Here is a 115343-nt window from a genome sequence, read left to right on the forward strand (position 1 = left end):
TCATGACGGGCATGTACAATGTGTCTGACGGCGGAGACGGTTTCATCGTGGATTCAGGTGTCTACCAGGAATCCCCGGGCGGTGAGCGGAACTACTCGGGAACCGTCGCCTATACGCAGGCCGGACTGGATAATGCATTCCATGGCCAGGAGACATTCAATCCCGACTTTGTCGGATTCGGCTCCTACTTCATCACGTTTGCACTGTTGTTCTTCTGCTACACCACGATACTTGCCTACTACTACATTGCAGAGACCAATCTTGTATACATCACCCGCGGACGCTGGCCCATCATGAAGACACTGCTCGGACTGATGCTGGTCCTGTCAGCCTTCTACGGTACCGTGAGCACCGCCGGGCTCGCATGGGATATGGGCGACCTCGGTGTCGGCCTGATGGCATGGCTCAACGTGATCGCCATACTGATCCTTCAGAAGCCTGCACTCCGGGCGCTGAAGGATTTCGAGCAGCAGAAGAAACAGAAGGGCTCCGGAAAATTCGCAATCTACCGGCCGGATGAAGGCGAAGTCAAAAATGCCGGGTTCTGGCATCACGACTATCCGGAACGGCTCAGACAGGAAGACTATCAGTATCCCGGGGAGGACATCCCTAAGAAATAATAATTGTTTAACGATTGCCCCCTTATTGGTAGAATCATCATGAGGGGGTTTTACTTATGGATATGACACCAGGAAAGGTGCACACAATCGATTTCCAGTCTGAGACACTGAGTGACACATATGAAATTCAATACTATCTTCCTAAAAATTTTTCTGATCTCTACAAGCATCATGTCGTGCTGACTTTCGATTCGCAGGATTTCTTCAAATACGGCCAGATCGAAAGGCAGTATGAGAAGCTGTGGGAAGCGGGCGAAGCCGAACGCGCCATCATCGTCGGCGTGCCGTACCCGTCGGTCGGATGGCGGAACGATTATTTCAGTCCGAACGGCGAGCACCACGACCTATTCGTGTCGTTCGTCTCCCGCGAGCTGATCCACTGGATTGACAATACCTTCCCGACGTTGAAGGTCGGTACGTCACGCGTATTGATGGGCGAGTCACTGGCTGGGAGCTTTGCTTTCTCGGTCGCCGCGGCCTATCCGGCGACATTCTCGCAGGCGGCCGCCTTCAGCCCGTTTGTCGACGAGGATTTTATCGGCAGGTTTGAATCACAGCCGATGCTCATGCACCTTGATTTGTATCATACGATCGGGCTCGGGGAGGACGACTTCATGACAATTTCCGGCGAGCAGGCCGATTTCCTGACACCAAACCGCAGACTGAACGAATATCTCGAGGGGGAACCGCTCGAATATGAGTACCGGGAACTGGATGGCGGCCACATCTGGAAAACGTGGAAGCCGGAACTTGGCAGCATACTGAAACACTATCTGAATTAGATATTATGGATTTTTGCAAAAAGTCTGATATAATTGAATTAAAATAAACGGGAGGAATCAAGATGAATTTTGGGGTAGTAATGTTTCCATCCAAACAACTTCAGGACAAAGTAAACCAGTACAGAAAAAGATATGATGCGCATTATGCACTCATCCCGCCTCATATCACGTTGAAAGAAAGCTTCGAAGCGGATGAGTCCGATAAAGAGAAAATCATCGAATATCTTAAAGATGTTGCCAAAAATCATAATCCTGTAGATATTGAAATCAAGAAAGTCTCCAGCTTCATGCCGAACTCACAGGTTATCTACTTCAAAGTGGAGAAGAACGAATCGCTGAAAGCCATCCATGACGATCTCAACAAAGGGGATTTCTACGGCGAAAACCATCATCCATTCGTGCCGCACTTCACCATCGCCCAGGGACAGACGTCCCAGGAGTATGAAGACATGTTCGGCCATCTGAGCATGATTGGCATCGACCACTCGGAAACACTGAACAAGATCAGCCTCTGCTACCAGCTCGAGAACGGCATGTGGCAGGTATCCGAGACATTCCGCCTCGGCACAGGTGAATGACTCTGCTTCTTATTTGTGTTTGAAAGCCCCTCCACGGTGTGGAGGGGTTTTTGTGTGGGGGTGTTGGTGATTGCGGGGTTGGCTGGTTGGCGGACGCCGCTGATTTCGCCATGTCCGGCATTCCGTTTTGGCGGACACCGTTGATTCCGCCGTGTCCGGTATTCCGTTTTGGCGGACACCGTTGATTCCGCCGTGTCCGGTATTCCGTTTTGGCGGACACCGCTGATTCCGCCGTGTCCGGTATATCGCTTTGGCGGACACCGTTGATTCCGCCGTGTCCGGCATTCCGTTTTGGCGGACGCCGCTGATTTCGCCGTGTCCGGTATTCCGTTTTGGCGGACGCCGCTGATTCCGCCGTGTCCGGCATTCCGCTTTGGCGGACACCGTTGATTCCGCCGTGTCCGCAACACACGCACTCATCTGGGGATGTTTGAACCGTAACGGGAAATATAATTATTATTCAGAAGCAATGTATCTATTTCCTGATTTTTAATAATGTAGTATGTGGATTTCCCCTGCTCAACTTTGACACAATACTTGTTTAAGAGTCTCCTTACGCTTCTTATATGGAGAATATCTCCAAGGAAAAGTTTTATCCTTTGGGTCGTCATCCTCTCACTGAAAAACAATACTGAGTAATCAATGATTCCCCTTACGAAAATTTTCTCCAGAGATTCCTTATAACCACACTCCCTGCATACAGCAATATAATTCCTCACATTCATCTCAAAAGATCCGCACCTGCTGCAGTAACTGCCGCCCTTGACTCTAGCGGCATCCACTTCCGGTAAGGGCATCGGATCGTCTATAAAGTAATCCTTCAATTTCAATGAAATATTATGGGCACGTGCGTCGATGTGCATTTTATTCAACTCTTTCATGTAGTGGCGAAGCATCGACCGCTGGACAATATTCTTCTCATCCTCCGGTACGATATTCAGGTTGAAATTCGGATTTACAAATACCACTTTGTATTCACGCTCAAAATTAAGTTGGAGCAGAGCCCGCAGCTTCAATAGCTTATTGCCGGTCCGGGCAGCCTGCGCCAGGGGTTCCTCGGATATCTGTGTACCGTTTATGAACCATCCACTATCTTTGTAGGAATAAAGGCCGCTGTAATTCTTTATTTCGTTTACTATCAGCTTATTTCCGGCAATGATCAACGAATCGATCTGCAGTGTACTCCCTTCTATCTTCAGCCACAGATCTCTGTAAATCAGGAGGTTGTCATGCCCTGCTTCTTCAAATATGCGGTCATACTCCCGCTCCCCCTCATACCCCCTTTTCAAAATCGACAGCTTCCTCGCTTCCAAACTCGTCAATTCACATCTGCGGGAAAGAGTCTCTAAAAATATCAGTTCCTTCGGTTTCATCCTGTCATTTAAAAACATGCATTATACCTCCTTAAATAAAAATCCTCTTACTATATATATGTATAAAAACTGCTGATTTGATTTTTTATTAAGCAAATAATAATGGCAATATGTTACTTTTGTGTAAAAGTACCGTTTTAAATAACAGATATCACGCAAAAACCCGGCCGCCTCCATAAGGAGGGACCGGGCCGGGAAAGTAATAATCTGTATCTACGCCATGATGTGGTAGCCGGAGTCGACGTGGACGACTTCGCCTGTGATGCCGCTTGCGAGATCGCTCAGGAGGAATGCGACGGTGTTTCCGACTTCGAGCTGGTCGACGTTTCTGCGGAGTGGCGCGCGTTCTTCGATCTCTTTCAGGATGGACTTGAACTCGCCCACCGCCGAAGAGCTGAGTGTGCGGATCGGGCCGGCGGACACTGCGTTGACGCGGAATCCGTCTTCACCGAGGTCGTATGCGAGGTAGCGCACGCTTGCGTCGAGTGCCGCCTTGGCAACGCCCATCACGTTGTAGTTCGGCATTGCGCGCTCGCCGCCGAGGTATGTCATCGTCACGATGCTGCCGCCTTCGTTCATGATCTTCTTCGCGTGCTTGGCAACGACCGTCAGCGAGTAGGTGCTGATATCGAGCGCATTTTTGAAGCCTTCGCGGGACGTTTCGCTGTAGCCGCCCTGAAGCTCATCCTTGCCGGCGAAAGCGATCGCGTGAAGCAGGCCGTCGATGCCGCCCGTCTTCTCGCCGATTTCCCTGAACGCGGATTCGATCTGCGCATCGTCCTGCACGTCACATTCCACGACGATGTCATGGTTGCCCTCGAGTTCGCCCAGAAGCTTCTCAAGCTCACGGCGGAAACGCTCGTTCAGGATCGTGAAGACAAGTTTCGCCCCCATTTTATCGAGCGCACGCGCAGCGCCCCACGCAATACTGCGCTTATTTGCAACACCCATGATGACATAGGTTCTACCTTCGAGATTCATAAATGATTAACTCCCTTTTCGGATTTGGCGCACGGAGCCCAAGCCCCCGCCCAAAACAGTTTATAGTTTGTTATTAGTACCTACTACTAATCTACAGTTTTTCATCCCCGATTGCAACTAAAAAATGAGTTTCGGGGATAAAACACTCCGGCCCGGGTGTGCCCCGCCGCCGGCCAAAAAACCGCCAGGTCAGAAAAAGCCGCCGCAGTGCGGCAGCTCCGTCATCAGTACAGTTCCAGCTCTCTTTTCAGCTCCTCGACATAATCGGTTTCGCCGGTGACGAAGATTTTGTCGTCGACCTCAAGCGGCGTATCCCCGTGCGGCACGATCGATTCCTGGCCGCGGAGTATGCGGAGGAAGATGATGTCGCCCGCAAACGGGAAGTTGCGCAGGATCATGTTGTCGTACCTGTAGTTGTTCATGTGTATTTCGTAGATCGACGTCTCCTCGTCCGAGAGGAGTTCGATCATGTTCGGCGATTCGATGAGGCCCTTGAGCAGCGTCTTCGAGCTGAGCATCGTGGAGAAGAGTTCGTAGCCGAGCTTTTTGACCTCCTCCTCCTGTCTTGGATCGTCCACGCGGTAGATGATCCTTTCGACGCCCGCCTCCTTGGCGAGGCCCGCGACCTGCCAGTTGAGCGAGGAGTCATTGGCGCCGACGACCAGGATGTCCGTATCGAATGCATCGAGCGCCGAGAGCGTCTCTTTCGAGTATTCCGGTATTTCATGGAACGTCAGGCTTTCCCGGTTCGACCCCCGCGAATTGGAGTAATTCCTGTGGAAGATGAGCTTCACATTGTAGAGGCCGCCGGCGATGCTGTTTGCCACCGGCACGGTCAGCTGGTTGTTCCCGATGATGGTGACGTTGATGACCTTGTCCACCTCTTCATGCACCGGATAGAGCTGCTTGAAGAGCACCGGTGTGATGATGCAGGCGATGACCGCACTGAGGATGAACATGCCCCTTTCGACCTCCGAGATTGTGCCGATCTGCTCGGCGATGACCGCGGCGGCGATGACGAGTGACAGCGTGGATGTCAGCAGGAAGCTCGCCGCCGACACGCGCTTGACGTCGAAATAGCGCAGCAGCACGGCAACCGGGATCACCTTGCTCAGGAAGTATGCAGCAAGCAGCACCGGGATCATGATGAACACACGGCTGTCCTGGAACATCGACGGCAGGTCGAGGTCCACACCGACCATGATGAAGAAGATCGGGATGAAGAAACCGTAGCCGAATGAATCCAGTTTCGTGTGCATGTCCTTCTCGGGTTTCAGCAGGCTGACGATACAGCCGGCGATGAAGGCGCCGAGGATGTTCTCGGCACCGACGCCTTCGGCGAGTGCCACGAGCATGATGATCAGCGCGAACACGCCGCGTATGCCGATCTGCATCGTGCCGTTGTCCAGCTGCTTGAGGAACTGCGCATGGTGCATGACGCGTCCCAGGAAATAGAACAGTATGGCGAAGACGACCAGTATGCCCATCAGCCATATCGGCTGGCTGGAATCCGCATAGAGCTGCGAATAGAACGCGAGCATGATCATCGTCACAAGATCTGCGATGACCGCGACCAGCAGGATGACCTGCCCCATCTGTTTTGTGATCAGGTTCGTCTCCTTCAGTGTCGGCACGACGACGCCGAGCGAGATGGTCGAGATGATGATGACGAGCAGGAGCACGTCATCAAAGATGCCCGCCCAGCTCATCGTGAGGGCAAACAGCAGGCTGAGCAGCAGTATGCCTGCGAATATCGACAGCGTAAGCGCCAGTATGTTCGGCAGCGGACGCTTCAGTATCTTTGATTTTTTTTGCTGCCCGGATTTCTGGATGAATGCGTCGAAGTCGATCTCCAGACCGCTCAGGAACATGAGGAATATGAACCCGAGCGTCGACAGGATGTTGAGCCATGGATCGTTCGGATCCACGATATTTAAAAACGAATTACCGATGATGACACCGACGATGATCTCTGCAACCACGACCGGCAGAAAGCTGACTTTGAGCCGATTGACCAGTATGGGTGTGAGCAGGGCTGCGAGCACTACGATGGCAAGCGATAATACGGATGGTCCATGTTCCATAGTTTCTCCTTAGATCAGGTAAGACATAAATGCGTTGGCAAGCGAGAAGTAGATCAGCAGGCTGATGATGTCATTCGCCGTCGTGATGAACGGGCCGCTTGCCACTGCAGGGTCGATGCCGACGCGCGCCATCGCAAGCGGCACCAGTGTGCCGAGCAGCGTCGCGAGCGTCATCGCGATCATGAGGCTTGTGCTCACGATCATGCCGAGCACCGGAGACTGGTACATCAGCACGATGATGGTGAACAGCACCGCCCCGCAGACGACGCCGGTGATGACACCGGAGCCCATCTCGCGCAGGGCGAGCTTCACCTTGCTTGCTTCCTGTATCTCCCCTGTCGCGATACCGCGGACGGCAACGGCGAGGGACTGTGTGCCGGTGTTCCCGGCCATCCCGCCGATGATGGGGATGAAGGCGCCAAGTATTGCCACCTGGGCCAGTGTATCTTCGAATGTGGTCAGCATCGTCGCCGTGATCATTCCCATGAATGTCAGGCCGACGAGCCACGGCAGCCGCTTTTTGGCTGTCGACAGCGAGGAATCCGTCGTCGGTTCGATTTCGCTCATACCGGCGAGCCTGGAATAGTCCTCCCCCGCCTCTTCGTGGATGACATCCATGATGTCATCGGCTGTGATGATGCCGACCAGATGATCCTGGTAATCGACGACCGGCACGGCCAGGAAGTCGTAGTCCCGCATGATCTGCGCGACATCCTCCTGGTCGTCCGACACGCGCACGGATACGACGCGCTCCGTCATGATGTCCCCGATATATTCATCATCATCGGCGATGATGAGTTCACGCAGCGACATGATGCCGGCGAGGCGCCGCTCCTCGTCCACCACGAAGACGTAGTAGATCGTCTCCGAGCCCGGCGCCTTCTCTTTCAGATGACGCATGGCTTCGCGGACTGTCATGAGCGATGTCACGCTGACGAACTCGGTCGTCATGATACCGCCGGCAGTGTCCTCCTCATAGTTCAAAAGGGCGCGTATTTCACGCGCATCCTCCCTGTCCATCAGCGTGAGGAACGACGTCAGCTTCTCCCTCGACACCTCGTTCAGTATATCCACGGCGTTATCGTACTGCATCGCGCCGAGCATGTGCGCCGCGTAGCGCGCATCCATCGCATCGAAGATCCCTTCGAACTCATCAGGTTCAAGCTCGAGATTGTCGAAGAAATCAGAGACCTCTTCAGGGGCGAGGAAATGATAGAGGCGTGTGCGCTCATCATCCCCGATCTCCAGATAGAATTCACTCTGCTCATAGCTGTGGAGCGCGAGGAACTCCCTCCGGAAGTCGTCTATATTATCATCTTTGAGCATGGAGCGCAATGCTTCATGCCCCACCATTTCATCCGTGTTTTCGTTGAATTCTGCCAACTCTGCCACCACCTGTCATTCTTTCTTTATACTCATGCCCCCCGGACGGGAATTTATGCATACCCAACTACAAAAAGCACTTTTTCAAGTGCTTTTCATTCCGCGGAGATGAATGAGTCGTGAACCCTTCTCCAGAACGGGAACGGCCTGAATCTCGCAAAACGGATCTTCTCATCCGCCACGCGGAACTGGATGGATTTCACCCCTTTATGTACGAGGTTGATATGATCGATCGTCAGATTGTATATTTCACTGTTCACCGGGTTGACGTGGCACGTGTGGTGCTTCGGCAGCACGAGCGGCGAGCCGACCGTCCGGAACACGCGGTTGTTGATCGAGGCGATCTCTGTGATCTGTATCGCTTCGAGCGACGGGTGGATCAGCGCGCCGCCCAGGGCCTTGTTGTAGGCCGTCGAACCCGACGGAGTCGAGATGCAGAGGCCGTCTCCGCGGAACCGCTCGAAATGCTGGTTGCGGATATCTACATCCATCACGAGCGTCGTGCCGTTGTTCGTACGGAGCGTCGCTTCGTTCAGCGCGAGATAGCGCGTCTCGGTGCCCGCCGCCCCGTACCGCACAATCGTCTCGAGCAGCGGATATTCGATCACCTGGAACTCGTCGTTCTGGATCGAAATGATGAGCCGCTCCACCTCGTGCGGCAGCCAGTCCGCATAGAATCCGAGGTGACCCGTATGGACGCCGACGAAAGCCGTGTGGTCCATCAGGTGCTGGTAGCTGTGGAACGCCTGGAGCAGCGTTCCGTCCCCGCCGACCGAAATGACGATCTCCGGCGTCTTTTCATCCGGCGTCATCCCCATGTCGACCATATAGTTCATCATCTTGTCTTTCAGTGCGTTCGATTTCGTGTCCCCCTTGGAGACGATGAAGAATTTCATCTGCATCCGCCCTTCCTTCCTGAGAATAAAAACCGTGTGGCCCTTGTCTATATGTTGCGCTTTTTAGTGTAGTATTTCTGTGCATCCTGGATCTCCTCACGGATTTCGGACATTTCCTGATCGAGGAGGTAGGCCGCCTCCGCCGCATTCTGGAGGCGCTTTTTGATTTCGGGCGGGTATTCGCCGCTGTACTTGTAGTTCAGCGTGTGCTCGATCGTCGCCCAGAAGTTCATCGCCAGCGTGCGGATCTGTATCTCGGCCAGGATGTCCACCGTCCCTTCGATGGTTTCCACCGGATATTCGACGATGAGATGGTAGGAGCGGTATCCGCTCTCCTTCGTGTTTTCGATGTAATCGCGCTCTTCGACCACCAACATGTCAGAACGCTCACGGATCAGCTCCGTGATGACTTTGATGTCGTCGACGAACTGGCACATGATGCGGATGCCCGCGATATCGTACATCCCGGCGCGCAGCTGGTCGTACGGGATATCGCGGGTGCTCGCCTTCTCTATGATGCTCTGCACCGGCTTGACGCGTGCGGTCACAAATTCGACCGGAGAGGACTGGCGCTTCAACTGATAGTCCTTGCGCATCCCTTTCAGCTTAACTTTGAGTTCTTCGACAGCCTGTTTGTACGGCCTCAGAAACTTCTCCCATTCTTCCATCAAAAACACCCCAGTCAGTTATCGTACTATAATCTGAATTGTTCCCTGACGGCACTTTCGAATTCCCTGCCGTAGTTATTGTTGTCAACGATGTTATCAAGCAGGAAATCCATCTCTTCCCAGAAATCGGCGAGTGCGATTCTGCCGTTCAGCTTGATCTCCTTATTCCTGTAATCGTTCAGCATGGACCATGTCTCCTTTACGAAGTGCACCCTCCGGAATGCATCCCCGTCATCGAGCAGATAGATGAAGCTCATGTTGTCGGAGTCCACGATCATGCGTGAGGCGGCCGTCATCCCTGTAAGGTCGGCGTCAGCATGGCATTTCAATGTTTCTTCTTCAAATTTGATTTCGTCTACATATATATCCAATTTATTCACTCCTTGCGCACTTTATTCTACCACAGTACAGCACTTTTGATAACGCTTAGACCTGTTTGCTTTACAGTCCATTTCAATTTATAGATAATGTAGTCAAGGAGTGGATTCCATAATGAAAGAATTGGAAATAGAATTCAAGAACATGCTGAGCGGCCAGGAATACGGACGTCTCGAAGAGAAATATTTCAGCAGCCAGAAGCCGGTTGTGCAGACGAATTTCTATATAGATACACCGGATCTCGATATGAGGAAGAACAGGATACTGCTCCGCATCCGCGACGCGGAGGGCGTCCAGATGATGACATTGAAGGAACCGACTGAAAAAGGCGTGATGGAATACCACGGCGAAGTCTCGGGGGAACTGAATTTCGACCGGGATATCCGGCCCGGCGAGCTGCCCGAGATCATCCGGGAAGAGCTCGCACGCTATGACATCGATATATCACAGCTCAAGATCTACGGTGCCCTGTCCACCGAGCGGCGTCAGGTCCCCTACAGGGAGGGGCTCCTGGTGCTCGACCGCAATACGTTTTTGGACGAGGAGGATTTCGAGCTGGAGTATGAAGTCGACAACTATGATAAAGGGGAGACCCGGTTTTTGCACCTCCTTGAGGACGCCGGCATAGAACGCCGCGGCGAAGTCACGAAAAGCGAGCGGTTCTACAACAAGCTCGCAAGCATCAGGACGGGTGATCATTATGCCTATACCATTTAAGGAGATCGGCGAGGAGAAGCTCTACCGGATGATCGACATCTTCTACTCCTACGTTGCCGAGGATGACAGGATGAACTTCCTTTTCCCGGATGACCTGTCGGAGACCGCCTACAAGCAGAAGCTGTTCCAGACACAGTTCCTCGGCGGTCCGAACCTGTACAATCAGGAATACGGCCATCCGATGATGAAGATGAGGCACATGCCATTCCGCATTACACCGCATGCGAAAGAGGCGTGGCTTGAAAATATGGAAAAAGCCATGGATGACGTCGGGCTTGATGAGGCTATGCGTGAATACCTCATGGCCCGCTACACCATGACCGCGAACCATATGGTGAATTCAACAGATTAAGCAGGGTGAGGACATGAATAATTCCCGCGAACAGTCACTTGTACTAGAGCCGACAACCCGCCATGTTGAGATTTTCTACTTTTTCGACCCATTTTCAGAAAGCTGCCGCGAGATGGAACCCATCATCAACAAGCTTCTGATCGAATATCGTGGACACGTTTCCATCACCAAGATACTTGCACCGTCACTGAATGTCCTGACCAAGTGCCAGGCACAATCCACATCGGACATCGATAACATAGCACTCGCCTACAAGGCGGCCGAAATACAGGGGCGCAACAAGGCGCGCGCCTTCATCCGCTACGTGCTGAACCGCATCGCACCGACGCGCAGCATCTGCACTGTCGAGCACATGGAGGCGAGCGCGCGTCTCGCCGGTCTTGATATATCCTCATTTTTCAGCGACGCGCGCTCCGAAGCCGTGAGGACAATGCTCCGCCGCGATCTCTCCGTCTACCGTGAGATGGACGTCGACACACTGCCCGCCATGGTCTTCTTCTCAGGCGACGTGCATGCTGAAGGCGTAAAGGTGGAGGGCGTCTACCCCTACCATATATACACATATATCATCAACGAGCTTGTCGATGCAGAGATAGAGAAACATCAGCTTCCGAGCATCCATGACTACATCGAATCATTCGAAGTCGTCAGCTTCCACGAACTGAAAACAGTATTCGAATGGCGCAGCGGGCTGTTGCTGAACGAATTGAAAAAGCTGCGGCTGCAGCGCCTGATCGAAGAGGTAGAGACCGACGAAGGCATCTATTACCAGATATTCGGGGGAACGTCGAGTCTCGGAAAATAGTATTAATTGTATTGGATGTTGGAATATAGGGATATTGGGAACCGGCCTGCGGGCCGGTTTTTTGCGTTTTCTGCGGGATGCGGACGTCGTCCGGGGCGACGATGTCCATACGCGCCCTTTGTCGGACACCGCAGAAGTCGCCATGTCCGCCAAAGACCGTTTCCGGACACCGTAGAAATCGCCATGTCCGGCAACGGGGTTCTCCTTCTCTGATACCGGAATTAAATGGCGAGTGCGGGCAGTATCAGATACCTCAGCAGACACTCTCCCGTTGCTTTTCTGCCCTTTCGACTCACCAGGAGGATGGCCGGACATAAAATAGGCAGACCCGACCGGGCCTGCCTCATATCGTCATTTTGGATTTTGACTGCGCCATGCGCAATCGTTATACAGAAAGATCTAATCAAAAATAAAAAAGCAGCACACCTTCTGTAGTGTGCTGCTCAAACAAAGGGGATGGGAGAAATTTCTCACTGTTTTAACAAAGGGGTATGTTTCAGTGATAAAAATTTCATGTCTAAACTATATCATGGTCAACAAGGTTATGCAACAGTTTGAACTACTTTTCACAATACTGACATAATGAAAACGTATTCACAAAATTATTTTCCATCCTGACCTTCAATAACTTGAAAAAATATTGAATTCATGCGGTTTATACCCGTTTCGTCAGAAAAATTTCTTCTCCGATCTTTGACCAATTCCTTCTGCCCTCCAATGTAATAATACATCATAAGAGAGATTGATCACCGCCCATTCCTTTTACTTATGGCCTCCCCGGTTAATATATACGCAGTCATATTTATAAAAATACATCCTGCTGGAGCCGGGTCTTCCAAAGACATACACATTCAGTTCATCCATTAAACTGAACATCAAAAAGGCAGATCCGTTATTCGGATCTGCCTGCCCGTATTTTACAATCCTGTCTCTTCAAGCAGCACTTCGAACTGGTCGAGCTGGCTTTCGAACACTTTCATCGCGTTTTCCACCGGCTCGGATGTGGTCATGTCGACGCCTGCGTTTTTCAGCACTTCGATCGGATAGTCGGAGGAGCCTTTTTTCAGGAACTCCCTGACGTACCGCTCTGCAGTTTCGCTGCCCTCTTCGAGCACCTGTTTAGACAGGCTGGCTGCGGCGGCATACCCTGTGGAATACTGGTACACGTAATAGTTCATGTAGAAATGCGGGATTCTCGCCCACTCCACATCGATGTAGTCGTCGTATTCCACCGCATCCCCGAAGTACTTGCGGTTCAACTCTCCGTAGATCTCATTGAGACCCCCTGCCGTGAGCGGCTCTCCCGCCTCTTTCATGGAATGGATCTTGTGTTCGAATTCTGCGAACATCGTCTGTCTGAAGACGGAGCCCTTGAAGCCTTCGAGCTGTTCGTTCAGAAGATAGAGTTTCTTCCTGTTGTCCTCGAGATTTTTGAACATGTAATCAGCGAGCAGCGCCTCGTTGAAGTTGCTCGCCACTTCCGCTACGAAAATGGAATAGCCGGACAGGTTCGACGGCTGGTTCTGGCGGCTGTAGTAGCTGTGCACACTGTGACCGAACTCGTGCGTCAGTGTGAACAGATTGTTCACGTTATCCTGCCAGTTCATCAGTATGAACGGATTTGTGCCGTATGTGCCGGAGGAATACGCGCCGCTTCTCTTCCCTTTATTCTCGTAGATATCGACCCAGCGGTTCTCCAGTCCTTCGCGGATGATGCCGACATATTCCTCACCCATCGGCTCGAGTGACTTCAGCATCCATTCCTTCGCCTCTTCGTAGCTCATCTCGAAATCGATGTCGCCCACCATCGGCACATAGACATCGTACATCCTGAGCTCATCCAGGCCGAGCAGCCGCTTGCGGAGCTCAGTGTAGCGGTGCATGAGGTGAAGATTCCTGTTCACCGTCTCCACCAGCTGATCGTACACTTTTTCGGGGATAAAGTTATTGGAGAGCGCGTGATGCCGCGCCGAATCATAGCCTCTCGCCTGTGCCTGGAACACGTGCGTGTTGACGACGCCCTGCAGCGTCTGGCTCAGCGTATTTTTGAAATCGCCGTATTTCGCATACAGATTTTCATAGGCGGATCTGCGCAGTTCACGGTCCGGTGACTTGAGCAGATCGATGTATGTCCCCTGTGTGAGGGTATGTTCATTGCCCTCTGAATCGACCGCATCGGGGAATTCGAGATCCGCATTGTTGAACATGCCGTAAGTGGACGACGGTCCCGACAGGACTTCCCCGGCCTGGGCCATGAGTTTTTCCTCTTTGTCGCTCAGTACATGGGCGCGCTTAGCATTCAGTTTCTCAAGGTCGAAGGCGAATTCGGACAGACGTCCGTCCTCCATCCATGATTTCAGTTCCGACTCATCAATATTCATGATTTCCGGGACGAGGAAACTCCAGGCCGTGCTGAATTTGACGGCAAGCGTCCTTGCTTTCGACTCCATCGCGCTGTACGTATCATCCGATGTGTCCTGGTCATGCTTCAGATGGGCGTAGACGTAAAGTTTGCTGACTTCGATGTCGATTTCCCGCTCCGTCTCCAGGGCCTCTGCGAGCGAGTCCGCGGAATCGATCGATCCTTTGAATTTCTCCTCTTCGCCGAGACGTTCCCCAAGCGCTTTATATTTCTGTTCAAACGCTTCGTCCGACTCGAAAATCGTCGTCAGATCCCACGTGTTTTCTGTCTGCTGTTCATCCCTTGTAATGACTTTTGCCATTCTTACCCCTCCAGTATCAAGATAATATAATTTTCTCAATATTTGAAAGGAATTTCAAGTGCCGAAACTTATTGTGAATTATATAACATATAGTAGCCGTGCAGCAGTTCCTTCATCACCTGCTGCTTCGACGGCGCGTCCTGCACGGTGCGCATGCGTATGAACCGTTCGAACACATCCATATGGAATGTGCCCTCCTGCAGATGATGATACAGAAACAGCTTCCACTCAAGCGGCGGGTTCAGTATCCACCGCTCCGCCTCAATCGTCCAGCTTAGATAGGGCGGGATCTTTGTGTCATCCAGCCCCAGATGATACATGAAAGACAATGTAGGATTCAGCACACTCCGCTGCTGTCTTTCCCGCTGGATCATCTGTCTTGTCTCGCGCCGGGTCAGCTGCCTCATCTGCTGCGGGTGGAAGGACTTTATCGCAAGGAGTCCTGGCGAACCGGTCTCGCGCTTCACATAAGACCACCTGCCGCAGCCGTGGTTGTGATGGAGCATGATCCTGTGGATTTTTTTGGTTTTCACATTATAGGTGAATAAAGACCTCATATACTGGGTCGACAGCTGGAAATTCGTCGGCATGCACCTGTCCGATTCCATGCGGATGCTCTCTTCGTCAAGCAGCCAGATGACTTCCATGCCGAGCGAATGATACCCTTTCGACCGTTCGGCGATCAGCTCGGCCGAGATGGTGGAGAACTGCACTTCCAATGCGAGCCTGCCGTCCACCAGAAGGTCCGGGATCTGTTCGATGGCGGGCAGATAGTACTCCATGGCAACTGCGGCGGTTGCCCTCAATTTCAGATACAGGTCATGCTTTGCCTGCAGATGCTCCATCGACTCTTTCTTGTAGAGATACCGGATGCAGTCCAGTATTCTGTGATGTGAGAAGTGAGGCAGTTTGATATTCCCCGACTTGAAGGTGACAGGAGCATCGCAGACAGGACAGAAGTACTTCCTGTTCTTCACTGCATCCGCCGCTGTGATCTGGCTGCCGTTTTCGTCCAATGCTAAAAACATATAAAAAACCTCCTTTTCTATATATATGCTAGAAAAAGAGGTTTTTGATTATTTTTTCTGTCAGATAAATTATTTTACTTTAAAATATTTTCTTACCTGAGCCCTGACGTTGCTGCTCATGATGATCGTGCCGTATTCCTCTATCACCATTGAAGCAATTTCCGCCGGGGTGCTGTACTCGAGCAGCTTCGCTTCGACACGCTCGATATCCATATAATCCAGGCGATAGTCGAAGAAGATCTGATAATAATACTTGCCGCCGTACGTGAACAGCAGATCTTCATACTGTGTTTCATCCAGTTCAACTTCGTGGGTATACTTGATCAGGTCTTCTATATCATCGAAATGGACCATCACAGGTTCCTTCGTCACCGGAACTGTCTCCTTGTTGTCCTGCGCCGCCCCATCAAGGAAGTTTTCTATATCATTGTTATTTATATTCATAGGCGTCTGCTCCATTGAGAAAGGATCGTCTTCATCACGTGACTTGGAAACTACAACTTCCACTCCTTTGTCGTAGGCGTGCACCTGGATCCAGAGCGGGCCTTCCATCGTAAAGTCGTCTTCCTGCTCATGGTTCACTTCATCCATGATCGACCAGAAGAATTCTTCGCCGCGTTTTCGGTTCATCCAGAGATCGTCCCGGTCAAAGCCGCGTTTTTCGATATCCTGATAGGTTATGAAAAACTTGATCGTCGAATCATTCACTCTTTCAATTCTCATCCTTCTCACTCCTTTTCACCGAGAATGGCTTCTATATATATTATACCCCATAAACTCAGGGTAATACCAATTTTGGAATTGTAACCCATTATACGCCAAAACACCTGCGGATATCAAGATATCCGCAGGTGTCTCCAACGTAAGTAATATATCAGTTTAAGGGAAGAAACTTACATTTCAGCTAAACGTTTTGCCTCTTTAAGATGGAACGTCCTTACAGTCCTCGGGAGGAAACGGCGAATTTCATCTTCGTTGTATCCCACCTGCAGACGTTTGTCATCCATGATGATCGGTCTTCTGAGAAGCCCCGGATTCTCCATAATCAATGTGTACAGTTCATGCATAGGCAGACTGTCGATATCTACATCAAGTTTTTGGAAAGTTTTAGATCTTGTGGAAATAATCTCATCCGTACCATCTTCAGTCATTCTTAGAATGGACTTCACTTCATCAAGTGTCAGTGGTTCAGAGAATATATTTCTTTCAGTATAGGGAATATCGTTTTCTTGTAACCATGCTTTTGCTTTACGGCATGATGTGCAGCTTGGAGAAGTAAAAAGTGTTACCATGTCGCTCACACTCCAATTTCAAAAGATTTGTAATAGTAGTCTGTACCCGTACAGTTAAAACATAAACCAGATAAGTATGATTTAACTTAAAACGTTTGTATGACTTATTTACAGTTATAATTATAACCCCTGAACATTAAAATAAAATGAGAAAACTCTAATAATCTCGCAAAATTTAAAGAAAATTGTTAAGATATTTTGAAGATGGTACCATCTGCACCGTTATTGCAAGGAATCAGGAAGTTTATTATCATATAAATAATGACATAACAAAAGGTGATTACGACATGAAAACATTATTCTCGGGTGTCCAGCCCAGCGGCATCCCGACTATTGGGAACTATATCGGGGCGTATAAGCAGTTCGTCGAAATGCAGCATGAATACGATTCATATTTCTGCATCGTCGACCAGCATGCGATAACCGTGCCCCAGGACAGGCTCAAACTGCGTGAAAATACGAAGAAACTCGCAGCAATCTACCTCGCTTCGGGGCTCGATCCCGAAAAGATCACGCTTTTCATCCAGAGTGAAGTCGCGGCACACGCCAAAGCCGCATGGATGCTGCAGTGCGTCGGGTACATCGGAGAGCTCGAGCGGATGACCCAGTACAAGGACAAGGCGCGCAGGCAGAACCAGAAAGAGGGCATCAGCGTCGGCCTGCTCACATACCCTTCACTGATGGCTGCCGATATTCTGATCTACAGCGCGGACGTCGTACCGGTCGGCGAAGACCAGGGGCAGCACCTTGAGCTCACCCGCACACTTGCAGAACGCTTCAATGCCAAATACAACGACATCTTGACCGTTCCGGAAGTCAAACACCCTGAAACCGGCGGGCGCATCATGAGCCTGAACGATCCGACGAAGAAAATGTCGAAGAGTGACGACAACCAGAAGGGCTATATATCTCTCCTCGACGATCCAAAAGCCGCTGCGAAGAAGATCCGCAGCGCCGTCACGGATTCAGGCAGTGAAATCCGCTATGACAAGGAAGAAAAGCCGGGCATCTCCAATCTGCTGGACATCTACTCCAGCCTGACCGACAGGAGCGTGTCAGACCTCGAACTCGACTACGACGGCAAAAGCTACGGCGAATTCAAGACAGACCTCGGCGAAGTCGTCGAAGCATTCCTCGCCAGATTCCAGGACAGGGTCAACCATTACCTCGAGAGCGGCGCCCTCGACGACATCCTCGACAGAGGCGCAGAGCGCGCGGCAAGAAAAGCAGACAGGATGGTAGAAAAGATGGAGCGCGCGATGGGACTCGGGCGCAAGAGGAAGTAATATTGGTATATATGCGGACGCACTCACCGGTCGTGAGTGCGTTTTTTTTGGTAGAGTGCGACCGGTCGGCGGACACGGCAGATTGCGCGGTGTCCGGAAAAGCACGATGGCGGACACGGCCGATGTCGCGGTGTCCGGAAAAGCACGATGGCGGACACGGCCGATGTCGCGGTGTCCGGGAAAGCACGATGGCGGACACGGCGGATTGCGCGGTGTCCGGGAAAGCACGATGGCGGACACGGCGGATTGCGCGGTGTCCGCCATCCGCTGTAAACGGGCCGCCCTGATGATATTAGCGGCCTCGGTTCCCATCAGCGCCGCCCAAAAACACCCCCATCCGCCGCGGCGGATGGGGGTGTCATCACATATATCAGTCTTCGTATTTCTTCAATAGTAGTGTGGCGTTGTGGCCGCCGAAGCCGAGGCTGTTCGTGATGGCGTATTTCAGGTCGCGCTCGATGGCTCCGTCCGGCACGTAGTTCAGGTCGCAGTCGGGGTCGGGGTTCTCGAGCCCGATGGTCGGATGGACTTTGCCGTCTCTCAGGCTGAATGCGGTGATGATGAGTTCCATTCCGCCGCCGCCGCCGAGAAGGTGGCCTGTCATGGATTTCGTCGAGTTGACAGCCATTTTGTATGCATGATCGCCGAACACTGTCTTGATCGCCTTTGTCTCGAACAGGTCATTGTACGGTGTGCTCGTGCCGTGTCCGTTGACATAGCCGACTTCATCAGGGTCGATGCCGCCGTCTTTCAGCGCTTCTCTCATCGCGCGTGCACCGCCTTCGCCATCTTCTGCCGGAGCTGTGATATGGTGCGCATCTCCTGTTGAGCCGTAGCCGACGATCTCAGCATAGATTTTCGCACCGCGTGCTTTGGCGTGCTCGAGTTCCTCGAGCATGACGATGCCGGAGCCTTCCCCGATTACGAAACCGTCACGGTCTGCCGAATACGGGCGGGATGCCTTATCCGGGTCTTCCGCAGTCGAGAGTGCCTTGTTTGCCTGGAAACCGGCAACGCCCATCCTTGTGATCGGCGCTTCTGTTCCGCCCGTGATCATGGCGTCAGCCTGGCCTCTTGCGATGAACTTGAATGCTTCGCCGATCGAGTTCGTGCCTGTCGCACATGCTGTCACCGTTGCGCCGTTCGGGCCTTTTGCACCGTGCTTGATGGATACCTGGCCGCTGGCCATATCCGGAATCATCATCGGTACGAAGAACGGGCTCACGCGGCGCGGTCCGCGCTCGTAAAGCACTTTGAAGCCGTCTTCGAGTGCCTGGATGCCGCCGATGCCGGAGCCTATCCATACACCGATGCGCTCAGCGTTGTCATCATTTATCTCAAGTCCGCTGTCGGCAACTGCTTCATCCGCAGCCACCATCGCGTATTGGGTGAAGCGGTCCATGCGGCGCGCTTCCTTCTTATCCATATAGTCTTCAACATTGAAGTCTTTAAGTTCACCGGCAACATGAATATTGTAATCACTGTTATCAATACGGGTGATCTTGCCTATACCATTTACACCATTCAGTGCATTCTTCCAAGTGTCGGGCGCTGTATTTCCGATAGGTGTGAGCGCACCGACCCCTGTAACTACTACTCTTCTTTTATCCATGTGTCTCCTCCTTATTGCTTCCCCAGGTCAGACAGATTGAACCCCACGTGAGTCCGCCGCCGAAGCCGACTAAAATAAGGTTGTCTCCTGATTTTATTCTACCATTTTTCACGTCGTGATGGATACTAAGTGGTATGGATGCAGCAGAAGTATTGCCGTATTTATCCACCGTCGAACTCATTTTCTCCGGCGGCAGATCCATGCGCTCGCGCGCCGCATTCATGATGCGGATATTTGCCTGGTGCGGCACGAGGCGGTCGATGTCATCTGTCGACAATCCCGCCTTCTCAGTCACAATGATGCTCGATTCGCCCATCTGGCGCACGGCGAATTTGAACACTTCGCGGCCGTTCATGCGGATGTTGCCGCCGTCACTCTCATCACCGTAGAGATATGGGCCGCCCTGTCCGTTGCTGCCGAGATCGAAGGATTTTATACCGTACTCCTCTTCCACTTCCCCGAGCACGACTGCACCGGCCCCGTCGCCGAATAAAACCGCCGTCGAACGGTCGCTGAAGTCGGTGATCTTAGTCAGCTTGTCCGCACCGACGACAAGCACATGCCTATACGTTCCCGTCTGGATGAACTGCGCACCTGTTACGACGCCGTATATGAAACCGGTGCATGCTGCGAGCTGGTCCATGGAGGGAACATTCCGCAGCCCCAGCCTTTCCTGGAGTATCGTTGCGACCGTCGGAAACTGCATGTCCCCGGTGGAAGTGGCAACGATCACGAGGTCTATATCCTCTTTGGCGACGCCGGAATTGTCGATTGCCTCTTTCGCCGCTTCGTATGCAAGATCACTCGTATCCATATCATCTTCGGCAAAACGCCGCTCTTTTATACCAGTCATCTCTGTGATCCATTCATCGGATGTATCCAATATCTTTTCGAAGTCTTCGTTCGTAAACACTTTCTCGGGTACATAGGTTCCAAGACCCAGAACACCTACATTATTCATTTGACCACACCTTATAATCTCATATTATAACTAGGTACTAATTTATCACAAACAGAGGGTTTTCACAATAAAAAAAGCACCTATGCAGTTTTGCATAGGCGCTTCCATGAAGTGCGATTACTCGCTTACACCCCACTGGTAAGGCAGTGTCTCTTCATTGTGGCCGATTTCGATACCGTAGTTTACAACCCTTTCGTTCACAGGTTCAACTTCGGATCTGTAGAGTGTCGGAATTACAGGCATCTCCTCAACCATGAGTTCCTGCCATTCGTTGTATATATCCTGCCTTGTCTCAACATCGAGCGCTTCCTCTGAGTTACCTCTTTCCATGAGTTCCGTGCTCTCTTCAGTTGCATAGCGCGGGTAGTTGAATGGTACATCCGGACCATACAGGCCGTATGGATCCACATCGGAACCTACACCCCATGCTCCCTGGTAGATGTCGATTGCCTCATCATCGTTTTCAACCATGTCATAGAATGTGTTGAACTCGATCAGGCGTCCGTTTGTCAGCTGTACATTCAGGCCGATTTCCTTCCACGCCTGGATGTAGTAGTTGGTCAGCGGTTCAGCGATGTCACCGCCGGACATGGATGCAAAGTTGATTTCAAGCGGCTCGCCGTCCGGATCTTCACGGAATCCGTCACCGTCTGTGTCTTCGTATCCAGCTTCATCAAGGATCTGTTTTGCTTTTTCAGGATCGTAGTCAGGCACTTCGACATCTTCATTGTGCCATGCTTCATGATACGGTGTAATCAGAGTCGTCGCCTTCCAGCGCAGACCGTTGTAGAAACGGTTTCCGACTGCATCATTATCCATTGCATACCACATTGCGCGGCGGAGTTCCTTGTCGCCCATCTTCATCTCTTCCGGTTTGTAATCAACGCGGCCTTCCTCTTCGTTCCATTCACCGAGTTTGAAGCCGATGTAAGTGTAGGAACCTTCAATGTTTGCAAGCCATTCCACGCCTTCCATCTCTGAGACATCCGGGAACTGGTCCGTCGGGAAGTTGATGGCGACATCCGTTTCACCCGTTTCCATGGCATTTGCTATGGAGGACGGTGACACGACTGAAAGCTCAATGCCGTCAAGCTGCGGCTCGCCTCTCCAGTAGTCCTCGAATTTCGTCATGACAACCGCTTCTCCCGGTGTGATGGATTCCACTTTGTATGGTCCGAAACCGAGCGGGTTTTCGCGTGTCTGGGGTGCTTCCGCCATATCTGCAATCTCTACACCCTCGTAGTGGTGCTCCGGCATGGCGTATGCCCAGATTCCGCCGTTGGTCAGTGAAGGTGCCAGTTCAGTGTACGTGAATACTGCAGTATAATCATCTACCACTTCGATGCCGGAGATTTCATCCGCTTCCCCTGCTTTGTATTCATTGTATCCTTCGAGCAGCGTGAATCCGTCAGTGGCACCGCGTATTCCCGGATAGTCAGGATGGCCGATGACTTCATACGAATAAACATAATCCTCGATCGTCATCTCTTCACCGTCATGCCATTTTACGCCTTCCTGCAAAGTGAATGTGATTGTGCTGTCCTCTTCGTTCACTTCATACTGCATTGCCCCGTCATTGGTATACTGGAAATCCTCGTCCATCGTGAACACAGGCTCGTCAAAGAGACTGATTACCTCGAAGTCCGGATTCCCCTGATACAAGTTGAAGTTGAGCGTACCTTCGAACGGAGTATCAGACGTAAGCCCCACTTTCAGGGTGCCTTCCCCAGTCGGTTCTGCATCGTTGGCAACCACTGTATTGTAGTCCTCATAGTTGTAGATATCCTCTCCTGAAGCCGAATCTTCACCGCCTTCAGAGCCTTCCTCGCCGCCTGATTCTCCGGAGCCTTCATCCGATTCTGCTTCTTCGGATGAACCGCCGCCGCATGCCGCAAGCGCCAATACCATGATCAGCGTCATGAAGAACATCAGCTTCGACCACGAATATTTAGTCATAATATTTCCTCCCCCAAAATAATATTTAAACTGATATATATACTTAAGTTCAGCGGTAAACTGAAACTTAGTACCAAAAACTAGTAAATATTATGCCCCTAAGTTGAATATGTAAGTATGTATATGCATAATATTATCACAATTATCTGAAATATCAATCGCTTTTTCAAGAAAATTCAACCAGAAATTGTATTTTTATGGTTCTATTATACATGGACTTACGGCTTCCAACGGTTTCATTGAAAGCGATTATAAAAATTTTAAAAGCGGAATTCCGTTTCATGAATCATGACACGGAATTCGCCTGAAATTATGCCTGTCTCTGCCTTGCGTCACCTGCGCGGCGGAGTGCCTCGCCGATGTTACGCACACACAGCATCATCAGCAGGATCAGCACCGCTGCAGGCACCCAGATCCACCATCTGTGCTGGAGCGTCTGCGAGTTCGTCGCATATGCCATCAGCGTCCCGAGCGATGGATAATCCTCAGGGAATCCGAAGCCGATGAATGACAGGCCGGATTCGATGCCAATGTTCGCAGCCAGTGACAATGTACTGTTGACGATGATGATTCCGATGAGGTTCGGCATCATCTGTGTGAATACTATTTTGAGATGGGAGCTTCCCATCGTCCTCGATGCATTGATGTAATCCAGTTCCTTCTCCTGTATGGCAAGTGAGCGTACAAGCCTTGCTGTACCCGTCCACAGGAATGCCGCCATGATGAGCGAGAAGGTGAAAATATTATAAGATGGTGAAATCGTTACGAAAACGATGATGACCATGAGGAACGGAAGCACCATGAAGAAGTCCACGACACGCATCATCATGTTGTCGATCTGACCGCCGAAGTAGCCGGATACGACCCCGTAGGCGATGCCGAACCCGACGCTCATCGCGGTGACCAGAATACCGATTGCAAGGGAGTTCCTTGTACCGATGATCAGCTGGCCGAATATGTCACGGCCGCCGTAGTCCGTCCCCAGCCTGAATTCTTCATTCGGCGGTTCGTTGATGGCGAACAGGTCCACCGCGACAATCGTCTGGCGGTCGAGGAACATCGTAAGTCCGAAGACGTATGAAGTGATCAGGACGAATATGATGAGTGAGAACAGCGCAAGCTTATCCGCAATAAGTTCCTGGATCAGAATCCGCCAGCCCGGTGTACTTTTCGGCAGGTTTTTTGAATCCAGGGCCCCATGGCCGGAAGCGCCGTGCGGGAGGTCCGCCTTGACGCTCATGTCCATGTCCCCTTTTTCATACCTGTGGGTGTCCCTGCTTCTGGCCTCGAACGGATCTCCGCTTCTCGGCCTGCCGTCGCTTGCCGATGCGCGGTCGTCCAGTTCTTCCCGGCGGCGCATGCGCTCCTGCTCGCTCATCCCTTCTGTATTTTCCTCTTCATGTTCCCGGCCCAGCCTGCCGTTGTTATATTTATTATCCATTTTTTCCGCCCCCTTACTTGATCCGTATCCTTGGATCCACGATGCTCAGAATGATATCGGACAGCAGTGCGCCGACGATTGCCATGAACCCGTAGAACAGGATCAGGATGTTCGCCACACTGAAGTCACGTGTCGATATGGAATCCAGGAACAGCCTGCCCATGCCCGGGTAGCTGTAGATCATTTCTATAAAGATGGAACCGCCGAGCAGTGCCACGATTTCATAACCGAAGAAAGCCGCAATCGGAAGTATGGAATTTCTGAATATATGCCTGCTGTATACGGAAGACTCCTTCACGCCTTTGGCCCGTGCCAGGACGATGAAATCTTTCTGTTTCGTTTCAATGATGCCGCTTCTGAGGTACTGGACCGTACCCACCAGCCCGATCAGCGCAATGGCGAAACTCGGCAGCACCAGATGATTGATCTTGCTGAGTACGAAGTCGAGCGTCCCCGGTTCTATGCCGGGCCCGACCGAACCGCCGGTCGGGAACCAGTTCAGGTTGTAGCCGAAGATCCACAGGATGACCAGCCCGAAAATGAACTGCGGTGTCGCGAAACCAAGGTATGTATACCCCGTGATCGTCGTATCAAGCAGTGAGTCATTGTAGCGCCCGGAGACAAGTCCGAGCGGCAGGCCGAGCAGATAGATCAGGACGGTCGAGAACAGTGACAGCCAGATCGTGTTCATCAGCCTGTCGCCGATGACATCGAGCACCGGCCGCTGGTGGAAGATGGAGTTCCCGAAATCACCCTGGAACATCGCGAACACCCAGTCTCTGTACTGGATATACCATGGGTTGTTGAGGCCGAGCGCTTCACGCCGCGCTTCGATCGCCTCTCTCGGAATCGTCGGATCGATCAGGCCGGACAGTGCATCCCCGGGCATCATGGAGCCCATGATGAATACGAGGACACTGAGCACGACCAGCTGCGGGAATGTGACCAGCAGACGTCTGAGTGTAAATTTCAGCATAAGTTCATCAACCTTTCACCGGGAGCGCAACTCTGTGCGTCTCCGAAATGGATTGCAGTGGGAACGCCCTTCCCTCATCGTCGAGGGAGTCTGAGAAGTTCTGGTCATATTCCGTCTTGACCGTCTGCCTCACTTCCAGGTTACGCTCAATTTTATCCACGTTCGTATCAGGAATGGCTGCAATCAGACGTTTCGTATATATGTGCTGGGGGTTTGAGAATATATCCTCGGCAGTCCCCTCCTCCACGAGACGCCCCTGGTACATGATGCCGATATGCTGGCACATGTGCCGGACGACACCGAGGTCATGGGCGATGAACATCATAGTGAGGTTCATATCCTTCTGTATCTCCTGCATGAAGTTGAGCACCTGTGCCTGGACGGACACGTCCAGTGCAGAGACCGGCTCATCGGCGATGATCAGCTTCGGGTTCAGCGCAATCGCCCTTGCCACCCCGATCCGCTGGCGCTGGCCGCCTGAAAACTCATGCGGATATTTGTACAGGGCATCCCTCGGGAGCCCTACGCGGTCGAGAAGCGTGAGCACTTCCTCCGCCAGTTCATTTTTCGGCTTCCTGTGATAGTTCCGGATCGGCTCGGCAACGATATCGAATACACGCTTACGTGCGTTGAGCGAAGAGTACGGATCCTGGAAGATCATCTGGATGTCATCCCGGACATCCACTTTCTTTCCGGATGCATTCAGCTTCCTGCCGTCGAACAGGATATCCCCTGCCGTGATGGGGTTCAGCCCCATCACAGCCTTGCCGGTCGTGGTCTTGCCCGAACCGGACTCGCCGACGAGGCCGTATGTCGTCCCTTCGGGAATTTTGATGCTCACCCCGTCGACCGCTTTGACATGATCTTTTACTGTATTGAAAAATCCGCCCTTGATCGGGTAATGCACTTTAAGGTCCTTTATCTCAAGCAGTGTCATCAGGCTCTACCTCCGGTACCAGTTTCCATTGCTGCATCCGCTGACGCCGGGGCGTCCCCTTCATTGTTCAGATGGAAGTCCCTGTAGCATGTGCATCTCACAAAGTGGTCATCTGAAATTTCCCGGAGCTCCGGATTGTCTTCATGCGCCGATGCAGGCACCCACGGAATGCGCGGTGCGAACCTGCAGCCTGTCCTGTCCATCTTGTCAAGCGGCGGGACGACACCTTCGATCACATGCAGCCTGCTGCCGAGCATGTCTTCGGACGGCAGGGAATTCAGCAGCGAGCGCGTGTAAGGATGCTTGGGATTCTTGAACAGCTCACGCACCGGAGCGATCTCCACAATCTGCCCGGCGTACATCACAGCCACCCTGTCTGCCATTTCTGCCACAACACCCAGGTCATGCGTGATCAGGAGGACGCCTGAGCCCAGGTCGTCCTGCAGTTCACGTATCAGATCCAGTATCTGCGCCTGGATCGTCACATCCAGTGCAGTCGTCGGTTCATCGGCAATCAGGAGCTTCGGCCTGTTGGCGATGGCGATCGCGATGACGACACGCTGGCGCATACCGCCGGAGAGTTCGTGTGGGAATGCTTCCGCAACCCGTTCGGGCCGGGGTATCCCCACCCTGTCGAGCAGTTCGACAGCATAGGATTCACGTTCGTCCTTCGATTTTTTGCCGTGCAGCTTCAATGTTTCCGTAATCTGCTGCTTTATCTTCATCAGCGGATTCAGGGCAGTCATCGGATCCTGGAAGATCATGGCCATATCCCCGCCGCGTATCTTATTCATTCTGCCTGTACCGAGGGCTGTCAGCTCCTTGTCCCTGAACTGGACCTCCCCTGTTATGCGGGCCTTCGTATGCAGCCCCATCAGTGAGAATGCCGTGGCACTCTTCCCTGATCCGGACTCTCCCACAAGCGCCAGCACCTCATTTGGTTTGATGCTGAACGACACATGGTCGACCGCCGGATAGTACTCACCCTTGATCTTGAATGAGGTCGTAAGATCATTGACCTCAAGTAACTTCTCGGACATTAACAATCACCCATTCTTTCCTTACTCTTAGCAACCCTTTGTTTTGTGCTTCTCTGCGTTTTATGTAAACCGTGATGCCCTCCCCCCGGGATGTTTGCCGCACCGGACGGTATATAACAGAATTTCACATATGACTGTATAAGCATTAGTTGTCGGACAATTCAAAACAATATATCCTATATATATTGTAGTTCCGGAAGTTGTCGTTTGCAACTCCATTTTTCGAATTGTGACAATACTTAGCATATTTTCCAGAAGTTAAATATACACCATTGCATAGGGCAATTCAATACTTTGGAGGAATTTTTTTCTGACATTTGTAATCGCTTACAAATGAAATCTTTACAGCTCCGGGGTTATAATGTGATTTTGTGAAAATATTATTTTGTTTGCTTTTTCCTTTTATACATCAATCATGCGGATTGCCACTATACATATAAAGCGTTTTAAGTTATCATTAACACATATACTTATGCAGTGGAGGCAGGACCATGAGATACGTTATCAGCTTTATCTGGGCATTCATGCTGACACAGATGGTGAACTTTGTCCTGAACAGTCTTGGCGGCGGCAGCCCTTACATGTTCTGGAGCGGTGTCGCACTGGCAGTACTGATCACGGCGACGATTGCCATCTTTGATGTAATGCTCAAGCATCCCGATGAGGAAAGTGAAACGCAGGCATAACCGCTAATACGTTTTAAACCCGCAGCCAATATTGGCTGCGGGTTTTTTTCTTTCATTTCAGTTTTCATATCGAAATATTGAAACTTCAGCGGGAGCCGGGTGGATGCACGGAATGCCCGGCCTCATGATTATCCCCACTGTGGACATATAGATTTTCTCTGTTTTTACATCTCAGTGCATGCGCTTCCCGCCGTTTCTGCCGCCCCCGTCCCCTGCTCAGCAATTCTGGATTGAATTCCCGGTTTCCGAATATAACAGGTTCCATTCTAAAATACTTTTCCGGTTAGAAATAAAACCGTGGGCAGCAGTAAAGCTCGCCTTCAGTACATCTTTCTAAATGTCATATCCAAGCCCGCCCACTTCCGAAGCGAGCGCCCCGATCAGTTCCGCCGCGGGCATATAGCGCGCATGCTGCTTGCCCTGTCCCGCAAGCAGCATGGCATAATCGGGCGAGCCGGTGCTCCTTGAGGCATCCTGGAACGGCTGGGTCAGGCTGCGCTGCACCGGATAGGCGGTCATTTCATCCTCGAACATGCCGAACTCCGATATGAACCTGTTCTTTACGGCGCGCGCCGGCCGGCCGGTGAACAATTTCGTCAGTACAGCCGGGATGTCTGCCGATTCCGTCAGTATTTTTTTATGGAGCGGATGCGCCCCGCTCTCATGGACTGCGAGGAAAGCAGTGCCCATCTGCACGCCTTCTGCGCCGAGGACACCGGCGGAGACGATTTCCCTGCCGGTCATGATGCCGCCGGCTGCAATGACGGGGATATCCACACGTTCCACGCTCTCGGATATGAGGGACATGAGCCCGGTCAGGCTGTCTTCGGACGTGCCGGGGTGCGCCCCGCGGTGGCCGCCGGCTTCAGCACCCTGCAGGACGACCGCATCCAGTCCGGCGGCCCCGATATCCGCCGCCTCCGCCGCAGTGGTTGCGGTCGCAAGCGTCACGATGCCGGACGACTTCAAACGGCTGAGCTGGTCCGCATCCGGCACACCGAATATGAAGGAGACGACCGGGACCGCCTCCTCTATGACCACGCCGAGCTGCCCGTCGAATTTTTCACGGATATCTCCCGGGACGGCCGGCGTGACGGCCTTCTGTTCCAGTCCGAATGCATCATACGCCGGCCGGAGCAGGCGGAGCGCATTTTCGATGTCACTGTCCGCCACTTCAAAGTTCCGCGGAATGAAAAGGTTGACGCCGAAGTTCCTCCCTGTCATCTCTTTCGTTTCACGTATCAGGCGTCGCAGATCATCCGGTGCGAGACTGCCGGCGGCGATCATGCCAAGGCCGCCGGCATTCGACACTTCCGACACGAGAGCCGGTGTCGTGATACCGCCGGCCATAGGCGCCTGTATGATGGCCCGGTCCACGCCGAGCAGCTCCCTTACCCTTTTCGATTCCATCATGAATCCCTCCTGAGTATGTATCATGTCCACTGGTCCGACCAGTTTCTTCTATAATATATGCATCATATGCATCGACACACGATAAACGATTGAACCACAATACAGACCTGCTCCGCCCGGGCCCGCACTCCGGTTTGGCTCTGGTCTTCGTCCATATACTCTATACCCCAACTGACATGTTTCTATACACTTTTTTTGGACCGGCTATACAAAATGCACCGCATCCTCTATCATGACCAGTACTACAATCAATAATGAATGGAGCAACACTATGGTTAAAATACTGCCGGCTGTACGGTCGATGAAGGATTTCGAGAAACTCACAGGGAGCGGATACAGGGAGTGTGTCGTCCTGGACATCCATATCGGACACCTGGAGAGCCACATCTCCTTCATGAAGAAACACGGATTCGAAGTCTATCTGCACCTTGACCTGATCAGGGGACTGTCCACTGACATCGCCGCCCTCGAGTACATCCATCAGCGTTTCAGGCCGACGGGTATCATCACGACGCGCGGCCGGCTGATCAAAAAAGCAAACAGTCTCGGGCTCAGGACAGTCCTCCGCATATTCGTCATCGATTCATCCGCAATCGAAAAGAGCATCGAACTCGTCAGACAGACGGAACCGGATCTCATTGAAATCCTGCCGGGTGTCGTCCCCAAAGTCATCCATCTCTTCAACCGGGAAGTGGACGCTGATGTGATTGCCGGCGGTCTGATCGAAACAGAGGCCGAAGTCCGGAATGCAATCTCCGCCGGCGCAAAATTCGTGACGACCTCCAACAGGGAGCTGTGGTTCAGCCAGCAGGCGGATGAATAAAGCATACATCCCTCCACGCACCCGGATGAAAAAAGTTGACAGCGTTATCAAAATGGTATAAATTAGAAAGTAAGTTGATAAGACACGGAGATTTAGAGCCCGCATTTATAGCTGTACATAGCTATGAGTGTGGGCTTTTTTAAGTTTTATCGGCGCATTCAATCAAACAAAGGAGTGATTTGCAATGAATATTTACCTTGCAGAATTCGTTGGTACGGCCATCCTGACCCTGTTCGGGTGTGGTGTCGTTGCCAACGTCAACCTGAAGGGGTCCCTCGCCAAAGGATCCGACTGGGTAGTCGTCGCGTTCGGCTGGGGATTTGCTGTTACATTTGCCGTCTACGCCATCGGACAGTTTTCAGGGGCGCATATCAACCCGGCTGTCACACTCGGCTTTGCAGTCGCGGGTGATTTCGAATGGGCGAAAGTGATCCCGTACATTATTGCACAGATTTCAGGCGGCTTCCTTGGTGCCGCCATCGTCTGGCTGCACTTCATGCCGCATTTCAAAGCTGAGGAGGATGAAGGGACGAAACTCGGGGTTTTCTCCACAGCACCGTCATACCCGAACTATGTTGCAAACTTCGCCAGTGAGATCATCGGTACGTTCATCCTGGTGATGGGCCTTCTCTTCATCGGGGCGAATGAATTCACCGAAGGGCTGAACCCGCTCATCGTCGGTTTCCTCATTACAGCGATCGGCCTCTCCCTCGGCGGCACTACGGGATATGCGATCAACCCGGCCCGTGACTTCGGTCCGCGTCTTGCGCATTTCTTCCTGCCGATACCCGGCAAAGGCATTTCCAACTTCAAATATGCAGTCGTGCCGTTCGTCGGTCCGCTGACAGGCGGAGCACTTGGCGCCGCTGTCTACAACGTTGTGTTCACCGGAAAATCAGACATATTCCTGATCGTCACCATTGCCGCCACCGTTTTAGTTCTATTGCTCGGGGTATTCCTAAATAAGAGTGTTCTTAAGGAAGATACATCGAAACTCATGTAACACATATCAATTCGAAAAGGGGAATGAAATCCATGGAAAAGTATATCATGTCAATCGATCAGGGAACGACGAGTTCCCGTGCCATACTATTTGACCATGACAGCAATGTCGTGGCGGACAGCCAGAGGGAGTTCAGACAGTACTTCCCTGAATCCGGCTGGGTGGAGCACAACGCAAATGAAATCTGGAGCTCGGTACTTGCCGTCATCGCCGGTGCCCTGACAGAAAATGATATTTCTGCCGAACAGGTCGAAGCCATCGGTATCACGAACCAGCGTGAAACGACGGTTGTATGGGACAAGAACACCGGGAAACCTGTCTATAACGCGATTGTCTGGCAGTCGAGGCAGACAGCTGATATTTGTGAAGAATTGAAAGATAAGGGCTACGAGGATGTTTTCCGCAAAAAGACAGGCCTGCTGCTCGATCCTTATTTTGCGGGAACGAAAGTGAAATGGATCCTTGATAATGTGGACGGTGCGCGGGAAAAGGCGGAAAACGGCGACCTGCTCTTCGGCACCATCGATACATGGCTCATCTGGCGCTTCACCGAAGGCAAAGTGCATGTCACGGATTATACGAACGCGAGCCGTACACTCATGTATAACATCCATGAACTGAAATGGGACGACGAACTGCTCGAAAAGCTGGATGTGCCGAAATCCATGCTGCCGGAAGTGAAATCCTCCAGTGAAGTGTACGGCGAAACGACACAGTCCCATTTCTTCGGGCGCAACGTGCCGATTGCCGGTGCCGCAGGCGACCAGCAGGCGGCGCTGTTCGGGCAGACATGCTTCAATGAAGGTGATGCGAAGAACACTTACGGCACCGGCTGCTTCCTGCTCATGAACACCGGTACAGAGGCGATCACCAGTGAAAACGGACTGCTCACGACCATCGCCTACGGCATGGACGGCGAAGTGAAATATGCACTCGAAGGCTCCATATTCGTTGCCGGTTCCGCCATCCAGTGGCTGCGCGACGGCCTGCGCATGTTCTCCTCTTCTCCGAAATCCGAGGAATATGCCAGCCGGGTCGATTCGACTGACGGCGTCTATGTCGTGCCGGCCTTTACCGGCCTTGGCGCCCCCTACTGGGATTCCGAGGCGCGCGGTGCCGTATTCGGCTTGAGCCGCGGCACTGAAAAAGAGCACTTCGTCAGGGCGACGCTCGAGTCCCTCGCCTATCAGACGAAGGATGTGCTGGATGCCATGCAGAAGGACTCCGGCATCAGCCTTGAAACGCTCCGGGTCGACGGCGGCGCGGTGGCCAACGACTTCCTGATGCAGTTCCAGGCGGATCTGCTCAATGCGAGAGTCGAACGGCCGGAAGTCATCGAGACGACCGCACTCGGCTCCGCATATCTCGCAGGACTCGCCACCGGCTTCTGGAAATCCACGGATGAGCTGAAGCGTGTCAGCGACACTGATACGGAGTTCAAACCGGAGATGGAGGATGCCCGCCGCGGGGAACTTTACGAAGGCTGGCAGGCTGCCGTAAAAGCCACGCAGGCATTCAAACCCAAAACGAAACACACTGAAGACGAAAACCAATAAAGGACTGGTGCCCTTTATTGTCCAAAAAAATTAGGAGGGACATCATGCTGAATACATTAACCAGGAAAGATCAGCTTGAGCATATGCAGGAAGTGGATTACGATATCGTTGTCATCGGAGGGGGCATCACGGGTGCCGGGATTGCCCTTGATGCATCGAAGCGCGGGATGAAGGTTGCGCTGGTCGAGATGCAGGACTTCGCCGAGGGGACGAGCAGCAGGAGTACGAAGCTTGTCCACGGGGGTCTGCGCTATCTGAAGCAGTTCCAGGTCGGCGTGGTGCGTGAGACCGGGCTTGAGCGTGCGATCGTCTATGAGAACGGACCGCACGTGACGACGCCTGAATGGATGCTGCTGCCTTTCCATAAGGGGGGCACTTTCGGCCACTTCACGACAAGCATCGGCCTCCGCGTGTACGATATGCTTGCAGAGGTGAAGAAAAATGAACGCCGCCGCATGCTGTCGGTTGATCAGGTGCTTGAAAAAGAGCCGTTGGTCAGGCGTGATGGTCTCAAGGGCGGCGGCTACTATGTGGAATACAAGACGGATGACGCGCGCATGACGATCGAAGTGATGAAGCGGGCTGCTGAATTCGGCGCCGATCCGGTGAACCATGTGAAGGCTAACGCCTTCGTCTATGATAAAGGGAAGATCGTCGGCATCCGTGCCGAGGACCAGCTGGACGGTACGGAGTACCAGCTGCTTGGCCGGCGTGTCATAAACGCCACGGGCCCGTGGGTCGATGATGTCCGTTCGCACGATCCTGAAGCGAAGAAAGGCAAAAAGCAGCTCCAGCTTTCAAAAGGGGTCCATATCGTGTTCGACCAGAATGACTTCCCGCTCGGCCAGGCGGTCTATTTTGATGCGGAATCGGACGGCCGCATGATCTTCGCCATACCGCGCAGCGGCAAGACGTATGTCGGTACGACGGATACATTCTACAACAGGGATGAGAAAGAGATGCCGGCTGTGACGTCGGAAGACCGCCATTACCTTCTGGATGCGGCGAACCACATGTTCCCCGGCCTCGACCTCACCGACAGCAGCATCGAGTCCACATGGGCCGGTTTCAGGCCGCTGATCCTTGAGGAAGGCAAGGACCCGTCCGACATTTCCAGGAAGGACGAAATCTGGGAGGCGGACAGCAACCTGATTACAATCGCAGGCGGCAAGCTGACCGGCTACCGCCACATGGCAGAAGAGATCGTGGATCTTGTGGCCAGGCGCCTCGAATCCGACTACGGGCTGAAATTCAAGCCGAGCGACACGAAACACCAGCCGATTTCAGGCGGTGATGTCGGCGGCAGTGACAAATTTGAAACGTACGTCCAGCAGATGACGGTCCGTGCCCCGTCATTCGGCCTCACGGAAGAGGACGGTCGTGAAATTGCCGGAAAATACGGCAGCAACACAGATATTATATTTGAAATCGCCGGCAACCTGAAGGATACGGCGGCGGACCGCTACGGTCTGCCGCCTGCCGTCCACGCACAGGTGCTCTACTCCATCCAGCATGAGATGGTGTATAAGCCGACGGACTATTTCGTGAGAAGGAGCAGCGACATGTACTTCTCGATCGAAAAAGTCAACCGATACCGCGATGGTGTCATGGGACTGATGAGCAGCATGCTGGGATGGGATGAAGAGACGCGTCTCCGGTATGAAGCGGAACTCGACCGCTCCTACCTTGAAGCCACCCGCCCTGTCGTGGAAAAATAGAATGATCCGGTTTTCATCCCGCGCTTCTTTTGTGAGACGCGGGATATTTTTCTGCCGATACACAGTGTATTTATACAACTTTTTATCAGAGGCAGGTGCAATTTATCCCTAAAGTAGTTTGAATTATCTGTCATCTATAGTAAAATAAAGGCGAGGTTTACTTTTTCAAAGCGCTTTTCATTGAATAAGCAGCCTTTCTACGCTTCTGAACCCATTTTTATCCTTTTCAACATGAATTTGACATAGAATGTTACTTCGGTATACTGAGCGTGTACGATGGTTCCAATTTAAGGAAAAAATACTTGCTAGGAGGAGAATACTTTGAGAAAAATTTCGATTTTACTTACTTTCGCAGCTGCGCTTGTGCTGAGCGCATGCGGTGGAGGCGGTGGCGGTGAAGACCGCGTGGCCGAACTTCAGGAATCCGGTACGGTAAACATCGGGTTCGCCAATGAACCGCCTTATGCATATGAAAATTCCGAAACGGGGGAACTCGAGGGTGCGGCAATTGATATTGCGACTGCTGTATTCGAAGAAATGGGTGTTGAAAACGTGGAAGGCCATCTGACGGACTGGGGCGAACTGATTCCGGGCGTACAGGCCGGCCAGTATGATGTCATCACGGCCGCTATGGCGATTCAGCCGGACAGATGTGAAAACGCGCTCTTTGCAGAGCCTGAGATGCAGTATGGTGAGGGGCTCGTAGTCGCTGCAGATAATCCTCACGATCTGCACAGCTACGCTGACATCGCAGAAAATCCGGATGTCACTGCAGCGCTCATGGAAGGAACGACACAGTTTGAATTCCTCGAAAGTGAAGGCGTGGATCAAGAGCAGTTCATGTCGGTCGCCGACATTCCGGGACAGCTTTCAGCTGTACAATCCGGCAACGCTGATGTGGCTGCCGCAACCGGACCGACGCTCCGCGCCGCCTATGAATCACTGGGCAGCGATGCAGTGGAGATCGTCGAAGACTTCGAACAGCCTGATATCGAAGGCATCCCGAGCTTTGGTGCCGCTGCATTCAACCTGGAGGATGAAGAACTCCGCGATGCCTACAACGAGGCACTCGCAACATTACAGGAAGACGGAACAATTGATGAAATTCTGGATAATTCCGAAGGTTTCACTGCTGAGGAAAACCGCGTGGAAACTGGCACAATGACAGCAGCAGAGTTATGTGAAGGTGGAAATGAAGGTTAATATTCATGCTTTGGTCCAGTAATCCTTTCGGAAAGACTGGACCTTTTCATTTTTCCATGAAGGAGGGAGCACATGTTTGATTCCGCCTTGAACATACTGACCTATCTGTCCCAGGGTCTCTGGACAACAGTCAGCATCTTTTTAGCAGCAGCACTCTTTTCATATATCATGGCTTTTGTCGCCGGGCTTTCACGGATGATGAAGAACCCCATCATCCGCGGCGTTACGGCTTTCTATGTGGAAGTGTTCAGGGGCACATCGCTCATCGTCCAGCTTTTCTGGCTGTACTATGCAGTGCCGATACTGTTTGACATCCACCTCGGCAGCAACTGGATCGTCGGTGTGATCGCCATCGGACTGAACTACGGCGCCTATATGTCGGAGGTTGTCAGGACTTCCATCCTTGCTGTGGACAAGGGACAGACGGAAGCCGCCATCGCACTGAACCTGAGCCCGGTGCAGCGCATGAGGCACATCATCCTGCCGCAGGCGCTCAGGCTGATGCTGCCGGAATTCGGGAACTATTCCATACAGATACTCAAAGGGACCGCACTTGTATCGCTGATCGGTCTCACAGATATACTCTACTACGGCGACATCTACCGTTCGACGAACCTTTCGGAGGGGCCAATGGCCTACCTGATGGTGCTCATCATGTACTTCATCATTGCACTGCCATTGATCTGGCTGTCCAAAAAAGGTGAGAAGATCGCCAGGAAAGGGGTGGCAAGCTGATGTGGAGCTGGGAAACATTCATTGATGCGTTCCCTTTCGTCATAAAAGGGATAAACGTGACACTCGGTCTGACATTCACAAGCTACGTGCTGGCCCTTGCCGCCGGCTTCATCTGGCTCGCTCTGGAATCGACGCCGCTCAGGCCATTCAATTTCATAATCTACTGGATCCGTGAGTTCATACGGTCGACACCGCCGATTGTACAGATATTCTTCCTGTACTTCGCCTGGCCGATGGTGCCGTATATCGGGACATCATTCACGCCGTTCATCGCCGCGATGATCGCCCTCGGCGTCCACTTCTCGACCTATATAGCGGAAGTGTACCGTTCGGGCATAGAAAGTGTCGATAAAGGCCAGTGGGAAGCTTCAAAGGCGCTCAATTTTTCCAAGAAGGACACATGGATGAAAATCGTGCTGCCGCAGGCACTCCCGCCCACCATACCGATGCTCGGCAACTATCTGATCATCCTGTTCAAGGAAGTGCCGCTCGCAGCGACGATCGGCGTGGTCGGCATACTGAGCCTGGGAAGGACGTACGGCGCAAATACGTGGTCATACATCGAACCGCTGACGATCGTCGCCCTGCTGTTCCTCCTGCTCAGCTATCCTTCCGCCGTACTCATCAGGAAGCTCGAGGATAAGGTGAACCGCAGATTCGACAAAAAGAATACGAAAGTGAAGGTGACAGAATAATGGAACCGATCGTTCAATATAAGGATGTCCATAAATCATTCGGTGACGTCCATGTCCTGAAGGGGATCAACCTGGATATCCGCCCCACTGAGAAAATCGCCATCATCGGACCGAGCGGCTCCGGCAAGACGACGATCATCCGGCTGCTGATGACGCTCGAGGAACCGACGGAAGGCGACATCATCGTCGACGGGCAGAACCTGTGGAAGATGGAATCGGGGAAAGGGATGAAGAAAGCCAGCGAAAAGCATCTCGGCATCGTCCGGAATGACATCGGCATGGTGTTCCAGCACTTCAACCTGTTCCCTCATAAGACGATACTGGATAACTGCGTTGTCCCGCTCGTCAATGTAAGGAAGATGAAAAAGAGCGAGGCGGTGGAACTGTCGAAGCAGATGCTGGACCGCGTGGGGCTCGGTGACAAATACGAGTCGTATCCGACCCAGCTCTCAGGCGGGCAGAAACAGCGCGTCGCCATGGCACGGGCACTCGTGATGAAGCCGAAGATCATGCTCTTCGATGAAGTCACATCCGCCCTCGACCCCGAGCTCGTCGGCGAAGTGCTCGAAGTCATCCGGGACCTCGCGGATAATGAGGATATGGCGATGGTGCTCGTCACGCATGAAATGGATTTCGCACTTGAAGTCGCGGACCGGGTGCTGTTCCTCGACGAAGGTGTAATCGCCGAATCCGGCACCGCTGAAGAAGTCATAAACGAATCCGACAACCCGCGGCTGCAGGACTTCCTGCGCAGATTCCGCGGCGAATAGTATTACAGTTCCATCCGGTCAAGAGGGCCGGGTGGATTTTTATTGCGAAAAACACCTGCTTCCAAAAAAATGATAAATTGTATCCTAAATGAAAAAATATGGTTTAAATATGAACTATTACAATACCGAAAATAATTTTCTTTGTTATATTGTACAAACCAAGATTTATTTCATTTAAAATTTTTTTGGCACAATTTGACAGCGTTTTCATTAAATTGGGAGTGGGATTATGTTAGAGATTTTAAATCGTATCAATGCAGTGCTCTGGGGGCCGCCCAGTCTGATACTGCTCGCCGGGACAGGTCTCTTTTTAACATTTCAGCTGAAGGGGCTGCAGTTCTCGAAACTATGGTATGCTTTCAGGCTGGCTTTCACCAAGGACAAGGAAGATGCCGGTGCCGAAGGTGACGTCAGCAACTTCAAGGCGCTCATGACTTCCCTTGCCGGTATGATCGGCAACGGGAATATTGCCGGCGTGGCGACAGCCATCACACTCGGCGGGCCGGGCGCCCTCTTCTGGATGTGGCTCGTGGGTCTCGTCGGCATGGCCACGAAATACGCGGAAGCCCTGCTCGCCCAGATCTACAGGGTGAAGAATGATTACGGGGAGTATTCCAGCGGTCCGATGTACTATATAGAAAGAGGGATCGGTCCGAAGTTCAAATGGCTTGCGGTGCTGTTTGCCTTCTTCGCCGCATTCGCAGCGCTCGGCATCGGCAACGGCGTCCAGTCCAACACGATCGCCGATGTCATGGACAACAGCTTCTTTGTACCCGGATGGGTGACAGGGGTCATCCTCGTGATACTCACCGGTCTGATCGTCTTCGGCGGCATCAAGCGCATCAGCAGCGTCGCCGGCGTATTCGTGCCGGTCATGGCAATCCTTTATATCGGCAGTTCCATCCTGATACTCATATTGAACTATGACCAGATCATCCCTGCATTTGAACTCATCTTCAAACATGCCTTCACTCCGGTGTCTGCTGCAGGCGGCTTTTCAGGCATAGTCGTCGCCCAGGCGATGCAGCACGGCGTATCAAAAGGCGTCTTCTCCAACGAAGCCGGACTCGGTACCGTTGCGCTGATTGCAGGAAATGCCCGGACGACCCACCCGGTGAAGCAAGCCCTGGTCGCGATGACCGGTACATTCATCGTCACGATCGTCGTGTGTACAATGACCGGCCTCGTACTGATCGTTACCGGTTTCTGGGACGCCTCGGGCGGCCTCCTGTCCGGAGTCGAACATGACCCGGGACTTGAAGCCGGCGCACTGACCAGCGCCGCATTCGGGGCGAGCCTCGGGGTTGTGGGGGAATATATCGTGTCCATATCCGTCATATTCTTCGGATTCTCGACGATCATCGCATGGTACGTATACGGCACCAAATGCTTCGAATACCTTTTCGGCCTGAGATATGTGGCGGTATACGGAGTCATCTACATCACCGCCACATTCCTCGGCACAGTGATGGACCTTTCCACCGTGTGGGCATTCGCCGATACAGCCAACGCACTCATGATGATACCCAACCTGATCGGGCTGCTCTTCCTTTATAAAGTGATCAGGACAGAAACACAGAAATTCTTCGCCAACCCCGTTGAACGGATTAATATGTAGCATAAAGACCGGATATCGATCTCCTTTCCCGATAAGGTGGCCGGCAATCTTATTTGACGGCCGCCGTTTTCATTACCAGGGCCATCAATGTCCGTTGACGGCCGCCGTTTCCAAAACACCGCTCCGGCCACAAAAAAATCCCTCCCCGATTCACAACCGGGGAGGGATTTTTCATCTCAATCAGTCCATATCGAATTTGAGTTCGCCGTCTCTGTAGTCGACTCTGATCTTCAGGCCGTCTTCCATATCACGGGCGATGAGTTCTTTCGCAAGCGGTGTTTCGATATGGCGCTGGATGAACCGTTTCAGCGGACGGGCGCCGAATTGGGGTTCGTACGCTTCGTCTGAAATCCAGTCTTTGACTGCTTCTGTCACTTCGACGGTCATGTGCTGATCCATCAGCCTGCGGTTCAGGTCGCTGATGAGCTTATCGGTGATCATCTTCATGTTGTCCTTGGACAGCGGGCTGAACATGACGATGTCGTCCATGCGGTTGATGATTTCCGGCTTGAAGTACATGTGGACTTCGCTCATGACGGTGTCGCGGACTTCATCGGTGATTTCCCCGCCTTCTGTCATCGAATCGAGCAGATGATGGGAGCCGATGTTGGATGTCATGATGATGATCGTGTTCCTGAAGTCGACGGAACGTCCTTTGGAATCTGTGAGGTGTCCTTCATCAAGCAGCTGGAGCAGGATGTTGAACACGTCGGAATGGGCCTTCTCCACCTCATCCAGCAGGATGACGGAATACGGCTGCCTGCGGATGGCTTCTGTCAGCTGTCCGCCCTCTTCGTGTCCGACGTAGCCCGGAGGGGCTCCGATCAGTCTGGATACGGCGTGTTTTTCCATGTACTCGCTCATATCGATCCGGATCATGTGCTTTTCGGAATCGAACATCGTCGCAGCGAGTGTCTTCGCGAGCTCTGTCTTACCGACGCCGGTCGGCCCGAGGAATAAAAAGCTTCCGATCGGACGGTCCGGGTCTTTGATGCCGGCTCTCGCGCGGATGACTGCATCCGAGACGAGGTCCACCGCCTCGTCCTGGCCCACTACGCGTTCATGCAGTATATCCGCAAGTTTCAGCAGCTTGTCCTTTTCGGTTTCGACCAGTTTTGTGACCGGTATGCCGGTCCACTGGCTGACGATATAGCCGATTTCGTCCTCCGTCACGACTTCGCGGATGATGCGGTTCTCCCCTGCGCTTTCCTCCTGCAGCTTTTCTTCGAGCTCCGCCAGTTCCTTCTCAAGCGCCGGCAGTCTGCCGTGTCTCAGTTCGGCCGCCCGTTCCAGTTCATAGTTGTTTTCCGCATCCTCCAGTTCCTGGCGCACACGGTCGAGCTCTTCACGCTTGCCGGTCACTTTCTGGATCTGCCCCTTTTCCTTCTCGACGCGCTGGGCCAGCGTATGCTGTGCCTCACGTGCTTCGGACAGTTCCTTCTGCAGTTCGCCGAGCCTGTTCCTGGACACGGAATCATCTTCCGATTTAAGCGCCTGTTCCTCGATTTCGAGCTGCATGACGCGGCGGTTGATCTGATCCAGCTCGGTCGGGTTGGAGCCCATTTCCGTACGGATCGTCGCACTCGCCTGGTCCATCAGGTCGATCGCCTTATCCGGCAGGAACCGGTCCGAGATGTAGCGGTCGGACAGTTCCGCCGCCGCAACCAGCGCACGGTCGGTGATCCTCACGCCGTGATGCACCTCATAGCGCTCCTTCAGGCCGCGCAGTATGGAAATGGTATCTTCGACATCCGGCTCTGGTATCTGCACTTTCTGGAAGCGGCGTTCCAGCGCCGAATCCTTCTCGATGTATTCACGGTATTCATTGAGTGTCGTGGCACCGATGCAGTGCAGTTCGCCGCGTGAGAGCATCGGTTTCAGCATGTTGCCCGCATCCATTGCGCCCTCCGTCTTGCCGGCGCCGACGAGCATGTGGATCTCATCGATGAACAGGATGATCCGGCCGTCCGATTCCCTGACCTCTTTGAGGACGGCCTTCAGCCGCTCCTCGAACTCACCGCGGTATTTCGCACCGGCCACAAGCGCGGAGAGGTCCAGTTCGAAAATCGTCTTGTCCCTCAGGCTGTCGGGCACATCCCGCCGCACGATGCGCTGGGCGAGCCCTTCGACGATCGCCGTCTTGCCGACGCCGGGTTCGCCGATCAGCACCGGGTTGTTCTTCCGCTTCCGGCTCAGTATACGGATGGAGTTGCGGATTTCCTCATCCCGTCCGATGACAGGATCGATGTTGCCGTTCCGCACTTCCTCAACGAGGTCGCGGCCGTATTTTTCCAATACTTCATATTGTACTTCCGGATTCTGTGTTGTCACATGGTTTCCCCCTCTTACTTTGTTGATGATCTCACTGATCACCCGGTCTTTATTGCCCGCGGCCTCCCGCATGAGCTCTTCCGTTTCGACTGCGGAGAGCAGCAGGTGTTCGACGGATACATATTCGTCGCTCATTTCGGCCATCAGCTTCTCTGCCCTCGAGATCAGTTTTGTGAAACCGTTCGACATGTACTGTCCGTACTGGACATTGTCGCCGGTTACGGTATTGTATTTCGCAAGTTTTTCATCATATGCCGCAAGGAGCGCAGACACATCAATGTTTGCGCGCTCAAGGACATCAGACGCCATGCTGTCGTCCATTTCGAGCATCGCTTTCATCACGGCCTCGATTTCGATGGACTGCAGTTTGAGATCCACGGAAATCGACTGCGCGCGCTCGATGATAGACTGTACGGTATACGTCATTTTGTTTATATCCATGTATGTCACTCCTTTGGTTAAAAGTGTTCCAGTAATGTTTGACCTTTTTTGACCATACTTTAATTATACACTTTTCACCCGCGTTTTCAAGTAATTGATAGCTTTTCAAACCAAATTAATTTATATTATATCTTAGGGGTTTTAGGAGGTCTTACTTTGGACATCATACTTATCATCAAATATGTATTTTTGGGGCTCTTGCAGGGGATCACTGAACCGATACCCGTCTCCTCAAGCGGCCATCTTGTCATAGCACGGGAACTGTTCAACATCGAAGCCCGCGGGCTCTCGTTTGAAATCTTTCTGAATACCGCATCACTGCTCGCCATCCTGTTCGTATACAGGAACGATATTCTGGCGATACTCTCCAACCTGTACAGATATTTCTTCAAACGTGCGAGGGATGAAGAGGCCGTAAAGGATTTCAAATACACCATGTATCTCATCATCGCGACGATCCCTGTCGGCATCCTCGGCGTGCTGCTCAAGGATGTGATCGGCGACAACATCTCAATGGGCTTCGTCGGCGTCATGCTGCTCGTGACCGGCGTGGCGCTCTGGTTCATCAAGAACAAGCGCGGCCAGAAGCGCGACGGCGGACTGACTGTGCGCGACTCCATCATCGTCGGGCTTGCGCAGTGTATCGCACTCACTCCCGGCATCAGCCGGAGCGGCGCCACACTCGTCGGCTCGATGGCGGTCGGACTCAACCAGAAGAGCGCACTCCGCTTCGTGTTCCTGCTCTACATTCCGGTGTCACTCGGCACAGCGCTCATCTCAGTCGGCGATATCGTGAACGATCCGGAAATCGCAGCGCTCGCCCTGCCGTATGCACTCAGCTTCCTTGTGACACTCGTCGCCACGTATTTCGCTGTAAAATGGCTGCAGAACGTCATGCAGAACGGCAACCTCGCGATCTTCAGCTACTACTGCTTCGCGCTTGGGACATTTTCCATACTCTACTATTATATCTTCGTGTGAATAAAATTCCCGGGTCCTCACGGATCCGGGATTTTTGCATTAAAAAAGACGCCTGCTTCTGCAGACGCCTGCCGTATATGATCTTAGCTCACGCCAAGAGCGATTTTTGCGTAGCGGCTCATCTTGTCCTTGCCCCATGGCGGGTTCCAGACGATGTTGACTTCGGTCTCTTTCACTTCAGGCAGTTCGCCGAGTGCAGTTTCAACCTGTTCAACAATCTGCGGCCCCATCGGGCAGCCCATGGATGTGAGTGTCATTTCGACGCCGGCTTTGCCATCTTCGTCGAGATGCACGCCGTACACAAGTCCAAGGTTCACAATGTCTATGCCAAGCTCAGGGTCGATTACGTTCTCAAGCGCACCCATCATGCTTTCTTCCATCGCTTTATCCATCAATATCACTCCTTTTTAGAGTATATACCATTAATATACCAAAAAAATTACACTATTAAAATATAAATGATATGATAGTTTTATGAAAGATTAACAAGGAGTATACAACTGATGCACAAACATTTAATATGTCTGGACCTGGACGGTACACTTCTCACAGATGAGAAGAAGATCAGTCCATATACAAAGAAAGTGCTGATGCACTTGAAGGAGATGGGTCATGAAATCATGATCTCCACCGGCCGCCCGTACAGGGCGAGTGAGCCCTACTACCGTGAGCTTGAAATGTCGACGCCTGTCGTCAATTTCAACGGGGCGTTCGTCCACCATCCACAGGATCTTTATTTCAAGACGGTCCATGAAGAACTGGACCTTGAAGTGGCGAAGGAGATTGTGGACCGGGTGCCGGATCTGAACATACAGAACATCATCGCCGAGGTGAAGGACAATGTCTACATCCACTACCATGACGAAGTGCTGTTTGAGGCGTTCAGCATGGGCAGCCCGCAGGTGAAGATCGGCAACCTGGTGCAGAACATGGAGTCGGGGCCGACTTCCATACTGATCCAGGCGGAGGAGCCGGAAGTTCCGGGCATCCGCAGGGCGCTCGATGACCTGTTCGCCGAGACAATCGAACACCGCCGCTGGGGCGCGCCCTATCCGGTGATCGAAATCGTCAAGAAAGGCATCAACAAGGCGGTCGGCGTCGACTATGCACGCGGCTACCTCGGCATCAGCCAGGAGCATACCATCGCATTCGGCGATGAGGACAACGACACTGAAATGATTAAATATGTAAAACACGGTGTTGCCATGGGCAACGCGATCGAAGAGGTCAAAGAGGCCGCGGACCATGTGACGGAATCGAACGAAACCGACGGCATCGGCAAGTTCCTGAATGCGCATTTCGAATTGAATATACAACCATAACCGAGAGGAGCGATTGATATGCAGTTATTCGCAGACAGCTGTTCTGATATATCCCAGCAGGACTTCAAGGAGAAGGACATTGAATTCGTCCCGCTGAAAATCACCATCGATGACAAAGAATACCTGGATCAGATTGAGATATCGAGCCAGGAAGTGCTTGATGAAATCGCGGCCGGTAAACGTCCGCTCACCAGCCAGGCGAATCCTGAACAGTTCACCGAGATGTTCACACCGTATGTTGAGAAGGGGGAGCCGGTCCTCTACATCGCATTTTCAAGCGAGCTTTCCGGCACCTACCAGAGTGCTGTCATTGCACGGGACACGATTCTTGATGAGCATCCCGATGCGGACATCACGATCATCGATACGAAGGCGGCGAGCTACGGGCTCGGCCTCATCGTCGAACGCGCCCACGGCTATCTGGAAGAGGGTGTCCAGAGGGAGGAACTCCTCGGGAAAATCGAAAGCGATGTGAAAAGCATCCGCCATTTCTTTACGGTGGACGACCTGGATTACCTCGCCAAAGGCGGCCGTCTGTCCAAGGGCCAGGCATTCCTCGGCGGTCTGCTCAACATCAAGCCGCTTCTACATGTCGAGGACGGCAGGCTCGTTCCTCTGGAAAAGCACAGGGGCACCAAAAAAGTCCACTCGAGCATGATCAAGCACATGCAGGCGGACAACGTGAGAGGTGAAGTCCACATCACCCATGCGAATGCGCAGAAGCAGGCCGAACAGCTCCAGAAGAAGATCATGGAGGAGACGGCTGCCAGCAGTGTCAAAATCAGCATGATCGGCCCGACGATCAGCAGCCATACCGGCAACGGTACGGTTGCCCTATTCTACTTCAACGAAGGTGTGTAATATGAAGCATTGTATTATCGTGGGCGGCGTGGCCGGCGGTGCGACCGCCGCCGCACAGCTCCGCAGGATAAACCCCAAAATCCGCATAACAATCTATGAAAAGGGCCGCGACATCAGTTTCGGCAACTGCGGCCTGCCGTATAACATCGGCGGCGAGGTGAGCGACCGGGACAAGCTCGTCGCCGCAACGCCTGAAAGCATGGCCGAACGGGAGATCACCGTGAAGACATATCATGAAGTGATCCGTGTGGACAGCGGGGCGAAGAAAGTCACCGTGAAGGATGTCAGCGGGAATGATACGTTCGAAGAGGAATATGACTATCTGATCCTCTCCCCGGGCGGGGCGCCGAAGACAATGCCGGCTTTGCTCGATGTCCCGCAGTCATTCGTCATGCACAATCTCGAGGACCTGGACGATATCAATTCATATATCGCCAAGCATGACGTGAATAAAGTCGTCCTCATCGGTGCCGGATACATCGGCCTCGAACTGATCGAGAACTTTGTCAGACGCGGCATGGACGTGACCTTTATCCACAGGAGCGAGGAAGTCTACCGGCCGCTCGAAGATGATATGGGTGATTTCTTCATCGGGGAGATGAAGCGTCAGGGGGTCGATGTCAGGCTCAACACTGAAATCGTGGAAGTCGACGGCAACGTCGCGACGCTCGATAATGGCGAGGAAATCGATGCACCGATGATTGTTGCCGGGATCGGCATACTGCCGCGCACGGAATTCCTGAAAGACTCCGGCATTGAACTGAACGATGATGGATTCATCTGCACCGGTGAGACCGGCCGCACAAGCGCCGAATGCGTCTATGCCCTGGGGGACGCCATCGAGACATTCTACCAGCATACGGGCGGGAAGACGACCGTCGCCCTCGCCTGGGGCGCCCACCGCATGGCATACGTCATCGCCAGCCAGATCAGCGGAAATGAAGACGTCGAGTTCGAGGGGCTGCTCGGTACCAACATCATGCGGTTCTTCGACTATGATATCGCGACGCTGGGACTTCGCCAGCATGAAGTCCCCGGGTACGACCACTTCATCGTCGATCACCGTCAGCGGAACAAAGCCGGATACATGGACGGCAGCGTCCCCATCCAGGTGCGGATCTATGTGTCAAAACCGGACGGTAAGATTCTGCGCGCCGCCGTCGTCGGCACAGAAGGCGTCGACAAACGCATCGACATACTCGCAGCACACATCCGGCTCGGCGGAACGGCGGCCGACCTCGCCAACATCGAAGTCGCCTACTCCCCGCCGTACTCCAGCCCGAAAAGCGTGCTCAACATGCTCGGCTACAAAACGATAGAAAAAATGAAGAAATTCGATGAATGAATGATTGAGTGATTGAGGACCGCCGTGCCGTCTCCTGCGGGAGCGAGGAACGGCGGTTTTTTTGCGGGTGTGTGTGGGTGTGCGGCGGACACCGTGGACGGCGCCGTGTCCGGGAAACGCTCATGGCGGACACCGCGGGCGGCGCCGTGTCCGGGAAACGCTCATGGCGGACACCGCGGGCGGCGCCGTGTCCGGGAAACGCTCATGGCGGACACCACGGGCGGCGCCGTGTCCGGGAAACGCTCATGGCGGACACCACGGGCGGCGCCGTGTCCGGAAAGCACTTATGGCGGACATCGCGGACTGCGCCGTGGCCGGTAGGACAGTTTAGCGGCCGCCGTTCATGCCACGATGGCCGGTAACAATGCTTATCGGCCTCCGTGAACCGGACCGTGGCCATCAAATGAGTTTGCCGGCCTCCGTTTGGAATTTCGATTCAGCTACCGGACCTCGCCCCACCAAAAAAAGAGGCCACACCGGCCCCTCTCACAAATCATCACATATTTTCTTTTGGCTTACGGCGTTTGGCTACAATCCAGATGAATATTCCGAATCCGCCGAAGATGATGAGTCCGGCGTAGACGTAACCGTTATTGAGGCCGGTCTCTTCAGTGATGGCGTAGAGTTCCGCCTCTTCCCGGTCGAGGACGGCGTTGTAGCTGTCCTGTCCCTCAACGGATCTGAGCTTGTCTCCGATGAGCATGCCGCTCATCATCTTGCCCCTGTCCTCGGCTTCAAGCGGGACGTTGAAATTTTCGGTCCTTGAGGTGTCGTTGATGTTCAGTATGAAATCGACGTCGGTGGTGTCATACCGGACGACGTAGTGGCCGTCTTCGCCTGTTTTCAATTCCGTCATCTCGCCCTCGAGCAGCTGTTTGTGCTGTGTGAATACGGTGTTGATCTGCTTGATGTAGTCGACGACTTCCTGGTCTGTCCAGAGGTCCATCTGCCTGTGCACCTCAGGGATGCTGTCGCCGTTCAGCGCGACTTCCGTACCGTACTGGAAGCTGATGGGTCCCGGGTAGCCGTACAGGTACGCGGTGAGCTGCTGTATGCGGGTGCCCGGAAACATGTTTTCCCCGGCCGCATGAATCGTGAAGCGTTCTGTGAACCAATGGTCCGCAAGTAGCATCTGCCCGTCTTCCGGATAGGATGGTATCGCCTTATCGGTCGTACTGAAGGCTTCTGCGACATCCTGTCTCATGGATTCTGAAGCGACATGGTCGAACCCTTCCGCCCCGACCGATTCGCTGCCGAGAATGCCGTATGTCGTCACGCCCTGCGGCATGAATTCGCGGGCGTCCACGCCGTCCTGCACCACGTTCATGCTGAGGCCGTCGATGCCGAATTCATCAACGAAGGACTGCGCCATCTCCCTGTATGCGTCCTGGTTCTCCGGCACGCTTAAATCGATGAACTCCACATCGGCGGCCTCAGAGTAGTATTCCTGCTGGAGTTCATTGAGCTCGGGGTCCTGAAGGGTCTCATAACCCTCCACCGCACTCGCCGGCATGTCGACGACGACTTTCATATCCATCTCATGCGCTGCATCGACGAGCGACTGGAAACCTTCCGCTCCGCCGAATGATTCCTCGATCTCCCCGTAGTTTTCCACGTCATAGCCCAGATAGTCCTCATCCGACTTTTCAAAGACCGGCGACAGCATGAGTGTGTCGAATCCCATGTCGTGTATGTATTCCAGATTTTCCTGTATGCCCCTGAAGTCCCCGCCGAACGGAAGCGGCTCCGCCTCGTCATCCGTCACATTGACATCATTCGATTCATCCGCATTGAGGAAACGGTCGACGACAACTGTATAGATGCGCTCATGCGGCTTTTCCTGGGCTGATGCATCCTGCTGGAACATGCCGCCCACAACCAGCACCAACACCATGTATTTCAATAATTTCTGCATTGTGATCCTACCTTCTTGTCTAATATCCCAAGTATACTAGATTAAAAATAAAAATATCATATTTTCAAAAAATGTTCACAAAATCCCATAAAAAAGACACTCCCTTAAAAAGAGTGTCTGATTTCAACAATGTTATCTGAACAGCGCAGTGACCGGTCCCATCGGCAGATAGATGCCAAGCCCGATCGTGATGACCGCAAGTACAAGGAATGTGATGAACATCGTCTGACCGGTAGCTTTCCTCTTCCTTATCACTGCCATTTCCATCAATCCGATTGTGAAAAGACCTGCAAGGAATTTTAAGCCGTACAACATGCCGTTGATGCCCATCGCCTGGATGAACAGTACGAGTCCGGAAACCAGAACGACAACATAAAGAAGTCTTGCGATCATATGGGGAACTTTTGCATATTTCGCATTCTTGTCCCCGGGATTTTTAATTGAGAAGTAAGTGATGAAGAAGAATACAACTGCAAGGACAATTGCTGTAAGGTGCAAGTGTATCATGAAATCTCCCTTTCTATTGTGAATCACTTACCATTCTAACATATCCGCCCGGATTTTCATTCCCCGATATATGTCGTAAGTGTGCCGATTCCGTTGATGGAAATGCGGACTTCGTCACCCTTTTTCAAAAACTGCGGCGGGGTCATGCCGGCGCCGACGCCGCCCGGTGTGCCGGTTGCGATGATGTCGCCCGGCTCAAGCACGACGTACTTGGAAACTTCCGCAATGAGTTCATCGAGCTTCAGCACCATTTCCGATGTGCTGCCGTCCTGGCGGATTTCCTCATTCACCTTCGTGACGATGGATGTCTGCTCCGGATTCGGCAGCTCGTCCTTCGTGACGATGAACGGCCCCATCGGGCAGCCGCCCTTCAGACTTTTGGACAGGAACGGCAGGAGGTGCTCCTTCTGCAGGTCACGTGCCGTGATATCGTTGATGATCGTGTAGCCGTAGATGTAATCGAGTGCCATCGAGCTTTCTATCCTGTCCGCGCGCTTGCCGATGACAACGCCGAGCTCCCCTTCATAGTCGAGCGCGCTGGTCACCTCCCTATGGTCCGGGATGACCGCCTCGTCCCCGACAAGGCTCGTCGCCGCCTTCGTGAACACATAGAGGCTCTCGACCTCGTTGTCCAGCTCCTCGGCGTGCTTTTTGTAGTTGCGCCCGAACGCGATCACGTTGTTCGGCGGCGTCACCGGCGCAAGGAATTCTATATCTGTAAACGGTGCCTTATACTGGTCCGCATTGCCGGACTCGTCCGCCTTCTCCACTAATTTTCTTACGATTTCCTGGAAATCCAGAGTGTTGTATGTTGATATCCCTTCGAGCAGCGTCTTCGGATAGCCCGCGTCACCGCCGAAATCCTCGAACAGCTTCGGCAGTATCCATGCACTCTCCTCGCGCTTTACCTTAACCCCGTAGTAAGTCTGGTTTCCGTAGTCAAATGTCAAAAATTTCATGGATTACGCTCCTTTTGTCGTTTTGTCCATTATAACAGACAACCGGTCAATTTTTCCCGGATTGATCTGAATTATCCGCAAATAGTGTTTCAATGCCGCCGGCCCCTGCCTTCCGGAATAAAAACCCACCGGCGATTGACAGTACGTAGACCGCCGCCATGACCAGCACCATCGAGAGTATGCTGATGTCGCCGTACGCGGTGAATCCGATTCCGTAGAAGATGAATATCAGCAGGATGTTGCCGGCTATATACATCGTCAGTACCCTGCCGCCGAGCGGTGCAAACAGCGCCCCGGCTTTCCCGGGAATGACGCCCGAGATGAACAGGAGCAGGATGAAATATCCGAGGGCGAGGACGGGACCGCCGAAATTATCAGCCAGCAGCGTGCCGCTGTATGTCCCGAGCGTAACGACCTGGATCAGCTTCAGGGCGAGGCCGCCGCCCGCAAGCGTGATGAACATCGCGACTGCGAGTATATGGTTTGCCCCGAGCAGTTCCCTGATACCGAGTTTGGCCAGCGCCATGCCGAAGAGCAGCCACGGCAGGACGGTGAACAGGAGGGCGTACACCGTACCGGGGATGTCGCCTGTGAATATCTCGATATTTTTGCTGATGATCGCGAAGTAGTCGCTGCTCCTGTACACACTGGTTTGTTCATTCACCGTCTGGATGGCCGAGTACATCTTATCCGTCGGCGAACCGATATTCTCCAAAATATCCGGCAGGACGTTCACTGCCATGTGGAACGCGAACAGGAGAACCGCCGAAATCATGGGCACGAACCATTTCGATTTCAGGAATATGAGTCCCACGAGCGCCGTCAGTGCAAGTCCCGGCAGGAAATCCCAGGCAAAGATGAACACCGACTGGAGTGAGCCCGCGAGGAAGACGGTGATTGTTATTTTGACGAGATCCGGAATCCCCCTGTCCCGCCAATGGTTCAGCATGTAGCCGGTGATGAGGGCGACCAGCGGTATGACGGCGCTGCCGGTGAATATGTTGACCAGGTGATATGAGCTGAGCGCGTCACCGCTCAGATATTCATATACATTTATCGCATCAAACGGCATCATGTAGTACATCCCGTTCATGAGGAGTACCGGGAATAGTGTGATGGCCAGGATGAATCTGATGCTGCCTTCTTCAGTTTTCAATTTTAATCGCTCCATAATCAAAGAAATATAGATACACAGTAACATCTTTGCCGAGGGCCTGCATCGCAGAGCGCCTGTAGATATCCATCTGTGTGCGGTATCTCTCCACGAGGTCCGACGGTCCGAGTCCGGTGCCCGCCACGCGGTCAGTCTTGTAGTCCAGTATGACGTAGCTGCCGTCAATCTCGAGCAGGGCGTCCATGATCCCCTGAACCATCTGGTCCTCATATGCCGAGTAGCCGATCGCCTTCTGGTTCATGATGAAGGGGATCTCCGTATGGATGGATTCCTGGCGCGCCAGCAGTCCGGACATCACACTGTCGGACAGGAACTGTTCGATGTTCTCCACCATCTTCTCCCTGTGCATATCGGTGATGAGCATGTCTTCCTGGGTGTTGTCTTCAACCAGGCGCCTGACGTAGGCGGCGCGTTCCCGATCCCCGAGCCCGCGCACTTCTTCGTAGCGGTTCATCATGTGCATCATCATCTGGTGCATCACAGTACCGAAGACGGGTGCATCGAGCGTCTCGTTGCGGAAGTTCGGCAGCCTCAGGTTCGGCGTCCGGTCATGGCGGATGACTGCACTGTCGTCCGGCGGCGTTTCATTGCGCCGTTTGATTTCCGTCACGGACTCCTTGAATACGGTACGGGTCTCTGCCTGATGCGGGTATTTATAGAACAGCCGTTCCTTCAGCAGTTCATTGTCCGCCACCTTCAGCCCTTCGAGTTCAGCAAGCGACGCGTAACGCCTGTCATCCGTCCCTGTCTCCTCCGGTGGTTCAACATGCTCCACTGTGAGGAACGGCATCTCCTCATTGATGAAGATCGGGGCGATGAGATCCTGTATGGTCCGGGCGTTCAGCCTGTCGTCTGCGTTGATCAGCCCAGGCTCATAGGAGTATTTCTCCTTATACTCCCCTTTGTAGACCAGGGGCATGATGAGCTTGTCGATCGCACGGGTCATCGCCACATAGACAAGCCGCATCTCCTCGCTGATCAGCTCCCGGAGTATCTGCCTGGCTGCGACTTCCGAATGGATGCTCGGCATCACTGCAAGCGCCTCCGGCAGGAACCGCTTCATCGCAATGCCCTCTTCGGGGTGGACGCTGATCTTTTTCGAAATGTCCATCATGTTCAGCCGGCGGTGCAGCCCCGCATAGATCACATAATTGAATTCGAGCCCCTTGGACGCATGGATCGTCATGACACGGAGCGTGTCATCGTCCGGCGACACCGTGTTCTCTTCCCCGAAGTCCTGGCCGTCATCGATCATGCGGTGGATGTACGAGATGAATTCATACAGTGACAGGTGGGACATGGCTTCGAATTCACGCGCCTTTTCTATGAAGCCGTTCAGGTTCGCACGCCTTGATATGCCGCCTGCGAGGCCGGCGAAGTATTCCAGGATGCTGAACTCGAGATAGATCTCATCAATCAGCTCCGGCACACTCATATAGCGCGCATATTCCTGGAGCGATCGGAGTGCATCCCGGAATTCGTGGATCTTCTTCATGACCACCGCCGGGCCGTCATATCCGGTCAGTGCCCCGTACATGTAATCCGCGTCCGATGACGCACGGATGCGCGCGATCTCGTCTTCCGAGAACCCGAACATCGGCAGCCGCATCATGCCGACCAGATGGTCGTCCTGAAGCGGATTGTCGATGACGGAAAGGATGCTGATCATCGTGCGGATCTCAAGCGTGTCGAGATAGCCCGAGCGGTTGTTGACGAACACCGGCAGCTCTGCTTCACCGAGCAGCCTGCGGTAGGATTCATTATCCCGCGTGTTGCGCGTCAGAATGACGATATCCCTGTACTCAGCACCTTTCCTTACGAGGTCCCTGACCACATCGATGATGTGCTTTATCTCCGCATCGCCACCATATTCGGCCTTGTTTTCGATGATATGGCACTCCGAGGGGAGCGGCGCCTCCTCGAGATAGTTTCCCTGCACGAGCCGGTGCGTGTCATCATACGCGATCTCGCCGACTTCACGGTCCATGATCTTTTCGAATACCGTGTTCGTAAGGCCGAGCACTTCGCCGCGCGAGCGGAAGTTGTGGTTCAGGCTGATCAGCCTGCCGCTGCCCCCTGTCTTGAAGCGCTCCGACTTGGTGATGAACAGGGACGGGTCGGCCTGGCGGAACTTGTAGATGGACTGTTTGACATCGCCCACCATGAAGAGGTTGCCGTCCGATTCCCCGCCGGTCTTGAGCGCCTGGATGATGGCCTCCTGCACACGGTTGATGTCCTGGTACTCATCGATCATGATCTCCTTGAACTGGCGGCGGTAGCGCTCCCCGACCGCCCCGTCCCCGGCGTTCAGTATCGCGAGCGCATAATGTTCATAATCCGAAAAGTCCATTTCATTCCGTCCGCGCTTCTGCTGCCTGAACCGCTCGATCACCTTGAGCGCGATATCGATGAGTGCGTTATTGGCCCCGTTCATCGGTGCGAGCTCCGCCTTCACGCGCGCAAGATCATACGCCGGTGCGTCCCGCACCTCATTGTAGCGGTCGCGGACGCGCTTGTGCACGGCGAGCAGCGCCTCCTTGTCACCTTGGTCGGCAATATTTTTGATGAAGGCCGAACGGCCGTCCTTCAGTGCGAATGCCGGCAGTTCCACAGGCCGGCCCTCCATCACATCACCACTCGCCCGCTCGACAGACATGACGGCGGATTCAAGCGCATCGTAGGCATCCAGCACCTGGTTCTCCTTTATCGATTCGTGCACCGCCGTCCTGTAATGGATGCGGAGCTGTCCAAGGTCTGCAGCAAGCGCATCGAGCTTCAGCCTGGGATTGTGGTTGTGATCAGAGAGTATGCCTTCGAGCCGGTCCACATCAATATACTGGTCCCTGTTTCCCTCGAGGAACCCTTCCGGGTCGGGGCTCGCAACCGCCGTATAATAAAGGTCCCGTATGGCGCCGAGCAGCCCGTCGTTGCTCTTGTCCGTCGACAGCATGGTGGAAACAAACCGGAAATCTTCATCCGGCGCCATGTAATAGGATTCGAGCACACTGGAAATCACGTTCTCCAGACGGAGTTTCATCTCGATATCACCGAGTGTCCGCATATCCGGGGACAGCCCGATCACATTATAGTGCATCTGTATGAGGTGGAGGCAGAAGCTGTGCAGCGTCGATATGTGCGCCTCTTTCAGCTTCAGGGACTCCTCGTATATCCTCGGGTCCCGTTTTTCAAGAAACGCGGTCCTGAGCGCCTTCTCGATCTTCTCCTTCATATCGCGTGCGCTCATGTTGGTGAAGGTTGCGACGAGGACTTCATCGATCGAATACTTCTCCTCCAGTATCTTCCGGATGATGCGTTCGACCAGCACCGTCGTCTTCCCGCTCCCCGCAGCCGCCGCCACCAGGACGTCGGAACCTTCATATTCAATCGCTTCGAGCTGCTTATTTGTCCATTGGACCATGGTCTCCCACCCCGCTTTCAAAATTCTCTATCGTTTCGTCATCCACCGTATTCATCCTGATGTCCCGCCGGTTCATCAGCGGATCGATGCGGCAGGCGGATTTGAAGTCGCACATTTCACACGCCAGCCTCGTGTTCGACGGATCGAGGGATATCGGTGAAGCCAGCACCTCGCCCCGGTACATGCGGTCCGTCGTATCCCGGTACATCTGCATGATGTGATCCGCATAATGTTCAAACAGCAGCGGGCTGTAGTACCTGTGCCGGGTCGCTTTGTTTATTTTGCCCGCCCTGGTGACGGAGATCGGATAGTAGGCGCTGTACGCCTTGTAATCATCGAGTTTTGACAGCATGCCCGTAATGCCGACCGAAGTCTCATCGATCATGCCGTCGTATTCGGCATTTTCATTGATGAACGCCCCGTCCGGGCGCATGCGCTTCTTCTGCTCCTCTTCTGCGTGTTCCAGCGACTCCTCGCCGCCAAGCGAGATGAGCGGATCCCTGACCGGGAAGAACAGCATGCTGTTCGGCATGATGCGCCCTTTGCCGAAATACTCCGGGCCCTTTTCCACCAGCACATGCATGTATGTCATCATCTGCAGTTCGAGGCCGTTCAGTATGCCCGCTTTCGAGATGGACCGCGCACTCGACTTGTAGTCGATCAGGTTCACATAGGCGCCGTCCTTCGTCTCATACATATCCACGCGGTCGATCTTTCCCCGCAGATGGATCGTATGTCCGTCCCCGCTCGTCAGTGTCACTTCATCGATCGGGCTTTTCACGAAGCCGAATGACAGCTCGGCTTCCGCGATCCTGTAGTCTCCCAGTTCCTCGATGTCCCGCATGAACAGAAGCAGGCGGACGATCGCATCCCCTGCGCGCCGCTTCAGCGACTGGTAGTAGCCTGTATAATCGAAGATGCCGAACTGGATCGCCCGGGCGAAACGCTCGATGGAATCCTCCACCTGCCTCCGTATCTTCTCTTCATCGTGAAGGAGTGTGAATCCAAGTTTCGTCACTGTATCATAGAGCACTTCGTGGTACAGGTTCCCGAGCTCAAGCGGGGCCACCTGATACGGTTTCCGCACATTGAGCCTGAGGCCGTAGGCACTGAAATGCTGGAACTGGCAGCGGTGGAACGTCTCAAAACGCGACACGCTCGCGTTCATCTCCCCGCCGTACAGTGCCTGTGCCGCTTCTTTTGACAGCGGCCGGGCGCGGTTGTCATGTGTCAGATTGCGCCTCAGCCTCGGATAGAAATCATGCCAGCTGTCCTTCATGAGCATCTGGAACGTCTCGATCCACGGCCGGTATTCCGGCAGCCTGAGGAAATCCGCGGGTTCATCCACCTGTGACGTCATCATCTCCCGCATCTTCAGGTGCAGCAGCGGCTCCATGCTCGCAGCCGATGATATCAGGCGTTCCGGATTGAAGCGGCTGTATTCACTCACCCGCCTGTATTCGTAATTCCGCACATGCTCCGGCCGCTCGGGCATCACTTCATCGAGGAACGGGCTGCGCTTTGTCACATCCCCTGACGGCAGTGTGACACTCCAGCTGAGATACAGCCCCTCGGTCGCCCGAGTGATCGCAAGGTAGAATACGAAGCGCTCGTCCTGGGCAAGCGTCCTCGAACTCGGCGACAGTTCGATGTCCGCCCGTTCGAAAAGCGCCTTCTCCTCGTCGGAGATGATGTCCCTGTTCCGTGTTTCCCGGGGCATTGAATCGCGGTTCACACCGATCAGGAAGATATATTTCTTGTTCTCCACTTTGGACAGGTCGAGTGAACCGACCATCACCTGATCTATTGTGGAGGGGAGCAGGCTGAACTCCGCATTCTTAAGGCCGTCCATGAAAGCTTCATAGAAAATCTGGAAACGGACAGCTTCATCATCATAGACCACATAGGCATCATCCAGCAGGCGGATGAACATATTGTAAGCCTGCTCGGTTTCATCCCTTTCCTGAATCTGGTTGTTCTCATCCTGACGCACCATCTCCTCTGTGATCTTCTCCACTATTCCTTCTGCCATCAGGAAATCATAGATGATGCCGATGTACTCGCGCACCGTCCGCTCCGTCCTGAATTCGGCAAACAGCATCTCAAGGCGCGACAGGACTTTATTCTTGAAGTCGATCATGTCCTGATACTGCACGCTCTTGTCGACGGTATGGAGCACGCCGTTTTCGTCCGGCACGGTGATGTAGCGGAATTTGTCGTCATCGAACAGGGCGGCACCGCCGAGGCCGCGCTCCAGCGCAAAATTCTCCAGCTGGTCGATGTACATCCTGTCTGTATCCTCACACAGGTATCCTGTCTTCAGCACGTTCATGAATGCATTGAATTCGTAATTTTTCGTGTAGCAGTCGAGCAGCGCCATGATGAACTGGATGAACGGATGGGAGTACATCTGGATTTTCTTGTCGATATGGTATGAAATACCGAACCGCCTGAAAACGGAGCGGATGATCGGTTCATAGGACGCGTCCCTGTAGAGAATTCCGATGTCACTGTAGTAGGCGCTGCCGCCTGCCACGAGACGTTCTATCTCCCGCGCCGTTTCGGTGATCTCCTCAAGGGCGTTCGGCGCTTCGGTGATGGTCACCCCCTCGTAGTCATACATCGCCTCCTGTTCTGCGAAATGCGACTCGATCTGGATGAGTCCTTTCTTTTCGGAGCGTTTGAAGTCCTGTCCGAAATGTTCGAATTCGAGGGTGTCATCCCCCATGAAGAAACGGAGCCTTTCGATGACGGCATCCGTCTTCCTGAACAGTTCCTTGTTCGTCCCCTGGTGGGTGAGGAGGATGTTTATCTCCCGCACGCGTGTGTGAAGCGCCTGGATGAGCGCGTATTCCACTTCGGTGAAGTTGTGGAAACCGTCGATATAGATGACCGCATCCTCGAGAGATCTGATCGTCTCGCCGGAGTAGATGAGGTCGATGAACTGGTCGGTCAGGTTCAGATCCTCTATCTGGAGTTCCGCCGCCCGCCGCAGCCACTGGTCATAGATGAGATGTAGATCGGAAAACTTGTCCTTCATGCGGCCGGTGTCAGGCTGCGCCCGCCTCAGATCATCGGGTGCCACCCGGTAGGCACTCAGCTCTTTGAGCATATCGAGCACTTTCCCGGAAAATTTTATGTACTGCGAGCTGTCCCTGTAGAACGACAGCTGCTCCTTCATCTCCGTCATCATCTTGTGGAGCAGCATGACATGCCCGCTTTCCGACAGGGCATCCCGCGTGGAATGGCCGGTCTCGTTGAAGACATGCCACATGAAGCGGGAAAAGCTGAATACGGCGGTCCTGAGACTGCCGCTCCCTCCGCCCCCCCGGGCGTCCGTGATGATGTTTTCATATCTCAGCGTATTCTGCGTCGGCGTGATGATATAGATGGCGGCACCGAGCGGCCGGCCTTTCGTTTCCGTCTGTATGTCGTCGAACATCCGCCCTGTCTTGCCGGTACCGCTGACACCGGTCCAAATATTTATCGTCATAACATTTCACTCCTCGAGAGTAGACAAAAGACACCCTTCATCCGGGTGTCTTTTCCATTCAGTCAAAATTGATGGATATTTCATTGAGAGGCCAGAAGCGGAGCTGGACTTCCCCGATCACTTCCGACTGGTCAACCAGTCCGAAATCGCGGCTGTCCCGGCTCACCGGACGGTTGTCACCCAGCACGAGCAGTGTCCCTTCCGGGATGGTCTCCTCTTCGACACCAAGTTCCTCCAGTGTGAAATTGTCCATGTATGAATCTTCCGTATGGGTCACATAATCTTCATTGAGCGGTTCGCCGTTCACATAAACCTGCTTATCTTCCATACTGACGGTGTCACCGGGTGTGCCGATTACCCGTTTAACATAGGCCGGACCCTTTTCGGAATTGAAGACGATCACATCACCCGTCTCATAATCGGTGAAATTATCAATGAATTTGTTGACCACCACTTTGTCCCCATCTTCGAATGTCGGATCCATGCTCAGTCCGTCCACCGTGAATGATACGAACAGGAACTGCCTGATTATCAATATGAGGACCACCGCGACCGCTATCGCAATGAGCCATTCTTTTATCTCTTTCAGCATAATGCCACACCTCTATTTATCCATTTTTCTGTTGATGTACTTCTGGTACCATTTCGAAAAGAAATAGATGAGCACCAGGCCGGCGATTGACAGCGTAAGCCGCAGCGGGGAATTGAAGAATGATGTGACATCGTATCCCACCAGAGACATCGTCAATATCATGATCGCTTTTGCTGCAAGCAATATATATAAGTATACGACTTTTTTAAGGTTCGATAAAGCCGCAATGACATTGATCACCGATGTCGGTGTAAAAGGCAGTGCCAGCAGTACGAACAGGAACACGAAACCGCGCCGGTCGATGAACGACAGCAGCTGTTCGAGCCGTTTGTGCTTTCTGATATATTTCTGTGCGGGCCTCCTGAAAAAATACCTTATGAGCAGGAACACGAGATAGCTGCCGAGTACCGTCCCGGAGTAGCTTGACAGGGAGCCCAGTATGAAACCGTATGAATTTATATTGACCACCACGATGATGAACAGCGGCAGGAACGGCAGGAATGATTCCATGAACACGAGCAGGAACCCGACGATGAGTCCGAGCTGTTCGACTTCCTGGAACAGCTGCTCAAGCCCTTCCTGCGTCATCAGTCTTTCAAACATTGCTTCCAAATTAATAACCCCGTCCTATTTAAGAAAGGCTATATTACAGTGTAATATAGCCTCAAGTTCTATACAATTATATAATTTTTAGCGGAGTCTGTCATTCAATTGCTCCCGCAATTCTTCATATCCGGATTTCCCGAGCAATGCGAACATATTCTGCTTGTATGCTTCCACACCCGGCTGGTTGAACGGGTTGACACCGAGAAGATAACCGCTCAGTGCACATGCGATCTCGAAGAAGTAGACCATATAGCCGAACGTATAGGCATCCATCTTCGGAATCTGCACGACCATGTTCGGCACTCCGCCGTCCACATGGGCAAGGATCGTGCCCGTCATCGCCTGGTGGTTGACAGCATCGACTGTCATCCCCGCCAGGTAGTTGAGGCCGTCAAGATCCGCTTCCTCCTCTTCGATCGTCAGATCGGACAGCGGTGTTTCTACATCGATGACCGTCTCCATCAGCATCCTTCTGCCTTCCTGGATATACTGGCCCAGTGAATGCAGGTCTGTAGTGAAGTTTGCACTGTGGGGCAGGATGCCCTTATTGTCCTTGCCTTCACTTTCCCCGAACAGCTGCTTCCACCATTCGCCGAAATACTTGAGCCGCTCGTCATAGTTGATGAGCATCTCGACATCGTACCCTTTGGCAAGGAGTGCGTTCCGCACCGCTGCATACTGATAGGCCGGATTGTCTTCGAGTGCCTCTTTTGCCAGGTCATCCATTGCCGCACGCGCACCCTCCATCATCTGGCTGATGTCGATGCCTGAAGCGGCTATCGGCAGGAGTCCGACAGCGGTCAGCACGGAATATCTGCCGCCGACATCGTCGGGCACGACGAACATTTCATATCCCTGCTCTTTGGCGAGTGTGTTGAGTGCCCCCTTTTCCCGGTCTGTCGTGACATAGATGCGGCCCGCGGGATCATCATACTTTTCCCCGAGCAGCTTCTTGAATACGCGGAACGCGATGGCCGGCTCCGTCGTCGTACCGGATTTGCTGATGACATTGATGGAGAAGTCCTTGTCCTTCAGATGGTCTTTGAGTTCATTCATGTAATGGCTGGACAGGTGATGGCCGGCGAAGATGATTTCCGGCCCGTTCGGGCCGAACGCCGGCGCCATCATTTCAATTGCCGCCTTTGCTCCAAGATAGGAGCCGCCGATGCCGATTACGACCAGGACATCGGAGTCACCCCTGATTTTATCCGCTGCTTTTCTCACGCGGGAGAACTCTTCTTTGTCATGGTTTTTTGGCAGATCGACCCAGCCGAGGTAGTCGCTGCCTGCACCGGTGCCTTCATGGATCAGCGAGTGGGCGGCTGAGACGAACGGCTTCAGGTTGTCCAGTTCCTTTTCGTTTAAAAATGTTGAAACATTACTATAATCGAATTTGATGTGTGTCATAGCATCCTCCAAATAGTTTATCTATCTTCTATATTGTAGATAAAAAGGGCATGACTAATCAAATATTTTCGACGTCACTTTTTTCAACACGCTTTTCTGCGGGATGATGCCGCTGATCTCATCCGCCTTCCCTTCATGCAGCAGGTTGACGATGCGGCTGCCGACGATCACACCGTCACATGCCGCACCGGTCCTTTCCGCCTGGTCCCGTGTGCTGATGCCGAAGCCCGCGCATACAGGTGCATTGCTCACTTCGGTGATGCGCGACAGATGGTCATAGAGGGAGTCGTCAAAACCGTCGCGGACGCCTGTTGTGCCGTTGACCGTCACCGCGTAGACGAAGCCTTCCGCAGTCTCCGTCACTTCCCGGATCCGCTCCCGGCTGCTCGTCAGTGTGACGAAGCGGATGTTTGCGATGTCGTACTTGGCAAGCGGCGCGCCGAATTCGCCCTCCTGTTCGAACGGGACATCCGGAAGGATGACACCGGCGACACCCGCTTCATGCGCCAGGCCGGCAAACTTCTCCGCTCCGAGCCTGAGCACAGGATTCGCATATGACATGATCACGACGGGAATGCCGATCTCTGCCTTTATGCGGGCAAGTTCCGAAAGCACCGCTTCAAGCGTCACGCCTTCGGCCAGTGCACGCCGGCCCGCCGCCTGGATCGCCGGACCATCCGCCACAGGGTCCGAGAATGGAATGCCGAGTTCCACGATCGATACGCCCGCCGACTCGAGTTCCCTTATCTGGCGCCCGAGATCAGACAGCCCGCCGTCACCGGCCATGATATAGGCGATGAAGGCTTTTTCATCCTTTTCCTTCAGTCTGTTGAATGTGTCTTCTATCTTGAATTTACTCATCTCCGCCGACCCCCTTCAGCCGTTCCTTGATTTCGGCAACATCTTTGTCCCCTCTGCCCGACAGGCAGATGACGAGGCTCTGTCCCTTTTCCATATCCGGTGCCATCTTCAGCGCATGGGCGACGGCATGGGCACTTTCAAGCGCCGGGATGATGCCCTCGGTCCGTGACAGCACTTTGAAGGCACCGAGCGCCTCCTCATCGGTGACATGTGCGTATTCTGCACGGCCAATCGATTCGAGATGGCTGTGCTCCGGCCCTATCCCCGGGTAATCGAGCCCCGCGGATATCGAATAGGCCTCCTGGATCTGTCCCGCTTCATCCTGCAGCAGGTGCATCTTTGCACCGTGGAGGATGCCGATGTGGCCGTTTGTGAGCGAGGATGCATGCTCGCCCGTCTCAATGCCGCGGCCGGATGCCTCGACACCGACCATCCTTACCGACTCCTCTTCGATGAACGGATGGAACATGCCTATGGCATTGCTGCCGCCGCCGATGCATGCAACGACTGCATCGGGCAGTCCGCCCTCAATGTCCGCCATCTGCTGCTTCGTCTCTCTGCCGATGACCGACTGCAGGTCGCGCACGATTTCCGGGAACGGATGCGGGCCGAGCGCCGAGCCCAGAATGTAGTGGGTGTCATCGACATTCGCCACCCAGTAGCGGAGTGCCTCGTTCACCGCATCCTTCAGCGTGCCGCGCCCCTGGTCCACGCTGACGACCCGGGCGCCCAAAAGTTCCATGCGGAAGACATTCAGTTCCTGGCGCCTCACGTCCTCTTTCCCCATGAATACCACGCAATCCAGGTCCAGCAGCGCACATACGGTGGCGGTCGCCACGCCGTGCTGGCCGGCGCCCGTCTCGGCAACGATCTTCCGCTTGCCCATGCGGCGGGCCAGCAGCGCCTGCCCGATCGTATTGTTGATCTTATGGGCGCCCGTATGGTTCAGGTCCTCCCGCTTGAGATAGATCTTTGCACCGCCGCACCGTTCTGTCAGGTTTTCGGCCAGGTAAAGCGGCGTCTCCCTGCCGACATAGTCCTTCAGGTACGACTCCAGTTCATGCTGGAATTCCTGGTCCTCCTTCGCTTCGCTGTATGCAGCCGCAAGCTCCTTCACCGCGCTCATGAGAGTCTCGGGTACATATCTGCCGCCGAACTCCCCGTAATGCCCGCGGGCATCCGGCTGTCTATAAGTCTTCTCCATCATTTACACTCCTCACTTCATTCATGATATCCTTTATCTTTTCCGGGTCCTTGGTGCCGTCCGTCTCCGCACCGCTTGAGAGATCCACTGCATACGGCCCGACTTCGCTGTAAGCCGCTCTGATGTTGCCTGCATCGAGCCCGCCGGCGAGTATCAGCCGTCCTTTGTCTATATCGGGGTGGTCAAGAGCCGACCAGTCGAACGCTCTGCCGGTGCCGCCGCGCGTATTCTTACTCCCGCTGTCGATCAGGATGAAGTCTGCCGGGAAGCTGAACATTTCCCTGAAAGTACAGGGTGATGCATGTGAAAACACCTTGATGACGCGTGCGTCGAGCGACCTGGCAAAATCTCCATCCTCATCACCGTGCAGCTGGACATAATCGAGCCCGGCGCGCCGGATGGCTTCATCGATTTCATCCTTGCCGGCATTCACGAACACGCCGACCCTTCTGATGCCTGAACCCAGTGCCCCGGCAATTTCCTCAGCTTCACCGGCTGTCACCCGGCGGCGGCTGTCGGCGAATAAAAATCCGATCATATCCGCGCCGCTCTCCTCGACTGCTTTTGCCGCTTCCACCGTCTGTACACCGCATATTTTCACTTTCATCTATAACTCCACCTTGAGTTCCTCTATCTTTCCAGCCGGGTCATCCGCCGTCATCAGCGTCTCACCCACCAGCAGCCCTCTGGCGCCGGCACACTGCATCCTGAGCGCATCCTCCCGCGTCCGGATGCCGCTCTCCGCTATGAACAAGGGGCCGGAATCCCGGTATTTCCCGAGCAATTTTTCCGTGTTCGCAATATCCACCGTGAAAGTCTTCAGGTCGCGGTTGTTGATGCCGATGATTTCCGGTTCTATCCTGAGGGCACGTTCCATCTCCGCTTCGTCGTGGACTTCGACCAGCACATCGAGACCGAGCGACTCTGCATGACCGCAGAGGGCTTTGAGCGCTGCATCATCGAGTGCCGCCACGATGAGCAGGATGACATCCGCGCCGTGCCGGCAGGCGTTGTCGATCTGGCGCGTATCGATGATGAAGTCCTTGTTGAGCACCGGTACGTCCACGGTCCGTTTCACCTGTCCGAGGTCCTCCATCGTACCGGAGAAGAATTTCTGATCCGTCAGGACCGAAATCGCGTCCGCTCCCCCGCCAGCATATTTTGCCGCCTGCTCCGCCGGGTTGACACTCTGGTTGATATCCCCTTTTGACGGTGAGGCGCGTTTCACTTCGGAGATCACCGCCATCGTATTTGAATCCTTGATCATTTCCGCCAGTGAAACCGGCTCTCTGTCCGCCTTAAGAGGCCCCGACGGCAGGCTGTCCAGCTCCGCTTTCTTCTGTGTGATGATTTCATCCAGTATGGTTCCCATCTATATCACCCTTTCGTCCGAATATCTGATCATGTTCCTGAGCTTGGCCAGCGCGTTGCCCGTTTCGATGCTTTCCCTCGCAAGCGCGATGCCGGCCTCGATCGAGTCTGCGGCACCGGCTGCATACATGCCGAGGCCGGCGTTCAGCAGTACCGTGTCCCGCTGGGCGGGCGCCGCGCTGCCCTCGAGCACGTTTTTCAGTATTTCCGCGTTTTCCCGGCTGTCCCCGCCGGCGATCTCCTCGAGGGGATACGTGGGGAGCCCGACGGATTCCGGCGTGAATTTCATTTCGTAGATGGCTCCGCCCTCGAGCAGGGCCATATGGTTCTCTCCGGCAAGTGACGCCTCGTCCATATGGCCGGCGCCGTTGATGACGACCGCCCTTTTGCGTCCGAGACGCTTCATTACCGTCGCCATCATCACGAGCTGGCTGCGGTCGTAGATGCCGAGGAACTGATGATCCAGCTCCACCGGATTGATGAGCGGCCCGATGAGATTGAAGATCGTCGGCACCCTGAGGTCCTGTCTGACCTTCATGATCTGACGGAGCTTCGGATGCACGTGCGGTGCAAAGAGGAAGGCGATGTTGTTCTCCTGGAGCATCAGATCCGTGTCCTCCGGCCCGAAATCGAGTGCCACACCCAGTTCGGACAGTACATCCGAACTGCCCGTCCTGCTCGTCACGCTCCTGTTGCCGTGCTTTGCGACTGTCACATTCGCCCCGGCAAGGACGAACGCCGATGTTGTTGAGATATTGAAGCTGTGCGAGCCGTCACCGCCGGTGCCGCAGTTGTCCATCACGTTTGTCATCGTGCGTCTGATCGGCAGTGCGTTTTCCCTTAGCACTTCGACGAGTGCGGCGATCTCCTCCACCGTCTCGCCCTTCGCCTTCAGTGCCATGAGGAATGCCGCCACTTCGGAGTCGCTCACGGTGTCGTTCAGTATGATCTCCATCGCCTCTGCCATCTCTTCGAACTCCAGATTTTCACGTGCGGACAGTTTTATGAGATGCGTGCGTATGCTCCGTTTTTCAACCTGTAATTTGAATGCCTGATTTGTATTCATTGTCCATTTCTCCTTCCGAATAAAAAAATCCCCCACAGACGTTCTGTCTGTGGAGGACGATATCACCGCGGTGCCACCTCGTGTTAATGCCCGCCGGGGCATTCTCTCTCGCCGTGTAATGTACGGCCGGCATCCGTATGGTCAGCCCAGGCCCATTCAGAACAGCTGCATGTGCCGGTTTCCACCACCCCGGCTCTCTGTCACATGCCCGCTGCACCTACTTGTTCTGGAATACGGATCTGTATGAATTTTGCGCTGCTGCTCACGGATAAAAAAAGGCTCCCCTGTCTCTATGAAAAGGACGGGGAGCCGTGGTACCACCTTTATTGACCGACTGAACGGTCCACTCTGGCTGCAGCTTATACTTCAGCTGCAAATCCCGGTAACGCGGGACGGGCGCCAGAGCCTAATCTCAAAATAATTTCAGCTTCTGGTTCTGGCGGAAGTCCATTCACATGTCCCATGCACCGGTTCACACCGACCACCGGCTCTCTTGAACATAAGGATATGCTACTCCTCTTCCTAATCATGTTATTCAAATGATTGAATCCTATACTAATACATGAAAAAAGATAATGCAAGCTTAAAATAAAAGTTTTTTCAGAAAAGTTGGATTACTCTATGCCCAGTGGCGGTATCTGATCGCCTCGGCCGTGCGTTTGATGCCGACCACATAAGCAGCAAGGCGCATGTCCACACGGCGGGTGTCATGGACTCTGTATACTTCGTCGAATGACTCCTTCATCTTCCTGACAAGGAGTTCATGTATTTCCTCATCGTTCCAGTAGTAGCCCTGCTTATTCTGGACCCATTCGAAGTACGAGACGGTCACACCGCCGGCGGATGCCAGCACATCCGGCACGATCAGCTTGCCGTTTTCGGTCAGGATGGCAGTCGCCTCCTGGGTCGTCGGACCATTCGCCGCCTCACAGATGATATCCGCCCTGATGCGGCCTGCATTTTCCACAGTGATCTGGTTGGCGATCGCCGCCGGAATCAGGATATCACATTCAAGTTCGAGCAGTTCTTCATTCGTCACCACTTCAAGGTCCAGTTCCTTCGCGACATCCACTTTGTCCTTATGCTCGATGATATAGTCGATATCGATGCCGTTCGGATCATAGAGCGCACGCGTGGACCTCGATACACCCACGATCTTCGCCCCTTTGTCGTAGAGGATCTTGGAGATGAAGCTGCCAGCGTTGCCGAAGCCCTGGACCACGACACGCGCATCCCCGATCTTGATGCCGCGCTTCAGAAGCGCCTGTTCGACACAGATCACCGCGCCCATCGCAGTTGCGGTGTTGCGTCCCTGGGACCCGCCGAGCACGATCGGCTTGCCGGTGATGAATTCGAATGCGTTATCGGAGTGCTTCACGCTGTACTCATCCATCATCCAGGCCATCACCTGGGCATTCGTATAGACATCGGGCGCCGGAATGTCCTTGGCCGGGCCCACAATCTGTGAAATCGCCCTGACGTAGCCCCTTGAGATGCCCTCCAGTTCCTTGTCGCTCAGCTCTTTCGGATTACAGATGACGCCGCCTTTGCCCCCGCCGTACGGAAGCCCGACGATGCCGGCCTTCAGCGTCATCCACATCGACAGTGCGATCACTTCCTCCTCCGTCACATCAGGGTGGAAACGGATGCCCCCTTTGGTCGGTCCCGCAGCATCACTGTGCTGGGCGCGGAAGCCTGTAAAAACCTTCACAGACCCGTCATCCATATGTACCGGAATGCGCACTTTGAGCAGCCTTTCAGGTTCTTTGATCAGGTCGTACATGCCCTCATCAAAGCCGAGCATATCCAGCGCTTCATGAATTACAGATTGTGTTGATGAAATAAGATTCGAAGTCTTCCCCATAATTTTTACCACCCGTCATAAGTTTTCCGCGGACACGGCATAATCAAGTGAATCCGCCCGCAAGATCCCGCCCTGTACAGAGCAGGGAACCACATCAGCCTGTCCTGGTTGTATCATGTTAAAATTTTCGCAATTTAAATATTTATAATAATACAAAAGTTCGCATAATGCAAGAAAAGCACGGGGCGGGATGTAATTGGATCCAACGTACGTCTCGTTCTGATGGAGACGGCCGTTAGACTTTAGACAATATGAAAAACCCGGAAATCCGTCGGATTTCCGGGTCGCGAATTCTTATTTTATGCCCAGCCTCTGTATCTGGCCGCTTCTGCTGTACGCTTGATGCCGATGATGTATGCTGCAAGGCGCATATCAATCTGGCGCTTGTCATGGAGGTCATAGATCTCATCGAAGGCTTTTCTGAGTTTGAGCTGAAGTTTCTCGTTGACTTCGTCCTCATCCCAGTAGTAGCCCTGGTTGTTCTGTACCCACTCGAAGTAGGACACTGTCACACCGCCTGCGGATGCAAGCACATCGGGAACGATGAGCTTTCCGTTATCGGTGAGGATTTTTGTCGCTTCTTTCGTAGTAGGTCCGTTTGCCGCCTCACAGATGATATCCGCTTTGATATCATTTGCGTTCTCTTCTGTAATCTGGTTGGCAATTGCTGCCGGAATCAGGATGTCACAGTCGATCTCAAACAGTTCATGGTTGCTCAGGACATCATCGAACAGGTTGGTCACCATGCCAAAGCTGTCACGACGGTCCAGCAGGTAGTCGATGTCGAGCCCGTTCGGATCATGCAGCGCCCCGTTCGCATCTGAAATTCCTACGATTTTGGCACCTTTGTCCGAAAGGATCTTGGACAGGAAACTTCCTGCATTTCCGAATCCTTGTATTACGATGCGGACATCCTCCATCTTCATACTGCGTTTTTCCATCGCCTGCTCGAGACACAGGACAACACCCATCGCTGTTGCACGGTCGCGCCCCTGGGAGCCGCCCAGCACGAGCGGTTTACCTGTAATGAACCCCGGAGAGTTGAATTCGTCAATCATGCTGTACTCATCCATCATCCACGCCATGATCTGTGAGTTCGTGAACACATCCGGCGCCGGTATATCCTTGGTCGGTCCGACAATCTGGGAGATTGCACGGACGTAGCCGCGGCTCAGACGTTCTACTTCCTCTATGCTCATCTCACGCGGGTCACAAACGATTCCGCCTTTGCCTCCGCCGTAAGGGAGATCGACGATGCCCGCCTTCAAAGTCATCCACATGGAAAGTGCAACGACTTCCTCCTCGTTTACATCAGGATGGAAACGTACACCGCCTTTGGTCGGCCCGACCGCATCATTATGCTGCGCCCGGTATCCCGTGAACACTTTTACAGAACCGTCATCCATACGTACAGGGATACGTACGGTCAACAGACGCATCGGTTCTTTGATGAGTTCATACATGCCCTCATCGAAGCCGAGTTTGTCCAGGGCTTCATGAATGATCGCCTGTGTAGAAGTGATAAGATTTGATTTCTCTGACATTTTTTATCCGCCTCTTTTTATGAAACTGTTTTCAACTTCATTGTATCATACTAAATCTTTTTTTAAAGCGTTATTTGGACAGCACTGACTTCACTTTTTCAAGCGCCCAGTCGAGGTCTTCTTTTGAAATGACGAGCGGCGGGGCAAAGCGGATGACCGTTTCGTGCGTCTCCTTGCAGAGGATGCCGAGTTCTTTCAGCTCTTCACAGTACGGACGCGCCGGCTCCGCCAGCTCCACACCGATGAACAGGCCGCGGCCGCGGATTTCCTTGATGGCCTGGTTGTCGATCTTCTTTAGTTCCGCCTTGAAGTATTCGCCCAGTTCGTTGGAGCGCTCCACCAGATTCTCGTCGATCATGACATCAAGCGCCGCTTCCGATACGGCGCAGGCCAGCGGGTTGCCGCCGAACGTGGAACCGTGGGAGCCCGGATTGAACACTTCAAGCACTTCCCTGTCGGCAACGACGGCTGAAATCGGGAACACCCCGCCGCCGAGTGCCTTGCCGAGGATGTAGACGTCCGGCTTGACATTATCCCAGTCCGTCGCGAACAGTTTGCCGGAGCGGCCGAGTCCTGCCTGGATTTCATCCGCCACGAACAGCACGTTGTGCTCATCACACAGGTCGCGCACTTCTTTCAGGAAGCCTTCCGGCGGAATGTTGATGCCGGCCTCGCCCTGGATCGGCTCCAGGAGGACGGCCGCTGTATTGTCATTGATCTGTGCCTTGATCTGCTCGATATCACCGAAGTCCACGAGCTTGATGCCCTCAAGCAGCGGGCCGTAGCCGCGGCGGTATTCCGCTTCGGATGACAGGGAGACGGCAGCCAGTGTACGGCCGTGGAAGTTCTGGTTCATCGCGATGATCTCCGCTTTGTCTTCCGCCACGCCTTTGACATCATACGCCCAGCGGCGCACTGCCTTGATGGCCGTTTCCACGGCTTCGGCACCGGTATTCATCGGCAGGGCCATCTCTTTGCCGGCCAGTCTGCATATCTTTTCATACCATGGGCCGAGACGGTCCGAGTGGAACGCGCGGGACGTCAGTGTAAGTTTGTCCGCCTGATCTTTGAGCGCCTGGATGATCTTCGGATGCCTGTGCCCCTGGTTCACCGCCGAGTAGGCACTCAGCATATCGAGGTATTTGTTGCCCTCCGGATCTTTCACCCATACGCCTTCCGCTTCCGAGATGACGATTGGCAGCGGATTGTAGTTCGGTGCTCCGTATTGGTTTGTCTGTTCAATGATTTCCTGTGATTTTGTCATAATGACACCCTTTCCAAAAAGACAGCAGGCTGAGACCTCCCGCTGTCCTGATAATATTTTATGATTTCTGTCCCTACATCTGTTCTGAAGATGTTTTACCCTGCATATGCAGAGTCAGGTAATCCGGACCGCCGGCTTTTGAGTCCGTACCGGACATCTTGAAGCCGCCGAACGGCTGGTAGCCGACAATCGCTGCTGTACAGCCGCGGTTGAAGTACAGGTTGCCGACCATGAAATCGCGGCGGGCCTGTTCGATGTGTTCGCGGTTCTGTGTAATGACAGCACCCGTCAGACCGTAGTCCGTCGCGTTGGCATATTCGATTGCCTGATCGAAGTCCTTCGCCGTCGCAAAACCGACGACTGGTCCGAAAACTTCTTCCTGCATGATGCGGTCATCATGTCTGAGACCTGAGAAGATCGTCGGATGTACAAAATGCCCAGTGTCATTCTCCGTCGTCCCGCCGGTTTCAAGCTTACCTTCCGACTTGCCGATTTCGATGTACTTCTGGATTTTCTCAAGGGACGCATCATCGATGACCGGTCCGACATTGACATCTGCTTCCGGGTTGCCCACTTTGAGCTGCTTCGTCTTCTCGACCACTTTGGCAAGCAGTTCATCGTGGATATCCTCGAGTGCGATTACACGGGAGCATGCAGAACATTTCTGGCCGCTGAACCCGAAAGCGGAATAGGTGATTGCTTCCGCCGCAAGTTCCAGATCGGCATCGGAATCGACGACGATGGTGTCCTTGCCGCCCATTTCTGCGATGACACGTTTGAGATGCGTCTGGCCGTCCTGGACGATGGCAGCTTTTTCATAGATGCGTGTGCCCACATCGCGTGAACCCGTGAAGGAAACGAATCGCGTATCTTTATGTTCCACCAGATAGTCGCCGATGTCACGGCTTGAGCCCGGAATGAAGTTCACCGCTCCTTTTGGCATTCCCGCCTCTTCCAGCACTTCCATGAACTTGTATGCCACGACCGGTGTGCGGGAAGACGGTTTGAGCAGCACAGTATTCCCTGTGACGAGTGCAGCAGCCGTCGTGCCCGCCATGATGGCGAAAGCGAAGTTCCATGGAGAGATGACAAGTCCGACACCGAGCGGTATGTAGTGGAACTGGTTGTATTCGCCCGGGCGGGATTCGACGTGGTCGCCGTCTTTGATCTTGAGGTTGTTCCGTCCGTAATACTCAAGGAAGTCGATGGCTTCCGCCGTATCCGCATCCGCCTCTTTCCACGGTTTGCCGGCTTCCTTGACAAGGAGGGCTGTAAATTCAAACTTGCGCTTACGGATGATCGCCGCTGCTTTGAACAGAACGTCGGACCGGAACTCGAATGTGGATTTCCTCCAGGATTCGAATGTCTCAAGGGCAACATCCATCGCCTGCTGGGCATGTTCTTGGCCGGCCTGGGACATGTGTCCGATCGTCTCCGTCTTTTCAGCCGGGTTATATGACTCTTTCTTTTCATCGGTCATGATGCGTTCGCCGCCGATGATCAGGGGATAGTCCTTGCCCAGATAAGATTTCACTGTCTTTAATCCCTCTTGAAGCTTTGTCCGGTTTTCCTCAATGGAAAAGTCCGTAAACGGTTCGTGTTTGTACGGTATCATTACAGATAACCTCCTTAAAGTATTGGATCTATAGATTATAATGAACGTTTTATCAGACTTTTTCAACCCTTTTGATAACTGCAGCACAGCGCAGAATGACAGGCATTGTAAACCTATTCATACAGTTTAATATCTATTCAATTGACAGAATATATTTCATTACTGCATTAACCTTTCCATATCCGGATGATGAAAACACTATTCATAAAAATTTATGTAAGCGGTTTTAAAATATGCCGTTAAAACGGTTTCAGCTGCTCCGGAACACTTCCAACATAAAAAGACCACAGCTCATGCTGCAGTCTTTTTATGTTCAAGCCGTGTTTTAAAATGGGAGGCCTCATCACTTATCCTTAAGGTATTTCTTTGCCTCTTCAATCCATTCCGGCATCTTTTGTCTGATGGATTCGAATCCATATTTCTCCGTCTCCCGGATCTGTTCCAAAACAGACCGCCTGTCCCGTTTCCTTTCCTCGCTTTTGAAGTATTCATTCTCCTTCAATGTAAGGTTCAGTTTGCCATGCTTGTCCACGCTCAAAATCTTCGCTTTTACAATCTGGCCCTTCGACAGAAACTGGTTTACATCATGGACATAATCGTTCATCACTTCCGAAATATGAATGAGTCCTTCTTGATTATCAGGGGTTTTGACAAAAGCGCCATACGGCTGGATGCCAGTCACTTTCACTTTGACGAACTGGCCTTTCCGATAATTTTTTGCCACTTATATTACCCCGCTTACTTTCGGTAGTACATACGCAATGATTATTTTATCATATTGAATAACGATTATCTAATCATCGGCGGGGGATGCGGCATATTAAAAACGCAGTCCAGCACTTCATTACGGGAGCACTGCCTGCGTCACGGTTCTTTATAAAGTTCGATGATTTCAAAAGCTTCAATTACAACGGGTCTGATTTCCCCGAGAGGCACCGTCTTTTCAAATGAAAAGCGGAACACATCCTGTACTCCGGCGCTCGCTTTTTCCACATCTTCCCTGTGCCTGAAAATCACATCCATGCTGTCGTAGATTTCACTGTCAAAGTCGAAATCCTCCCCGTCGGGCATACCGGCGGCCGCAGGACACCATCCTCCAAGGAGCCTGTACAGCTCGACATTACCTTCGGGACTCATCATGGTCTTTCTCATCCAGCTGTTTCAGCACCTGCTGTTCAAACGCCTTCATCTTCTCTTCCTGCTTCCTGGAATATTTTTTGACCAGGCGGAATACGATATAGGCCAGCAGGATACAGATGGCCAGCGTCAGGAAAGCCGGGATATATTCAGTCTTATCTTCCGGGAAATAAAGAAACTCCATCATAGTTAATCACTCACCTTTATCTCAATAGATTATAACAAAGAATATCCCGCCGTGTCTCATCCTATTAATGACTATTTTGTGAGCGTTTCAGCCTTAATTGTTGAAATCCCGGAAGAAATGTGCAGTGGAGATTACAGGCCGCATGTGCTTTTGGCGGACACCGCAGCTCCCGCCGTGTCCGGAAAACCTGAAAATCCGCACGGCCAGCATAAAAAAGGCAGAACCTCCCGGCTCTGCCCATGGTCAAACTATTCATCCATTACTTCACTTCGATGTTTTCGATGACTACATCTTCGACAGGGCGATCCTGTGCGCCTGTTTCAACATCTGCGATCTTCTCGACGATGTCCATGCCGTCAATGACATGGCCGAAAACCGTGTGGCGCTGGTCGAGCCACGGTGTGCCGCCATGCTCGGTATACGCATCGATGATTTCCGACGGGTAGCCGGCCCCTTCGAGCTGCGACAGCATCTGGGAAGGCACTTCTTTCAGCTGTACGATGAAGAACTGGCTGCCGTTTGTTCCCGGTCCTGCGTTCGCCATTGAGAGCGCACCGTAGAGGTTGAATGCCTCTGTGGAGAATTCATCTTCGAACGAGCCGCCGTAGATGCTTTCTCCGCCCATTCCTGTTCCTGTCGGGTCGCCGCCCTGGATCATGAAATCTTTGATGATGCGATGGAAAATCTGGCCGTCATAGTAGCCGTTTTTCGCGTGTGTCGTGAAGTTTTCCACTGTTTTCGGGGCGATATCCTTAAAGAGTTTGACGGTTACGTCTCCGTGGTTTGTATGGATGACCGCCTTCACTTCATTTTCCTGCACTTCATTGTTCAACTGTGGGAATGCCATTCTAATCCTCCTAAAGTTTCAAACGTTTCAATTTTATGAATAAAAATATGAAAATTTTGTGACGCCAATTCCTTTTATTCCTATTTATACTATACAGTGATTTTATTTATTTTCAAACCCTATACATTTATTTAACCTGATGTTTCATGTATAATTTACTATATAATGTGCAAAAATTTGTACAACGACGAAGGAGGTCACACAGTGACGTTAATACATCTGGCGATTCTGCTGCCTGTCATTGCCGCCGTTCTCATCGGCACGCTCTACAGGTATTACAGACGTATCCACCTGGGCTGGTTCGTCCTGCCTGTACCACTCCTGATTGTCATCTATCTGTTTACTCTGATCCCCCGGGTGATGAATGGACAGGTGATACATGAAACAATGCAGTTCATGCCGAGAATCGGTATGAATTTCGATGTTTACATAGATGGTCTCGGACTGCTGTTCGCCATACTGATATCAGGAATCGGGGCGCTCGTCGTCCTATATTCAATCGGTTACCTCTCCGAAAAGGAGAACCTCGGTAACTTCTACGTCTTTCTGCTCATGTTCATGACCGCGATGCTCGGCATCGTGCTCAATGACAACGTAATCATGCTCTATCTTTTCTGGGAACTGACATCAATCTCCAGTTTCCTGCTCATCGCATTCTGGTCCACCCGTGACCGCTCGCTGTACGGTGCACTGAAGTCGATGATCATCACGATGTTCGGCGGCTTCCTCATGCTCGGCGGATTCATCACCCTCTACCTGATCACAGGAACTTTCAGCATCAGGGGGATGATCGAAGCCCTGCCGCAGATCCAGGAAAGTCCGCTTGCACCATTCGCAATCGTACTCATCCTGTTCGGCGCATTCACTAAATCCGCACAGTTCCCATTCTACATCTGGCTCCCGGATGCCATGGAGGCACCGACTCCGGTCAGTGCATATCTGCACTCCGCCACGATGGTCAAGGCGGGAATCTATCTTGTCGCACGTTTTACCCCGCTGTTTGCCTTTTCAAACCTCTGGGTATGGACAATCCTTATCGTCGGCCTGTTCACGATGGCCTGGGCATCCTTCAATGCCATCAAGAAAGATGATCTTAAAGCGATACTCGCATTCTCCACCGTTTCACAGCTCGGCCTCATCATGAGTCTTCTCGGACTCGGGGCACTGAGCCTCGCGACAGGCGCAAATGATGAACTGTTCACAGTGGCTGTCGTTGCAGCGGTGTTCCATACGATCAACCATGCAACATTCAAAGGTGCACTGTTCATGATCACCGGCATCGTCGACCATGAAACCGGCACAAGGAGCATGAAACGCCTCGGCGGCCTCCTCACCATCATGCCGGTTTCGTTCACCCTGACAGTCATTACGGCACTGTCGATGGCCGGCCTGCCGCCATTCAACGGCTTCCTTACCAAGGAACTGTTCCTGGAAGCCATGATCACCGTACTGGAAGCCGACTTCGGAGCCATGGCGAGCGTGGACTTCCTCATTCCGCTTGTTGCGGTTGTCGGAAGCATTTTCACATTCATCTATTCAATACTGATCGTCTACGGCATCTTCCTCGGTAAGCGTACACACGATACGCCGAAGGAACCGCACGAGTCTCCTGTGCTGATGCTGATTTCTCCGGCGATCCTGTCGCTGCTCGTCATCGTCTTCGGACTGTTCCCGAACATGCTGTCGGCGACGATCATCGATCCGGCAGCCATGGGCATCATGGACAGCGCCGAACCGCTCGGCACACATCTTGCGATGTGGCACGGTTTTGCCAACCCTGCACTCTGGGCGACAGTAGCCGTTGTCATCATCGGTTCTGTCATGTTCTATTTCAGGGACAGATGGATGTTCATCTACAACTATCATAAAGAAGCATTTACACTCAATTACCTTTACGACCAGGGACTCCTGTACAGCCGCATCGGCTCGCAGAAGATCACCGACGGCTATATGACAGGCTATCTCCGCAACTATCTGGTCTATATATTCGGATTCTTCATCGTGATGGGCATCATAACGCTCATGAATTCAGGCTTCAATATGGACTTCAGCGGCTTTGCACCTGTAGGCATACAGGAAGTCATCATAAGCCTCATAATACTCATTGCAACAGCAGTCATCCTCATAACGCGCTCGCGCATGGTGTCCATCATAATGCTCGGGTCCATCGGTTTCTCGATGGCACTCTTCTTTGTATTCTTCAGGGCACCTGACCTTGCCCTGACGCAGCTTGCGATAGAAACGGTGACGACAGCCCTTTTCCTGGTCTGCTTCTATCATCTTCCCAAGAAGAGCAGGCACGAAGAACGCATGCGGTTCAAGTTCACAAACTTCATCGTTTCGGCAGGAGTCGGGATCCTCGTCATCCTGTTCGGCATCTCCGCCTTCTCCGGAAGGGTATTCGAACCGATCAGCGAATTCCACATCGAGAATGTGTATGAACTCGCTGCAGGCGGCAACATGGTCAACGTCATACTTGTCGACTTCCGTGGTTTTGATACATTGTTTGAGACACTTGTGTTCGGCATCGCCGGCATCGGCATTTACACATTGATGAAACTGAAACTAACCAGAAAGGATGAAGACAATGAAGAGCACTCTGAAGAAAGCAGGGTATAGCAAGGTACAGAAACAGGTCCATGATGTCTTCCTGCAGTTCACTTCCAAAGTGATCTTCTTCATCATCATCCTGTTCGCCTTCAAATTGTTTTTTGCGGGTCACTATACTCCGGGCGGCGGCTTTGTCGGTGGCCTGCTGGCAGCAGCGGCCATCATCCTCCTTCTGATCGCCTTTGATCAAAAAACGGTTGAGAAAATGCTGCCGATCGATTTCAGGATCCTGATTGCGACCGGCCTTGTCATTGCGGCCGGCCTGCCGACTCTTTCATTTCTGTTCGGCACACCGTTCTTCACACACCAGCACACATACATCACTGTGCCGGTGTTTGGTGAAGTGGCACTGCACTCCGCAGTGATCTTCGATGTCGGAGTGTTCCTGACAGTTGCAGGGACAGCGCTCCTCATCATCAAACTCATTGCAGAGGAGGACGATTGATGGAACTGATAACCATCATACTGAGCGGTATACTAATCGGTTCATCGGTATACATGATGCTCTCAAAAAGTATAATCAGGATCATCATCGGCACAGCACTGCTGTCACACGGAGTCCATCTGATGCTCCTGACGATGGGACGGCTAAAACAGGGGAACGTCCCCGTCCTCGACCCAGAGGTATCCTCATACACCGATCCCCTGCCCCAGGCGCTGATCCTGACGGCGATCGTCATCGCTTTTGCACTTACGTCCTACATTCTCGTACTTGCGTTAAGGATGTACAGAGAGCTTGGTACAGATAATGTAGAAGAAATGAAAGGAGTTCCACATGACGACTAACATACTGCCCCTATTACCTATAATGATCCCCTTTTTCGCCGGGATCATCATGTTATTCATGGGAAAGCGTCCAGTCTGGCACAGAGTTGTCTCAGGAATTTCAGGACTCCTTATGATGCTTTCAGCCGTCTGGCTGGTCATATCCATCTACCGGAACGGGACGATCGTGACGTTTCTGGGTGACTGGATGGCACCATTCGGAATCAGTGTCGTCATCGACATGGCGGCAGCACTGCTCCTTCTGACCACCTCGATCATTGCATTCCTGATCGTGGTCTATTCGTTCCAGTCGATCGGCATCGAACGGGAGAAGTACTTCTACTATCCCATGGTGCTGTTCATGATCGCCGGCGTCAATGGCGCTTTCTCGACCGGAGACATATTCAACATGTTCGTATTCTTTGAGGTCTTCCTGCTTGCATCCTATGTACTGATTACGATGGGCGGGACCAGAGTACAGCTTCAGGAAGGGTTCAAATACCTGCTGGTCAATCTTATTTCTTCGAACTTCTTCGTTCTCGGTCTCGCCTATCTCTATTCCGTGACAGGCTCACTCAACATGGCGGATATCTACCTGAAGCTCGAAGATTATGATGGCAACATGGTAATCATGACGGTCCTTGCTGTCGTCTTCCTGTTCGTATTTGCTACGAAAGCCGGACTTTTCCCGCTGTTCTTCTGGCTCCCGGGTTCATATTATGCGCCCCCGATGCCGATTATCGCACTGTTCGGTGCACTTTTGACCAAAGTCGGCGTCTACGCGATTGCCAGGACATACAGCCTTTTCTTCATTGAAAACCAGGCTTTTACCCATCAGGCACTTCTGCTTATGGCACTTCTCACCATCATAATGGGTTCAATCGGGGCGCTTGCCTATACGGATATGAAAAAGATAATCATATACAACATACTGATTGCTGTCGGCGTCATCATTGTCGGCTTCTCGATGATGGATGAAATCGGCACGATCGGAGCAATGTACTACCTTATACATGATATGATCATCAAAGCCGCACTGTTCATGCTTGTCGGCTTCATCATATACCGGACGGGCAAGGCCGACTCCGAACACCTCGGCGGCCTGATCAGAAAGCACCCGGTCACAGGCTGGATGTTCCTGGTCGCAGGGTTCGCCCTTGCCGGCGTACCACCTTTGTCCGGATTCTACGGCAAATTCTTCATCGTCCAGTCCACTTTCGACAACGACCATTACGTGGCCGGTATCATCGTGCTTGTTTCAAGCCTTGCAGTACTCATATCCGTCGTCCGGATATTCATGAACGTATTCTGGAGGGGGGAGATGGACTTCAGTACACTGAAGCCGATCAAGACGGACAAGCTTCTGTTCGCTTCCATCGGGCTTGTCATCGTATCCGTCGCCTTCGGCCTTGCAGCGGATCTCCTCTATCCATTCTTTGAGATGGCGGCATCATCATTCCATGATCCGGCATCTTATGCCAGCTATTTAACGGAGGTGGAATAGATGCCATTACAAATACTGATCAACCTGCTCCTTGCCGTACTGTGGATGTTCATGGGTTCTGAATTCAGCGTAGCATCCTTCACCACAGGTTATATCATGGGACTTGCCGCAGTATTCCTGCTGCGCAGGTTCCTCCCGGGCTCCTTCTACCTCAGACGTGTCTGGCGCATCGTCAGACTGTTCTTCATCTTCATCATCGAAATGGTGAAGGCGAACATCGATGTGGTCAAAATCGTGCTGAGCCCGAAGATCGATGTCCATCCCGGTTTCTACGCCTATCCATGTGATCTTGAGGAAGACTGGGAAGTCGTCCTGCTGTCATCCCTCATCACCCTTACACCGGGGACCGTTGTTGTGGCGATATCAGATGACCACTCGACGATCTATATACACGGCGTCGATATGAAAAGTGCGGAAGAAGAGATCCAAAATATAAAATCTGCATTTGAAAATGAAATCAAAGAGGTGGCGAAACCATGAATACATTCCTTGATGTCGTCATCATATTCTCTGTCATCGTCCTGGCGTTCGCCATGCTCGGCATGGTCTACCGCATGCTGAAAGGTCCGACGCTGCATGACAAACTTGTGGCACTCGATGCATTCGGGGTATTGCTAATGGCCATGATTGCCCTGACGGCGATGATGCTCGGTACGACCCATCTGCTTGTCGTGGTACTGCTCATCGGCATTCTTGCCTTCATTGCCACAATCGCTTTCGCAAAATTCCTGGAGAAAGGCGTGATCATCCAATATGATAGAAATAGTGATGAGTAGCATTATCGCATTCTTCATACTCGGCGGTGCATTCTTCGGCTTTGTCGCCGCCATCGGTCTCATCCGCCTGCCGGATATGTATACAAGGCTTCATGCCGCATCCAAGAGCTCGACACTCGGCGTCATGATGATGATGACCGGCACCTTCCTCTACTTCTGGTATGTGGAAAGCTATGTGGATACAGAGCTTGTGCTTGCTGTCGTCTTCATCTTCATCACCGCCCCTGTGGCTGCACACCTTCTCGCAAGGAGTGCCTTCCACGCGGATGTGGAACCTTATCAGCTGACGATATTGAACGAGCTGAAACGTGATGAAACAGGTGCGCCGGACGGCAACCACGGGGAACGCGTGATCATTGAAGGCAAACGCAGACCCGACCTTGAAAACAGAGAACCTGAAAAATGAGAACATCCCCGGTCCAGTTGGATCGGGGATATTTTCATGCAAAAAAGAAGGGTCCCTACCGGGCGCCCTTCACGTCTGTACAGAATCATCTCTTTTTCTTTACCGCCATCGTACATCTTGACAGGCATACCAGGTCGCCCGTTTCATCCGCAAGTTCGATTTCCCATATCTGGGAAGAGCGGCCTTTGTGCCTGCATGCGGCTGTGGCTGTAATCACACCGTCCTGCTTGGTTTTTAGGTGATTGGCGTTGATTTCCATGCCGAAGGTGATCTCATCGTCCGCAATCTGGCGGGCGGCGCCGAGGCTGGCCGCCGATTCCGCCAGCACGACGCTGGCGCCGCCGTGGAGATATCCGTACGGCTGCAGAACCTTCTCTGTCACCGGCATCTCCATGACCATCACTCCCGCTTCCTCACGCACGATACGAATGCCGAGCACATCGATGAGCCCTTTCATGTCATTCATGGACATCACCCGTTTCCAGGTATTTCACGATCGAATGGATCATGACGCCCGTCGCCCCTTTCGGGCCGTAGGGCGTGCGTTTTGACACCGTCCCCGTGCCTGCGATGTCAAAGTGGACCCACGGGGTGCCGTTCGTGAACTGCTTGATGAAACATGCCGCGAATGATGCCCTCCCCGGCTGCTCCACATGGTTCGTGAGGTCGGCGATGGCCGATGATTTCACATTCTTCTCTTCGATCTCCGTGATCGGCAGCTGCCAGATCTCCTCGCCGGTCCTTTTCGCGATTTCAAAGAAGGGCTCGAGGAAACCGGGTTTTTTATTGGTGAAAATGCCGGTACGCTCTGTGCCGAGTGCCGCTACGACCGCCCCTGTGAGAGTGGCGAAGTCCATGATCAGACCCGGTGAATACTGCGACGCATGGAATACCGCATCCGCGAGGACGAGGCGCCCTTCTGCATCGGTATTCTTCACTTCGACGGTGGCGCCGCTGTATGACGTATATACATCATCCGGGCGCATGCCGTTGCCGTCGATCATATTTTCAGCCAGGGCAATCACGCCGACTACATGGACCGGCAGCTCGAGCGCGCTTATCGCATGCATCATGCCGACGACGTTCGCAGCGCCGCTCATGTCATACTTCATCTCCGGCATGCCCGTCTTGCTCTTGATGGAATAGCCGCCGGTGTCATAAGTGACCCCTTTGCCGACCAGCGCCACAGGCTTTCTGGCTTCCGCAGATGGATGCCTGTACTCGATGGTCACGAGCCGCGGCGCGGCTTTTGAAGCCTTGCCCACTGCGGTGATCAGGCCGTAGCCCTCCCCGGCAAGCGCCTCGTCGTCCTTCACGCTGCCTGAGACGTACTTGCGGTCTCTGAAAATCTCCGCCACCTTGTCCGCCATATGTCCAGGCGTCATGATGTTCGGCGGGGTTTCACTGAAACTCCGCGCCATCGCTATGCCGCGTCCGATCTCCTCCCCGCGCTCCACCGATCTTTTTATATCCGAGGCACCTGTAATCAGGAGCCCGGTGCCGTCAGAGAAAGAACCCTCCCGGTCCGCCCTGTACGACTCGAATTCATAGACGCTGACAACGGACATGAGTCCGATCGCTTCCGCAAGGAGCGTCTTGTCATACGGAATTGTATCGAGCAGCAGCTGCCCTTCCCTTGTATCCGTATCCTGCAGGTATTGGAACAGCTTCCCGAAGAGCTCCTGGACGGCCGGCTGATCCAGACTGTCCGTCTGTCCGAGTCCGAGGGCGATCACTTTGCGGTAGTCCGTCTGGATCATCATGCCCGTCGCAGTGATCTTTCCGGCTTCCGGCGACAGGACTTTCTGCTCGACGATCTTGTCCGTCAGGCCGTTCAGCAGTGTATCCACCTCCTCGAAGTTGTCCATCTGCCTGAAATTTTCCGGCAGGCCGATGATGAGCGGTGCGCTCGTTGCCCCGTAGCTTTCACGGTAGTCGAATTTCATGGTTTTTCCCCCTTAGAACATCTGGTACCCGGCCTTGCGCAGATAGCGTATCGTCATCCCTGCCAGTATCGTGCCGACAAGCCCGCCCGAGAGCATGAGTATGTCTGCAGTGTACAGGTTCGCAAGTTTTGAGCCCAGTGTATTGAATGCCTCTTTTGTATCTGTAAAATATTCCGCCGTCGAAATCCCATCTACAATCAGAAGTACGATGAATGGATAGACCCCGACCATGAGCCATGTCACTTTCAGGATCATGTTCAATAAAAAGCTGATGCCGTAGAACAGGACAAAGAACAGAAGCATGGATATTACCAGTTGAACTATTGACATAAATCTGTTGCCTCCATATTAAAAAGGCATGGGCATTGAATCAATACCCATGCCGATCTTATCAATTGAATTACAGGAATTTACCTTTGGAGTAAGCAAGCATCGGTCCGCCGATCTTGAAGACGGCCCGTGTATCGATGACGCGTTTCATGAAGGCTGCCTTCTTCCCTTTGATCTCGCGGCCCATGACGATGCCGATGCCGTCTTTGGAACCAAGGGAGCATACAGTACCTTTATCATCGTACTTGAATGGTTCTTTCTTATCTCCTTTGAGCGTAAGCTCGATGTTCTTCGCCACATGTTCGCCGGCCTGCATGGCAATCTGCGCAGTTGTCGGATATGGACGTGCGTCATCGCCTTCGCCGTTCATCACTGCTGAAACATCCCCGATTGCGTAGATGTCTTCATGGCCTTCGATCGTAAGGTCCGGTTTCACGATGATGCGTCCGCGTTTTACGCCGTCGAATGACTCTTCCATCAGGCTGCTGCCGCGCACGCCGGCAGTCCAGATTACACTGCTCGCCTCCAGCTGCTGTTCCTTGTCATCGATCTTGACGACGAAGCCGTCTTCGTTTGCGGCCACGATCGGCGTACCGATCATGAATTTGGCGCCGCGGTCCTCAAGATACTTGACCGCATAGTCAGTCAGGTCTTCAGGGAACATCGGCAGCATGGACGGAGCTGCTTCCACACACGTGATCTTCACTTTGCTGTAATCGATGCCGTATTTCTCACACAGCACGGGAACGCTCTCCACAAGCTCTCCGAGGAATTCGACACCGGTGAATCCGGCGCCGCCGACAAGGATGGAAATATCCTTGTCCGCTCCTGAGTTCCTGTAGTTGGCAAAGTTCTTTTCGATTTCATGGCGCGCAGCAAGCGCAGTCTGCGGGCTGACGATGGAATGTGCATGTTCAGCCATGCCGTCGATGCCGAACGTCTCACTCTCGAAACCGAGTGCGGTGACGAGGATGTCGTAATCGAAATCGCCCTGGTTCGTTTCCACACGTTTTTCATCTTTGTGTATCGCCGTCACTTCTGCAGGGATGAACTTGACTTTTGACGCATCCACGACTTTGCTGATCGGGTATACACCGTCTTCCCAGTCGATTGTTCCGGCTGCTGTTTCATGGAGCCATGTCGCTTCGTAGTGGTATTCATTCTTGTTGATGAGTGTGATGTCCGCATCCTGGTGGCCCAGTGATTTCTGCAATTTGGAAACTGCCTGAAGGCCTGCATATCCTGCACCAAGCACGAGGATTTTCTTTCGCTCAAAACTCATTATATGTCACCTTTTCTCTCCAATTAATAGTGGTTTAGTGATTTTTACGCCATACTTAAAAATCGCTAATATTAGTCACTACTAATATTAGCGATTTTCTTCACATATTTCAAGCCATTTAAGATGAATAATTAACAATCCTCGGGCTGTCCCGCAACCTCTTTCGTACGGAATGATGAACCACAGCCGCATGAGAGTGATGCCTTCGGATTATCAATCGTAAAACCGCCGCCCATGAGGGACTGCTTGAAGCCGATCACAGTGCCGTCGATTACCGGCAGATCATATTTATCAACAAGGACCCTGACGCCGTGGAATTCGTATTCCTCATCGCGTTCCTGTTTTTCTGTCTCAGCCGCCATGCCGTAAGTCAGTCCTGTGCATCCGCCGCCCTGGACTTTGAACCTGAGGAATCCATCCGGCATATCATTCTGTTTGAGCATGTCCTTGACTTCGTACGCTGCGCTTTCAGTCAATTCAATTGCCATAATATCAATCCTCCATTTAGTTTATTATATATCAACACGGGCCCCTAACTCAAATCTTCGAACCATGCTTCCTGTTCAACCTTCAATTTATCTATTCTTCTGTATATCTTCTCAAGCAGTTTTTCAGGTGTCGTGGCACTGACGATCTTGCCCTCCACCAGGACGAAGAATGCCTTGCTGCAAAGACCGCAGTGGCCCAGGCATCCGTAATCCAGAACATCGATCTCCGGATCCTCCTCGAGTGTCCGGTATACTTCCCCGGTCCCCTTCAGCATATTCGAAGAGCAGAATTCAACAAGTGTAAGCATTGCGGTCACCTCCCGTACGCATTATTACAACTTCCATTGTAGTTTAAGGATTTAACTATTATACTGTATATAAGAGAATTTCTAAACAAGGCGGTACTGATATGAAGAAAATAGTTTGCCTCGGCGGCGGCTACGGTAACATGCGCTTCATCCAGCGCATGCTTCCAAAATTGCCATCCGACTACAGCATCACCCTCGTCGATATGAACCCGTATCACGGACTTAAAACCGAGTACTATGCGCTCGCTGCAGGTACTAAAAGCGAAAAGAAAGTCCGCGTTGACTTTCCTGATGATGACAGGGTCGAAGTCCTTTTCGATACGATCAGGGAAATCGACATCGAAGCCGGCAGGGTCACTCTCGAACACGGTTCCCTGGACTACGACAAACTCATCATCGGCCTCGGCTGTGAAGACAAATACCACGGCGTGCCCGGCGCAGCCGAACATACTTTCAGCATCCAGACACTCAGGAAATCACGCGCCACATATGAACAGATCGGCCAGCTCAAGCCGAATGCCACAGTCGGCATCGTCGGCGCCGGATTGAGCGGCATAGAAATCGCAAGTGAACTCCGTGAATCACGGGGTGACCTCAGCATCAAACTCTTCGACCGCGGGGAACGCATACTGCCGATGTACCCCGCCCGCCTCAGCGCCTATGTCAAAAGATGGTTCGATGAAAATGACGTCGAAGTCATACCGAACTCGAACATCGTCAAGGTCGAAGCCGACAAAGTCTACAACAACAATGATTCGCATGATGTCGACATGTGCATCTGGACTGCAGGCGTGCAGCCTGTAGAAGTCGTGCGGAACCTGCCGGCCGACTTCGGACCCGGCGGCCGGGTGGAGCTCAACCAGTATCACCAGATACCCGGCCATCGTAATGTCTACGTCGTCGGTGACTGTGCGGCACTTGAGCATGCACCTTCCGCCCAGGTGGCGGAAGGCCAGGCCGAGCAGATCGCCGAAGTGATCGATGATATCTTAAAAGGCAGGGAGCTGCCGGGAGAGATGCCCGAGATCAAGATGCAGGGCATACTCGGCTCGCTCGGCTCCAAGGAAGGCTTCGCCTACCTCAAGGAACGCACGGTCACGGGGCGCATTGCCCGCATGCTGAAGAGCGGTGTACTCTGGATGTATAAACTCGGAAATAATTGAAGACACGTAAAGAAAAGAGCCCGGGCAGTTTCTGCCGAGGGCTCTTGTTATGTCAAAAATGATATTACTTAGAAAACCTGTTCGACTTCGACGAAGCCCGGAACTTCTTCAAGCAGGGCACGCTCGATGCCTGCTTTGAGTGTGATTGTGGAACTCGGGCATGTACCGCATGCACCGAGAAGGCGGAGTTTCACGATGCCGTCCTCCACATCCACGAGTTCGCAGTCTCCTCCGTCCCTAAGCAGGAACGGGCGCAATTTATCTAAAACGTCATCAACCTGTTCGAACATTGTATCCTGTCCAGTTGTCATTGCAGTTCACTCCCTATCAATTCTTACGCAAATTCTTGTATCTATATTATAATGGATACAGAAGAAAAAATCCATCATCTGAAAGGAGTAGTTTCAAATGAAATATGTTGTCAATGTCTATGGCCGTGATGTCATCTGTGCAAGCTGCGTCAATGCGCCGGGTTCAAAAGATACGTATGACTGGCTCGAGGCAGTGCTCGGACGGAAGTATCCGGACCATGACCTGCACTTCAACTATATCGATATGGACCGTGATGAAAACCTGTCTGACTACGACGAGGAAATCATCGGACGCATCAACGATGACGAGCTCTTCTATCCCCTCGTCGCCATCAATGATGAAATCGTGCAGGACGGCTACGTCCAGCTGAAGCCGATCCAGAAATGGATGGACAGCAAAACGGCATAGAAAGATCCTCCGGTGCGGTGCCCGGAGGATCTTTCTCATATTGCCGGCCTGAGTCCCCGCCTGTAGAGCGTTTTGCCGAACATGGCCGTAAGCACGGTGATGATCGTATCCTTGATGACGAAAGGCACCACGGTCAGCATAAGGGCTTCCGCAAGACCGACCGGCGTGCCGATCACCTGGTTCATGATGAATACGAAGTAAAGAAGCCCGGATACATAGATGACGAGAAGCGCAATCATTCCGAAACCTGCCGTCTTTAGAAGGCTCCTGCCATCTCCCGCACCGAGACCGGCGATGAATGCTGCGGGGATAAAGCCGATGACAAAGCCGAATGACGGCGACATGAGCGAACCGATGCCGCCGGATCCTGCAAACACCGGGACACCGACGAGCCCCACGAGCATGTATACGGTTGTGCTCAGCGCACCGAGCTTCGGACCGAGCAGGAAGCCTGCGAGCAGCACCATCGGTACCTGGAATGTGACCGGCACCGGCCCGATCGGAATCCTGATCTGCGCCCCCACCGCTATCAGTGCTGCAAAAAGTGCTGCGTAAATCAGATGTTTCGTCTTCATATGATGAACCCCTTTTTATGTATGATATCCATATTATATCACTCCGCCGGTTAATTGTTAACCATTTTATAAATAAGGTTGACAATTAGGTTCTGAATAAAGCCCCCGTCGCCGGGGACCTTTTCATCCTACCGGTGTGATCGGCCTGCCGCCGTTCAGCACCTCCATGATATTGTTTACGCACAGGTTCATCATGTTGTTGCGGGTTGCGACCGATGCACTGCCGATGTGCGGCAGCAGCGTCATGTTGTCCAGCCCGACAAACTGATGGTCCGCACCGATCGGTTCATTTTCAAACACATCAAGCGCCGCGCCGGCGATCACTCCCGTTCTGACGGCTTCTGCCAGATCGTCCTCAACGACATGGGCGCCGCGGCCGATGTTGATGAAGTGCGCCGTATCCTTCATCTTACCGAAAGCTTCCGCATCGAATTTGTGCTTCGTCTCTTCAGTGAGCGGTGCTGCACACAGTACGAAATCCGACTCGCTGAGCAGCTCATCGAAGCTGACCAGTTTCGCGCCGAGGTCATCCGCCGCCCCTGATTCCGATCTGTTATGGTACAGGATGTTCGATCTGAACCCGGCGAGGCGTCTAGCAAAGGCGGCGCCGATGGAGCCCATCCCGAAGATTCCGACCGTCTTGCCGAAGACATCGGTGCCGGCCATGTGGTACGGACTCCAGCCGGACCAGCCGCCTTCCATGAGCTCTTTATTGGCCGCGAGCACTTTGCGTGCTGAAACGAGCATCAGCGTGAATGCGAGCTCGGCAGTCGTTTCGGTGAGCACATCCGGAGTGTTTGTGATCACCACTTCATGGCGCCGGGCTGCATCAAGGTCGATATTGTCGAAGCCAACCGCGAGGTTGGCAACAACCTTCAGCTCCGGCGCATTCGACAGGAACTCTTCGTCGACTTTATCGCTCAGCATCGAGAGCACCGCATGGGCATCTTTCGTCTCTTCAAGGAATTTTTCACGCGGCATCGGCTTCTGGTCCTCTTCCCAGACCGACACCTCGAAGTCTTTGCGCAGCTTGTCTACAATATCCGGGTTGATGTTTCTTGTTATGACTATCTTTTTCAACTACCTGACACTCCATTCCTTTAAGTTATCAATCATATATGTCGGCGGGTGCGTTTTCCCTTCCACATCCTCTTTCGGGGTGACGCCCGTGTTGACATGTAAAGTATCCACTCCGCCGTTGATCCCTGTCAATATATCCGTATCGTAATTGTCGCCGACCATGAGGACGTCCTCTTTCGGCAGGCCCAGCGCAGATACTGCGGATTCCAGTATGATGCCCTCCGGCTTGCCGATTATGACCGGCTCGATGCCTGTCGCAACAGTCAGTACGGAAACAAGCGAACCATTGCCCGGCACGAACCCTTTTTCAGTCGGGAACTTTTTGTCCGGGTTCGTGGCGATGAACCGGGCGCCGGCATTGATCATGAGCGTCCCTTTCGAGAGCTTTTCATAGTTGATTCCAGGATCGAGACCCATCACTACATAATCGGCATCGCTGTCAGTGACGGTGAGGCCCGATGCTTCAATCGTCCCTTTCAGACTGTCCGTGCCGATGACATAGACCGAGGCGCCGGGGGCAGTCTCCCTGAGATAGGCGGCTGTCGCCATCGACGACGTATAGAGCGTCTCGGGCTGGATATCAAACCCCATATCCAGCAGTTTCTGCGCCGCTTCCACCTGTGTCTTCGTCGCATTGTTCGTCAGGAACACATAGGGGATGCTCTCTTCATTCAGCCGGTCAATAAAGTCCACCGCCCCGTCGATGACGGCCGTCCCGTTGTACATCGTTCCGTCAAGGTCGATGAGATAGCCCTTATACATCGTGCTGATCCCCCTTGAAGGCGGTGATCGCCTGGCCTTCATTTTCGAAGAATGCATAGACATTCTTCCTGAAGTCACGGTACGCGGAGAGGTTTTCTTTGAAATCCCCCTTCATCCCGGCGTGGTCAATGGAAGTATAATTGCGCGTCAGCTCCACACGCCATTTGAACGTCGCCTTGAATCTTTCGTTATCTTCAGAGGGGATCACCCCTTCGGTCTCCATGATGTCCATCACATCCTGGTAGCTCCCCGGGTCGCGGAGTATGAACCCGTCGATGATCATGTTCCCCACATCGACCACCGACTCGATCAGCATCTGGGAGGCGCGCTCCAGCGCAAGGCCTTCGGTCCGGGTGTACTCTTCAGTCAGGCCGTCGATATATTCGAGGCGTCCGAGGAGCACCTCTTTATCTACGAAATACATTGCTGCCACTCCTATTCCAGTGTTCTTTAGTATAGTATAATTATATGATAGCATAATTTAAACATACTTGAACTGGAGGCGAACCCTTTGATCGACTTTTATCTATACGATGATACAGAAGACACACAGACACGATTCGTCGGATTCGTCGGCGAACACGGCCGCTACGACCTCGCAATCATAAAATCCGACCGCTACTTCGGCAAAAGCCTGGTGCTCAACACACAGAGCAGCAAGTTCGGCATCATCGGCCCCGACGACCTGGAAGAGGAAGGCTACATCGCCCACATCCTCGGGCTCGATGACGATGAGGCGGGGGAAGTCGAAGGCTTCCTGAACGAGATAATCGTCTAGGCCGGGGCTTGGTCCTTTCTGGCGGACACCGCGACTTCCGCCGTGTCCGGGAAACCCATTTGGCGGACACCGTGACTTCCGCCGTGTCCGGGAAACCCATTTGGCGGACACCGTGACTTCCGCCGTGTCCGGGAAACCCATTTGGCGGACACCGTGACTTCCGCCGTGTCCGGGAAACCCATTTGACGGACACCGTGACTTCCGCCGTGTCCGGGAAACCCATTTGGCGGACACCGTGACTTCCGCCGTGTCCGGGAAACCACGACTATATATAAAAAAACAAGCGGCGCCCTGCATTTTCGCATGGCGCCGCTTCCCTTAATCCGGGTTTTTGGGTGACTGGTGTTCTGCCAGTGTTTTCCCCGAAGGTTTCTGGCTGCTGTTTTGCTTTCCCTTCTGCTGACCCGGCTTCTTTTTGCCGCGTGATGGTTTTTTGCGTCTGGACTGCCTGTTTCCTCTGCCCTGCTCTTTCGGGACATCCTTCTGCTCCCTCGATGCACCACCTTCACCGGCGCCGCCGGCGGATTCGGGCCTGTCGGCCTCCGTCACATTTCCGTCGGATGCCTTCGGGTCTGAAACAGGTGTCTCCCCCGCCACCGGCTCTTCGAATTCACCCTGTTCCTTCATCTCTTTGATTTCGGATTTCGGCACTTTTCTCAGCACGAAATAGGCGCATCCGAAGTTGCAGTATTCGTACAGGTAATCCTGGACTGCACTGAATTTCTTGTCGCGGTCGGCTTTTGCCTTGTCATCTCTGAAGAAGCCGGCCAGTCTCAGCTTTTCGTAGCCGATGTCCCCGACGATATAATCATATTTGTTAAGAACTTCGCTGTATTTATCCCGGAACTGCTCCTCGTCGAATGCGTCCCTGTAGTTCTCAATGATTTCAAAATGCATATGATCTATCGTAATCATAGTGTTACTCACCTTTCAACAGTTCATCACCTTTAGCCTGCTTGGCCCGTGCTGCAGCATTGACTTGTTCGTCGGCATGGTAGCTTGAACGGACCATAGGGCCTGCCTCACAGTGTTTGAAGCCTTTTTCCATGGCTGCTTTCCTCAATTTGCCGAACTCAAGCGGCGTGTAGTATTTCTGTACGTTCAGATGTTTCCTGGACGGCTGCAGATACTGTCCGATTGTCAGTATATCCACATTGTGCGCTCTCAGGTCATCCATCGTCTGATGGAGTTCCTCGACAGTTTCACCGAGGCCGACCATGATGCTTGATTTCGTCGGGATGTCAGGGTTGATCTCTTTGGCCCGTTTCAGGAACTCCATCGTTCTCCAGTATTTCGCCTTTGCCCTCACTTTCGGTGTCAGGCGTTCGACTGTTTCGATATTATGGTTCATGATATCCGGTTTTGCATCCATCAGGGTCTTCAGGTTATCGAATTCACCACCCATATCGGACGGCAGCACTTCAATGGTCGTATATGGATTCTCTTCTCTTACACGTTTGACAGTTTCAGCATACACTCTTGACCCTGCATCTTTCAGGTCATCCCTTGCAACAGCTGTGATGACAACGTGCTTAAGGTTCATCAGTTTGACTGATTCAGCCACCCGGTTCGGTTCATCCCAATCCAGTTCGTTCGGCAGACCCGTCTTGACTGCACAAAATCTGCAGGCACGGGTGCAGACTGCACCCAGGATCATGAATGTCGCAGTACGCCTTTCAGCCCAGCATTCGTGGATGTTCGGACACTTCGCTTCTTCGCATACAGTATGTAAGCCCTTCTCTCTCATCATTTTCTTCAGGCCGGTGTAGTTCTTGTTCGTATTCAGTCTTATTTTAAGCCAATCCGGTTTTCTCAGAATTTCTTCATTTTTAGTAGCCATGCAGTTAAGCCCCCCATAAGAAAAGTTATCCCCATATTAGCATACTTGGCACTTTCATGAGACAAAGAATTTCAATATATGGCTATATCCCTCATTTTCAAGATGGATTTTAATTTTAAACCCCGCATGGCAGCTGCCATGCGGGGAATCATGAAATTATTAAACTTTTTTGACAATCGGTGAATAGACGAATTTTGATATAACCGTCACAACTGCGAGCAGTACGATAATCGTGCCAAGCGCAAGCCATACGCTTGTCGTGATTCCGAGTACGATGTACCCGGCCAGTGCAATCGTCGCTGACAGCAATGCATAGGGCAGCTGGGTCATGACATGTACAATATGGTTACAGCCCGCCCCCGTCGATGACAGGATAGTGGAGTCCGAGATCGGTGAACAGTGGTCACCGAACACCGACCCCGCGAGAATCGCTGCAATCGCAGGCAGCAGAAGGTCAGTCTGACCGATTGAAATCATGATTTCTCCGGCAATCGGGATCAGTATGCCGAAGGATCCCCAGCTTGTCCCCGTCGCTACCGCCATAAGGCAGGCCACTGCAAATACGACAGCAGGCAGCAGACTCACCGGCAGGCTGGACTGCTGGACCATGTCGCCGAGCAGTTCACCGGTTCCGATGGCCGAAATCAGTTCACCAATCATCCACGCCAGTGTCAACACAAGCATTGCCGGGAACATCGCCAGGAATCCTGTTTTGACACCGAGCCATACTTCAGTTTTGCCGAAGTCGCTATTTTTACGCGTATAGCTGAAGAAATAGAGCAGGCTGAGGACAAAGCCGACAACGCCGCCGATCAGGAGCGAATGGGTAACCAGTGTATTCTCGAACATGCTGAGGAGCGTCCACTCCCCGCCTTCGAGACCGCCGGTGATAAGCATCGAGATGATCACCGTGACAGCGAGCCCCAGGATCGGCACGATCAGTGCTTTCGGGGAACTCTCTTCGTGTACGGGCAGTTCCTCATCTGTCGCACCCGGTGCCTCCGTCGCATTCTCAACGAGCACACCGTCTTCGATGGCCCGCCTTTCCTGCTTGCGCATCGGCCCGATGTCAAACCGTGTGGCGATGACGATGAACATCATCGCCAGTGCCGTCAGGACGTAAAGGTTCATCGGGATCATGTAGATGAATGCCTGGAACGGCGTCACTGCAACCAGGCCGCCGGCTGCAAGAAGCGGTGCCACCAGCCCCATGATTCCCGCGCCCCAGCTTGAAATCGGTGCGATCACCGACACAGGGGAAGCGGTCGTATCGATGAAGTAGGCAAGTTTCGCCCGCGACACCTGATATTTGTCAGTCAGCGGCTTTGCGACCTGACCGACGATCAGTGCACTGAAATAGTCGTCGATGAAGACGATGATGCCGAGGAGGCCCGTGGCAAAGTTCGCCTGCCTTCTTGTCTTCACTTTAGTGAGCGCCCAGGCAGTGAACGCCCTCGCGCCCCCCGACATATTCATGAACGCAGTCATCATGCCGAGGAATGTCAGGAAGATGAGGATGAACGCATTCCATGTATTGATCGCCCCGTCGACAACGAAAATCATCGCGAACGATTCCCACACCGTCCGTATCGTCCCCCCGATGCCGCCCTCTGCAACAAGGAAAGCGGAAGTGATGATCCCGATGCCGAGACTCAGCCCGACTTTGCGTGTTGTCACCACCAGAAGCAGTGTGAGCAGCGGCGGAACAAGCGATATGTATTCCCAGTTCAATATAGTATCCATCTATTTACCTCCGTCGAATATTTTCAATAATAAAAGACGCCACAGCAGCATTACAGAATCAGCCACTGTGACGTCCAGGATCACATTAATGTAGCGCATCACCGTAATGACAGTACCGGATCTGTTAAACCCGGTCCCAGATCAGCGTCCCGCCGGACGGTGATCTTCGGCAGCTTCCCCTTTCCCGCGGCTTCAGAGCATGCCTGCTCCACCGGGTACTTTTGAAAGGTGCAACCTCTACTTTCATTCTTCAATTGACATGGATATTATAGCAGTATTCCTCAAACTTCGCAACTAGATTTTGCCGTTGTACTTCTTATAGATGTCCCGCAGGAATTCCGGCATCATGTACGTCTTCTTCGAATACCTGAACTGCGGGAATATGCGGCCGAACGTATACATGTCGAGCGTCCCGAGAGTGTATGTCCCGCGGTCCTCGACAAGACGGCCGCCGACATAGTATTCACGTTCGGACTGGATATAGCTGATGCCATGGGGCACGAAGCATCCGAAGATATCCCCCCTGAAGCCGAGCCCGCGGATGATTTCATCTTTGAATTCGTGTTTGGCCGCCTGGTTGAACACTTCCTTCAGCTCGCGTCCACTCAGCTCTATCTGCACCGCATTTATGGCGTGCGGCAGTACTTTGTGGAGATCGTAGTCCGTCAGCTCCCCGCCTTCGAAAGACTTCACGACGAGTCCCGTGTGCACAAGCCCTGCATCGCTCTGTGTAAATTCCTGCACCATGGCGGCGAGACGTGTGACAAACTCACTTGCCGAATAAAGCCTGCGCGGAATCGGTTTTGCCTCCTCCTCGACCACTCTCCGGAGCTTCTCCCTGCCGATATCATAATAGTTGTCATCAACGCTTGAGAGCAGATCGGTCTCGTACAGCTTTGCAGATTTCCGGGTCAGCACCGGGCCCTCGAAATTGAGTGTGACCTCCCCGGTGAAATCGCCGAAACGCCCGGCAGCCGCAAGCAGCGTATCGCCCACCCACTCGCCTTCAGGCAGATGGTGATGGGTATGCGAACTCAGGATGACGTCTATCTCGGGGAACATCATTGCAAGGGATTCATCATCATAGCGGCCGAGATGGCTCATCATCACCATGCAGTCGACTTCCGTATTGATCTCCCGGATGGCGTCAAGCACCCAGTCGAAAGCTTCGGATACTTCCCAGCCGAGTGCCTTGTAGAATGGCGTGAATTCCACTGTCGCAGCGATGAAGCCGAATTTGATGCCCTGGATCTCCTTTATGACATACGGTCTGAAGAACGGATCGGTGCTTCCCACTTCACGCAGGTTGGCACAGATGACATCGAAATCCGCATCGTCGTAGAGTGTCTCCAGGTCTTCCTTCTGCAGCGTGATGCCTTCGTTGTTGCCGATCGTAGCCACCTCGCACCCCGCCTCATTGAGGAGCTCTACATTCCCTTTGCCGAGTGTCGCTTCGGTATAGGGGTGGGAGCGGTCGACATGGTCGCCGAGATCGACATAGACCATGTTATCCCCGTGCTGGCGCTTTTTATTCTTCAAAAAAGACATTATTTTTAAATAGTTGTACAGATGGCTGTGCACATCGTTGGTATGGAAAAGTTTTATCTCCATCTGATCACCTCTATAGGATTGTCTGTAAAATCATATATATGCCGAGCAGCATGAGCACTGTACGCAGCACGACGACAAGGGAGTCGGATTTGAACTTCTGGTTGATCCACACTCCGATTTTCGCTCCCAGGAAAGCGGCGGGCAATATAAATGCTGCGTACCAGTAGTCGACGTTGCCCTGCAGCACATGCCCCGAGGCTGCCGCGAGCCCCGAGAAGAACACCATCATCATGCTTGTGCCGATGGCGATCGAGGCCGGCATCCGGAATGCGATCAGCATGAGCGGTGTCATCAGCGCCCCGCCGCCGATGCCGAAGAGGCCGGTGAAGAAACCGACGATGAATGTGGAGGTGACCGCAATCCACGGTGCAAACCCGTAATGGTGCACTTCCCCCATATGGTCCACGTGCGGTTTCACATAGCGGTCATCCTGGAATAAAGTGATCGGCCTGATCCTGTTCCTCAGGATGAGGATCGTGCTCAGGAACATCAGGAACAGTCCGAAATACAGGTTGAAGCTGTCCGCTGTGAACAGCCGGCTCGCGTAGGATCCGACGAACGCACCGGGCATGATCCCTATCAGGAAGAGCGTGCCGTTCTTTTTGTCCAGCTGATTGCTGCGTCCGTATGACATCATTGCGGACAGGCCGATGACGATCAGTACAAGGCTCGATGTCCCGACAGCAGTCTGCGGGGTGATGCGGTCCAGCACTTCCATATCAATGCCGAAGAAGATGAGGAGCGGGACGATGATCACTCCGCCGCCGATGCCGATCAGTGCGCCTAGTGCCGCTGCCAGCAGTCCGATTAAAACCAATATGAGATATTCCATAGGCTTTTCTCCTTTAAAGCCCGGCCTGCCTGGAGGCAGGGCTCTGCTTGTACATCAGGAGGATGTCCCGATATCAAAACAATCTCAATTGCTTGGGCGAAAGTCCTTCATATCTGATATTCATCATCTTCAGGAAATCCTGCGCATTGCCGGCGGCATGGCCGCCGGAATTGTTGTTGAAGACGATGTATATGTCCTTTGTCTTGTGGGCCAGGATTTCAACCTGACGCTTCAGCCACTCCAGTTCAGTTCTGTTATAATCATAGAGATACCTTACATTGCGCCATTCCTCGCTCGTCCTGTCCTTTTGAGTCCACCCGTGAGTATTGCGGCCGTGGAGCCTGATGAAGGCTATCCTGTCGGTCACCCTCGCAACGAAGGGGATGCTGCCGATGCCGGCCTGCGGTTCATCACAGATGCTGTGTATGGCACCGTTTGCGTGGAGGAAATCGAGCGTCTCCTCGCGGTAGTTTTCGGAAAACCATGTTTGGTTCCTGAACTCGACGGCTACCTTGTAAGGTACGAGCTGCGTAATGGCATATTTTACATAGCGGATATTTTTGTGGGTACAGTCGAACCACGGCGGAAACTGCAGCAGTACAAAAGCGAGCTTCCCCGCCTTCTCCATCGGCAGCAGCATGTCGCGGTAGGCGGCAAATACATCCTTTATGGAATCGTAATGGTCACGGTAGTCACTGTGGCCGGTCATGTACTGATGGGCCTTGACCACGAACCTGAATTTCTCCGGCGTCTCACTGCACCATTTTTCGATGGTTGAAGTACGCTGGATGGCATAATAGGTCGCATCCAGCTCCACAATCGGAAAATTGGATGAATATGTAGCAAGTTTATCTTTTTTATTGGTAATATCTGTGTAGAGATCATGGTGATCTCCCCACCCAGTCAGTCCTGCATAAATCATTAAAATCACCTTACTTTATTGTAACACAATTTTACAGGGGGGCACTTACTCATGAGCATCATAAAATTCAACAATGTCAGCCACGGCGGCATACTCCATAATATTACGGGCGATTTCAGGGAAAGCCGCATCACGACATTCGTCGGACCGAGCGGCGCCGGAAAGACGACATGCCTGAAACACATAAACGGACTGCTCTCGCCGGACGGCGGCGACATATACTACCGCGGGGAAAACCTTGCGGATATCGACATCATAGAACTCCGCAAAGAGATCGGCATGGCATTCCAGAGCTCGCCGATGATTGCAGGCACCGTGTTCGACAATCTCAACCTCCCCCGTGAAATATTCGGGGATACATTGAGCGGGGAACGTGCGAAATCCCTGCTTGAGATGGTGGACCTTGAAAACATCCCGCTCACCCAGAATGTAAAATCACTGTCCGGCGGTGAGCGGAGCCGTGTCTCGATTGCGCGGACTTTCGTCAACCGGCCGCGCGTCCTGCTGCTGGACGAGGTGACATCAAGCCTAGACTATACATTGGTGAAGGAAATAGAACGGCTCGTCGTCCGGCTCCAGCGCGAGGAAAAAGTCACCGTCATCTGGATCACCCATGACCTCGACCAGGCAAGGCGGGTGAGTGATGACATGTGGTTTTTACGCGCCGGCGAACTCATCGAATTCGGCGATGCCTCATTCATCGATGAATCGGATAATGTGGAGATAAGACAATTCGTAAGGGGTGAGGCCCTATGACATTTTCACAGCTCGCCCTGTCACTCATCTTCGTCGCCATCCCGCTTGCCCTCACGCTATGGCTGAAACTCAGGCTTGAAAAGGATATCATCATCGCAACGGTACGGTCGATCATACAGCTGCTGGTCGTCGGTTATATACTGACATTCGTCTTCGAAGCCGACCATCCCGTGTATATCATCCTGATGATCATGCTCATGATCGGCGCCGCCACCCAGAACGTCATCAAAAAAGGCGAGGGCATCCCCGGAATCACCTGGATGGTATTCTTTACCCTTATTGCTGTCGAATCACTCTCAATGCTGATATTATTGGGCTTTGGAATCATTCCCCGTGAGCCGGAGCAGATCATCCCGATCAGCGGCATGATCATCGGCAACTGCATGGTGCTCTCGCTTCTGTTCCTGAATAAATTCAAGGACGAAGTCGAGCGCAGCGATGAAACCATCGAACTCATCCTGTCCATGGGCGGCAGACCAGAGATGGCGATAAAGAGGACGCTCCGCTCCGCCATCCAGACCAGCATGATTCCGACGATCGAAGGGCAGAAGACCATGGGGCTCGTGCAGCTCCCGGGCATGATGAGCGGTCTGATCATCGGCGGCGCCGATCCGCTTGAAGCCGTGATGTACCAGCTCCTGATACTCTTCCTGATACTGAACAACGCAGCGATGGCATCCGTCATGGTCGGCTACATGGCGTATCCGAAACTGTTCAATAAAAAACTGCAGTTCGTGGGGTTGAAATATGATTGATATAAGACGCTTTATTTTATGCTCATTGTTTCTGTGCAGCGCGGCAGTTCTGTCCGCATGCAGCGATGCCGGCAGCAGCATCGATTACGAAGTGATCGGCAAGACAGAGTCCGGAGATTCCGGCGCTTTCGCAAGTTCCATCCAGCAGATCACCGATGAGGAAATGCTCCGCATGGCCATAGAGCAGACCGGAGCAGATATCGATCCCGATGCAGTCGACTTCGATTCAGAGCACCTCTTCCAGGTATCCATGGTCGAAAACGGCTGCGGGTACCTGCTGGAAGACCTCGTGAATGAAGACGGCACCCTCCGGTTCATGTTCGAACTCACCCCTGTAGTGGAGAGCGGCGAAGACCCGGAAGACGTCACATGCGCTGAAGTTGCCGTGCCGACGACCTCCTTCATCAAGACAGAAGCCGTAGATTTCAGTTCCCTTGAAATCTACGGCTCCGGAGAGAAGATAGAAAGCGAGTAGGCATATGCCGCGGCATATTTTAATGCCCGGGTAATCCGTTTGCCGGCCATTGAAAGTTTTCAATGGCCGATAACGCCACTTTATCGGCTATTGTGAAGCCACAGCTTCCCATAACACCTGTATAAACGCTTAAACGCCCTGACGGGAGCAGTTACCTTGCTCCCGTCAGGGCGTTTTCTCAAATATTCGCTTCCAGTTCCTGTTTCATGCTCCGGTAGGCGGACTGCCACAGTTCCGCTTCGGTGGAAAACCGTGCGGTCAGCGTTGAGATCTTTTTGGTGAATTTATCTTTGTAGCCAGGGGCTTCTTTATCCGGCAGCCCCGACATGATAGCGTCGACTTCCTCCTGCACGAATCCGGAACGCGGGCCCCAGTGTGTGACTTCCTCCCCGTTTTGGTCGATGAAGATGATGATCGGGATGGAACGGGATTTTCCGTTGGTCAAATACTGGTCCATGAGCTCCAGGTTGTCATCCCGCAGCAGCATGCGGACTTCCATATGGCTCTTCTTCGCCAGATGCAGAAGCACCGGTGTATTCATCATCGCATCGCCGCACCAGTCTTCTGTGATCACGATGGCGCGCAGGTTTTTATTCTCAAGCCTTCTGAAGAAATTCTCGTCATCGGGTATCGCAAAATTGTTGAAGACGTTCTCCAGGTTTTCCTTGTGCTTTTCCATGTTGCTGATGTAGGTCTCTGCACTCATCGCCTTGTCAAACCAGTTATCCAGTTCTGTCATCACAATACCTCCAACTGTATATTCTTTCCTCAGTTCAAGCTTATCATATCAGCGGCTGCTTACGGCCGTTTTTGCTTTTGGCGGAATTTCATGTTGTGTTTTTCACATTTATATCCTAACCTTGAATAAACACAGGAAAGGAGGGGTTCGCTTGCATGAAAATTCGAGACATATACAGGGCCTGATCTTCGTCATCATCGGAGCTGCGCTGTGGGGCGTCGGCGGTACTGCAGCGGATTACATATTCAGGCATACACCTGTGACGGTCGACTGGTATGTCACGTTCCGTCTGACAGCGAGCGGCATCATACTGCTCTTTGCCTATGCCCTCTTCTCGAGGAAACAGCAGCCGGTGCGGATGGACCGGAAGACACTCGGCATGCTGTTCGTCTACAGCCTGCTCGGCATGACGATGGTCCAGTATTCCTTCATGGCCGCAATCGGCCACGGCAACGCCGCCATCGCGACGGTGCTCCAGTATACCGGCCCGATATACATCATCATGTGGCTCGTCATCCGCAAGTACTCAAAATGGTCCCGCGCCGACGGATTCATCATCATCGGCATGATCGCCGGTGTCGTACTGCTCGCGACAGGCGGCGATCTCGGCAGGATGGCCGTCTCCCCGGCAGCTCTCATCTGGGGGCTGATTTCAGGCGTCGCGCTCGCCTACTACACACTGCATGCACAGAAACTCCTTTACCGCCTCCACCCGCTCCAGCTGGTCGGCGGTTCGATGCTGATCGGCGGCATCGCGATGAACTTCATCCATCCGCTGTGGGATTTCGATCTAGACTTCGACTGGACTTTCAGCCTCGCAGCCATTCTGATTCTCTCCGTCCTCCTGGGTACGACACTCGCCTTCCTGCTCTACATCAGCAGCCTGAAGCATCTGTCTTCCAAGGAAGCCGGGATACTCGGCATCATCGAGCCGGTCTCCGCCGTCTTGAGCTCTGTCATATGGCTTAATGTCAGCATGGGCATCTACCAGGTCATCGGTATCGTCATCATACTCGGCATCGCGATATACATCTCGACCGGCCGCAGGGAATAAAAGAGACCCGCCCGGGCCCGGGGCGGGTCTCTTCAAGTCAGATCATACGAAAATCCCGAGTCCAACTGCCGTTGCCATCGCCAGCAGCAGCAGCTTCTTCTCGACGGAAGTCACCGCTTCCGGATCGGCAGAATCCATCTTCAAAATCATGTAGATGCCGTATGCGACAAGGGCGATCACCATAATGCCCGCTACCGGGCGCGCCAGCATCATCGGGAGTGCAAACAAGCCGATGAGCCCGAGATATAATATTGCCGGATAGCGCGCGCCCCGCATGCCGAACTTATCCGCCGACCATACGACGCTCGTCCTTTTGACGGGGATGGCCTTACGATCCGCTTCCATATCCGGAATGTGATGCACCATCACCCAGCTCATGCACCACAGGGCGTTGATGAATGCATTCTGCCATCCCCACGCCGGAATCGTCTCCAGCATCAGCCACGGAGCGGCAAGGCCGAGCAGCAGCATCGAAGGGAACAGACTCAGCCACTCGCCGGCCAGCGGCACGTAGGCAAACCTGAACGGCCGGAGTGAATACGATGCCGCCCCCCATATGCCGACCACAATGAGTATAGCCAGTTCCGTCTGCCCCAAAATTGCGAGCAGCAGTGAGAGCGCCGCGAGGGACACTGTAAGCGTCAGAGCGATCTTCCTGAGCTGTCCCACACTCATGACACCCGACTGGATCACCCGGCTGCCTCCGGACAGAAGCGCCGGGCTGTGCTGATCGGTACCGGATTCGAAATCGGTGATGTCATTGAATACATGTGTCAGCGCCCCGTGTATCAAAAAGGCACCGAGAATGAGCAGCGCGAGGAGAAACAGCAGCCTCCACATGGAAAACTCATGATGGATAAGAAGCGGCAGCCATGTTGAAATGACCGTCGCCACACTCGATGTGACCACCGCCACCACCCGCAGGAGCATCCCCACCCCTTTGAAACTTAAAGCATTCTCTCCGGTCATACCATCCAGCCCCTTCTAAACTGACTTATCATACAGCCCCGCTTCCGTTAAGCCCGCCGCTTCATCAATCGCCTTCTTCCATTTCTTCCTGCCGTTGACGATATATTTCAGCACTTCCCCGTCCTTCAGTGTCACCCTGATCTCATTCGGCAGCGGGATGAAGCCGTATGCCATCGTCGTACCGATTTCGACATTGCCGACATCCTCAAGTTCCACCGTGCGCTCCGTCCTGTGGAATGCTGAAAAATTGGGCACATGATGCAGCACCGTCTCGGTCAGATACAATTTGCCCGGAATCGGCCGCAGCCCTTTCCACAGATTTCCGTTGCCGACTTTCAAAGTTTTAGATTCCATATAATGAGTTCCTCCGAGTCGAAATTAACTTAAACCAATTATACGCACAAAAAAGTCTCCGGCACAACTTCGCCCGGAGCATTTCCGCACTTCTTCGGTCATTCAGATTTGATGCCCGCCGCGCACAGCGGGATGACAAGTGTTTCATCTTCCTTTTTCACGTATTTCAAATAGCCGGCATAATTCGCCGCGCTGGTCACTTCGACATAGAATCCCTTTTCACTCATTTCCCGGCGGGCTTCAGCAATCTCACTTTCCTCCACTGATATGAACTCACCGCCTGTTTCCCTCACCGCTTCAAGTATCTGCGGCGCGCGGGCAGGGGCGGCTATCGCGATGCCTTCTGCAAGTGTGCCGGTATTCTGGACAGGCGCCGCCACACTCTCCCCGCGTTCGAAAGCCCGTGCAAGCGGTGCACAATTTGCAGCCTGGACAGCCACTATTTTCGGCAGCCTGTCAATGACACCGCTGTCCATCAGCTCTTTGAATCCGTAATATGCGCCGAGCAGCAAAGTGCCGTTGCCGACGGGAACGATCAGTGTGTCAGGTGCTCTGCCGAGTTCCTCGAAAATTTCAAACGCATATGTTTTCGTCCCTTCATAGAAATAGGGATTGTATACATGGCTCGCATAGAACACACCCTCGCGAGCCACCGCCCGCTGTGCAGCGGCAGCAATGTCCTCCCGGGTGCCGTTTATCTGTCTGATTTCAGCTCCGTGCGCCTTCACCTGGGCCACTTTCTTCGGTGACGTGGCATCGCTCAAATATATATCACAGGCGATGTTGCAGCGGGCGGCATATGCAGCTATGGCGGTGCCGGCATTTCCGCTGCTGTCCGCGATGACCTTCCCTGCCCCGAGCACCTTCGACTTTGCCATCAGCACCGCCGCGCCGCGGTCCTTGAACGACAATGTCGGCATCATGTAATCCACTTTTACATAAGTGCCTGCTCGCGCGCCATCCAGCACAATCAGCGGCGTCTGTCCCTCGCCCATCGTCACAGGCTTCCAGTCCTCATACTCAAGCGGCATGGTTTCTGCATATCTGAAGATGGAAGCCGGATACCCCGGCCATGCAGCCGGGTCTAAACCCTTCCTGTCAAAGTCAAGGTCAAGCATACCGCCGCAGTCACATTTCCATCTGGACAACGTGATTTCATGCACAGTGCCGCAGCTTGCACAAATATATCTTGCCATCATTTAAGTTTCCCCCTGCAGTCGATTTCCAGTTCGCGCCCACTTCGATCTCAATCAGCACCTGTGCCTTTTTGGATGCCCCTTCAAATACACGCTCGATTTCATCCACCTGGAAGATCGAATCGATGCCGAAAGATATATCGATGTCTTCAGCAAATGCGCGTATTCTTGACAGCTTCTGTTCTCCGACGATTTCATTGGCGATGAATATATCGGACAGACCTTCCGAGGCCATCACTTCCGCTTCCCCCACTTTCGCGACAGTGATGCCTTTTGCACCGGCCGCCTCCTGCATTTTGGCAAGTGAAGACATCTTGTGCGTCTTCGTATGCGGGCGGAGCCTGACTGCGTTCCTGTCCGCAAAACTCTGCATGTTGTCAATATTCTCCTCCATGATACGTTGGTCGATCAGGAGCGCCGGCGTATCCAGTTCAGTGTAATGCATGATACCCCTCCAAATGTTCGAATATTCTCTCTTCATTATAATCAATTCCGCATGAATTTGTTAAATGAAGGTTCAACCACCGGCATAAAATACTTTACCGATTAATTAACATAATAAGTAAATTGACGTTTTAACTGTAAATCAAATTTCATAAATATTCCCAATAATATTACATTGAGTTTTCAATCTGATTAACAGCAAGTTAAGAATTGATTTAAGTCATAAATTAAACTGAAAATATTTGTACAAAATGTTAACGTTGGGCCGTACCATTTTTTATCAAAACTATAAAGGAGAGACATTACTACCTATGAGGAACACAATCAAATCATTGTCTGCAGCGTTTTTTACATTCGCAGTCGTGCCCTCAGTGCTGTTTTTGAGTGCCAATGCGAATACTGCCTCAGCGAACGACGCACATAAAGATTCTCTGCCGGAAGATCTGCACCCGACCATCGAAGCAAGCGCTGAAGCGCTGAAGCAGAAAGCCGCCGACAAAGGGATCGTCATCCGCTTCACCGAAGGCTTCCGTTCATTTGAAGAACAGGACGCGCTCTATGAACAGGGCAGAAGCGAGCCGGGAAATATCGTTACTTATGCCAAAGGCGGAGAATCATACCATAACTACGGGCTTGCCGTGGATTATGCAGTAGAGACCGGCAACGGTGATGTCACATGGAACCTCGAATACGATGGAAATGGTAACAGCAAGCCGGATTGGTTTGAAGTTGGAGATATGGCTAAGGAATTCGGCTTTACATGGGGTGGAGACTGGGAAGACTTTAAAGACTACCCCCACCTCCAGATGAACTTCGGTCTGTCCCTCCAGGATCTCCAGAATGGATATATGCCGGGATACAACCCATACTTCAATTCCTAAAAACAACACTCAGGCTCCCTCAGTCGATTTGAGGGAGCCTTTTCATTACAGCATGGCTTTTCCTGTTTCATAATATTCCTGCCAAACCGCTTCGGGCACCATCTCTCCTCCGGTGCTCCAGACGATATGAATGGTATTTCCGCCATCGTCCGGGACAACAGCCGGACCCATGAAACCGGCAAGCGCGGATGGTTCCAGTTTGAATCCTTCCGTAATACGGGCAAGGGCGAGCATCCTGAACAGCTGATTGTCACTTACGGTGTATACTCCTGCGATCAGTCCTTCAAGCAGTCTGCCGACGAAGCCGGAGGGCCTGCCGACCGCAAGGCCGTCTGCTGCCGTCTTGTTGTCGAGCCCGAAGTCAGCCACCGACAGCCGGTCATGGCAGCCGGTCATCATGCCGATCAGCATGCACGGGGAATGCGCCGGTTCGGCAAAATAACAGTGGACATCATCCCCGAAAATGACTTTCAGTCCGAACGCGATGCCGCCGGGACCGCCGCCCACCCCGCATGGCAGATAGACATTGAGGGGATGGTTTCCATCCACTTTAATATTCTGTTCGGCGAGCTGCTCTTTCAGTCTCACTGCCGCAACAGCGTAGCCGAAGAACAATGTCTTCGAATTCTCATCATCCACGAAATAGCTTTTCGGATCCTGCTCACTTTCAAGCCTGCCCTGTTCCACGGCTTTGCTGTAGTCATCGCTGTGCTCGACTACATTGACGCCTTTTGAACGGAGCATCTCCTTTTTCCAGGCTCTGGCATCATCGGACATGTGGATCGTCACATTGAACCCGAGTTCGGCACTCATGATACCGATGCTGAGACCGAGGTTCCCCGTGGAGCCGCAGACGATCGAGTACTGTGAGAAATACTCTTTGAACCTGTCTTCAGCGAATACGCTGTAGTCCCCGTCCTCACTGATCATGCCGGCAGAAAGCGCCAGGTCTTCAGCCCTCTTCAGCACTTCGTAAATGCCGCCGCGTGCCTTGATTGAGCCTGATACCGCAAGCTTGTTATCCTCTTTTACAAAGAGCTCTCCTTCCAACGGCACCATGAACATTTCTTCAATTGCCTGCTTCATATCCGGCGCCCCTGTCAGAGGAGATTCAATGATGCCGCCTCCGCTTTCTGTTTCCGGGAAGACCCGGGCAATGTAAGGGGCAAAACGCCTGAGGCGTACTTCTGCCGCCAGTACATCTTCCTTGCCGAGAGGCAGTGCCCTGATGGTTTCATCCGCCCCGTAAGTCTTACCGCCTGTCCACAGTACAGGCTCATACCCTCTTATCAGTTCAAGGAGGGGATACTCGGCCTGCCACTGTTCCAGCGTCTTTCCTTCGATCATGTATCATATCCCCTTTCAGTGATGTTACAGGACAATCATATCAAAAAAACGCACCGGTTTATCAATAAAGACCGGTGCGGATCATCATTCCATATATTTTAGATCAGAGTATCATAGACCTCTTTGAGAATTTCATGATTCGGCCTTGAACCAAGGTTTTTGGCAATGGTGCCCCTGACATATGATTCACTCATTTGGTTCTCGAGCTCGGCGACGGATTCCTTGCTGCCGACCAGATAGGCCCCTTTCAGTTTCCGCCCTTTCAGCTCCTTGGACAGCTCCTGTGCAAGATCCCTGTACCAGCGGTGCTGATTCTCATCAAAGCGCCTCTGGAATTCATCCTTGCCGTGGCCCCTCTCGCCCGGCTGCACAGCTTCCTGGTAATCCACCCAGCTCTGACGTTCCAGATTCCAGCTGAAGTATTTTTCGTCCTGGATAGTGCCGAGTTCCGTCTCGAGGAAAGTTACATCAGCCTGCTGGACGACGATGATCGCCGTTTCAGGAAATTTCTGCTCCAGTTCCTCCACCTGCTGTGTATCCGCAGTGTGGTCCCACCGGATGGAAGTCGTTACCGGCACCTGGAGTATGCGCTCACGCCAGAGCTCACCGTCCGCAGATGCAATGAGGATGAGCCCCCGCTGCATCTCCTTCTGTTTCGCATAGATTTCCGTCTCAGCTTTATCCAGGAGGTTCTGCAATGCTTTCAGTTCTTCCGGGTTATCCTTGTTCTTCACCTGTTCCTTCAGTTCCTTCATCCCGTTCTTCAGGTGGATTTTCCACTCTCCGTTGGCCTGGTTACGGTCCGTGACGTCGGTATTCAAATACAGTGAAAGGATTCCTGTATCATCATTTTTTGCTTTGATCTTCTTAATGTTTTCGACTACAGACATATGCATGGTTCCTCCTCTTCGTATTCACATGGGGCAGAAGCGGGACAGTCTACATGAAAAAATCAACTTTTATATAATCTACCCTCTGTGGACCGGACAAAACATATACTGGAGTCCCTCAATCTTCATCCATCCGTTATTCCCTGGTTGTCCACGCGGCATCATTCACAAATTATCCATTCCAGCCCTATCCTGCAAGTGTTATAATGAAAAATAGAGCTTTTTTATAAAGAATCGAATGAGGGAATACTCTTGAAGAATGGACAGAAGACATCCGGACAGAGAACAGGAACGGCTTCCGGATTTTTAATCAATATCAAATATCTGCTGAAAGGCAAGGTGCTGGTGGCAAATGTGCTGCCGGTCTTTACCGCCTACTGGCTTGCCCTTTACTTCAGCGGCGAAAGTTTTATGGAACATATCCCGCTTTTCCTGCTGACGATCATAGGGAGTACGATTGTCATATCCGGCGCACTGATGCTCAACAACTGGTATGAGGCAGACCTCGACAGGAAGATGGACCGTACGAGAAACCGCCCGACTGTCACAGGTGCGTTTTCCCTGAAATCAGTACTTTGGGCAGGAATCATAACATCCGCCATCGGAATGGGCATGATGCTGCTCACGACATTCGAAGCCTTCATCTACTCTTTTCTTGGCTGGTTTTTCTATGTCGTCCTCTACACATTCTGGTCAAAACGCAAATACACCATAAATACGATCATCGGCAGCATCTCCGGTGCATTCACCCCGCTTATCGGCTGGGCGGTAATTGCACCCGCAACCCATATCATCCCGGTTGCCCTCGCTTATCTGCTGTTCATCTGGCAGGTGCCGCACACACTGGCAATTGCTGTCAAAAGACTTAAAGATTACACACGCGCCGGCGTGCCGATGCTCCCGGTGGTTTCCGGTACGGGGCCGACCATCCGGCAGATGCTGGTCTACACGGCCGCGCTGCTGCCCTTCCCTTTCCTGCTCCTCAACAGCATGGGCGGCATCTTTTTCACCGTTGTGCTCGTCATGACCATCGGCTGGATCATACTTGTCGCTTCAGGACTGAGAACGACAAAGCTCGGAAAGTGGGCACAGGTGAACCTGCGCTTTTCCATCATTTATCTTGTGATCATCTCACTCACGATGATCATCCTGACTTCCCCGGTTGTATATTGATATCGCCTGAGGGCTTCTCCTGGAGAAGTCCTTTTTCAATAATATAAAAAAACTCCCGTCCCGGAACCGGGACAGGAGCATGAAAGATATATTAGCCGATGGAACCTTCCATTTCGAAGGAGATCAGACGGTTCATTTCGACCGCATATTCCATTGGCAGTTCTTTTGTGAATGGTTCGATGAAGCCCATGACAATCATTTCTGTCGCTTCTTCTTCACCAAGTCCACGGCTCATCAGATAGAAGAGCTGCTCTTCGGATACTTTCGAAACTTTCGCTTCGTGCTCAAGCGAGATGTTGTCGTTCAGTATCTCGTTGTACGGAATTGTGTCTGAAGTGGATTCGTTATCCATGATCAGAGTGTCACACTCGATATTTGAGCGTGCACCTTCAGCTTTGCGGCCGAAGTGGACAATACCGCGGTAGGATACTTTACCACCGTTTTTGGAAATGGACTTGGATACGATCGTAGATGAAGTATTCGGTGCAAGGTGGATCATCTTCGCACCTGCATCCTGGTGCTGTCCTTTACCTGCAAGTGCGATGGAGAGTGTCATTCCACGTGCGCCTTCGCCTTTTAGGAATACGGACGGATATTTCATCGTCAGTTTCGAACCGATGTTGCCGTCAACCCATTCCATCGTACCATTCTCTTCGACAAACGTACGTTTCGTAACAAGGTTATAGACGTTGTTTGCCCAGTTCTGGATTGTAGTATAGCGACAGTAAGCGTCTTTCTTAACAACGATCTCAACGATTGCAGAGTGCAGTGAGTTCGTTGTATAGACCGGTGCTGTACAACCCTCTACATAGTGGACGCTTGATCCTTCATCACAGATGATGAGTGTACGCTCAAACTGTCCCATGTTTTCAGAGTTGATGCGGAAATACGCCTGCAGCGGTGTATCCAGTTTTACTCCCGGAGGGCAGTAGATGAATGAACCGCCGGACCATACTGCAGAGTTGAGTGCAGCGAATTTGTTGTCTGTAGGCGGAATCACTGTTGCCCAGTGCTCTTTGAACAGATCTTCGTTTTCACGGAGCGCGGAGTCCGTGTCCTTGAAGATTACACCTTTCTCTTCAAGATCCTGTTCCATGTTGTGGTATACAACCTCGGATTCATACTGGGCAGAAACACCTGCAAGGTATTTTTGCTCAGCTTCCGGGATACCCAGTTTATCAAATGTACGTTTGATTTCGTCAGGTACCTCATCCCATGAACGCTCTGCCATTTCTGATGGTTTTACGTAGTACGTAATTTCATCAAAATCAAGCTCTGAGAGGTCACCGCCCCACATTGGCATCGGCATTTTATAGAAATGCTTCAGGGATTTGAGACGGAAGTCAAGCATCCACTGTGGCTCTTCTTTCATATTGGAAATTTCGCGGACAATATCTTCTGTCAGACCGCGGTCAGAACGGAAAATCGATACGTCTTCATCATGGAAACCGTATTTGTAATCGCCGACTTCTGGTGCTTTCTTAGCCATATCAATCACTCCTTTTTATTATTCGCTGGCGGATTCCCTGACACCTTTTTCAAGTGCCTTCCACGTCAGTGTTGCACACTTGATGCGTGCGGGGAACTGGTTCACGCCGGCCAGCGCCTCGATATCACCCATGTCGTCGGTAATATCATAATCTTCGCCCAGCATCATGTTGCTGAATTCATCGCCCATGGACAGGGCCTTATCAAGCTTCTGACCAGTGATCGCTTCAGTCATCATCGAAGCGCTGGCCATAGAAATGGAGCAACCTTCCCCTTCGAATTTAACATCTTCGACAACATCATCCACTACATTCAAAGTGAGCCTGATCCTGTCTCCGCAAGTCGGGTTGTTCATATCTACAGTCAGGGTACCATCTTCAATGACTCCCTTGTTCCTCGGGTTCTTGTAGTGGTCCATGATTACTGAGCGGTAGAGCTGATCCAGATTGTTAAAATTCATAAGAGAAAAACTCCTTCGTACGTTTAAGGCTTTCTATGAAACCATCTATTTCTTCTTTGGTGTTATATACATAAAAGCTGGCTCTTGCTGTTGATGAAACATCAAGCCATTTCATCAGTGGCTGTGCACAGTGATGGCCGGCACGGACGGCAATGCCTTCCGTATCGAGCGCCGTCGCAAGATCGTGCGGATGGACGTCCTCCATGTTGAAAGTGATGAGTCCGGCACGCTCTTTCGGGCCGTAGATCTCGATGCCTTCAACTTCACTCATGCGCGCGTAAGCATAGTTCACCAGTTCCTGTTCATGATCCAAAATCGCATCCGGACCAATCTCTGTGATGTAATCAATCGCTGCTGATAGGCCGATCGCTTCTGCAATCATCGGCGTACCTGCTTCGAATTTCACAGGCAGGTCCGTCCATGTGGACTCTCTCAGATCAACGAAATCTATCATATCTCCACCGTATTCGATAGGCTCCATTTTATCAAGCAGTCCGCTTTTTCCATAGAGTACACCGATACCCGTCGGCCCCAGCATCTTATGTCCGCTGAATGCGTAGAAGTCGACATCCAGATCCTGGACATCCACTGACATGTGCGGCACGGCCTGAGCCCCGTCGACAGAGATATATGCACCATTCCTGTGGGCTATTTCAGCAATTGCCCTGATGTCATTGATCGTACCCAGGACATTGGATACGTGTGTAATCGCAACAATCTTTGTACGCTCCGAAATGGCCGTTTCGACACTTTCAAGCGTGAGTGTGCCATCCGCCTCCATCGGGATGAAGATGAGTTCTGCACCGGTGCGCCTGGCAAGCTGCTGCCATGGGACGATGTTTGCATGGTGTTCCATTTCAGTCACCACAATCTCATCGCCCTCGCCGACGATCATATCACCGAAACTGCGTGCCACCAGGTTGATTGCTGCAGTGGTTCCCCGCGTGAATACTATTTCCTCATACCTCTTGGCATTGATGAAGTTCTTAACCTTCATACGCGCCTGTTCATAACCATCTGTCGCTTTAGTTCCAAGTGTGTGTACCCCGCGGTGTACATTCGAATTGTACTCGCGGTAGTAATCATTCATTGCATCGATGACTTTTGCCGGAGTCTGGCTGGTTGCAGAAGTGTCAAAGTATATGAGGTCTTTCCCGTTTACCTTCTGGTCCAGGATTGGGAAATCCTTTCTGATATCAATTGCATTCATTCGGGAAAACCCCTTTAAAACTTATTTTGAAAGAACTTTCATCTCAATGACTTCTCTGAGCTGGTTTTTGACGGATTCGATCGGAAGTGCCCTTACTACAGGATCAAGGAATCCGTGGATGACAAGCCTTTCCGCTTCTTTCTGTGAAATACCGCGGCTCATCAGGTAGAACAGCTGGATCGGATCCACACGTCCGACTGAAGCTGCGTGTCCTGCTGTCACATCATCCTCGTCGATGAGGAGGATCGGGTTCGCGTCGCCGCGCGCCTTTTCACTGAGCATCAGCACACGGGATTCCTGCTGCGCATCTGAACGCGTCGCACCGTGCTTGATCAGCCCGACACCGTTGAATATGCTTGAAGCCGCATCTTTCATGACGCCGTGCTTCAGGATATGTCCATTCGTGTCTTTACCGTAGTGGATGATCTGGGAAGTGAAGTTCATCTTCTGCTCCCCGCGTCCGACTACAACGATCTTAAGATCTGACTGGGAGTTGTCACCGATCAGATAAGTCGTATTGTCGTAGATGACGTGGGAGTCGTTCATGAGACCAAGCGCCCAGTCGATGTCGGCATCCCTGCCGGTTACGCCGCGGCGGTTGATGTAGCCTGTAAAACCTTCCGCAAGGAAGTCCACTGCGCCGTATTTCACTTTTGCATTATCTTTCGCGATGACTTCGGAAACGATGTTCACCTGTTCTTCCGATTTATCCACGCCGGACAGATAGTTCTCAACATAAGTCAGTTCGGAACCTTCATCCGCAACAATCAGCACGTGGTTGAACAGGGAAGCCTTCTCATCATCGTGGAGCACGACCATCTGCACAGGGTCTTCGATTTGAACATTTTTAGGTACATAGACGAACAATCCGCCGTTCAGCATGGCAGTGTGGAATGCAGCAAGTTTATGCTCATCCACTCTGACGCCGTCTGTCATGAAGTATTTTTCAACGAGTTCAGGGTGGTTCGCACTCGCTTCGATGATATTCTCTATGATTACGCCTTTATCCAGAAGCTCATCGGATACCTGGAGATATGCAGGCGTATTGTTGTGCTGTACATAAATATTTTTCGTATGTTCGATATCAAGCAGGTTCCTCACTGCTTCCGGAAGTTCCTCGAGGCTGCCATAGACAGAGCTGTCCGTTACTGGCTGCGCTGCAGTGAAGAAGTCCCACCTGTTGAGCTTAGTCTTGTCAGGCTTGGGCATTTCAAGACTTTCAATCTTATCAAGTGCTTCCTGTTTTTTGCTGATCAGAAGTTCTGACTCACCGCGCTCTTTTGCCCTTGCGATAACTTCGTCAGCATTGATCACAAATTCATTTACATCAGTAGCCATTGTCATCCTCCTGTCTTATTAAGCGTCTGCGCCAATAGTTTCGTCTTCGATGCCGAGCTCTTCCTTGATCCAGTCGTAACCTTCATTCTCAAGGCGTTCAGCTAGCTCTTTGCCGCCGGATTTAACAACGCGGCCCTGCATCATAACGTGAACATTATCAGGTGTGATGTAGTTCAAAAGACGCTGGTAGTGAGTGATGATAAGCGCACCGAAGTCGTCGCCGCGAAGTCCATTGATGCCTTTGGAAACAACTTTCAGCGCATCGATGTCAAGACCGGAGTCTATTTCGTCCAGAATACCGAATTTAGGTTCGAGCATCATGAGCTGCAGAATTTCGTTACGTTTCTTCTCACCGCCGGAGAAGCCTTCGTTGAGGTAACGTGTGGACATGTCCAGATCCATTTCAAGATAGTTCATGTTCTTATCCAATTTCTTGATGAACTGCATCAGGTTGATCTCATCGCCCTCTTCGCGCTGTGCATTGATTGCAGAACGAAGGAAGTCGGAGTTCGTCACTCCGGAAATCTCTGACGGGTACTGCATGCCGAGGAACAGTCCGGCCTGCGCACGCTCATCAACTTCCATATCAAGTACGCTCTCTCCATCAAGAAGTACTTCTCCGCCTGTCACTTCATATCTTGGATGACCCATGATAGCCTGTGCAAGCGTGGATTTACCTGTACCATTCGGTCCCATGACCGCATGGATTTCACCTTGTTTAAGAGTGAGGTTGACACCCTTTAAAATTTCTTTGCCGTCTATTTCGACATGTAGATCCTTGATTTCTAGAACAGAAGCCATTTATAACCCTCCAACAGATTTTTTTGGATAATATTTTACTATACCAGTTTATAATAATTCTAAATAATAGTCAAAGGCTGGCACAGCATTCCAATTACCACTATATTATACATTAAATGCAGAACACTTTAAACCTTTCGGGCCGCTTTGTCAAAGTCTCTCCATAAAAAACAGCCCTGCGACTGATAACAGCCGCAGGGTAAATGAAAATCCCTTATTTGATGATGTCCAGCGTAAACGGCGGCTTGTACATCTCCCCGTTGTTCGCTTTGATCGCACCCAGAATCAGGAAGATATAAAATGCGACCGTGATGATCGGGCCGATTACCAGACCGATCAGGATGAAAGAAGTCAGCCATGCAACGAACAGGTAGATCGTATATGAAAGACCGAAGTTGACAACGTGCCTGAGCGCTTCCGCAGTTGCAGGATGCTCATCTTTCTTCAGCACCCACAGAATCAGCGGGCCCACTACTGCAGTGAATGCAGATACGATGTATGATACCATGACCATTGATTTATCGAAGCCCTGTGTACTTTGTTCATTCATTTGGAACGCCTCCAATATTAGATATTCTACTATTATAACTCTACCCTATACAGGGTAACAAATAACAGCAATAACTTGTAAAAATCATTTTAATTCTGTATCAGAAATACGGTAGATTCCATTGTCATCATTGAAGGTGACCCTGTGGGTCTGTTTATTGTCTGAACCGTCTTCTTTGATGTTTACATCCACTTCGTAAATAAGCTCCGAATTGTCTTCTTTGTGCTCGATAAGCTCAATATTTTCAGTTTCGATTTCATACTCTGTTTCAGTCTCAAGTGCCGGTCTTACAAGTTCCAGTACATTATCCGGAACGGTTGTATCAGAAAAGCTGAATCTTAAGGAACTTGTCTGAGTCATTTCAGAATCGGCATTGAAAGATTTCTCAAGCTCCTCATAGAACTTGGGGATTTCCTCTTCGGTTTTCTCCTTTGCATACTCGCTGTCTTTTGCGGCCTGCTCTTCTTCCCTGGCTTCATCCTGTATTGCCTCTATTTCTTCATGATCAAATGCAAGTTCTGCCCGTAACGTTCTCTCGCTTTCCCCGCGCGGCCCAACTTCTGCTTTATCCGTCTGTATAACCTGTCCTTCGACTTCTCCTTCAGCATACACTTCAACAGGATCTTTCGCACTGATCGGACCGTATCCGCCACGCTCGAATTCGAGCCCGGTTACATCTTTGCCGTTTGCGTAGACCTTCAGGTTATCCAGGCCCTGATCACTTGCTATGTTGGTGTAAAGAATCCCCATATCATCTTGGACCGTCACCCTATCCTGGGAAGACCCGTTGAAGTTGACGAGCAAAGTCATGTCGAACGTTTCGCCGTTCATCTCACCTTCACCCTCGATTTCATAAATGCCGGGGATGAAGTTATCAAGCAGCGTCGTTTCTTCCTCCGGAGAACCGATTGTATATTCCTCGCCGTCGAAATTATAGGTAAATGCTGCACGCTGCAGATCGGCGAAAATCTCATGCCTTTCAACTTCCATTGAAGTTTCCCCATCTTCCTTTTCAAGTGTTGAAATGGCGCCTCCCTCTCCCCGGAGATCCGACTCCATGTCACCATCAGACTCTCCTGCTGATTCGGCCATATTTTCAAGTGCTCTTCTGAAAGATTCCTCCGAATATTCGTCCTTGATGAGTCTGACATGTCCAACCGCCTCATCTTCTGTAACCTGTATATCCTCATCGCTGAGAATCTCCTGGAGTGCTCCGTAATCCTCATTTATCACTGCCTCTTCATACTCAGAGACAACACTCTCCGCCTCATTGCCACATGCTGCTAAAACCACAAGGATGATTCCCAGCGGAACCACTTTCAACCAATTCTTCATAATCACTGTCGTCCTAACTTTTACTATTAAAATAGCGTTTGATTTTTTCCCACGATGTTTCGTTGATATTTTCCAATGCTGAAATCACTTCATCTATTGTCTGATAACGCTGATCCATAGTAGATTTAGTACATTTATAGATGAATTCCTTGAATTTCCCCGGTGTATATCCCCCATCAAACAATCTGCTCTCAGTATAGATATTGCCTCCATTCGACAGGAGATAATAAAGAGTTGCACCAAGAGCAAAAATATCGGACCTTTTGTCCACTACCCCATTTTCAAATTGCTCAGGAGCTGCAAAGCCGACGGTACCAAAAGCTTTGTTATGTATGATGCTGGTATCATCTGAAGATGTTCCAAAGTCAACGAGTTTGACTGTGAGCTTCTTATCTATGACCACATTCGACGGTTTGATGTCACGGATGACAATCTCAGGTTCCTGCCGGTGGAAATATTTGATGATGCCGGCGAGCTGTTTGCCTATATACAAGGTTTCCTGCCAATTATATCGATAATCTTTCACATCAATGACATGTTTAAGATTTCTTCCCTCCATGAGCGTCATAACTATTGCTTTATATTCATCCACACTCAGATAATCTATTAAAGTGGGGATGGCAGGATGATTCAACTTTTTCAGGAGGGATGCCTCATTATCCAACTGTTTATTATTTATGAATACGGGGTCTTTGGCAACTTTGAGGATTGCCCTTGTATTGTCCTTAAGCTCGATCAGAAAAATCTTGGAAGTTCCACCGTTAGTAACATGCTTGATCATACTATAATTCTCATGCTGCCAATTATCCAAGAGCATTCCTACACCACCCAGATTATTTCATCAATAATATACAAATATCATCACTGAAGTCCGATTGTTTAATTTCTTCATAGATTAAATCTACAATGTCCTGTGCATTTTTCTTTGATGATCCACGAATAATACTGCGGATCTGTTCATCCTTAACGGCTTTATAGACACCGTCCGTACACATGAAAATAATGTCCTCATCCCGAATAGTCCCAAACGTGACAAAAGGCTGCACTTCTCCTTTCACGCCAAGGCACTGTGTCAGTACACCCTCTATCCGGCGGGCGGAAGGGTCCTCTTTTGAAACCTCGCCCTTCCTGACTTTCCGGTTGAGCAATGTATGGTCTTCCGTCAATTGGACAAGACCTCTCAGTCCATCCAGCTCGGACGTTACCTCACTGCCTTTATCGCTGAAACTGTATCTGTACACCCTCGCATCACCGATATGATGGATCATGTACATATTATCTATCAC

The 115343-nt window shown here is 52.4% G+C and carries 111 protein-coding genes, 2 pseudogenes, 1 riboswitch and 1 other annotated feature (2 of these 115 running past the window's edge); of the genes and pseudogenes, 37 read left to right on the top strand and 76 right to left on the bottom strand.

Translation table 11 applies throughout. The annotated features are described in order from the left end of the window. The 3 genes from WN59_RS10485 to WN59_RS10495 form a co-directional block, all read left to right on the top strand. Positions 1 to 620, top strand: partial view of an alanine/glycine:cation symporter family protein gene (locus tag WN59_RS10485; RefSeq protein ID WP_046516967.1) — the end only. Its footprint begins 940 nt before the window's first position; 620 of the gene's 1560 nt are visible here — the last part of the coding sequence; its start codon lies off the left edge, out of view; its stop codon occupies positions 618 to 620. A gap of 56 nt (positions 621 to 676) precedes the next feature. Next, complete coding sequence (locus WN59_RS10490) at positions 677 to 1402, top strand: alpha/beta hydrolase (RefSeq protein WP_046516969.1); 726 nt, start codon at positions 677 to 679, stop codon at positions 1400 to 1402. Positions 1403 to 1464: 62 nt separating this feature from the next. Next, positions 1465 to 1980, top strand: coding sequence for a 2'-5' RNA ligase family protein (locus WN59_RS10495; RefSeq protein ID WP_046516971.1), 516 nt, complete (start codon positions 1465 to 1467; stop codon positions 1978 to 1980). 416 nt (positions 1981 to 2396) lie between these two features. Here WN59_RS10495 and WN59_RS10500 read toward each other — a convergent pair whose 3' ends face one another. The 7 genes from WN59_RS10500 to WN59_RS10530 all read right to left on the bottom strand — a co-directional run bounded on the left by WN59_RS10500 (position 2397) and on the right by WN59_RS10530 (position 9736). Then, positions 2397 to 3371, bottom strand: coding sequence for a nuclease-related domain-containing protein (locus WN59_RS10500; protein ID WP_046516973.1), 975 nt, complete (start codon positions 3369 to 3371; stop codon positions 2397 to 2399). A gap of 195 nt (positions 3372 to 3566) precedes the next feature. Next, entirely contained in the window at positions 3567 to 4334 is a 768-nt protein-coding gene (gene fabI, locus WN59_RS10505; protein WP_046516976.1) for an enoyl-ACP reductase FabI, read from the bottom strand. A 224-nt stretch (positions 4335 to 4558) separates the two neighbouring features. Then, complete coding sequence (locus WN59_RS10510) at positions 4559 to 6418, bottom strand: monovalent cation:proton antiporter family protein (RefSeq protein WP_046516977.1); 1860 nt, start codon at positions 6416 to 6418, stop codon at positions 4559 to 4561. A 9-nt stretch (positions 6419 to 6427) separates the two neighbouring features. Continuing rightward, positions 6428 to 7810, bottom strand: coding sequence for a magnesium transporter (gene mgtE, locus WN59_RS10515; RefSeq protein WP_046516979.1), 1383 nt, complete (start codon positions 7808 to 7810; stop codon positions 6428 to 6430). Between the two features lie 86 nt (positions 7811 to 7896). Next, on the bottom strand, positions 7897 to 8697 hold the full coding sequence (locus tag WN59_RS10520) for an NAD kinase (protein WP_046517292.1): 801 nt from the start codon (positions 8695 to 8697) through the stop codon (positions 7897 to 7899). Between the two features lie 47 nt (positions 8698 to 8744). Continuing rightward, complete coding sequence (locus WN59_RS10525) at positions 8745 to 9365, bottom strand: GTP pyrophosphokinase (RefSeq protein WP_046516981.1); 621 nt, start codon at positions 9363 to 9365, stop codon at positions 8745 to 8747. A gap of 26 nt (positions 9366 to 9391) precedes the next feature. After that, entirely contained in the window at positions 9392 to 9736 is a 345-nt protein-coding gene (locus tag WN59_RS10530; protein WP_046516983.1) for a UPF0738 family protein, read from the bottom strand. A gap of 121 nt (positions 9737 to 9857) precedes the next feature. Here WN59_RS10530 and WN59_RS10535 point away from each other — a divergent pair, with 121 nt between their 5' ends. From WN59_RS10535 to WN59_RS10545, 3 genes are read left to right on the top strand one after another with little or no spacing between them, the layout of a single operon-like run. Further along, positions 9858 to 10460: a CYTH domain-containing protein gene (locus WN59_RS10535; protein ID WP_046516985.1), complete on the top strand. Its 603-nt coding sequence runs from the start codon at positions 9858 to 9860 to the stop codon at positions 10458 to 10460. Continuing rightward, on the top strand, positions 10444 to 10812 hold the full coding sequence (locus WN59_RS10540; protein WP_046516987.1) for a globin domain-containing protein: 369 nt from the start codon (positions 10444 to 10446) through the stop codon (positions 10810 to 10812). Before WN59_RS10535 ends, WN59_RS10540 begins: the two co-directional genes overlap by 17 nt. 13 nt (positions 10813 to 10825) lie before the next feature. Continuing rightward, a complete protein-coding gene (locus WN59_RS10545; RefSeq protein ID WP_046516989.1) occupies positions 10826 to 11617 on the top strand; it encodes a DsbA family protein in 792 nt (263 codons plus the stop codon). 917 nt (positions 11618 to 12534) lie between these two features. On the opposite strand, the gene pepF is transcribed toward WN59_RS10545, so the two are convergent. From pepF to spxA, 4 genes are all read right to left on the bottom strand, one after another. Continuing rightward, complete coding sequence (gene pepF, locus WN59_RS10550; RefSeq protein WP_046516990.1) at positions 12535 to 14340, bottom strand: oligoendopeptidase F; 1806 nt, start codon at positions 14338 to 14340, stop codon at positions 12535 to 12537. 68 nt (positions 14341 to 14408) lie between these two features. Next, complete coding sequence (locus tag WN59_RS10555) at positions 14409 to 15368, bottom strand: competence protein CoiA (protein ID WP_046516992.1); 960 nt, start codon at positions 15366 to 15368, stop codon at positions 14409 to 14411. 69 nt (positions 15369 to 15437) lie between these two features. Continuing rightward, entirely contained in the window at positions 15438 to 16091 is a 654-nt protein-coding gene (mecA, locus tag WN59_RS10560; RefSeq protein ID WP_046516994.1) for an adaptor protein MecA, read from the bottom strand. Positions 16092 to 16261: 170 nt separating this feature from the next. Next, positions 16262 to 16660, bottom strand: coding sequence for a transcriptional regulator SpxA (spxA, locus tag WN59_RS10565; RefSeq protein ID WP_046516996.1), 399 nt, complete (start codon positions 16658 to 16660; stop codon positions 16262 to 16264). Between the two features lie 287 nt (positions 16661 to 16947). Between spxA and trpS the strand changes: the two genes are divergently transcribed. Then, the gene (gene trpS / locus WN59_RS10570) at positions 16948 to 17946 is read left to right on the top strand and encodes a tryptophan--tRNA ligase (protein WP_046516998.1); all 999 of its coding nucleotides are present in this window, start codon (positions 16948 to 16950) and stop codon (positions 17944 to 17946) included. A 370-nt stretch (positions 17947 to 18316) separates the two neighbouring features. Here trpS and fabF read toward each other — a convergent pair whose 3' ends face one another. From fabF to WN59_RS10605, 7 genes are all read right to left on the bottom strand, one after another. After that, complete coding sequence (gene fabF, locus WN59_RS10575; RefSeq protein ID WP_046517000.1) at positions 18317 to 19558, bottom strand: beta-ketoacyl-ACP synthase II; 1242 nt, start codon at positions 19556 to 19558, stop codon at positions 18317 to 18319. Next, positions 19551 to 20519 (bottom strand): beta-ketoacyl-ACP synthase III, encoded by a 969-nt coding sequence (locus WN59_RS10580; RefSeq protein WP_046517001.1) that lies wholly within the window; start codon positions 20517 to 20519, stop codon positions 19551 to 19553. The genes fabF and WN59_RS10580 overlap by 8 nt, the downstream gene beginning before the upstream one ends. 117 nt (positions 20520 to 20636) lie before the next feature. Continuing rightward, entirely contained in the window at positions 20637 to 22475 is a 1839-nt protein-coding gene (locus WN59_RS10585) for an oligopeptide ABC transporter substrate-binding protein (protein ID WP_046517003.1), read from the bottom strand. Between the two features lie 310 nt (positions 22476 to 22785). Then, positions 22786 to 23916 (bottom strand): ABC transporter permease, encoded by a 1131-nt coding sequence (locus tag WN59_RS10590; RefSeq protein ID WP_046517005.1) that lies wholly within the window; start codon positions 23914 to 23916, stop codon positions 22786 to 22788. Between the two features lie 13 nt (positions 23917 to 23929). After that, complete coding sequence (locus WN59_RS10595) at positions 23930 to 24892, bottom strand: ABC transporter permease (RefSeq protein ID WP_046517007.1); 963 nt, start codon at positions 24890 to 24892, stop codon at positions 23930 to 23932. Between the two features lie 7 nt (positions 24893 to 24899). Then, positions 24900 to 25829, bottom strand: a complete 930-nt coding sequence (locus WN59_RS10600) for an ATP-binding cassette domain-containing protein (RefSeq protein ID WP_046517009.1) — start codon at positions 25827 to 25829, stop codon at positions 24900 to 24902. Then, positions 25829 to 26869, bottom strand: a complete 1041-nt coding sequence (locus WN59_RS10605) for an ABC transporter ATP-binding protein (RefSeq protein WP_046517011.1) — start codon at positions 26867 to 26869, stop codon at positions 25829 to 25831. Before WN59_RS10605 ends, WN59_RS10600 begins: the two co-directional genes overlap by 1 nt. 491 nt (positions 26870 to 27360) lie before the next feature. Between WN59_RS10605 and WN59_RS10610 the strand changes: the two genes are divergently transcribed. Beyond that, positions 27361 to 27555 carry a DUF2929 family protein gene (locus tag WN59_RS10610; RefSeq protein WP_017548026.1) on the top strand — a complete coding sequence of 65 codons (195 nt, stop codon included), beginning with the start codon at positions 27361 to 27363 and terminating at the stop codon, positions 27553 to 27555. 333 nt (positions 27556 to 27888) lie between these two features. Here the strand turns inward: WN59_RS10610 and WN59_RS10615 are convergent, their stop codons facing one another. Further along, entirely contained in the window at positions 27889 to 28965 is a 1077-nt protein-coding gene (locus WN59_RS10615; protein ID WP_046517014.1) for an NAD(P)H-dependent flavin oxidoreductase, read from the bottom strand. Between the two features lie 274 nt (positions 28966 to 29239). On the opposite strand from WN59_RS10615, the gene WN59_RS10620 reads away from it, so the two are divergent. The 9 genes from WN59_RS10620 (at position 29240) to WN59_RS10660 (ending at position 39089) form a co-directional block, all read left to right on the top strand. Then, a complete protein-coding gene (locus tag WN59_RS10620; RefSeq protein WP_046517016.1) occupies positions 29240 to 29791 on the top strand; it encodes a glycerol-3-phosphate responsive antiterminator in 552 nt (183 codons plus the stop codon). A gap of 184 nt (positions 29792 to 29975) precedes the next feature. Further along, positions 29976 to 30794, top strand: a complete 819-nt coding sequence (locus WN59_RS10625; RefSeq protein WP_046517018.1) for an MIP/aquaporin family protein — start codon at positions 29976 to 29978, stop codon at positions 30792 to 30794. Between the two features lie 32 nt (positions 30795 to 30826). Then, a complete protein-coding gene (glpK, locus tag WN59_RS10630) occupies positions 30827 to 32350 on the top strand; it encodes a glycerol kinase GlpK (protein WP_046517021.1) in 1524 nt (507 codons plus the stop codon). 44 nt (positions 32351 to 32394) lie between these two features. Next, positions 32395 to 34068 carry a glycerol-3-phosphate dehydrogenase/oxidase gene (locus WN59_RS10635; protein WP_156172429.1) on the top strand — a complete coding sequence of 558 codons (1674 nt, stop codon included), beginning with the start codon at positions 32395 to 32397 and terminating at the stop codon, positions 34066 to 34068. Between the two features lie 321 nt (positions 34069 to 34389). Continuing rightward, positions 34390 to 35271 carry an ectoine/hydroxyectoine ABC transporter substrate-binding protein EhuB gene (gene ehuB / locus WN59_RS10640; RefSeq protein WP_052747408.1) on the top strand — a complete coding sequence of 294 codons (882 nt, stop codon included), beginning with the start codon at positions 34390 to 34392 and terminating at the stop codon, positions 35269 to 35271. Between the two features lie 72 nt (positions 35272 to 35343). Further along, complete coding sequence (locus WN59_RS10645; RefSeq protein ID WP_082099258.1) at positions 35344 to 36006, top strand: amino acid ABC transporter permease; 663 nt, start codon at positions 35344 to 35346, stop codon at positions 36004 to 36006. Further along, a complete protein-coding gene (locus WN59_RS10650) occupies positions 36006 to 36701 on the top strand; it encodes an amino acid ABC transporter permease (protein WP_082099260.1) in 696 nt (231 codons plus the stop codon). Before WN59_RS10645 ends, WN59_RS10650 begins: the two co-directional genes overlap by 1 nt. Further along, positions 36698 to 37471 (top strand): amino acid ABC transporter ATP-binding protein, encoded by a 774-nt coding sequence (locus tag WN59_RS10655; protein ID WP_046517025.1) that lies wholly within the window; start codon positions 36698 to 36700, stop codon positions 37469 to 37471. Before WN59_RS10650 ends, WN59_RS10655 begins: the two co-directional genes overlap by 4 nt. Positions 37472 to 37700: 229 nt before the next feature. Beyond that, a complete protein-coding gene (locus WN59_RS10660) occupies positions 37701 to 39089 on the top strand; it encodes an alanine/glycine:cation symporter family protein (RefSeq protein ID WP_046517027.1) in 1389 nt (462 codons plus the stop codon). A gap of 180 nt (positions 39090 to 39269) precedes the next feature. On the opposite strand, the gene clpB is transcribed toward WN59_RS10660, so the two are convergent. Beyond that, positions 39270 to 41861: an ATP-dependent chaperone ClpB gene (gene clpB / locus WN59_RS10665; protein ID WP_046517029.1), complete on the bottom strand. Its 2592-nt coding sequence runs from the start codon at positions 41859 to 41861 to the stop codon at positions 39270 to 39272. Positions 41862 to 42017: 156 nt separating this feature from the next. On the opposite strand from clpB, the gene WN59_RS10670 reads away from it, so the two are divergent. Beyond that, the gene (locus WN59_RS10670; RefSeq protein ID WP_046517031.1) at positions 42018 to 42842 is read left to right on the top strand and encodes an undecaprenyl-diphosphate phosphatase; all 825 of its coding nucleotides are present in this window, start codon (positions 42018 to 42020) and stop codon (positions 42840 to 42842) included. Positions 42843 to 42925: 83 nt separating this feature from the next. On the opposite strand, the gene WN59_RS10675 is transcribed toward WN59_RS10670, so the two are convergent. Next, complete coding sequence (locus WN59_RS10675; RefSeq protein ID WP_017548013.1) at positions 42926 to 43234, bottom strand: metal-sulfur cluster assembly factor; 309 nt, start codon at positions 43232 to 43234, stop codon at positions 42926 to 42928. 111 nt (positions 43235 to 43345) lie between these two features. Between WN59_RS10675 and WN59_RS10680 the strand changes: the two genes are divergently transcribed. Genes WN59_RS10680 through WN59_RS10690 form a run of 3 tightly spaced genes read left to right on the top strand, consistent with a single transcriptional unit; the run spans position 43346 to position 46370 of the window. Then, positions 43346 to 44164: a Cof-type HAD-IIB family hydrolase gene (locus WN59_RS10680; protein WP_046517033.1), complete on the top strand. Its 819-nt coding sequence runs from the start codon at positions 43346 to 43348 to the stop codon at positions 44162 to 44164. 18 nt (positions 44165 to 44182) lie between these two features. After that, positions 44183 to 45025 (top strand): DegV family protein, encoded by an 843-nt coding sequence (locus WN59_RS10685; protein WP_046517035.1) that lies wholly within the window; start codon positions 44183 to 44185, stop codon positions 45023 to 45025. A 1-nt stretch (position 45026) separates the two neighbouring features. After that, positions 45027 to 46370 carry a CoA-disulfide reductase gene (locus WN59_RS10690; protein WP_046517037.1) on the top strand — a complete coding sequence of 448 codons (1344 nt, stop codon included), beginning with the start codon at positions 45027 to 45029 and terminating at the stop codon, positions 46368 to 46370. Between the two features lie 496 nt (positions 46371 to 46866). Here the strand turns inward: WN59_RS10690 and WN59_RS10695 are convergent, their stop codons facing one another. From WN59_RS10695 to WN59_RS10800, 22 genes are all read right to left on the bottom strand, one after another. After that, on the bottom strand, positions 46867 to 48285 hold the full coding sequence (locus tag WN59_RS10695) for an alpha-amylase family glycosyl hydrolase (protein ID WP_046517039.1): 1419 nt from the start codon (positions 48283 to 48285) through the stop codon (positions 46867 to 46869). A gap of 132 nt (positions 48286 to 48417) precedes the next feature. Further along, positions 48418 to 48792, bottom strand: coding sequence for a DUF1516 family protein (locus tag WN59_RS10700; protein WP_046517041.1), 375 nt, complete (start codon positions 48790 to 48792; stop codon positions 48418 to 48420). 56 nt (positions 48793 to 48848) lie between these two features. Then, positions 48849 to 49751 carry a fumarylacetoacetate hydrolase family protein gene (locus tag WN59_RS10705; protein ID WP_046517043.1) on the bottom strand — a complete coding sequence of 301 codons (903 nt, stop codon included), beginning with the start codon at positions 49749 to 49751 and terminating at the stop codon, positions 48849 to 48851. 46 nt (positions 49752 to 49797) lie between these two features. Continuing rightward, on the bottom strand, positions 49798 to 50907 hold the full coding sequence (locus WN59_RS10710; RefSeq protein WP_046517045.1) for a DUF418 domain-containing protein: 1110 nt from the start codon (positions 50905 to 50907) through the stop codon (positions 49798 to 49800). Continuing rightward, on the bottom strand, positions 50897 to 54343 hold the full coding sequence (gene addA, locus WN59_RS10715; protein ID WP_046517048.1) for a helicase-exonuclease AddAB subunit AddA: 3447 nt from the start codon (positions 54341 to 54343) through the stop codon (positions 50897 to 50899). The genes WN59_RS10710 and addA overlap by 11 nt, the downstream gene beginning before the upstream one ends. After that, positions 54324 to 57836, bottom strand: coding sequence for a PD-(D/E)XK nuclease family protein (locus WN59_RS10720; RefSeq protein WP_046517050.1), 3513 nt, complete (start codon positions 57834 to 57836; stop codon positions 54324 to 54326). The genes addA and WN59_RS10720 overlap by 20 nt, the downstream gene beginning before the upstream one ends. 58 nt (positions 57837 to 57894) lie before the next feature. Further along, positions 57895 to 58428, bottom strand: a complete 534-nt coding sequence (gene lepB / locus WN59_RS10725; RefSeq protein WP_046517052.1) for a signal peptidase I — start codon at positions 58426 to 58428, stop codon at positions 57895 to 57897. A 12-nt stretch (positions 58429 to 58440) separates the two neighbouring features. Continuing rightward, on the bottom strand, positions 58441 to 59031 hold the full coding sequence (locus tag WN59_RS10730; protein ID WP_046517300.1) for a TVP38/TMEM64 family protein: 591 nt from the start codon (positions 59029 to 59031) through the stop codon (positions 58441 to 58443). A gap of 87 nt (positions 59032 to 59118) precedes the next feature. Then, entirely contained in the window at positions 59119 to 60441 is a 1323-nt protein-coding gene (locus WN59_RS10735) for a glucose-6-phosphate isomerase (RefSeq protein WP_046517055.1), read from the bottom strand. A 54-nt stretch (positions 60442 to 60495) separates the two neighbouring features. Next, positions 60496 to 61302, bottom strand: a complete 807-nt coding sequence (gene trpA, locus WN59_RS10740; protein WP_046517057.1) for a tryptophan synthase subunit alpha — start codon at positions 61300 to 61302, stop codon at positions 60496 to 60498. Beyond that, positions 61295 to 62506, bottom strand: a complete 1212-nt coding sequence (trpB, locus tag WN59_RS10745) for a tryptophan synthase subunit beta (protein ID WP_046517059.1) — start codon at positions 62504 to 62506, stop codon at positions 61295 to 61297. Before trpB ends, trpA begins: the two co-directional genes overlap by 8 nt. Continuing rightward, on the bottom strand, positions 62490 to 63113 hold the full coding sequence (locus WN59_RS10750) for a phosphoribosylanthranilate isomerase (RefSeq protein ID WP_046517061.1): 624 nt from the start codon (positions 63111 to 63113) through the stop codon (positions 62490 to 62492). Before WN59_RS10750 ends, trpB begins: the two co-directional genes overlap by 17 nt. Then, the gene (trpC, locus tag WN59_RS10755) at positions 63114 to 63878 is read right to left on the bottom strand and encodes an indole-3-glycerol phosphate synthase TrpC (RefSeq protein ID WP_046517063.1); all 765 of its coding nucleotides are present in this window, start codon (positions 63876 to 63878) and stop codon (positions 63114 to 63116) included. It lies immediately after the preceding gene. Then, the gene (gene trpD / locus WN59_RS10760) at positions 63879 to 64943 is read right to left on the bottom strand and encodes an anthranilate phosphoribosyltransferase (protein WP_197073412.1); all 1065 of its coding nucleotides are present in this window, start codon (positions 64941 to 64943) and stop codon (positions 63879 to 63881) included. A gap of 294 nt (positions 64944 to 65237) precedes the next feature. Further along, positions 65238 to 65478 (bottom strand) — a binding site (T-box leader). A gap of 84 nt (positions 65479 to 65562) precedes the next feature. Then, a complete protein-coding gene (locus WN59_RS10765; RefSeq protein WP_046517064.1) occupies positions 65563 to 66807 on the bottom strand; it encodes a Glu/Leu/Phe/Val family dehydrogenase in 1245 nt (414 codons plus the stop codon). Between the two features lie 299 nt (positions 66808 to 67106). Beyond that, positions 67107 to 68351, bottom strand: a complete 1245-nt coding sequence (locus WN59_RS10770) for a Glu/Leu/Phe/Val family dehydrogenase (protein ID WP_046517066.1) — start codon at positions 68349 to 68351, stop codon at positions 67107 to 67109. A 70-nt stretch (positions 68352 to 68421) separates the two neighbouring features. After that, entirely contained in the window at positions 68422 to 69615 is a 1194-nt protein-coding gene (locus WN59_RS10775) for an ornithine--oxo-acid transaminase (protein WP_046517068.1), read from the bottom strand. Between the two features lie 73 nt (positions 69616 to 69688). Continuing rightward, on the bottom strand, positions 69689 to 71230 hold the full coding sequence (gene pruA, locus WN59_RS10780) for an L-glutamate gamma-semialdehyde dehydrogenase (protein WP_046517070.1): 1542 nt from the start codon (positions 71228 to 71230) through the stop codon (positions 69689 to 69691). A 343-nt stretch (positions 71231 to 71573) separates the two neighbouring features. Beyond that, positions 71574 to 71954 carry a S1 domain-containing post-transcriptional regulator Ygs gene (ygs, locus tag WN59_RS10785; RefSeq protein WP_046517072.1) on the bottom strand — a complete coding sequence of 127 codons (381 nt, stop codon included), beginning with the start codon at positions 71952 to 71954 and terminating at the stop codon, positions 71574 to 71576. Positions 71955 to 72094: 140 nt separating this feature from the next. After that, positions 72095 to 72382, bottom strand: a complete 288-nt coding sequence (locus tag WN59_RS10790) for a DUF1871 family protein (protein WP_082099263.1) — start codon at positions 72380 to 72382, stop codon at positions 72095 to 72097. Then, on the bottom strand, positions 72351 to 72554 hold the full coding sequence (locus WN59_RS10795) for a hypothetical protein (RefSeq protein WP_046517074.1): 204 nt from the start codon (positions 72552 to 72554) through the stop codon (positions 72351 to 72353). Before WN59_RS10795 ends, WN59_RS10790 begins: the two co-directional genes overlap by 32 nt. 259 nt (positions 72555 to 72813) lie before the next feature. Beyond that, a complete protein-coding gene (locus WN59_RS10800) occupies positions 72814 to 73401 on the bottom strand; it encodes a peptidylprolyl isomerase (protein WP_046517076.1) in 588 nt (195 codons plus the stop codon). A 204-nt stretch (positions 73402 to 73605) separates the two neighbouring features. Between WN59_RS10800 and WN59_RS10805 the strand changes: the two genes are divergently transcribed. Genes WN59_RS10805 through mnhG form a run of 7 tightly spaced genes read left to right on the top strand, consistent with a single transcriptional unit; the run spans position 73606 to position 79462 of the window. Continuing rightward, a complete protein-coding gene (locus tag WN59_RS10805; RefSeq protein WP_046517078.1) occupies positions 73606 to 76020 on the top strand; it encodes a Na+/H+ antiporter subunit A in 2415 nt (804 codons plus the stop codon). After that, complete coding sequence (locus WN59_RS10810) at positions 75989 to 76456, top strand: Na(+)/H(+) antiporter subunit B (protein ID WP_046517080.1); 468 nt, start codon at positions 75989 to 75991, stop codon at positions 76454 to 76456. The genes WN59_RS10805 and WN59_RS10810 overlap by 32 nt, the downstream gene beginning before the upstream one ends. Beyond that, positions 76456 to 76797 carry a Na(+)/H(+) antiporter subunit C gene (locus tag WN59_RS10815; RefSeq protein ID WP_017547984.1) on the top strand — a complete coding sequence of 114 codons (342 nt, stop codon included), beginning with the start codon at positions 76456 to 76458 and terminating at the stop codon, positions 76795 to 76797. The genes WN59_RS10810 and WN59_RS10815 overlap by 1 nt, the downstream gene beginning before the upstream one ends. Then, on the top strand, positions 76787 to 78280 hold the full coding sequence (locus tag WN59_RS10820) for a Na+/H+ antiporter subunit D (protein WP_046517083.1): 1494 nt from the start codon (positions 76787 to 76789) through the stop codon (positions 78278 to 78280). The genes WN59_RS10815 and WN59_RS10820 overlap by 11 nt, the downstream gene beginning before the upstream one ends. Then, positions 78281 to 78760: a Na+/H+ antiporter subunit E gene (locus tag WN59_RS10825; RefSeq protein WP_017547982.1), complete on the top strand. Its 480-nt coding sequence runs from the start codon at positions 78281 to 78283 to the stop codon at positions 78758 to 78760. Next, positions 78757 to 79056, top strand: coding sequence for a Na(+)/H(+) antiporter subunit F1 (locus WN59_RS10830; RefSeq protein ID WP_017547981.1), 300 nt, complete (start codon positions 78757 to 78759; stop codon positions 79054 to 79056). Before WN59_RS10825 ends, WN59_RS10830 begins: the two co-directional genes overlap by 4 nt. After that, positions 79049 to 79462 carry a monovalent cation/H(+) antiporter subunit G gene (gene mnhG, locus WN59_RS10835; RefSeq protein WP_231577220.1) on the top strand — a complete coding sequence of 138 codons (414 nt, stop codon included), beginning with the start codon at positions 79049 to 79051 and terminating at the stop codon, positions 79460 to 79462. Before WN59_RS10830 ends, mnhG begins: the two co-directional genes overlap by 8 nt. Before the next feature lie 85 nt (positions 79463 to 79547). Here the strand turns inward: mnhG and WN59_RS10840 are convergent, their stop codons facing one another. The 6 genes from WN59_RS10840 to WN59_RS10865 all read right to left on the bottom strand — a co-directional run bounded on the left by WN59_RS10840 (position 79548) and on the right by WN59_RS10865 (position 83816). After that, positions 79548 to 79928, bottom strand: a complete 381-nt coding sequence (locus WN59_RS10840; RefSeq protein WP_046517305.1) for a PaaI family thioesterase — start codon at positions 79926 to 79928, stop codon at positions 79548 to 79550. Continuing rightward, positions 79921 to 81408 carry a leucyl aminopeptidase family protein gene (locus WN59_RS10845; protein WP_046517088.1) on the bottom strand — a complete coding sequence of 496 codons (1488 nt, stop codon included), beginning with the start codon at positions 81406 to 81408 and terminating at the stop codon, positions 79921 to 79923. The genes WN59_RS10840 and WN59_RS10845 overlap by 8 nt, the downstream gene beginning before the upstream one ends. A 12-nt stretch (positions 81409 to 81420) precedes the next feature. After that, entirely contained in the window at positions 81421 to 81738 is a 318-nt protein-coding gene (locus tag WN59_RS10850) for a YuiB family protein (protein WP_082099265.1), read from the bottom strand. Positions 81739 to 81808: 70 nt separating this feature from the next. Further along, positions 81809 to 83020, bottom strand: coding sequence for an NAD(P)/FAD-dependent oxidoreductase (locus WN59_RS10855; RefSeq protein WP_046517090.1), 1212 nt, complete (start codon positions 83018 to 83020; stop codon positions 81809 to 81811). A 131-nt stretch (positions 83021 to 83151) separates the two neighbouring features. Next, complete coding sequence (locus tag WN59_RS10860) at positions 83152 to 83508, bottom strand: HesB/IscA family protein (protein WP_046517092.1); 357 nt, start codon at positions 83506 to 83508, stop codon at positions 83152 to 83154. 44 nt (positions 83509 to 83552) lie between these two features. Continuing rightward, positions 83553 to 83816, bottom strand: coding sequence for a YuzB family protein (locus WN59_RS10865; protein ID WP_046517093.1), 264 nt, complete (start codon positions 83814 to 83816; stop codon positions 83553 to 83555). Positions 83817 to 83917: 101 nt separating this feature from the next. Between WN59_RS10865 and WN59_RS10870 the strand changes: the two genes are divergently transcribed. Further along, positions 83918 to 84979, top strand: coding sequence for an NAD(P)/FAD-dependent oxidoreductase (locus WN59_RS10870; RefSeq protein WP_046517096.1), 1062 nt, complete (start codon positions 83918 to 83920; stop codon positions 84977 to 84979). Positions 84980 to 85047: 68 nt separating this feature from the next. On the opposite strand, the gene WN59_RS10875 is transcribed toward WN59_RS10870, so the two are convergent. Beyond that, a complete protein-coding gene (locus tag WN59_RS10875) occupies positions 85048 to 85290 on the bottom strand; it encodes a NifU family protein (protein WP_017547972.1) in 243 nt (80 codons plus the stop codon). A gap of 97 nt (positions 85291 to 85387) precedes the next feature. Between WN59_RS10875 and WN59_RS10880 the strand changes: the two genes are divergently transcribed. Further along, positions 85388 to 85699 carry a YuzD family protein gene (locus WN59_RS10880; RefSeq protein ID WP_046517099.1) on the top strand — a complete coding sequence of 104 codons (312 nt, stop codon included), beginning with the start codon at positions 85388 to 85390 and terminating at the stop codon, positions 85697 to 85699. Positions 85700 to 85734: 35 nt separating this feature from the next. Here WN59_RS10880 and WN59_RS10885 read toward each other — a convergent pair whose 3' ends face one another. The 4 genes from WN59_RS10885 to WN59_RS10900 form a co-directional block, all read right to left on the bottom strand. Further along, complete coding sequence (locus tag WN59_RS10885; protein WP_046517101.1) at positions 85735 to 86274, bottom strand: biotin transporter BioY; 540 nt, start codon at positions 86272 to 86274, stop codon at positions 85735 to 85737. A 123-nt stretch (positions 86275 to 86397) separates the two neighbouring features. Next, complete coding sequence (locus tag WN59_RS10890) at positions 86398 to 87354, bottom strand: 2-hydroxyacid dehydrogenase (protein ID WP_046517103.1); 957 nt, start codon at positions 87352 to 87354, stop codon at positions 86398 to 86400. Continuing rightward, on the bottom strand, positions 87355 to 88116 hold the full coding sequence (locus WN59_RS10895; RefSeq protein ID WP_046517105.1) for a TIGR01457 family HAD-type hydrolase: 762 nt from the start codon (positions 88114 to 88116) through the stop codon (positions 87355 to 87357). It abuts the gene before it with no gap. After that, positions 88109 to 88540 carry a DUF86 domain-containing protein gene (locus tag WN59_RS10900; RefSeq protein ID WP_046517107.1) on the bottom strand — a complete coding sequence of 144 codons (432 nt, stop codon included), beginning with the start codon at positions 88538 to 88540 and terminating at the stop codon, positions 88109 to 88111. The genes WN59_RS10895 and WN59_RS10900 overlap by 8 nt, the downstream gene beginning before the upstream one ends. A gap of 87 nt (positions 88541 to 88627) precedes the next feature. Here WN59_RS10900 and WN59_RS10905 point away from each other — a divergent pair, with 87 nt between their 5' ends. Continuing rightward, positions 88628 to 88894 carry a DUF3055 domain-containing protein gene (locus WN59_RS10905; RefSeq protein WP_046517110.1) on the top strand — a complete coding sequence of 89 codons (267 nt, stop codon included), beginning with the start codon at positions 88628 to 88630 and terminating at the stop codon, positions 88892 to 88894. 564 nt (positions 88895 to 89458) lie between these two features. Here WN59_RS10905 and WN59_RS13965 read toward each other — a convergent pair. The 6 genes and pseudogenes from WN59_RS13965 to WN59_RS10940 form a co-directional block, all read right to left on the bottom strand. Further along, positions 89459 to 89809, bottom strand: a pseudogene (locus WN59_RS13965) (YutD family protein); the annotation flags it as partial. A gap of 4 nt (positions 89810 to 89813) precedes the next feature. After that, complete coding sequence (gene lipA, locus WN59_RS10920) at positions 89814 to 90734, bottom strand: lipoyl synthase (RefSeq protein WP_017547964.1); 921 nt, start codon at positions 90732 to 90734, stop codon at positions 89814 to 89816. 159 nt (positions 90735 to 90893) lie between these two features. After that, a complete protein-coding gene (locus WN59_RS10925; RefSeq protein ID WP_046517117.1) occupies positions 90894 to 92477 on the bottom strand; it encodes a Na+/H+ antiporter NhaC family protein in 1584 nt (527 codons plus the stop codon). An 83-nt stretch (positions 92478 to 92560) separates the two neighbouring features. Continuing rightward, a riboswitch (Lysine riboswitch) is annotated at positions 92561 to 92725 on the bottom strand. Between the two features lie 46 nt (positions 92726 to 92771). Then, positions 92772 to 94088, bottom strand: a complete 1317-nt coding sequence (locus tag WN59_RS10930) for a bifunctional metallophosphatase/5'-nucleotidase (protein ID WP_046517119.1) — start codon at positions 94086 to 94088, stop codon at positions 92772 to 92774. 10 nt (positions 94089 to 94098) lie between these two features. Beyond that, a complete protein-coding gene (locus WN59_RS10935) occupies positions 94099 to 94920 on the bottom strand; it encodes a sulfite exporter TauE/SafE family protein (protein ID WP_046517122.1) in 822 nt (273 codons plus the stop codon). 73 nt (positions 94921 to 94993) lie between these two features. Then, a complete protein-coding gene (locus WN59_RS10940; RefSeq protein WP_046517125.1) occupies positions 94994 to 95842 on the bottom strand; it encodes a DUF72 domain-containing protein in 849 nt (282 codons plus the stop codon). Between the two features lie 51 nt (positions 95843 to 95893). Between WN59_RS10940 and WN59_RS10945 the strand changes: the two genes are divergently transcribed. The 3 genes from WN59_RS10945 to WN59_RS10955 are packed head-to-tail and all read left to right on the top strand — an operon-like array spanning position 95894 to position 97828. After that, a complete protein-coding gene (locus tag WN59_RS10945) occupies positions 95894 to 96598 on the top strand; it encodes an ABC transporter ATP-binding protein (RefSeq protein WP_046517127.1) in 705 nt (234 codons plus the stop codon). Beyond that, positions 96595 to 97353, top strand: a complete 759-nt coding sequence (locus WN59_RS10950; protein WP_046517130.1) for an ABC transporter permease — start codon at positions 96595 to 96597, stop codon at positions 97351 to 97353. Before WN59_RS10945 ends, WN59_RS10950 begins: the two co-directional genes overlap by 4 nt. Beyond that, positions 97346 to 97828 (top strand): hypothetical protein, encoded by a 483-nt coding sequence (locus tag WN59_RS10955; RefSeq protein WP_046517132.1) that lies wholly within the window; start codon positions 97346 to 97348, stop codon positions 97826 to 97828. The genes WN59_RS10950 and WN59_RS10955 overlap by 8 nt, the downstream gene beginning before the upstream one ends. 178 nt (positions 97829 to 98006) lie before the next feature. Here the strand turns inward: WN59_RS10955 and WN59_RS10960 are convergent, their stop codons facing one another. Beyond that, complete coding sequence (locus WN59_RS10960) at positions 98007 to 98567, bottom strand: thioredoxin family protein (RefSeq protein ID WP_046517309.1); 561 nt, start codon at positions 98565 to 98567, stop codon at positions 98007 to 98009. Positions 98568 to 98718: 151 nt separating this feature from the next. Here WN59_RS10960 and WN59_RS10965 point away from each other — a divergent pair, with 151 nt between their 5' ends. After that, complete coding sequence (locus WN59_RS10965; protein ID WP_052747411.1) at positions 98719 to 99621, top strand: EamA family transporter; 903 nt, start codon at positions 98719 to 98721, stop codon at positions 99619 to 99621. A gap of 42 nt (positions 99622 to 99663) precedes the next feature. Here the strand turns inward: WN59_RS10965 and WN59_RS10970 are convergent, their stop codons facing one another. The 4 genes and pseudogenes from WN59_RS10970 to WN59_RS10985 form a co-directional block, all read right to left on the bottom strand. Further along, positions 99664 to 100590, bottom strand: a complete 927-nt coding sequence (locus WN59_RS10970) for a prenyltransferase (RefSeq protein WP_046517135.1) — start codon at positions 100588 to 100590, stop codon at positions 99664 to 99666. Positions 100591 to 100605: 15 nt separating this feature from the next. After that, positions 100606 to 100944, bottom strand: coding sequence for a PH domain-containing protein (locus WN59_RS10975; protein ID WP_046517137.1), 339 nt, complete (start codon positions 100942 to 100944; stop codon positions 100606 to 100608). A 98-nt stretch (positions 100945 to 101042) separates the two neighbouring features. Further along, a complete protein-coding gene (locus WN59_RS10980) occupies positions 101043 to 102140 on the bottom strand; it encodes a threonine synthase (protein ID WP_046517313.1) in 1098 nt (365 codons plus the stop codon). Positions 102141 to 102177: 37 nt separating this feature from the next. Beyond that, positions 102178 to 102585 (bottom strand): annotated as a pseudogene (locus WN59_RS10985) (alanine racemase); the annotation flags it as partial. A 310-nt stretch (positions 102586 to 102895) separates the two neighbouring features. Between WN59_RS10985 and WN59_RS10990 the strand changes: the two are divergent. Beyond that, a complete protein-coding gene (locus tag WN59_RS10990; RefSeq protein ID WP_052747412.1) occupies positions 102896 to 103465 on the top strand; it encodes a M15 family metallopeptidase in 570 nt (189 codons plus the stop codon). Positions 103466 to 103510: 45 nt separating this feature from the next. Here WN59_RS10990 and WN59_RS10995 read toward each other — a convergent pair whose 3' ends face one another. Together WN59_RS10995 and WN59_RS11000 are read right to left on the bottom strand one after the other, a co-directional pair. Further along, positions 103511 to 104812: a D-serine ammonia-lyase gene (locus tag WN59_RS10995; protein ID WP_046517140.1), complete on the bottom strand. Its 1302-nt coding sequence runs from the start codon at positions 104810 to 104812 to the stop codon at positions 103511 to 103513. A 98-nt stretch (positions 104813 to 104910) separates the two neighbouring features. Further along, the gene (locus WN59_RS11000; RefSeq protein WP_046517142.1) at positions 104911 to 105702 is read right to left on the bottom strand and encodes a VLRF1 family aeRF1-type release factor; all 792 of its coding nucleotides are present in this window, start codon (positions 105700 to 105702) and stop codon (positions 104911 to 104913) included. A 252-nt stretch (positions 105703 to 105954) separates the two neighbouring features. Here WN59_RS11000 and cyoE point away from each other — a divergent pair, with 252 nt between their 5' ends. Next, positions 105955 to 106875: a heme o synthase gene (gene cyoE / locus WN59_RS11005; RefSeq protein WP_046517144.1), complete on the top strand. Its 921-nt coding sequence runs from the start codon at positions 105955 to 105957 to the stop codon at positions 106873 to 106875. Positions 106876 to 106966: 91 nt separating this feature from the next. On the opposite strand, the gene sufB is transcribed toward cyoE, so the two are convergent. The 9 genes from sufB to WN59_RS11050 all read right to left on the bottom strand — a co-directional run. Then, positions 106967 to 108364: a Fe-S cluster assembly protein SufB gene (gene sufB / locus WN59_RS11010; protein WP_046517146.1), complete on the bottom strand. Its 1398-nt coding sequence runs from the start codon at positions 108362 to 108364 to the stop codon at positions 106967 to 106969. Positions 108365 to 108382: 18 nt separating this feature from the next. After that, the gene (gene sufU / locus WN59_RS11015; protein ID WP_046517149.1) at positions 108383 to 108823 is read right to left on the bottom strand and encodes a Fe-S cluster assembly sulfur transfer protein SufU; all 441 of its coding nucleotides are present in this window, start codon (positions 108821 to 108823) and stop codon (positions 108383 to 108385) included. Next, positions 108813 to 110033 (bottom strand): cysteine desulfurase, encoded by a 1221-nt coding sequence (locus WN59_RS11020; protein ID WP_046517151.1) that lies wholly within the window; start codon positions 110031 to 110033, stop codon positions 108813 to 108815. Before WN59_RS11020 ends, sufU begins: the two co-directional genes overlap by 11 nt. 21 nt (positions 110034 to 110054) lie before the next feature. Continuing rightward, positions 110055 to 111371: a Fe-S cluster assembly protein SufD gene (sufD, locus tag WN59_RS11025; RefSeq protein WP_046517154.1), complete on the bottom strand. Its 1317-nt coding sequence runs from the start codon at positions 111369 to 111371 to the stop codon at positions 110055 to 110057. Positions 111372 to 111389: 18 nt separating this feature from the next. Further along, a complete protein-coding gene (sufC, locus tag WN59_RS11030) occupies positions 111390 to 112172 on the bottom strand; it encodes a Fe-S cluster assembly ATPase SufC (RefSeq protein WP_046517156.1) in 783 nt (260 codons plus the stop codon). Between the two features lie 214 nt (positions 112173 to 112386). After that, a complete protein-coding gene (locus tag WN59_RS11035) occupies positions 112387 to 112722 on the bottom strand; it encodes a DUF4870 domain-containing protein (RefSeq protein ID WP_046517157.1) in 336 nt (111 codons plus the stop codon). 84 nt (positions 112723 to 112806) lie between these two features. Then, positions 112807 to 114057, bottom strand: a complete 1251-nt coding sequence (locus WN59_RS11040; protein ID WP_046517158.1) for a TcaA 3rd/4th domain-containing protein — start codon at positions 114055 to 114057, stop codon at positions 112807 to 112809. Positions 114058 to 114070: 13 nt separating this feature from the next. Then, complete coding sequence (locus WN59_RS11045) at positions 114071 to 114874, bottom strand: serine/threonine-protein kinase (RefSeq protein ID WP_046517160.1); 804 nt, start codon at positions 114872 to 114874, stop codon at positions 114071 to 114073. A 16-nt stretch (positions 114875 to 114890) separates the two neighbouring features. Further along, on the bottom strand, positions 114891 to 115343 hold the 3' portion of the coding sequence (locus tag WN59_RS11050) for a PP2C family protein-serine/threonine phosphatase (RefSeq protein ID WP_046517163.1). The gene runs 351 nt beyond the window's last position; 453 of the gene's 804 nt are visible here — the last part of the coding sequence; its start codon lies beyond the right edge, outside the window; its stop codon occupies positions 114891 to 114893.

It is taken from the genome of Salinicoccus sediminis (assembly GCF_000986795.1).
Classification (GTDB): domain Bacteria; phylum Bacillota; class Bacilli; order Staphylococcales; family Salinicoccaceae; genus Salinicoccus; species Salinicoccus sediminis.

Coding starts and splice junctions, on each gene's coding strand:
- WN59_RS10490 (WP_046516969.1), top strand. CDS start 677: ATGGATATGACACCAGGAAAGGTGCACACAATCGATTTCCAGTCTGAG.
- WN59_RS10495 (WP_046516971.1), top strand. CDS start 1,465: ATGAATTTTGGGGTAGTAATGTTTCCATCCAAACAACTTCAGGACAAA.
- WN59_RS10500 (WP_046516973.1), bottom strand. CDS start 3,371: ATGTTTTTAAATGACAGGATGAAACCGAAGGAACTGATATTTTTAGAG.
- fabI (WP_046516976.1), bottom strand. CDS start 4,334: ATGAATCTCGAAGGTAGAACCTATGTCATCATGGGTGTTGCAAATAAG.
- WN59_RS10510 (WP_046516977.1), bottom strand. CDS start 6,418: ATGGAACATGGACCATCCGTATTATCGCTTGCCATCGTAGTGCTCGCA.
- WN59_RS10520 (WP_046517292.1), bottom strand. CDS start 8,697: ATGAAATTCTTCATCGTCTCCAAGGGGGACACGAAATCGAACGCACTG.
- WN59_RS10525 (WP_046516981.1), bottom strand. CDS start 9,365: ATGGAAGAATGGGAGAAGTTTCTGAGGCCGTACAAACAGGCTGTCGAA.
- WN59_RS10535 (WP_046516985.1), top strand. CDS start 9,858: ATGAAAGAATTGGAAATAGAATTCAAGAACATGCTGAGCGGCCAGGAA.
- WN59_RS10540 (WP_046516987.1), top strand. CDS start 10,444: ATGCCTATACCATTTAAGGAGATCGGCGAGGAGAAGCTCTACCGGATG.
- WN59_RS10545 (WP_046516989.1), top strand. CDS start 10,826: ATGAATAATTCCCGCGAACAGTCACTTGTACTAGAGCCGACAACCCGC.
- pepF (WP_046516990.1), bottom strand. CDS start 14,340: ATGGCAAAAGTCATTACAAGGGATGAACAGCAGACAGAAAACACGTGG.
- WN59_RS10555 (WP_046516992.1), bottom strand. CDS start 15,368: ATGTTTTTAGCATTGGACGAAAACGGCAGCCAGATCACAGCGGCGGAT.
- mecA (WP_046516994.1), bottom strand. CDS start 16,091: ATGAGAATTGAAAGAGTGAATGATTCGACGATCAAGTTTTTCATAACC.
- spxA (WP_046516996.1), bottom strand. CDS start 16,660: ATGGTAACACTTTTTACTTCTCCAAGCTGCACATCATGCCGTAAAGCA.
- trpS (WP_046516998.1), top strand. CDS start 16,948: ATGAAAACATTATTCTCGGGTGTCCAGCCCAGCGGCATCCCGACTATT.
- fabF (WP_046517000.1), bottom strand. CDS start 19,558: ATGGATAAAAGAAGAGTAGTAGTTACAGGGGTCGGTGCGCTCACACCT.
- WN59_RS10580 (WP_046517001.1), bottom strand. CDS start 20,519: ATGAATAATGTAGGTGTTCTGGGTCTTGGAACCTATGTACCCGAGAAA.
- WN59_RS10585 (WP_046517003.1), bottom strand. CDS start 22,475: ATGACTAAATATTCGTGGTCGAAGCTGATGTTCTTCATGACGCTGATC.
- WN59_RS10590 (WP_046517005.1), bottom strand. CDS start 23,916: ATGGATAATAAATATAACAACGGCAGGCTGGGCCGGGAACATGAAGAG.
- WN59_RS10595 (WP_046517007.1), bottom strand. CDS start 24,892: ATGCTGAAATTTACACTCAGACGTCTGCTGGTCACATTCCCGCAGCTG.
- WN59_RS10600 (WP_046517009.1), bottom strand. CDS start 25,829: ATGACACTGCTTGAGATAAAGGACCTTAAAGTGCATTACCCGATCAAG.
- WN59_RS10605 (WP_046517011.1), bottom strand. CDS start 26,869: ATGTCCGAGAAGTTACTTGAGGTCAATGATCTTACGACCTCATTCAAG.
- WN59_RS10610 (WP_017548026.1), top strand. CDS start 27,361: ATGAGATACGTTATCAGCTTTATCTGGGCATTCATGCTGACACAGATG.
- WN59_RS10615 (WP_046517014.1), bottom strand. CDS start 28,965: ATGGAATCGAAAAGGGTAAGGGAGCTGCTCGGCGTGGACCGGGCCATC.
- WN59_RS10620 (WP_046517016.1), top strand. CDS start 29,240: ATGGTTAAAATACTGCCGGCTGTACGGTCGATGAAGGATTTCGAGAAA.
- WN59_RS10625 (WP_046517018.1), top strand. CDS start 29,976: ATGAATATTTACCTTGCAGAATTCGTTGGTACGGCCATCCTGACCCTG.
- glpK (WP_046517021.1), top strand. CDS start 30,827: ATGGAAAAGTATATCATGTCAATCGATCAGGGAACGACGAGTTCCCGT.
- WN59_RS10635 (WP_156172429.1), top strand. CDS start 32,395: ATGCTGAATACATTAACCAGGAAAGATCAGCTTGAGCATATGCAGGAA.
- WN59_RS10645 (WP_082099258.1), top strand. CDS start 35,344: ATGTTTGATTCCGCCTTGAACATACTGACCTATCTGTCCCAGGGTCTC.
- WN59_RS10650 (WP_082099260.1), top strand. CDS start 36,006: ATGTGGAGCTGGGAAACATTCATTGATGCGTTCCCTTTCGTCATAAAA.
- WN59_RS10660 (WP_046517027.1), top strand. CDS start 37,701: ATGTTAGAGATTTTAAATCGTATCAATGCAGTGCTCTGGGGGCCGCCC.
- clpB (WP_046517029.1), bottom strand. CDS start 41,861: ATGGATATAAACAAAATGACGTATACCGTACAGTCTATCATCGAGCGC.
- WN59_RS10675 (WP_017548013.1), bottom strand. CDS start 43,234: ATGGATAAAGCGATGGAAGAAAGCATGATGGGTGCGCTTGAGAACGTA.
- WN59_RS10680 (WP_046517033.1), top strand. CDS start 43,346: ATGCACAAACATTTAATATGTCTGGACCTGGACGGTACACTTCTCACA.
- WN59_RS10685 (WP_046517035.1), top strand. CDS start 44,183: ATGCAGTTATTCGCAGACAGCTGTTCTGATATATCCCAGCAGGACTTC.
- WN59_RS10690 (WP_046517037.1), top strand. CDS start 45,027: ATGAAGCATTGTATTATCGTGGGCGGCGTGGCCGGCGGTGCGACCGCC.
- WN59_RS10695 (WP_046517039.1), bottom strand. CDS start 48,285: ATGCAGAAATTATTGAAATACATGGTGTTGGTGCTGGTTGTGGGCGGC.
- WN59_RS10700 (WP_046517041.1), bottom strand. CDS start 48,792: ATGATACACTTGCACCTTACAGCAATTGTCCTTGCAGTTGTATTCTTC.
- WN59_RS10705 (WP_046517043.1), bottom strand. CDS start 49,751: ATGAAATTTTTGACATTTGACTACGGAAACCAGACTTACTACGGGGTT.
- addA (WP_046517048.1), bottom strand. CDS start 54,343: ATGGTCCAATGGACAAATAAGCAGCTCGAAGCGATTGAATATGAAGGT.
- WN59_RS10720 (WP_046517050.1), bottom strand. CDS start 57,836: ATGACGATAAATATTTGGACCGGTGTCAGCGGTACCGGCAAGACAGGG.
- lepB (WP_046517052.1), bottom strand. CDS start 58,428: ATGCTGAAAGAGATAAAAGAATGGCTCATTGCGATAGCGGTCGCGGTG.
- WN59_RS10730 (WP_046517300.1), bottom strand. CDS start 59,031: ATGTTTGAAAGACTGATGACGCAGGAAGGGCTTGAGCAGCTGTTCCAG.
- WN59_RS10735 (WP_046517055.1), bottom strand. CDS start 60,441: ATGACACACATCAAATTCGATTATAGTAATGTTTCAACATTTTTAAAC.
- trpA (WP_046517057.1), bottom strand. CDS start 61,302: ATGAGTAAATTCAAGATAGAAGACACATTCAACAGACTGAAGGAAAAG.
- trpB (WP_046517059.1), bottom strand. CDS start 62,506: ATGGAGAAGACTTATAGACAGCCGGATGCCCGCGGGCATTACGGGGAG.
- WN59_RS10750 (WP_046517061.1), bottom strand. CDS start 63,113: ATGAAAGTGAAAATATGCGGTGTACAGACGGTGGAAGCGGCAAAAGCA.
- trpC (WP_046517063.1), bottom strand. CDS start 63,878: ATGGGAACCATACTGGATGAAATCATCACACAGAAGAAAGCGGAGCTG.
- trpD (WP_197073412.1), bottom strand. CDS start 64,943: ATGAATACAAATCAGGCATTCAAATTACAGGTTGAAAAACGGAGCATA.
- WN59_RS10765 (WP_046517064.1), bottom strand. CDS start 66,807: ATGGGGAAGACTTCGAATCTTATTTCATCAACACAATCTGTAATTCAT.
- WN59_RS10770 (WP_046517066.1), bottom strand. CDS start 68,351: ATGTCAGAGAAATCAAATCTTATCACTTCTACACAGGCGATCATTCAT.
- WN59_RS10775 (WP_046517068.1), bottom strand. CDS start 69,615: ATGACAAAATCACAGGAAATCATTGAACAGACAAACCAATACGGAGCA.
- pruA (WP_046517070.1), bottom strand. CDS start 71,230: ATGATACCGTACAAACACGAACCGTTTACGGACTTTTCCATTGAGGAA.
- WN59_RS10790 (WP_082099263.1), bottom strand. CDS start 72,382: ATGAGAAAGACCATGATGAGTCCCGAAGGTAATGTCGAGCTGTACAGG.
- WN59_RS10795 (WP_046517074.1), bottom strand. CDS start 72,554: ATGATGGAGTTTCTTTATTTCCCGGAAGATAAGACTGAATATATCCCG.
- WN59_RS10800 (WP_046517076.1), bottom strand. CDS start 73,401: ATGGCATTCCCACAGTTGAACAATGAAGTGCAGGAAAATGAAGTGAAG.
- WN59_RS10810 (WP_046517080.1), top strand. CDS start 75,989: ATGAAGAGCACTCTGAAGAAAGCAGGGTATAGCAAGGTACAGAAACAG.
- WN59_RS10815 (WP_017547984.1), top strand. CDS start 76,456: ATGGAACTGATAACCATCATACTGAGCGGTATACTAATCGGTTCATCG.
- WN59_RS10820 (WP_046517083.1), top strand. CDS start 76,787: ATGACGACTAACATACTGCCCCTATTACCTATAATGATCCCCTTTTTC.
- WN59_RS10825 (WP_017547982.1), top strand. CDS start 78,281: ATGCCATTACAAATACTGATCAACCTGCTCCTTGCCGTACTGTGGATG.
- WN59_RS10830 (WP_017547981.1), top strand. CDS start 78,757: ATGAATACATTCCTTGATGTCGTCATCATATTCTCTGTCATCGTCCTG.
- mnhG (WP_231577220.1), top strand. CDS start 79,049: ATGAGTAGCATTATCGCATTCTTCATACTCGGCGGTGCATTCTTCGGC.
- WN59_RS10840 (WP_046517305.1), bottom strand. CDS start 79,928: ATGAATGACATGAAAGGGCTCATCGATGTGCTCGGCATTCGTATCGTG.
- WN59_RS10845 (WP_046517088.1), bottom strand. CDS start 81,408: ATGAAATTCGACTACCGTGAAAGCTACGGGGCAACGAGCGCACCGCTC.
- WN59_RS10850 (WP_082099265.1), bottom strand. CDS start 81,738: ATGTCAATAGTTCAACTGGTAATATCCATGCTTCTGTTCTTTGTCCTG.
- WN59_RS10855 (WP_046517090.1), bottom strand. CDS start 83,020: ATGAGTTTTGAGCGAAAGAAAATCCTCGTGCTTGGTGCAGGATATGCA.
- WN59_RS10860 (WP_046517092.1), bottom strand. CDS start 83,508: ATGGCAATTGAATTGACTGAAAGCGCAGCGTACGAAGTCAAGGACATG.
- WN59_RS10865 (WP_046517093.1), bottom strand. CDS start 83,816: ATGCTTACACTTGTTGAATTCTGCTCTTCGAATATGCTGAAGGGGACC.
- WN59_RS10870 (WP_046517096.1), top strand. CDS start 83,918: ATGAAGAAAATAGTTTGCCTCGGCGGCGGCTACGGTAACATGCGCTTC.
- WN59_RS10875 (WP_017547972.1), bottom strand. CDS start 85,290: ATGACAACTGGACAGGATACAATGTTCGAACAGGTTGATGACGTTTTA.
- WN59_RS10880 (WP_046517099.1), top strand. CDS start 85,388: ATGAAATATGTTGTCAATGTCTATGGCCGTGATGTCATCTGTGCAAGC.
- WN59_RS10885 (WP_046517101.1), bottom strand. CDS start 86,274: ATGAAGACGAAACATCTGATTTACGCAGCACTTTTTGCAGCACTGATA.
- WN59_RS10895 (WP_046517105.1), bottom strand. CDS start 88,116: ATGTATAAGGGCTATCTCATCGACCTTGACGGAACGATGTACAACGGG.
- WN59_RS10900 (WP_046517107.1), bottom strand. CDS start 88,540: ATGTATTTCGTAGATAAAGAGGTGCTCCTCGGACGCCTCGAATATATC.
- lipA (WP_017547964.1), bottom strand. CDS start 90,734: ATGGCTACTAAAAATGAAGAAATTCTGAGAAAACCGGATTGGCTTAAA.
- WN59_RS10925 (WP_046517117.1), bottom strand. CDS start 92,477: ATGGATACTATATTGAACTGGGAATACATATCGCTTGTTCCGCCGCTG.
- WN59_RS10930 (WP_046517119.1), bottom strand. CDS start 94,088: ATGGAGATAAAACTTTTCCATACCAACGATGTGCACAGCCATCTGTAC.
- WN59_RS10935 (WP_046517122.1), bottom strand. CDS start 94,920: ATGGAATATCTCATATTGGTTTTAATCGGACTGCTGGCAGCGGCACTA.
- WN59_RS10940 (WP_046517125.1), bottom strand. CDS start 95,842: ATGATTTATGCAGGACTGACTGGGTGGGGAGATCACCATGATCTCTAC.
- WN59_RS10945 (WP_046517127.1), top strand. CDS start 95,894: ATGAGCATCATAAAATTCAACAATGTCAGCCACGGCGGCATACTCCAT.
- WN59_RS10950 (WP_046517130.1), top strand. CDS start 96,595: ATGACATTTTCACAGCTCGCCCTGTCACTCATCTTCGTCGCCATCCCG.
- WN59_RS10955 (WP_046517132.1), top strand. CDS start 97,346: ATGATTGATATAAGACGCTTTATTTTATGCTCATTGTTTCTGTGCAGC.
- WN59_RS10960 (WP_046517309.1), bottom strand. CDS start 98,567: ATGACAGAACTGGATAACTGGTTTGACAAGGCGATGAGTGCAGAGACC.
- WN59_RS10970 (WP_046517135.1), bottom strand. CDS start 100,590: ATGACCGGAGAGAATGCTTTAAGTTTCAAAGGGGTGGGGATGCTCCTG.
- WN59_RS10975 (WP_046517137.1), bottom strand. CDS start 100,944: ATGGAATCTAAAACTTTGAAAGTCGGCAACGGAAATCTGTGGAAAGGG.
- WN59_RS10980 (WP_046517313.1), bottom strand. CDS start 102,140: ATGGCAAGATATATTTGTGCAAGCTGCGGCACTGTGCATGAAATCACG.
- WN59_RS10990 (WP_052747412.1), top strand. CDS start 102,896: ATGAGGAACACAATCAAATCATTGTCTGCAGCGTTTTTTACATTCGCA.
- WN59_RS10995 (WP_046517140.1), bottom strand. CDS start 104,812: ATGATCGAAGGAAAGACGCTGGAACAGTGGCAGGCCGAGTATCCCCTC.
- WN59_RS11000 (WP_046517142.1), bottom strand. CDS start 105,702: ATGTCTGTAGTCGAAAACATTAAGAAGATCAAAGCAAAAAATGATGAT.
- sufB (WP_046517146.1), bottom strand. CDS start 108,364: ATGGCTAAGAAAGCACCAGAAGTCGGCGATTACAAATACGGTTTCCAT.
- sufU (WP_046517149.1), bottom strand. CDS start 108,823: ATGAATTTTAACAATCTGGATCAGCTCTACCGCTCAGTAATCATGGAC.
- WN59_RS11020 (WP_046517151.1), bottom strand. CDS start 110,033: ATGAATGCAATTGATATCAGAAAGGATTTCCCAATCCTGGACCAGAAG.
- sufD (WP_046517154.1), bottom strand. CDS start 111,371: ATGGCTACTGATGTAAATGAATTTGTGATCAATGCTGACGAAGTTATC.
- sufC (WP_046517156.1), bottom strand. CDS start 112,172: ATGGCTTCTGTTCTAGAAATCAAGGATCTACATGTCGAAATAGACGGC.
- WN59_RS11035 (WP_046517157.1), bottom strand. CDS start 112,722: ATGAATGAACAAAGTACACAGGGCTTCGATAAATCAATGGTCATGGTA.
- WN59_RS11040 (WP_046517158.1), bottom strand. CDS start 114,057: ATGAAGAATTGGTTGAAAGTGGTTCCGCTGGGAATCATCCTTGTGGTT.
- WN59_RS11045 (WP_046517160.1), bottom strand. CDS start 114,874: ATGCTCTTGGATAATTGGCAGCATGAGAATTATAGTATGATCAAGCAT.